Raw genomic sequence first — 115,300 nt, 5'->3', positions numbered from 1 at the left:
CGGAGGTGCAGGGCCCGCCCGTGCCCGCGCACGAGCCGGGCGAAGCTCCCGGCCCGCACACGGGCACGGCAGAGTCTGTGGCTGCGCATCCACAGACTCCAGGGGCACCGCCGCCGCGCAAAGCGGCGGTGCATGGGCAGCCGGCGGCTGGCGCACAGCGCCGCCGGCGCCTGGACGCAGCGGCGGCACGGCTGGAAGCCGCCGCTGCGCTGGTAGAGCCGTACCCCGCCATGGGGTCGGCGGTACGTGATTTGCGTGCACGCGCGGCTTCGCTTGCGGGCGGCACGTTTACGCTGGCGCTGTTCGGAGCGTTCAGCGCCGGCAAGTCCTCCTTCGCCAATGCGTTGCTGGGCGAAGCCGTATTACCGGTCTCGCCGCATCCAACGACAGCGGCAATTAACCGGATCATGGCTCCGTCCGGTGGCGCGGAGCATGGAACAGCCCGGGTCCGGATGAAGACCCCGGACGCCTTCCAGGAAGATCTCGCGTATTCCTTCCGTTTGCTCGGACTGGGCGAGCCTGGGGCAGACTGGCAAAAACGGGTCAAAGCCCTTTCACCACAGGATGTGCATCCGGCGGGGCGCCCGCATTACAGCTTTTTGCAGGCAGCCGCAGCAGGGTGGGAGGATACTGCAGATCAACTCGGCCAGGATGTGCTGGTAGATCTGAACGGATATCGAAACTTTGTTGCCAATGAGAGGAAGTCTTGCTTTGTAGACAGTATTGACCTGTACTACAGTTGCGATGTAACAGAACAAGGCATTGTACTTGTAGATACACCGGGGGCTGACTCCGTGAATGCCCGTCATACGGGCGTGACATTCAATTATATGAAGAATGCGGATGCACTCATTTTCGTAACGTACTACAACCATGCCTTCTCTCAGGGAGACCGCCAGTTCCTGAATCAATTGGGGCGAGTGAAAGACAGCTCGGCAATGGATCAGATGTTCTTTGTAGTTAATGCGAGTGATTTGTCTTCCTCTGAAGAGGAGTTGGAGCAGGTACTTGACCATGTGAGCACACAACTGCGTAGTAACGGCATTCGGGCGCCACGTCTCTTTCCGGTATCCAGCATGCTGGCGATGGAAGGCAAGACGGCCAACGATGCGACATTACTGGAGCAATCCGGCTTTATTCAGTTCGAGGAAGAATTTAACCGGTTTGCAGGAAGAGAGCTTGCGGATCTTGCGGTCGGTGGGGCTTCTGAAGAGATCGCACGGGTGATCAAACGTCTGAAGACACGTGCCGAGGATGCAGCTCAGGGGGAAGAGGTTCTACAGCGACGTCGTGATGAACTGGGCTCAATCCAGGAACAGTCGCTTCAGAGGGTACACTTGCTCGCGGAACGGTCCATGAAGGCGGAATTGGCTCAGGAAACGGCTGAACTGCTCTTCCATGTGCGGCAGCGCCTGGGCTATCGTTTTGGCCTGTTCATGGCAGAGGCATTCCATCCGTCAGTTCTTCGAGAGGATCGCGGGAATCTAAAAGCAGCCTTCGCTGCCTGCGGACGCGAACTGCTGCGCATGATTGCGATCGAACTGGAACAGGAACTGCTTGCGACCACGCTTAGACTCGAACAGGCTGGTCAGACTTGGCTGCACAAGCAAGTGAACGAATGCATAGATGATTTGAAACAATTATCCGGAGGAATGGATCTGTCTTTGCCTCTGAACGAACGCTGGAGCACACCTGTGCTGGAAGAGGTCCGTTTGGAAGAACCTTCGGGTTGGAAAGCGTATCTGAGTTATTTCCGTAATCCGAAACAGTTCTTTGAAGGGGAGGGACGCCAGCGGCTGCAAGAGGCACTTGATCCTGTTATTAAACAGATGGTGATCGATGTTCTGCCTGCTGCAGAGAATAAGCTGGTTCAATTCTATGACACCCAGCTTGAGCATTCTTTGCAGCATCAATCCCGTCAATTGGAAGAGAGACTTGAGGAAGCCGTAGGTGCCCTTCATGAGACACTGACCAGTGGAATTCCTGCCGGAGAATGGGAGAGCCTGTCTATACAACTGGGGCAGATTGAACGTGAATAAAAGGGAGTCAGATCCATGTCTGTATGGAAACGGTTGTAAAACAAAATGAGTTATACAGCGATATTTTGAAATGTTGTCGCTGTACCAAAAAAGGCCCCTGTCTCTAAAGGCATACAGGGAGCCTTTTTTGGTACGAACAACCTGAAAGGAAGAGAATATTCAAACATTTGATTGATAGGAGGGTATCTACCTCCCTTAATGACGCATTAAGGTGAAAGTAGCCTGAATATGGTCGCTTATTCGCTTTGCCGCGAATGGGGGACGGTGATAAACTTCATAAATGTTCATACTGTTTTTGAACGACATAAGAGGAGGAGAGACATGGATGTTCTCAGGCAATTGCAGATCTTTTTCTGGGAGAAGCGCACGTATTTATTTTTATCGATCTTATGCCTCGCCATAGCGACCGCGCTTGGTCTGGTGTATCCGAACCTGCTAAGGATACTGATTGATGACGTCATCACTCCGCGTAATTTTGAAGACGTTCCCAAACTTGCTTTAACGGTATTAGGTGTCGTTATTTTGAAAGCGGGAATGCAATTTTTACACGGTCTTTTTGGAGGTCGTCTCGGGAATTTCCTGGCGTACCGACTTCGTAACGCGTGTTACGAAAAGCTTCAATTTTTATCCTTCCGGTATTATGATACGGCCAAAACGGGAGACTTGATGTCCCGCCTCACGGGAGATCTCGAAGCGATCCGGAACTTTATCGGATTTGGCTTCGCTCAAATTCTCAACATGGTTCTGATGGTCGTATTCGGCGCAATCATGATGATGACGATGAGTTGGAAGCTTACCTTGCTAACGCTCATATGTATTCCTCTGCTTGCCTTCGTTGCGCTGAGATTCGAATCCCGAATTCACCCTGCGTTCCAAGAAATGCGGCTGGCACTCAGTTCACTGACGACAGCGGTACAGGAGAATATTACAGGTGTGCGTACTGTAAAGTCATTTGCACGTGAGCCTCACGAAGTGGAGAAGTTTTCCGTCCGCAACGAGCGTTACAAAACGAACCAGATTCATGCAGCAACATTATGGAGTCAATATTTTCCAATCATGGAGATTCTTGCTTCTGTCAGCGTAGTTCTTCTGCTCCTCATTGGTGGGAACATGGTTATTCAGAAAACGTTAACACTCGGTGAACTCGTTGCCTTTTTCAGTTTGATCTGGTACATAATCGGTCCAATGTGGAACCTTGGTTTCCACATCAACAACTATACGCAATCCAAAGCATCGGGTGAACGGGTGTTGGAACTGTTGAATACGCCGGTAGATGTACAAGAGACAGAAGATCCAGTCATTGTGGAGGCTGATCAAGTCAATGGGCATGTAACCTTTGAATCCGTTACCTTTGCTTACGGCAATAAAATGCCGGCAGTAACCGATATTAACTTTGATGCGCCACCAGGCTCGGTCATCGGCTTCCTCGGAGGAACAGGCTCGGGTAAATCAACTATTATTCAACTCCTGATGCGTGCATACAACGTGAACTCGGGCACGATCAAGCTGGACGGCAAAAATATTAAGGACATTGGAATTCGAAGCCTGCGGAGTCAGATTGCTTCTGTGTTCCAGGAAACGTTCCTGTTCTCTTCCAGCATTCGCAACAACATTTCTTACGGTCTCAAAAATGTATCCATGGACGAAATTATCCGTGCTGCTAAACTGGCCAAAGCCCATGAGTTTATCATGGAATTCCCTGAAGGATACGATACGGTTGTAGGGGAGCGTGGAATGGGCTTGTCGGGAGGACAGAAACAGCGGATTGCTATTGCAAGGGCATTGCTCAAGAATCCGAAAATCCTCGTTCTGGACGATGCAACCAGTGCAGTCGACATGGAGACCGAGCATGAGATTCAATCCGGATTCCAGGAAGTCATGCGTGGAAGAACGACGTTTATCATTGCGCATCGGATCTCTTCCCTGCGTCACGCAGATGAGATTCTGGTACTGGATGAAGGACGGGTCGTTCAACGTGGCACACACAAACGTCTCATTGAAGAGCCGGGACCTTACCGGGACGTCTATGAGATTCAATACGCAGATTATATTGCCCGCGGTAAGCGGGAGGCTGGGGAGCAGGTGAATTCATGAGTGCCGAAACGGTAGCCGATAGGCGTGAGGTCCAAGAGACCTCTGACAAGAAAATGAATGAACGTTTTGTATATCAGGACGACGAAATAATTGAAAAACCGTTTAACTGGCGTGAGTTCGGACGTTTGTTCTCGTACATGAAACCTTATGCAAGACAACTCTTGCCACTTATTATTCTAATGATGATATTGGGTACCATTACGAAATTATCCGTTCCATTTTTGATCAGTTTGGCGATAGACAGAGCAATTGCACCTGCAACGGGGCTGCCAAGCTTGACGATGCTCTATATTATTGCTGGTTCAGTGCTCGTATTATACCTGATCCAGTGGGCAGCCAATACGTACCGAATCAAATTTACGAACATTATCGGACAACGGGTCATTTATGATCTTCGTTCAGATTTGTTCAAACATATCCAGAAGCTGTCCTTTAACTTCTTTGACAAAAGACCTGCGGGTTCGGTGCTGGTGCGTGTCACCAATGATATCAACTCCCTGCAGGATCTGTTCACCAACGGTGCGGTCAACGTCATGATTGACTGTGTGCAGCTGCTGGGGATTATCGTCATTTTGCTGCTGATCAACTGGAAACTGGGTCTGGCGGTCATCATTACCGTTCCGCTCATGTTTATCATTTCGACCAAACTGCGTGTGCTGATCCGCCGTGCCTGGCAGGATGTGCGTATGAAGAACTCACGCATTAATTCCCACTTGAATGAATCCATTCAGGGGATTCGTGTGACTCAGGCCTATACGCAGGAAAAAGAAAACATGAAGTATTTTGATAACATGAATCTGTCGAGCAAAAAATCATGGGATAGAGCATCGGCCATGAACCAGGGCTTTGGTCCTCTGATTGAAATTACAGGCGGCTTCGGAACGTTAATCCTGTTCTGGTTTGGTGCTTATCTGATTCAAGAGGGGCAGCTGACGATCGGATTGCTCGTAGCTTTTGCCAACTATGTCGGCAACTTCTGGGACCCGATTAACCGTCTGGGACAGATGTACAATCAGTTGCTCGTTGCCATGGCTTCCTCCGAACGGATCTTCGAATTTATGGATGAGGAGCCGAGTATTGCAGATAAACCTGGAGCCAAACCGCTTGCTTCTATTAAAGGGGATATTGTATTCGACAATGTCGTGTTTGAATATGAGAAGGGCAGACAGGCGCTGAAGGGAATCAGTTTCGCTGCAGGTGCCGGACAATCGATTGCACTTGTAGGTCATACGGGTTCCGGTAAAAGTACCATTATCAATCTCATCAGCCGATTCTATGACATCTCTGGCGGACGTCTTACCATTGATGGTCAGGATGTAAGGGATGTAACGGTTGAAAGTCTGCGCAGTCAGATCAGTATTGTGTTGCAGGATACGTTTATCTTCTCTGGCACCATTCGCGATAATATTCGTTTTGGACGGCTGGATGCAACCAATGAAGATGTGGAAGAAGCTGCGAAGGCTGTTAATGCCCATGAATTTATTATGAAGCTGCCGGCTGGATACGATACGGAAGTCGAAGAGCGGGGGAATGTATTATCTATGGGACAACGGCAATTGTTATCCTTTGCCCGTGCCTTGCTGGCTAACCCTCGAATCTTGATTTTGGATGAAGCGACTGCCAGTATCGATACCGAGACGGAGCTCAAAATCCAGGAGGCTTTGAAGGTGCTGCTGAAAGGAAGAACTTCCTTTATGGTAGCCCACCGTCTGTCCACGATTCGAAATGCGGATAACATTATCGTGCTGGATCATGGTGAAATCAAGGAAGAAGGAAACCATGAGCAACTTATCCAGAAACAAGGAGTTTATAATGGATTAATAGAAGCTCAATACAGATTTTTGTAAAATTTGATCGAAAAAACACAAAAAATCTTGTAAAATTCACAAGAAAAATAGGGAGCACTCTTGCATTCTTTAACCAAAACCCCGAAAATAGAGAGATAGATATAGAAGATTTCTCTTTGGGAGGATTGGAAAGAACATGTGGGGTGCTCCATTTTCGGCTCAAGCCAAAAAAATGCTGCTACTGGGCAGCGGAGAATTGGGAAAAGAGGTCGTTATTGAGGCCCAACGACTGGGAGTAGAGACGATCGCTGTTGATCGTTACGAAAACGCACCTGCCATGCAGGTTGCACATCGGTCTTACTGCATCGACATGTTAAATGCCGAAGCTCTGAAACAATTGATCCGAAAGGAACAACCTCATTACATCGTACCTGAGATTGAAGCCATCGCAACAGAAGCTTTACTCGAGCTTGAGGAAGAAGGATTTTGTGTCGTTCCTACGGCCCGTGCTGCCCGTTTAACGATGGATCGCGAAGGCATCCGCCGTCTGGCAGCCGAACAATTGAACCTTCCGACAGCGGCCTATCTTTTTGCGGACAACCTGGAACAACTTCAGGAAGCTGTTCGTGAATTGGGTACACCATGCGTCATCAAACCACTAATGAGTTCTTCCGGTAAAGGGCAGAGTGTATGCCGCACATCGGATGACGTAGAGGAATGCTGGAACATTGCTCTTTCGGGAGCACGCGGCAAATCCGTACGTGTCATTGTGGAAAGCTTTGTGAAGTTTGACAGCGAAATTACGCTGCTCACTGTTAGATCTGTCTCAGGGACTGTATTTTGTCCTCCGATCGGTCACATTCAGAAAGATGGGGATTATGTCGAATCGTGGCAGCCTCATGCGATGACACCGGAGCAATGGGAGCAAGCTTGTCATATTGCCAAGTCTGTTACGGATGAACTCGGTGGTTATGGACTGTTTGGGGTTGAATTATTCCTGACATCAGATGGAGTCGTGTTCAGCGAGGTATCGCCTCGTCCGCATGATACAGGCATGGTTACTATGGTAACGCAAGATAGTTCCGAGTTTGCGCTGCATGTGCGTGCAATTCTTGGTTTTCCGGTCACAGGTGTACATTTACTGACACCGGGAGCTTCAGCAACGCTGAAGGCTAATGATGAAACATCTGACTTTACTGTAGGCGGGATTGAAGAAGCACTGGCGCTTCCTCGTACTCAGGTTCGTGTATTTGGCAAACCTGAGACCAAAGTGGGACGCCGAATGGCCGTAGCATTAAGTGCCGGCCAAGATGTGGAAGAAGCTCGTAAAACAGCGGTACAAGCCGCTAATATGCTGAAAGTGGAGGTAAATCATGTCCAATAATGTTGAGGCCCCTGTACTGATGATCCGAGAGTGTGAGCTGCGAGATGCTGAAGCGGTAACGGGACTGATGCGAGAGGTCAGCTATCCCACAACAGCCAATGTCATGAAAGAGCGCATTGAATGTTTGGAAAGCAATCCAAACGCGTGCATGCTTGTTGCCGAAGTGGATGAACAAATTATTGGCGTGATTGGCTTGCAATGTGTGCAAAGTCATGCCTATCCGGAACCTGCCGCCCAAATTACGTCTTTGATTGTAGGGCAGGAATATCGTGGGGGCGGAATTGGCCGTCGTCTGATGGCTCGTGCCGAGGATTGGGGCAGACAGCAAGGTGGGAAACAATTGTTTGTCACTGGAGCGAACCGTGAAGTGACTTCAACAACCTATTCTTTCTACGAGCATATTGGTTTCCAGAAGAGAGGCTATCGTTTCAGTAAAGTCCTTCTATAGAAAAAGAGTTTTATTTTATCCCGATCTTCACGTTTTTGGTGTGGTGAATGATAAATTGTAGTGAATGATAAATAGAAGATAAGTGGCATTCGGCGAGCTTTTTTTGTCCGGATGCCATTTTTTTATGCCGCATTTTAAGACTCAGGGTTGGAATTTTTGCTGATGTGCCAGCGTTTTAAGAGCAGATTGCAGAATATGGCGCAATGAACTTTAAACCGTCCACCCTCACTTGAAACAGATTGCAGAAATGACAAAAAAGTTACTTTTCCATAATTTATGGGTTCACAATCTACTTATGAATTGATATACTCCAAGAGTATTAATTACAAAGTTGTCATAACTAATTCCTAAGGAGATGAATGAATTTGAAGAAGAAATGGATGAAAACCGTCGTAACCAGCAGTCTGACAGCCGTACTTGCCGTAGGGGTTATGCTCCCTGCTTCCGCTTCTGCTGCAGATGCATCATATAAAACTACTACTAAAACGACAACGTATAAAATTACGAGTGCGGAAAGCTTAAAAGCGTACATTGAACAATGGCTCAAAGATAATGGTTACACTGTATCCAATGGCGAAGGGCAAACAACAGTAGAGAAGCCTGCAACACAGCCTGATCAAACAACTAAACCTGCTCAACCGACAACACCTGCCAAACCGGTAACGCCAGCAAAACCAACGCAAGAAGAGAAACCGGCAACTACACCAGCCAAAGATCCTTCAAATAGTGGGACTGGTACTGGGACAACTACAGGTAATACAGGCAACAGTGGCAGTGAGAGCACAAAATCGGATTTTGCAGCTCAGGTCGTAAAACTTGTGAACGCTGAACGTTCCAAAGCAGGCTTAAGCGCATTGGCTTCCGATGCTCTTTTGGACAAAGTGGCTTTAGCCAAAGCTAAAGATATGAGCAACAACAATTATTTTGATCACCAATCACCGACCTATGGTTCTCCGTTTGACATGATGAAACAATTCGGAGTAACGTACAGCTATGCTGGTGAGAATATTGCAAAAGGGCAAAAAACACCTCAAGAGGTTGTAACAGCCTGGATGAATAGTGAAGGTCACCGTGCGAATATCCTGAGCAAAAACTTTACGAAAATCGGTGTTGGATACTATAACGGATATTGGGCTCAAGAATTTACCGGCAACTAATGAATTATATTGAAGAATAATCTGCTTTAATTCAAAAAGGTTATGTCACCGCAGCTTGAAGCTGTGCGTGACATAGCTTTTTTTTGTAAAAGCTTATTTGATAACGAAATCTGCTTATATATCGGCAAAATTTGCAAATTAGCGACAGAACATTTATGTTATTTAGAAAACGCGTCATCTTAATGTAAAATCATAATCAATTTTAAGTACCCGGCCAGGTGTACATGAGCGGAGATGTGATGAATGAAAAAAAGAAATCTTGATTCGGCGCCATGGATCTGGAGAACAATCAGTACAGTGTCCATACTGACTACATTGCTGCTGTTATTCGGATTTGGCTACGCCATAAAAGATGTCATTTTTCCTAAGGGAGATGCGCAGTTAGGTACAGGACAGCAGACGACAACTCCTGCCAAGGAAAGCGGGGAATCAACGCCTGCGGTGAATGACGGTAAAATTCGAATGGCTGTGATCGGTGATTCGCTGGCACGAGGTACGGGGGATGATGAGGGGCTTGGTTTTGTAAGAAGGGCAGGAAATTTGCTCAAGGATCAGGGATACGATGTACAGGTGTTGAACAATTTGGGTGTGAACGGTTTGAGAACAGACGCATTGTTGAACAAGCTGGATGAACAGGGCGTACGTTATGTCTTACAACAATCCAACTTTATTCTGTTGTCGATTGGAGCCAATGATCTATTCCAGGGAGGACAAGTTCTACAGGGAGAAGACGTGCCAACGGCAGAAACACTTGTAGCCGCATTACCGGAGACGTCAAAGCGTTTGCAGGAGATTCTGAAGAAAGTGAAAGAAATTAACCCTGATGCACAGATTGCCTACATAGGGCTATACAATCCGTTTAGTGATGTGAAAGAACTCAAAGAGCCGGGAAATGCAGTTGTAGCTGCATGGAACGATGCTGCAATGCAGGTTCTGAACAATGAGGACAAGATGACACTCGTACCTACATTTGATCTGTTTGAAAATCATCTGGGACAGTATCTGTCATCAGATCATTTTCATCCCAATGGAGAAGGCTACGAGCAAATTGCGGTTCGGATTGCACAGGAATATCAGGCAGAGACTCCAGCAGAAGGGAGCGGAAAATAAATGGCACAAGAACAGGCTGATCCCGTATTGTCCGTGCAGCATCTGAAGAAAAAAATTGGACGCAAGTGGATCATTAAGGATGTTACGTTTGACGTTAAACCAGGCGAAATTTTCGGTTTTCTGGGTCCCAATGGGGCCGGGAAAACAACAACCATTCGAATGTTAGTCGATCTGATTAAACCAACGGAAGGCAAAATTCAAGTCTGTGGTTATGATGTCAATCGTGATCCTGAACGAGCCTTGAAATACGTCGGTTCCATTGTTGAAAACCCGGAAGTGTATACCTATTTGACTGGATGGGAGAATCTTGAGCATTTTGCCCGTATGCAGCCCGGGGTGGATAATGACCGTATTCAGGAAGTAGTGGATATTGTACGCCTCGATCAGCGGATTCATGATAAAGTAAGGACCTACTCTCTGGGGATGCGTCAACGGCTTGGCATTGCACAGGCATTGCTTGGGCGCCCGCGGCTGCTGATTCTGGATGAACCGACGAACGGACTTGATCCGAAAGGAATTAAGGAACTTCGTATCTTTATCAAACAGCTTGCAAGTGAAGGCATGGCTGTATTCGTCAGCAGTCATTTGCTCAGCGAAATTCAGCTTCTCTGTGACAGAGTGGCGATTATTAGTGCAGGGCGGGTACTCACGGTTGGTGGCGTTAATGAACTGATTGAAGATCACTCCAAATTGGCAATATGGCATGTTACTCCGTTGGAGGCAGGCAAAAAAATGCTGCTGGAGTCAGGCATTTCGCTGGTGGATCGTCCTGCAGACGTCATGGATGATACCATTGTTGCAGGACTTGGTTCGAACGCTGTCGTTGCGGAAATGCATGAGGATCGAATTCCGGCCTTGGTACAGCAGATGGTACAAGCCGGAATTCAGGTTGAAGGCGTACAGCGGATTCAGCCAACATTGGAACAGCTATTCTTAAAAATGACAGAAGGTGAATCCATTGAGTAACATCATGCCGCTGATCCGAAACGAAACGATCAAGATGGTGAAGAAAAAACGTCTTTATATTATTTTTATCGTTCTCGCGGTGTTGGTCCCGATGTTTACGTATGCCCAGATGAAATCTGCGGAAAATAATCGTGACAAGTTTGGCGGCGACTGGCGGCTTGAGCTGCAGCAGGCCATTACGGATAATCAGAACTCGCTTGGAAGTGACCGGGTACCTGAAGAATACAAAAAGTACAGGACGGTGTACATCCAGCAAATGCAATACTATCTGGAGAATGACATCAATCCGAAGGAGCCTGGTGGGGTAACGTTTACACGGGAATTCATGAATAATGCTGTCGGACTGTTTATCCCGCTGCTCATAATGGCGATTGCTTCGGATCTGGTATCCGGTGAGCGAACCACAGGTACAATCAAAATGCTTCTGACCCGTCCGGTCAAACGTTGGAAAGTGTTGCTGAGCAAACTCATAACGCTGATCATGTTCGTGTCGATTATTGTGGTGTCGGCATATATTATCTGTTATGTCATCTCGGGAGCAGTGTTCGGATACAAAGGCTTCGGCATGCCGATCTTTACAGGATTCAAGGTTGTGGGTACAGATGTCGATATGTCAGCAGTCCATGCTGTGGACCAGTGGCTATATATGATGATGCAGGCTGGGCTGATCTGGTTCGTCAGTATAATTGTGGCGATGCTTGCCTTCATGGTCTCTGTATTAGTGCGAAGTACAGCTGCAAGTATTGTCATTATGATGGCAGCACTCATCGCAGGAACGATTCTCACCAGTATGGCCGCTTCCTGGCAGTCAGCCAAATATTTGTTCATGGTTAACCTCGAACTTCCGAATTATTTGTCGGGCGGTTTGCCACCAATTGAAGGGATGAATTTGGGTTTTTCCCTTATTGTGCTTAGTGTTTGGGGCATTGCTTCACTCTTTGTGTCATTCATTGTCTTTACGAAACGGGATATCTTGAATTAAAATGGACAAGGATAAGAAAACATCTGTTTGCATTTTAGGCATTTTTTTAGTTGCAAGTTAAGAAGGGGGAGCATGAATGGTCGAGCAAATCGATATGTCGGCAGGTTCGACAGGCGGAGGACAAGGGTCTTCAGGCTACGACGCGGACGACATTCAAGTACTTGAAGGACTGGTAGCGGTACGGAAACGGCCGGGGATGTACATCGGCAGCACCAGTGCTTCGGGTCTACATCATTTGGTATGGGAAATCGTGGACAACGCTGTCGACGAACATCTCGCCAAATTCTGCTCCAAAATCGATATCACGCTGCATAAGGACGGTTCTATTACGGTTCAGGATAACGGAAGGGGAATTCCGACAGGTATACATAAAACAGGGATTCCTACTCCCCAGGTCGTGTTTACGATTTTGCACGCAGGCGGAAAGTTCGGTGGATCAGGATACAAAAAATCAGGCGGTTTGCACGGTGTAGGTGCGTCAGTTACGAACGCATTATCCGAATGGCTTGAAGTCGAGATTTTCCGTGATGGCAAGATTCATCGTCAACGATTCGAGTATTGGCAGGACAAAAAAGGCGTTGAGCATGTCGGAGAACCGGTGTCTGGTCTCGAAGTATTGGGCAATACCAATCGGACGGGAACCAAAGTTACGTTTAAACCGGATATTCGGGTGTTTCAGAACGGCATTCAATTGAATTATGATACACTGGCAGAACGTCTTCAGGAGATTGCTTTTCTGAATTCAGGTCTGAGAATTGTACTCAAGGACGAACGTTCAGGCAATCAGGATGAGTACATGTACGAAGGCGGAGCAAGCCAGTTTGTTGCTTTTCTTAACGAAAATAAAGATGTGCTGCATGATGTCATTCACTTCTATGCGGAGAAGGATGACATTGAGGTCGAAGTGGCGATCCAGTATAACGCGGGTTATACGGAAACGCTGGCGTCATTCGTGAACTCGATTCCCACCAGGGGCGGCGGTACACATGAGACCGGATTCAGAGCAGCTTATACACGTGTGATGAATGACTACGCACGGCGTACCAGCATGATTAAGGAAAAAGATAAAAACCTCGAAGGTAATGATTTGCGTGAAGGCATGATGGCGGTCATTAGTGTCAAAATGTCGGAGGTTGAATTCGTAGGACAAACGAAGGATCAACTCGGTAGCGCTTCCGCGCGAAGTGCAGTGGATTCTGTCGTGTCTGAAAATATCCAGCGGTTTTTGGAAGAAAATCCGCAGGTTGCGCAAACGTTAATTCGCAAAGCAGTTCAGGCCTCCAGAGCCAGAGAAGCTGCACGAAAAGCCCGGGATGAGATGCGAACCGGCAAAAAACGCAGCGAAAGCTCCAACCTGAACGGTAAACTGACTCCGGCACAATCCAAGGATTTTACCCGGAATGAACTGTTTATCGTCGAAGGGGATTCCGCAGGTGGTTCAGCGAAACAAGGACGTGACTCCAAGATTCAGGCGATACTCCCGCTTAAGGGTAAACCGCTCAATCCGGAAAAAGCGAAATTGGCCGATATCCTTAAAAATGAAGAATACCGTGCTATTACATCAGCGATCGGTGCCGGTATTGGAACGGAATTCGCAGTTGAAGACAGCAATTATTCCAAAATCATAATTATGACGGATGCCGACACGGATGGCGCACATATTCAGGTACTGTTGCTGACTTTCTTCTATCGTTATATGAAACCGCTAATTGATGCAGGGAAAATATATATCGCTCAGCCGCCACTGTACAAGCTGACACGCAAATCCGGCAAAATGGCCAGTGTGCGTTACGCCTGGACCGATGAAGAGCTGGCGAATTACATGAAAGAATTCGGAAACAATGTGGAGCTTCAACGTTACAAAGGACTTGGTGAGATGAACCCGGATCAACTGTGGGAGACTACGATGAACCCGGAAACACGTGCATTGCTCAAGGTAGAAATTGTCGATGCAGCCAAAGCAGAACGTCGTGTATCTACACTCATGGGTGATAAGGTTGATCCACGCAAACGCTGGATTGTAGAGAACGTCGACTTTACAGAGTACGAAGAATAGAAGGTGCTTGGAATGAGTCTATCAGAACAATTTATGCCGGCCTTTCTCGAAGAGGTCGTGGGTGACCGTTTCGGTCGCTACTCCAAATACATTATTCAGGACCGGGCCATTCCCGATGTACGGGATGGATTAAAGCCGGTGCAGCGGCGTATTCTTTACGCTATGTATGATTCAGGTAATACACCGGAGAAACCATATCGGAAATCCGCAAAAACGGTTGGGGATGTTATGGGTAACTACCATCCTCACGGGGATTCCTCCATCTATGATGGTATGGTGCGGATGGCACAGCCGTGGAAAATGGGGCATATGCTCGTAGACGGTCATGGAAACTGGGGGTCACAGGATGATGACCCGGCAGCGGCCATGCGATATACGGAGGCCCGTTTGTCGCCCATCGCGATGGAAATGCTTCGCGATATCGAGAAACGGACTGTTCTGTTTAAGGATAATTTTGATAATACGGCCAAAGAACCGGTGGTATTACCATCACGTTATCCGAACCTGCTGGTCAATGGTGTAAGTGGGATATCGTCTGGTTTTGCAACGGAGATCCCTCCACATAATTTACGTGAAACTATTGATGCTTGTATTGCTGTGATGGAGAAGCCATCGATTGAACTGGACGAGATCATGATGTTCATGAAAGGCCCGGATTTTCCGACTGGCGGATTAATCATGGGCGGCGATGGAATTCTGGATGCTTATCGCACAGGTAAAGGACGGATCTATCTCCGCTCCAAAACCGATATCGAGAATATGCGTGGCGGCAAACAGCAAATCGTGATTACCGAGATTCCTTATCAGGTCGTAAAATCCCGTCTGGTTACAGCGATGGAAAACATCCGACTGGAGAAAAAGGTTGAAGGGATTGCCGAAGTGCGGGATGAGAGTGGGCGTGAAGGCCTGCGAATCGTAGTTGAGCTGAAAAAAGAAGCAGATGCACAAGGTATTTTGGCTTATTTGCTGAAGAAAACCGATCTTCAAGTCACTTACAACTTCAACATGGTTGCGATTGTGAATAAAGCGCCTCAGCAATTGGGGCTGAAATCCATTCTCGAGGCTTATATTGCTCACCAGCGTGAAGTAGTGACGTTCCGTACCCGCTTTGAGCTGGAGAAGGCGGAAGACCGTGCACATGTGCTGGAAGGTCTGGTAAAAGCTCTTAACATCCTCGACGAGGTCATTGCGGCTATCAAAGCCTCGAAGAACCGTCAGGATGCTCAAAATAACCTGATGTGGATGTTTGGTTTCTCGGAACGACAGGCGGACTCCATTCTGACTTTGCAATTATACCGATTGACCAATCTCGAGATAACTTCTCTGGAAAAGGAACTCGGCGAACTGATGAAAAAGATCGCGCAGTTACGCTCCATTCTGGATAGTGACCGCAAGCTGATCGGAGTCATCCGCAAAGAGCTGATGGAGATTCGTGAGAAGTACGGAATTGACCGTCGCTCATCCATTCAGGGCGAAGTGGAAGAACTCAAGGTTAATCTGGAAGTGCTGGTGAACGCGGAAGATGTATTTGTCACATTGTCCAAAGAAGGATACATCAAGCGTACAGGCATGCAGTCATTCACACGATCCGGCGGGGAGCGTAACGCAAGTGGTGTGAAAGAAGGCGATTATATCGCCCAGGTCCTTGAAGTCAACACCCTTGAGAATCTGCTGGTATTTACGAAGAAAGGTCAGTATTTCCTGTTACCTGTGCATCAGGTGCCGGAATTCAAATGGAAAGATCCGGGGACGGCGATCGTCAACGTCATTCCTCTGGCGAAGGATGATCGGATCTCAAGTGTGCTTGCTGTTAAATCCTTCGAAGAACCGGATCACAGTCTAGTCTTTGTCACTCGCAAAGGACAGGTGAAGCGTACCGAGCTGAAGGATTACGTCACCAAGCGTTCCGGTGCTGTGGCCGCATGCAAAGTCGGCAAGGATGATGAGGTACTATCCGTTCATCTAAGCACAGGTGGCAAGGACATCATGCTGATCACCAAAGAAGCCATGGCCATCCGTTTCCGTGAGGATGAAGTGAATCCGATGGGGCGTGTGTCTGGGGGCGTACGTGGTATTCAGTTAAAAGAAACGGATGAAATCGTATCTGTTCTGTGGGTGGAAGGCGATGAAGGCGAGGTTGCTATACTGTCTGACTTGGGTTACGGCAAACGCTCATTGCTGCTGGATTATGCTCTGCAAAGCCGTGGCGGCAAGGGACTGGCAACCTTTGAGTTCAAGGAAGGCAAACGGGTGAAACCGAACGGTAGCCGAATTGCCGGAGCGTTCTATTGCAGGGAACAACGGAATGTAACGGTGATGACCAAGGAAGGTCAATCTCATCACATTTCTTCGGAATCTGTACCTATTACTGAACGGAAGCATATCGGTAAATTGCTTGTACATGTGGACAAACAGGATGAAATTGTGGAGCTTATCCTGGATCTCGCAGAGAATCAGGCAGCTTCTTCCTCCTAATAAGGATTCAAATAAGACTCTTTGCAGAGCAGGGAAACCTGTCATGCGAAGAGTCTTATTTTGTTGTTCGGACGCGGATTAAAAGAGGACCTCCATGCGAAGTTTAACAACCTTCGTCGATTACGGTCGATCGCTGGGAAATTGAAAAAAGGCAGCAGGAATGCGGCTTTGAAGGGCGAAAACTTAAGCAGGTGAAGTGATAACCGGTTGCAGAGAGGAGCGATGCAAGATGTATAATTCCGATTTTGCCAAGTGCTGGTCGAGGCTGACCAAGGACTACAAGCTGCATATGGATCATGAGCTGGCACCGTCTTTAACAGAGGCGCAGCTGGCCGTACTGGAGGTTCTTGAGGATCACGAGAAGATGAAACCATCCGATCTCATTCCTTTTCTGGCTACAACACCCGCAGCAGTAACAATGTTGTTGGATCGTATGGAGAAAAACGGTCTGATTCGCAGGGAACGCGATAATCAGGATCGAAGAATCGTATGGGTATCCCTATCCGATAAAGGACGCATGGAGACCGAACGGGGGATCACGATCCGTAATGAATTTATGAATTCGGTTCTCAGCAATATTTCAATGCATAACCAGCAATTGCTGGTTTATCTATTAGGCAAAATGACAACACCAAAAACAAAAGAGCATGCCTTGTCCACATCATAATGACGATGGACCAATAATAGTAACCATGGAACTCTTGCTGAAAATGCAGGAGCGCTATGGTTATTTTTTATTGATGTGTACATTAAGAGTTTTGCCTACTTTGAATGACTAAGAATAATTTATAGAATTTTATATGTAAAGAGTTGACTATGTATATATTTTTGTTATAATAAGTAATTGTTCCCCTGATATTTCGTGTACGAAATATTATATTCCATAAGTAAAAAGGGTGAATTAATGTCTGACACATACGAAGTATTCTACATTATTAATTCGTTTCGGCAGGTCAATCAAATGCTCTTCCGGGCATTCTGGAATGAAAACAAGGAAATCGAGCTCACTTCGATTCAATTTATGGTGTTATCCATATTGAAGGAGCGTCCTTCAATCGGTATCAATGAAGTGGCTGATCTCTGTCATATGGGCAGCAGCTCCATGAGCGCTGTGGTGGAACGTCTGGTTAAGGGTGAGTACATAGTTCGAACACGTTCGGACTCGGACCGCCGATCCGTAAAGCTACAGATTACGGACAAAGGGGAGCAGGCTCAGCAGGAAACACACCGTTTGTGGATGGAGCGAGTGTCACCCATTCTGGATATCCCGAAGGAAGACCTTGAGCACCTGCTAAGAATTCATAATCAAATGATTGAAAAGTTAGAAGGAAGAGAGATGAACAACCAATGAGTACTACTGCAGCAGCAGCGTCATCCTCCGCGATGGACAACATTAAGAAAGGCCCGATTGTGGCCGCATTGTTAATCGGTGCATTCGTCGCCTTCCTGAATCAAACGTTGATGAACGTAGCTCTTCCTAAGATCATGGAAGACCTCGGCATTGGAGCGAACAAAGCCCAATGGCTGACAACAGGCTATATGCTCGTCAATGGTGTGTTGATTCCGGTTACGGCGTATCTGATCGCCAAATTCTCGACACGTCAAATTTTTATTACAGCCATGACGCTATTTACATTAGGAACCTTGGTCTGTGGTTTAAGTCCGACCTTTGGTATCCTGATGGTAGGTCGTGTTATTCAAGCGGCGGGTGCAGGTATCCTGATGCCTCTAATGACCGTTGTATTCTTGACGATCTTCCCAATTGAGAAGCGTGGTCAGGCCATGGGTACGATGGGGATCGCGATGATTCTGGCTCCAGCCATTGGACCGACACTGTCAGGTTATGTGGTTGAGCATTATTCTTGGAGACTGTTGTTCTATATCATTTTGCCATTCTCCATCATTGCGACGGGTATCGGTATTGCTTTTGTCAAAAACGTAACACGTCAATCTAAACCTAAACTGGATTATCCAGGCGTTATCCTTTCTACACTCGGTTTTGGTAGCTTATTGTACGGCTTCAGTGATGCGGGTACAGACGGATGGGGCAGTGCCATCGTTATTGCTTGTCTGATTGTCGGGGCTGTATCTCTGATCCTGTTCGTTATTAGACAGATGACGACCGATCATCCGCTTTTGGAGTTCCGTATTTTCAAATACAACATGTACACATTAACAACGATCATTAATATGCTCGTAACGATGGCGATGTTTGCAGGTATGATTCTGCTTCCGATTTTCCTGCAAAATATTCGTGGATTCTCACCGATTGAATCTGGTTTACTGATGATGCCGGGCGCGATCCTGATGGGGATTATGTCTCCAATCACAGGCCGCATCTTCGATAAAGTCGGAGCACGGTGGTTGTCCGTTGCCGGTCTTGCGATTACGGCCATCACCACTTGGGGACTTAGCCGTTTGTCGATCGATACAACGTATGGTTACATGATGTTTATCTACACAGCTCGTATGTTTGGTATGTCGATGTTGATGATGCCAATTCAAACGGCGGGCCTGAATCAGCTGCCGCAGCGCCTGAACGCGCATGGTACAGCGATGTCCAACACACTGCGTACAGTTGCGGGTGCCATTGGTACAGCAATTCTCGTTACAATTATGAGCAGCAAGCTGAAATCTCATCTGGCAGATACTCTGGCTACAGGCCAAATTGCTGCAGATGATAAGGCTGCAATGCTGCGTGCTACCGCAGATGCAACAATTTACGGCGTAAACTATGCGTTTGTCGTAGCGACTGCGATGACTGTCGTTGCTCTGCTGCTGGCGTTCTTTATCCGTAAAACCAAACCGGCTACTGAACCAGTTACAACGGAGCAGCAAAAAGTGAATGCTACAGCTTAAATCTACTTAGATGACTGTTATTATTCATTCCATAAAGGCTTTATATAACCAAAAGAGAGTTCAGGCAGATCGTACTGCCTGAACTCTCTTTTGGTTATGCCTTGTTTTGATTTTATTTTTCATCAGTCGATGGATCAAGCAGGAAGGCAGGACCAGGATCATGCCCGAAGAGTCTGAGATCGATGCTCCCATCCATCTGAAATTCAACACCCTCACTAACGAGCTCCGTCTCCTGCATCAGCCTCGAATGCTCGTCTGGAATGGAGATAAGACCTTTGGCGTTGACGACGCGGTGCCAGGGAAGACGCTCTTTCCGGCTCATGGAGTGCAGAATGCGTACAACCTGTCTGGCAGCTCTTGGACTGCCTGCATGAGCGGCAATCTGCCCATAGGTCATGACTTTTCCCTCAGGAATTGCTGCAATGATGGCAACGACCTGTTTCGTAAACGGTGTCATTATAATGGGTCTTCCTTTCCATTTGAGTAAAAAACCGTGTCACTCAGATACGGAATCTGGATGACACGGTTTACGGTTAGAAGTTGACCTGATCCTGTGGACGATTATTATTAATTTAATAATTAATGTCCCGCTTTAAATGCTTTATCGTACACAGCAGCCGGCCACTCTGCCCATGGGAATTCACGGGGAGGCAGGGACTGTAGGACAATTTCTTCCTTCGTTACAGGGTGAGGAAAAGCTGCAATGGCAGACCAGAGAGCGATTTGTTGTCCGAGCTTATTCACACTTGCACCGTACTTCTGATCTCCGAATAGCGGGCAGCCGATTTCTTTCATTTGAACCCGAATCTGATGGGATCTACCAGTGTGCAGTTCGATATGAACCAGACTATAACGATCGGTTTCGCCAATGACCCGGTAATCCAAAACGGCATCTTTACCGCCGGCTGTACCCTGAGGTACAACGGTGACGGTATTCGTACGCGCATCTTTTAGCAGCGTGTGTTTTAACGTCCCTTGCTGTGCAGGCAGCTTGCCATGTACAACAGCCGCATATATTTTACGGAAATGGCGTCCGCGAACCGTCTCGGATAATCTTGAAGCTGCCTTCGATGTTTTGGCAAAAATCATCGCACCACCAACGGGGCGGTCAAGACGATGCACCAATCCGAGATAAACGTTGCCAGGTTTGTTATACCGTTCTTTCAAATCCTGTTTCAGCAGTGTAAGCAAATCCGGATCACCTGATGCATCTTCCTGTGTAGGTACATTGACCGGCTTCGTAATGCCTAACAGGTGATTGTCCTCAAACAGAATCGGAATATCACCGGTTCCTTGCAAATGTTCGGACATGATCAGGACTCCCAGCGGCCCAAGATGCCACAAGGCAGATCCAGACCACTACGGGTAATTGGAAGACCAATCTCGCCTGCGGTAATTTGACCGCCGTACTGGGCAGACATCGTCATTGTCAGCATGTTGCGCAGAACGGTGGAGGAGATACCGGTTGTATAGGAGTTGACCAGCATGAATAATGGGTTATCCGACAAAATTTCCATACACGATTTCAGGAAAGGGTAGAGGTTTTCTTCCAGCTTCCAAGTTTCCCCGTTAGGGCCTCGGCCATAGGAAGGCGGGTCCATAATAATCGCGTCGTACCGATTGCCACGGCGTTGTTCGCGCTGCACGAATTTGAATACATCATCTGTGATGAAACGAACAGGGCGATCTGCAAGTCCGGATAATTGAACATTTTCTTTCGCCCACTGCACCATGCCTTTGGCTGCATCTACGTGTACTACTGAAGCTCCAGCATAAGCAGCTGCAACTGTAGCACCGCCTGTATATGCAAACAGGTTGAGTACAGAGATGGGACGGCCTGCTCCGGCGATTTTATCCATCATCCAGCTCCAGTTGGCCGCTTGCTCAGGGAATAGACCGGTATGTTTGAAGCTGGTTGGTTTAATATGAAATTTCAGGTTCTCGTATCCGATGGTCCAGCGTTCCGGGATCGGTTTTTTCATATCCCAGCTGCCGCCTCCTGAAGAACTGCGGTGATAATGGCCGTGCACCTGGCGCCATTCATTGGTTTCTTTTTCAAGGGGCCAAATGATCTGTGGATCAGGTCTGCGCAAAATCACATCACCCCAACGCTCCAGCTTTTCGCCGCCTCCTGTATCGATTACTTCATAGTCCTTCCAGTTCTTTGCTACGTACATAAGTATTTATCCATCCTTCAAAAGTCATTTGGATACTATTGTACAACAAAAAAGGGCCTGTACGCCAGTTACGGTGGGCGGAAACCCATTGTGGAAAGATGATCACCTCATGCTGCACTTTCATAACTGGAATATAATAAATCTGTTCATAAAATGATTTTTTATAATAGTTGATCAAAAACGCTTGGCCTAACGAAGTCAAAGTGCTTTTCATGGTGTTGAATAGGGTTCATCACCATATACTGAAATGGAACGCGAGTGAAAATTTAATTTGACAATGATAATCATTATCACTTATGATTTTGATACATTCAAATCAGGGACAGTATGACATGATCAATAAAAAGTGAGGGAAAAATAGATGGCTAAATTGTTAGTGGCTTATGCAAGTATGACTGGAAATACGGAAGAGATTGCGGAACTGATTGCAGAAGGAATTAAACAAGGTGGGCATGAAGTGGATCTCAAGTCCGTCACGGATTGCAATGCATCTGATGTGCTTGATTATGATGGGTTTCTCATTGGGGTATACACGTGGGGAGACGGTGAACTGCCGGATGAATTCCTCGATTTTTACGAAGAGCTGGATGAGCTTGATCTGAGTGGCAAACGAGCTGCGGTGTTCGGAAGTGGAGATACTTCTTATGAGCAGTACTGCGGTGCCGTTGATCTCGCGGCTGCGAAGCTGGTGGAACGTGGGGCGGAGGTATCTCCAGAGATGCTGAAGATTGAATACAGTCCGATGGAGCAGGAGAAGGATACGTGCCGTGATTTCGGTAAACGGTTCGCTGCTGCCGGATTACAGGTGTCCTAATAACTCATGTTAAGACATAATGTTCAGGCAGCTTTGCAGCCGGGAATGTCAGACACCCCGGTACGGCTGCTCGAAGATTACAGATTGGAAGAGATGCTGCGCAGCCCGCATCGGTTCATCCGCCCGGAACCGGAGGCTGAGCAGCGCTCTCCGCTGCAATGGAGACACCGTGTACAATATGCAGTCAGCCATGCAGTCAATGCTTTTTACAGTTTGGACCCGGAAGTGCGCAAAGAGGTGCCTGTACAGTATTTGCTCGAAAAGTGGTGGCCCAGAAAGGCAACCGGTTTCGAATCGGTACTTCATTATTGGGATGTAAAAAACAAAATTACGGATGAATTATCCCTCGCCATTGCCATGAACGATGATCTGAAGCATCCAACCATGTTGTTTGAACAATGGCGAACAGAGCTTCCTTCCTTGTCGATGCATCTGTCTATGATCTTTCAGGCAGCTTGGCAGCCAGAGGGCTGGGATTCACTGCTCATTCAAAAATATATGGTTGTCCATGATTCAAACGTCGTTGAGGCATTCCAGCACATGGTGAGCGCATTCTGTTGGGAAGCCTTTGGTAAGCTGCCAGGCATGATCGAAATCTATTGTTTACTCGAAGGCCGCAAGATTCGATACATCCCTGGACGTCAATCGCTTGTCCGTTCGATGGATTATATTCGATTGATTCGGGATAGCATTCCGAGCGCAGAGAAGTTGGAATCTGACCAATTTACGGTTCGGGACAAAGTCAGAGTGCATGAAGAGGTCGATCGTTGGAGAAGTGAGACTGAACCGAAAAAAAACTGGTTGATGTGAAGAAAGACAAGGATGTTGTGATATATGGTGCAGTTCAAGGGAGGGATAAGCCATGTCTACCGGTTTGAGACAAGATGCAGCAAGCGGCAAGAAACGTACAGGAACTTGTGAATTCAGCCCGTTGCCCGTGCCACAGTCGGTTATAAGACAGTTGCTGGATGAAGCAGATCCATCTTTATATGTGATGAGTTCAGAGCCTTGGCGGTTTATGTTGTTCGCCAGTGAAGGACGTCAACTGTATCTGGAGGCGGTCAGACAGAGTTATCCACCACATTTGGCAGATCGTTACGGGGACTGGGCTACATATCAATATACCGAAGCTATCCCGGCACATCTGGTTGTCGTCGCCCCTTCAAGTGCGAGGGAGGACCATTTAATGCCTGCAAAAGCCTGGAGCAAACGTTTTTGCATCCTGGCAGCGGAGCAAGGCTTGAATGCTGTCTGGAAGATCAATGACTATCAACAGCATCCCGTGTTTATGAATTTGATGGGTTTAACGAGTGAGGAAAAGGTATTGGGAGTATTCCACATCGGTTACGGAGACCAGTCTGCACTTCGGGATACGGATGCAGGCAGACCAGCCTCTGAACTGATGACGGTCTACGACCATCTGGTTTGAATGAGGGAATCCTCCCTCATTCTTATTTGCCGGTCTTGGAAATAAAATTACGAACGAGCTGACGATACGATTGATCTGCAGAGTATGCTGAATAAATCCGGTTCGACACGGTGATCGTGTTGCCAAAAAAGAATCGTTCGAACTGGGTCTGTCTGCCTCCAAATGATCCTGCTCCAAGCTCCCAGATCAGGCGGAACAATGCGGTGCGTTCCTGGGATACCATGTCGGTTCCTCTTAGGTAGATATCCAGCTGCGGCGCGATATCAGAGCGGAATTCTTCTTCCTGAGGCACCATAATTACGCCGCTGGAACCTAAGAGCTGCAGGATTTCAATCATCTCGGGATACAGCTTGGGGAACAAAAGGTTTGCTGCCATTAATGGTTTGGGGGCAGGTACAATAAATCCCCGTCCATCTGTTATAGCACCGGCTTCTGCTGCCAGAGCCAGTGCTTTTAACGTTTCAAGGCCGGCGAGTACTCTGGCTGTTTTCTCTATCACATGAGTTTCGGCTGCTTGGTCAAGCGTATCCACGAGTAACTGAATGGTACCCAGAACAAATTCCGTTTTGGCAATATATCGGCATATGACCTGATGTCCCGCGTGAATGTGAAAATTGCTACCGCTAAAAAGCCGACCGGAAACTTCTTCATTACCAGCGAAAAATATTCGCTCATGAGGAACTAGCACATGATCAAAAATGACGATGTTGTCCATCTCTTCATATCTGGAGCTGAGTGGATAGTTGAAATTGGATTCGGCTGCGTAGGTATCCCGACAGATGAGACTGATGCCGGGCAGGTCATTCGGTACAGCAAAGGCAAATGAAAACGGATTTTCATCGTCGAACGGTGCTGGTGAAGGGGAAGGATACACCAGTATTTCGTCTGACGTGGCGGCCTGAGTCGCCATCATGAATGCACCATTGATGATCAGACCTTCTTCAGTGCGATCCACCACTTTTGCAGCAATGGAATCTTCGGTCGCATCCAACTGTCCTGAAATTTTACTGGCATGAGGCTGAATGAAAGCATGGGAGAGGGTAATGTCATTATCCCGGCAGTAGGCATAGTAGTTTTTCAAATTTTCGGCGTATTGTGGTGATACTTCTTCAAGAATAGCTGCTCCGGTATAAAAGGCCATGATCGCTGTGTTCATATAGTCGGGTGATCGTCCCAGAAACCCATGATGTGTTCCTGACCAGATGCTCATTGCTTCTCGACGTCTGCGCAGATCATCCACGCTGGTTGGTGGCAAAAAGGATATGCCTACGGGTTTTCCATCAGCTGGGGACGCATAAGTCATCGTGTCGATAAAATTGGGATCGGACTGAAGATCATACAGTTTGGCTTGTGTATCCATCAAACCTGCAAACGCAAAATGTTCAGAACGTTTTCCGGTAACAAGCTCCCCTTTGTACCAGCAGGGAACAGTCTGGGCATCGATACGTTCAATATACTGTTTGCCACTTTTTACGGGCATCGTTACTCACCTCTATGATCTATTCGTTCATGGGCAGTTTGACTGCTCTCGTAGTGTACGTTAATAGTCAGTCCAATGTGCATGAAGAGAGGGGAGTTCAGATTTTGCAGAAAAGAGCTTGATAATAATTATCATTCTTGTTACAATAGCAAAAGAAAAAGGAACCGCGAAGGCTCCTTTAACTTGTACAATATGAATTTCTTCTTATTTTACTTCAAATGTTTTGCAATCCGTTTCAGCGGATTTACTTACTTTTTTGGAACTGTGACTCACGATGTAGATTGAAGAAGCATTGCATTTGTTTTCTTGAGCCCAGTGACGACAGGAATTAACCTCACATAATACGTCTTTTGCCATGATTGTTAACCTCAATTCGATTGGATTACATTCGTTGGTATAAAGAACATCCGGAAATGACAAGTTGCCGCTTGTAAATCTGGAAAAATTTTGTGCTCTCTCACGTAAATGGAGGGCTTTTTTGCGTTATACACAACGATGCATATTTAGAATAGCAAATTTTTCTGCTGTAAGCAACAAATTGGACGACCTTGCCAAAACAATGATGGACGAGCCATGATAACTTTGCAAATAGGCTGTCATATGTTATGATTTAATAGTAAAAATTACGATTAAAATAAGTGTTAAAATATGTTTTAAGTATGATGAGAATGAATTGATGGGGTTTAATTTGGGATGACTCCCTGAAACATAGAAGAAGGAGAACGATCAACGATGAGCAAAACGAACCATATAAACCGGATTCCACGTGCAAAGGGCATCGATATGGCCGCTTTTTATTCACCGAAAGAGTGCGGACGAAAGGCAAAGCATATTGTATTCTCCGCAGATAATGAACGAGTGGTTGAAGAGTTTATTACCATTCTCGGTATGAAAGAGCAGTTTGCAGAGCACGATGTACCAATGCCGAACAAAATGGTAATGTTTGGTCCTCCGGGTACAGGCAAAACATTAACTGCCTTCCATCTTGCACACCGACTTCAGCTTCCGCTGGTTCTTGTAAGGCTCGATGCTATTATTCACAGCCATCTTGGGGAAACGGGAAGCAATGTTCGTAAATTGTTTGAATATGCACGGGTTAACCCCTGTGTGCTGTTCCTTGATGAATTTGATGCCGTTGGGCGTACACGTGAAAGCAATGATGAGGTTAAAGAGATGGCTCGTGTTGTTAATACACTGCTGCAATGCCTGGACGAATTCGAAGGAGAAAGTATTCTTGTTGCCGCGACCAACCTGGAGACACAGCTAGATCAGGCGATTTGGCGGCGATTTGATACCAAAATGACCTACGGGATGCCGGATGAGTCGAGCCGTAGATTATATATCAGCAAGCTGATGGGGCAGTTTGAACAGGAGAGCCGAATGGAAGATTACACATGTGAACGCCTCACAGGATGCAGTTATGCGGATGTAGAGCAGATTGTCTTAAAAGCAAAACGGAAAGCGATTATTGCGAGTAGTCCGTTGCATGAGCAACTCATTGATGACGCATATGCAGAATATATGCCGCGTGTACTGACCACATAGTATGCTTATATGAATATCAGTTACTGTCATCACATATCGAATAGCCCGGTTCCCATGAAGGAATGCCGGGCTATTTGATATTTCAGCGTGTTACAATAACTATCTGCCTTTGGTTCTTTGGCATCTGAAGAAAGCTCGCTTATGACATGTGTATCGTGGTGCTACGCATTTGCCGCTGCGCGGTAAAGTGGTTCTATCTCTGGTTTTTCCGGACCCGACCAACGTGGCACGGCTAAGGTGAACAGACTGCCCTCGGGACTGCTGGAAATCAGGGTTAAATCCCCTCCTTGGGCTCGAGCAAGCAGGCGGCTATAGGTCAGTCCCAAACCTAGCCCGCGGGTACGGCGTTTTTTAATCTCGCCACGATAGAAACGTTCGAAGATCTTGGGTTGATCTTCTTTGGAGATACCCGTACCGTTATCCTGTACATCAACAAACAGCTTGTCCGCCTCCGCACGCAAACGGATATGAAAGACGGCAGCTTGGTCGGAAGCTGCGGCTTGGAGCCCGTTATTGAGCAGGTTGACCATGATCTGCTGAATCCGAAGTGCATCACCGATGGTATAAAGCGTACCCGGAGGTATATGCAATTCGATCTCGGGAGACTTGTCCTCATAAGCGATTTTCCACTGATAGACAATCTCACCCACCAGCAAATTAAGATCTATACGTTCCCGGCGAACAGCAACACTTCCTGCGCTCATCGCATTATAATCAAGCAGGTCAGCGACCATGCGTTCCATCCGTTCGGATTCTTTGAGTGCAATGTCCAGAAATTCCTTTGCTTCTTCGGGACTGACGATATCATCCCGAACAGCCATTACAAGTCCTTTAATGGAAGTTACCGGTGTCTTCAATTCATGGGTTACCCCAGCAAGCGACAGGGCGCGCCATTCCTCCAACTGCTGCAAACGAATGGACATTTCGCGAAAGGATTCAACGAGTTCATTCATCTCCCGTTCCCGTGTGTTCAGATCCAAATTGACTTCATAATTACCGTTTCGGATCTGCTCTGCGGCATGAGCGACTTGGCGAATAGGCCTGGAGAGCTTGCGGGACAGGAGGTAGATCGTAAACCAACCACACAGGATTAATGCAACGAACAGGATGCACACCACCAGCATCGTTTCCGGATTGTATGCAATGGACTTTTTGGATTGCATGACCCACACTTTACCGAGCGTTTGATCGTCATGCGTTACGTTAACCGTCACCCCGGCAAATTTTTTGTTTCGGGGTTCACCCATATCGTCTGACAATCGGTTATACACATCCTGCTGCGTCATTTTCGGTTTGGAATAAATTAATTGGTTATTATTGTCCAGCACCATAATACAAAAGTAATTGTCCGTATTGAAAAGTTTGGTACGCTTGTCCACCAGCCTGTCGAGATCCGGAGGGACATGAATTTTATTCTCGGCTCCAGCTACCTTCTCGGCGATTTCCAGTCCCAGCAGTTGGGCCGTTTTGAGACCTTTCTCAATGGAGGTCGTTCGGATCCAGTAGAGTGCCCCTACAACAATAATGGTGAAACCGATGCATAGGATTAAAAAATATCGAAGCGTCCAGTAGGACAGAATGGATGTTTTACGTTTTGGCGTATTTCCTTTTAGTTGGCGATCCAAAATTGATACCCCATTCCCCGTAAAGTCCGAATTTCTCCTGTTTCCGGCAACCAGTGGGATAGTGCCTGACGCAGCCGTTTGATCGACAGGTCCACAGCCCGGTCACTTCCGTCATAGTCCATGCCCCAGACCTGCTCAATGAGATGATCCCGTGTAAATGTACGGTTAGGATATTCTGACAGGAACAGGAGCAGGGACAAATCTCGTGGTGTCAGGGCAACCTCTGCTCCGTTCAAAAGTACCTGTTTGGCAGCCAGATCAATAACCAGATTGCCAAAATAACGTTTGCCTTCACCACCAGCTGTCCAGTGTGGATTGCGGCGAAGTACAGCATTGACGCGGGCTACGACCTCCTCAGGCACAAAGGGTTTGCTCATATAATCGTCAGCACCGGCATTCAGACCGTTCAGACGGTCCTGAATATCATCCAGTGCGGTTAGCATGATGACGGGACAAGCACTTTTTTCACGAATCATTCGCAGCAGATCCCAACCGTCCATTCCAGGCAGCATCACATCCAGCAAGACCAGGGAAGGAACATCCGAATCAAATAGAGTTAGAGCAGTGGGCCCATCCGCTGCATGGCGAACGTCGAATCCCGCTTTTCGAAGATAGGCAGCCAGCACTCGGGCGATCGCCTGCTCGTCTTCGACGATGAGTATGGATTTCAAGAAGGTGTCTCCTTTCACTTCAGAAGCTTGTGTACTGATTTTACATGAGCGGAAGCACAATGCCAATGAGGCAATTATTTTCAGAAAAAATGCGTTGTACGTCATTTCTTGACGTCATCCTGACACATTGGGCTGTTAAGATGCTGATACATAACCAACTTATACAGTTACCCATTGGAGGAGAATAGAGATGAACAAAAAGACAAAAACATGGATGATCTCAGGTGCGGCAGCAATCGTCATTCTTGGGGGCGGAGGTTATTATTTCGCAAACAGTTACCTGGGCAACAACGTCGAGATTGAGCAGGTGCTTCCTGCCAGCACCGCCGCGTCCACAACGGAAGCAGGATCGGACAGTGGCACAAGCGTATCCAGCAAAACAGCCGCAGCAGAGCAATTGAATGGAGACTGGAGCATCAGCGAAGGTTCGAAAGTATATTTCTCCGTAACGACATCCCGGGAGACGGTTAATTTTGCGGACGAGCAGGTCAGCGGTAACCTAACCCTTAATGTAGACGATGCATCCCAGATGAAAGCGGATGGACAGATTGAGATGAGTGCCATTGATTCAGGTAATAGCCAGCGGGATGCACATGTGAAAGAAGCTGATTTCTTCGATGTTTCCACCTATCCACAAGCTACATTTACCGCTACCTCATTTGAAGGTGTGCCAACGGAATGGCCGGCAGGCCAGACAGTGGATTTTAAGATGAACGGAACCCTTATGGTAAAAGGGATTGAGAAAGGGGCTACATTTGACGTAAAAGCCGCTTATGAAAATGACCAGGTACTGTTGTCCGCCACAACAATGGTTACCTTTGAAGATTTTGGTATGGAAAATCCACATTCGGTAGTTCTTTCTACTGAAAATGACATTCAGGTACAACTGGAACTGAAGCTCAGCAAATAAGCATTTGAACATATAAGACTCGAATCTGTTCCAATCCGCCGGTGTGGTGGAGGGGACAGATTTTTTATGTTAAGAATGGGAATCGATCCGCGTTGAGCAAGGAATTACCAATCAATCTGTTAAAATAACTGCTGTTTCCTTGGGATAATACCGTGTCCTCGTTTATTGTAAAGCGCTTACAATGATAATGATTTACAACATTCATTGTTTAACTTGAACCAAACACGATAAGGGGGAGATTAAGCATGCATAAAAGATACATAAGCGGCTGTCTCGTATTACTGATGTTGTTCTGTGATCTGGGTCTGATGGCTCGACCAGCGGCAGCAGCGAAGGTAAACGTTGCACTGGGCAAGACGGTAACAGTCCGCTCGGAGGATCTGCAGTGGGGGGGCAATAAAGAGAACGCAGTGGATGGCAAAGACAATACGAAATGGAGTGCGGACAGTCCTACATCAGTGGATCAACCGCACTGGATGATGGTCGATTTGGGAGCTTCATACCATCTTTCCGGCGCGGAAATAACGTGGAAGGATGCAAATGAGGTGGTGAAGTTTTTGGTTGAAGTTTCGGAGGATGGAAATACCTGGACTTCAGTAGCGGATCAAACGACTAACGAAACGCCCCAGAGTGTAGCCAATCTGGATTTTCAGGCAGACGCAGTTCGGTACGTAAAGGTCACGATTCCTTATTATGCGGGTACTGACTGGTGGCCTGGCATTTCCGAGCTGCAAATCTGGGGCGAGAAAGAGGTACGTGACCCGGCAGATATCAAAAGTTACGATGCAGTCAACGTATCTACCGTAACTCGGAGCGCGCCTGTTTTGCCTACTGAAGTCACGGCACATTACCAGAACGGTAAATCGGGCCTTGTCCCTGTCAAATGGGAGGTAATTGACCCATCACAGTATGCTTCGGCAGTTAACTTCACTGTAACAGGAGCCGTCTACGGAGCATCGGTTCAACCGGTAGCTACCGTTACGGTGGAAGGATATCGCAGTGATTTTGTCAGAGGGGTGGATATTTCCACGTTAACCGCCATTGAGGATAATGGAGGCTACTATCTGGATAGTAATGGGGCAGAACGCGATCTGCTTGATATTCTCAAAGACCGTGGCGTGAACTATGTGCGGCTTCGTCTGTGGAATGATCCACAGAAATCAAATGGATACAACGACAAGGACGATGTGATTCGTCTGGCTCAGCGGGTAAAAGAGAAAGGCATGAAGATCCTGCTGGATTTCCATTATTCCGATGAGTGGGCACATCCCGGTCAACAGCTTCGTCCCAAGGCCTGGGAAAACCTCTCGTTCGAAGAATTGAAGACGGCGGTGTATGAATACACGCGGGAAGTGGTAGGTGAAATGAAGGATGCGGGAGCCATGCCCGACATGGTACAGATTGGTAATGAAATCAACAGCGGTGTGTTAAACGGATTGAATAGTAAAGTCAATTTTGATGAAAACGTGGCATTGCTTCAGAGTGGTGTTAATGGCGTGCGCGATGTCCCTGGAGGAAATCAGGTTCAAATTATGATCCATCTGGCTGAAGGGGGCAAAGCCGATACATTTGACTGGTATTTCGGCGAATTGGAGGATAAGGGACTGCAGTACGATATTATCGGTCTTTCCTATTATCCCTTCTGGCACGGAACATTCGCAGATGTGCGCAAAACGATGAATGAGGTATCCGCGAAATATGGAAAAGAAGTCATTATTGCTGAGACGTCATATCCATTCTCGTATAAAAACGGGGACGCGCACGGCAATATTATTGGCAACCCGGAAACGCTGAATGTGGGAGGTGCTACCTTCCCGGCAACCGTACAGGGACAATATGATGCGATTGCAGGCATCATGGACATGATTTCTCAAGTTCCGAATCAGAAGGGAGCGGGTTTCTTCTATTGGGAGCCTGCATGGATTGCGGCCGATGTAGGCTGGATCGCTTCCGAGGGAGACGCATGGGAGAATCACGCCATGTTCGATTATGACGAATACCCGGCGAATGGCGGTTACTCGTATGAAGGGCGTGCTCTGCCATCGCTGGATGTGTACAAACGTGGACTCGACATTCTGCCCGCAGATCGGAAAGAGCTGTCGGCAGCCATTACACGTGCACAGTCACTTGAATCCAGCGATTTCACACCTGAAAGCTGGCCCGCATTAGCTCCTGCCATTGCAGCAGCAGAGAATGTTTACAAGCTGGCTTATACATCAGGTGGTGTGACACAACAGGATACGGATGCTGCGGCGACCAATCTTCATACGGTTATGCAGCAGCTCGACGTTATACCTGCGAACCGGAACGCTCTTGAGGCGATCATTGGAGAAGCCAAAACATACAAGGAAACAGACTGGTCTGCTGCAACATGGGCTGTATTGACCAAGGCTCTTGCTCGGGCAGAACAGGTGATGGCAGATCCAAGATCAACCCAGACCGAGGTGAATACATCAGCAAAACAAGTGGAAGCAGCAATCCAGGGTTTATCCGATGTGGACAAAACCGAGTTGACACAATTCATTGGTGAAACACAACAACTGACCGAATCGTCCTATACACAGCGAAGCTGGGCAAACCTGAAAGCAGCATTGCTATCGGCAATCAAGGTGAGAGACAAGCAGGATGCCAATCAGACCGAGGTGCAAGAGGCTTTGGCTACGCTTCAAAAAGCAAATAACAACCTTATTTTACTGGAAGCATTAACAACAGGCAAAACAGCTACTGCATCAAGTAGTGCAGGTACAGGTGGTGGAGAAGACAACTCGCCTGGGGGTGCAATCGACAGCAATCCGAATACTTCATGGGGAACGGATCAAAGTGTAGGAAGTTGGTGGCAAGTGGATCTTGGAGCGACAGCCGTGATCCGCAAGCTGGAAATGTCCATGTGGAGCGGGGGAATTAAATACAAGATCGAAGTATCCAACGATAATGAGAACTTTGTCAAAGTCGTAGATACAACAAGTGATGTGGTTGTATCCACCAATCCAAGACATATTCTGCCTGCAGGCACGGAGGCGCGTTATATTCGTCTTACTATAACAGCAGGTTCTGAGTGGGTAGGCTTTATGGATTTTGAAGCGTACGGGGTGTTCCCGGCGGACAAATCTGCCCTGGAGACAACAGTGAATTCCGCTGCGAAGCTGCGTCAAAGTGAATATACAGCTGCAAGCTGGAATGTGTTTGCACAGGCATTGTCGTTGGCCCGCTTGCTCATTAATGATGCAGAAGCCAGTGCACAGGAAATTAGTGGCGCGGATACCGCATTGAAAGAAGCAGTTAGCCAGCTTGTACGGCAAGAGTCGACCCCGGGTCAGCCGTCACAGCCCGGTCAACCTGCGCAGCCTTCCACGCCTGGATCATCGCAGAATCAGAATCCTGGCAATTCTTCTGTAACGCCATCTGTTGAAACGGGCAATCCAGGAGAAAGTGGTTCCATTACTTTCAAAGGTACAAGTACGGGATCGGGCACATATGTGATCCAACCTGATATGAAACAGTTGTCTCAATTGATTCAAGGAATGGCAGCAGGGAGCAAAAAGCTAACGTTGATTGCAGATGTTCCCAAGGATTCCAAAGCTGTAACCTTCCAGCTAAATGCCAACCTACTTCAAGAATGGGCACGTATTGAGGCATTACAGTCGCTGGAGCTGACGATGAAACAGACTTCTGTTCGCATCCCACTAAGTTCACTGAAGGATATCCGTAGCGAAGATGTGGCTACAATGGATGTCATTCTGGCAGAAGAATCCACCGCTAATCTGTCTGAAGCACAGAAGAACGCCATCGGTAACCGCAGCGTGATCCGTGTGGATCTGCTGATGAACGGACAGTCGTTGCAGTGGACAGATCGAGCCATTGAAATGGCGATGTCGAATGTGCACTATTCAAATGCAGAAGACGTTGTGCTGGTTATCCAATCCCTTTTGCCAAATGGTGAAATGAAACCAGTAACTTTTACCCAATATGATGAAACGACCAACAGTCTGGCTTTTAAGCCGCTTCAATCAGGCCGTTTTGTGATTACTGAAGTACAGGTGCCTTTAAATGATCTGCAATCTTACTCCTGGGCCATAAAAGAGGTACAGAATCTGTATGGTAAAGGAATCATTTCAGGCATGACAGATACCAAATTCAGTCCGCAAGCAGAACTGACACGAGCACAATTTTTGCAAATGATTATTAAGGGCATTGGAGAATCACGCTTGCCGGATACATCCACTTCATCTCCAATGGATGTGAAGAGTAATCAGTGGTATTCGGATTCCGTACGCCTTGGTCTGGAGATGGGAATTGTACAAGGCAGAGCGGACGGATCATTTGGAGCGAATGAACGTATTTCGCGTGAGGACATGGCAGTGATGTTAAGCCGTGCTATACAGGTGATGAAGCAGGACGCCAGTGCAGTCGTTGATTCGTCGTCCAGAAGTGCAGGATTTCATGACGACGCAGCTATCGCTGCATATGCAAAACAAGCTGTTGCAGCGATGCAGGAGCAAGGCGTGCTTAAAGGAATGGCAGATGGTACATTTGCGCCTAAACAGCATGCAAACCGTGCACAGGGTGCAGTCGCTGTAGCCAGAATGATGGAGCAGATCTATTCACTTTAAGTGTGCACATGATATAGGGATCGGGTCTTTCTGGCTCGGTCTCTATGTTTATGTATACCACATTAAAATGGTAGACAGTTCTTAGCCTATTCTGCTATGATTCAAATGATAATGATTACCATTATCATAATAAGCGTTGAATTATAGGAGGCCGTCATGTTTATTTTTAAATCCAAATCGATTCTGTCCATTTGCACGTTATTCATTGTATTTACGCTTGTTCTTGCGGGCTGCGGAAATACCGGTACAACCAGTAATGAAACGGGGAGCGAATCAGGGCAGACGACTGAGAACCAGGAATCCGCTGGAGCCGATACAGCTCAGAACGAATCAACGGAAAGTGAAACACGTGATTATGAGACGGATAAAGGGACGGTTACCATTCCTGCACATCCGAAGCGCATCGTGACCGACTACTACGGAGGCGAAATTCTGTCTGTAGGCGGTAACCTGATTGGTGTGGAGCCAAGTGCCTTTGATAATCCGTTCATTAAGGACAAGCTCAAAGACACCACAGATGTGGGTTATCCGGTGAACGTGGAAAAGACGCTGGAATTACAGCCTGACTTGATCGTCGTGATGTACGATGATAACTACGAGGAACTGTCCAAAATTGCACCAACCGTGCATATCCCTTACGGCACAGCAACAGATATCTACAAAACAGTCGAGCTGTTTGGTGATCTGATTGGTCAACCGGAGCAGGCGGAGGCGTTTATTGCCGATTATGAGAAAAAGGCGGCAGATGGACGCGAGAAGCTCAAAGGCATTGTGGACGAAAATACAACCGTTGGGTTATACGAGTTGACGGACAAAGGGGATCTATGGATCTTTGGCGACAACGCAGGCCGGGGTGGACAAGTTGTATATAATGCATTGAAACTGAAAATGCCGAGCAAGGTGAGCAAAGACAATCAGACCGTGCAGCTTTCGCTGGAAGTTCTGCCCGAATACGCTACCGATTACATGTTCATGACAGTGTATGATCCTGAGAAAAAAGGTGATGCGCTGAAGGAATTCAAACAGTCCAAAGTATGGAACGGTCTGGATGCCGTGAAGAATCACCGATTCTTCGAGAATGATTTTGACACATTTTATCGATATGATCCGATCGCCATTACAGCCCAGATTGATTTGTTTGTTGATCTGATCACGAAGAGCGCTGAACAAAATAAATAAATAAGTAAGTAAGTAAGTAAGTAAGTAAGTAAGTAACAAGTTGCTTAGTTGCTTACTTCAAATGTTAAGCTAATCACTTATCCCATTATGAGTTGTCATTACTGATTATAATTAGAGAAAATCGACCTGCCTTAAGGCTTCTGCCGGGGGAGGTCTTTTTTTGATGTCAAAAGCTAAAAAAGTTATTAATGTCATATTGACAATATCGCGCCTGTTTGTTATCATTTCGATAATATCATAATGACAATATTAAGAAATGGGGAATGAACGATGTTTGGATTCCGATTTGTGAAGTTTCAACCCAGTGAATATGTAATGAAAGTGAAAAATGGTCAGGTGCAGCGTCAAGGTGTGGGTTTGTCCTTTTACTACTATGAGCCGACAACGTCGGTTGTAGTGTTGCCTGTATCTTCTGTGGATGTACCCTTTATGTTCGAAGAGATTACGGCGGATTATCAGACGGTTACGGTTCAGGGTCAACTGAGCTATCGGATTGTTGATTACATGAAAATCACCCAAAGCTTGAACTACACGTATAATTTGCGCAAGAACAGGTATATCTCCGACGATCCTGGCAAGTTGGATCAACGTGTGATTACGACCGCCAAGGTGCTGACCAAAAAACATCTGGAGCAAATGCCTCTGAAGGAAGCCATTCAATCGAGTGAACGACTGGCCAGCAGCATGAAACGGGAAGTGGTACAGAGTGAGGAACTGGAGAAATTGGGCGTAGAGCTGATGAGTCTGTCCATTCTCGCCATTTTGCCTAATAAAGAGACCATGCGTGCACTGGAAGCACAAGCACGGGAAGAGATTTTGCGTCAGGCCGACGAAGCATTGTATGTACGTCGCAATGCATCCATTGAACAGGAGCGTAAAGTGAAGGAAAACGAACTGAACACGGAAATTGCCGTTGAGACGAAGAAACAGCAGATTCGTGAAACGCAATTGCATGCCGAACGTTCGGTGAAACAGAAACAAAATGAGATGGAGCAGGAACAGCTGCAATTTAATACGGCGATGGAGGAACGGAAGCAGCAGCTCATTGAATTGACGATCGCCAATCAGAATGCCGAAGCGGATGCCAAAGCCTATGAAATTGCTGCCGTGATGAATTCGTTACAGCATGTGGAACCTAGCGTGTTACAGGCGATGGCCAACATGGGTATGAACTCGGATAAACTGATTGCTCTTGCATTCCAGGAGCTGGCTGAGAATGCCGGGAAAATTGGACAGCTTAACATCTCGCCGGATCTGCTGCAAGGATTGATGAATCCACCGACAAGAGAGCAGGGAGGTCGGGCACGATGAGACTTGGGAAGGCAAGCCAGACTGTAGCTGCACACACTGCGGGAAGTGAACCCATGACTGAATACAAGCTGATTCTGGTCAAACGCAGAACAAGGTTGGAAGAATTAGTGGTTCGTTATAATACGGTTCAACAAGCCCAGTTCTATATTGAACGTCTGGGGGCGGACTTCAGTGATTACCTGGAGGAAGATAGACGTTATCATCATTCCGTGCATCAGGCCCAGCAGCAGCTCAGCCAACTGGGTCGGGTTCAGACCATTGATCGGGAACATGTGCCCAACTTTATTTTTGGAGCACAGGACATTGTGGTCGTCGTCGGACAGGACGGTCTGGTTGCCAATACGCTCAAGTATGTGACCGAGCAGCCGCTTATTGGTGTAAATCCTGATCCAATGCGTTGGGATGGGGTATTGCTGCCATTTACGGTGGAGGATCTGAGCTCCATTATTCCCGATGTTATTCGTAAACGTCGCTCTCTGAAAGAGGTGACTCTGTCCAAAGTGGAGTTGAATGATGGGCAGTATCTGTATGGTGTCAACGATCTGTTCATTGGCCGAAAGACGCATGTATCTGCTCGTTATGAAGTTCGTATCGGTTCATCGGTAGAACAACAATCCTCCAGCGGGGTGATTGTATCTACCGGAATGGGATCGACGGGCTGGTTCAAAAGTGTACTCGCAGGTGCTGCCGGGGTCGTGGGCTCGGAAGCGTGGCAGCACATCCAATCGGATGAAGCTTTCACCACCGATAGAGACAGCAGCAGCTTTCATCCAGGCTCCAGACCTAAAGAAAAAGATTATTCAGAAGAACGTAGCCCTGGGACCGCACCTGCACAGGGAAGCATGAGCGGCTTGAATCACTTCGGTTGGGATGCGCCTTATCTGTATTTTACAGTACGTGAGCCCTTCCCCAGCCGGACGACTGCGGCCAATCTGGTGTTTGGACAGATTCATCCGAAACAGCCTTTGCACATGGTTTCCCAGATGCCAGAGGATGGAGTTATTTTTAGTGACGGGGTAGAACAGGACTTTCTCGAATTTAATTCCGGGGTGGAAGCCACCATTGGTTTGGCAGAGAAGCGTGGACGGCTGGTCGTCTGACCTTTATTTCCAAACCGTTTCCGACTAGAATGGTAATCTAGATGTAGAAGATATGTCAGGGAACGGAAAGAGGATTGACGATGCAATCGATATTGTTGGTTGAAGATGATGCGAAGCTCGCAGGATTGTTGGCGGCATATTTGATCCGGAATGGTTTTCAAGTGCAGATCGTAACTGATTTCCGTCATGTACTGGATGAATTTGTACAGATCGGTCCGGATTTGGTGTTAATGGATGTAAATCTGCCTCAGTTTGACGGATATTACTGGTGCAGACAGATCCGCTCGCATTCCATATGTCCCATTCTATTTATTTCGGCTCGTGATAGTGGCATGGATCAGGTTATGGCGCTGGAGCATGGGGCGGATGATTATATTACTAAACCTTTTCAATATGAAGTAGTTCTTGCTAAAGTTCGTAGTCACCTGCGTAGAGCGTACGGGATGTATGCAGCTGTACAACCAGAGATGAAAGTGAAAAACGGCCCTATGATACTGTACCCCGAAAGATATGTGTTGGAGTACGGGGGGCGTTCCATGGAGCTGACACAGAAGGAATCCGTGTTGGTCGAAGCACTGATGGCCAAAGCAGGGCGGGTAGTTAGCCGGGAACGTTTGCTCGAACTGATGTGGGAAGATCAGCATTTTATTGATGATAATACGTTGAATGTGTACATTACACGTGTTCGCCGCAAGCTGAAGGATCTCGGGGCTGAAGAGATTCTGGAAACGGTTCGCGGAGCGGGTTATCGGTTGCTTGATCTGGGGTCAGCTTCCCAGGGGGATCGACAATGAAACTGTTCTTAAGGGATCAGCTGCCCCTCATCGGATTTTATTTGCTGCAATTGCTGCTGGTCCCATGTGTATATTGGCTCTCCGGTGAAGAGCGGCCCATGAGGATTGTTCTTTATGGCATATTGCTCAGTACAGTGGTATTAATCGTATATCTGACCGTACGTTATTTCCAGCTTCACCCATATTATCGTGTGCTCCAGTATCCACAACGGCTGGTACAGGAGCCTCTCCAATCGCTTGGAAGCGCTCCTGTGGCAGAAGCATTACAGGAATTGATGCATGAACTGGAGCGTAACCGTCAGAATGAAATCGGTCAATTGCGCATTCACAATGAGCAGCAGGTTGTGTTCATGAACCGTTGGGTCCATCAAATGAAGACCCCATTATCGATCATTCAGTTGACCCTGGAAGATGTGGAGGATACAACTGCTGGCAGCATTCAGGATGAACTGGATAAAATGCGCAAAGGGTTGGAAATGGTACTTCATTCTTCACGCCTGGAACAGTTCGAGGGGGATTTCCGTGTGGAGCTTCTGTCTCTACCGGAGGTGGTTCGAAGCAGCATCGCTGAGAATCGTCGTCTGTTTATTCGCAGGGGAATTACGCCGGATTTCCGAATGGACGACGACCTTCAAATCTATAGTGACTCCAAATGGTTGCGGTTCATGTTTACCCAGATTTTGACCAATGCTGTCAACTATTCAGCCAGCAAAGCGGGTAAAAAAGTCATAATTACCGCCTATATGAAGGAAGAGCGAATCGTATTGGATATTCAGGATCAGGGGATCGGCATCTCAGCTGAAGATATTCATCGCGTGTTCAATCCTTACTTCACTGGAGAACGGGGGAGACAGTATCACGAATCTACGGGTATGGGACTGTATCTGGTCCGTGAGATCAGTTCACGTCTAGGTAATCAGATTGAATTGTTCTCCAAACCGGATGAAGGAACATTGGTCAGATTCAGCTGGATGAATCGGAAATAGTGGCGCTTTGCCCATGGGCGAGGTGCTTTTTTTATGGATATAGGATTTCTTCATAGAAGGGGAACATAACCTTAAACGCTGTGTAAGGAAAGTTTAAGGTAAATCGATAGCAGGGTTGTGGGAGGTCGTTTAGGATAAGGATATGAAAAACACAGATCGTTCAGTTGGAGGGGAAACACCTATGGAAATGTTGCAAGTTTCAGCACTTAACAAAGTGTATCAGGGCAAAGTGCAGACTCAAGCCCTTAGTGATATTCATCTGACCATCAAGCAGGGTGAATTTGTAGGAATTATGGGACCATCAGGCAGTGGGAAAACGACTTTGCTCAATATGGTTTCGACCATTGATGAGCCAAGCTCAGGCAAGGTGCTAATTAATGGCATGAATCCGTTTGATATGAAAAAGAGAGAACTCGCCATGTTCCGACGTCGGGAACTCGGGTTTGTATTTCAGGATTTCAATCTGCTCGATACCTTGACCGTTGCTGAAAATATAGTATTGCCATTAACGCTGGACAAGGTCAAGCTGAAGGAGATGGAGAGCAGACTCCATCGGATTACGGCTCAGCTTGGAATCGATCACATTCTGGATAAACGCGTCTATGAAATCTCGGGTGGACAACGGCAGCGTACAGCCATTGCCAGAGCCATGATTAATATGCCATCGATTGTACTTGCCGATGAACCGACAGGTGCGCTGGACTCCACGGCATCCCAAGCTGTAATGGAATCGCTGGACCAGATCAATCAAGAAGAGAAAACAACCATAATGCTGGTCACACATGATCCGCTTGCCGCAAGTTATTGCCATCGGATTGTATTTATCAAGGATGGCAAGCTCGCTGCCGAAGTGCATCGCGGAGATAACCGTCAGACGTTCTTCCAACGAATTATTGATACATTATCGTTCTGGGGAGGGAATTCGCATGAGCTTTCCTCAGTTCGCCTTTAACAACATTCGTCGGAACGGGCGAGCATACATCGCCTTTTTTCTAAGCAGTGTATTCATGGTCATGATCTTCTTCGCATATGCCATGTTCATCTATCATCCGTATGTTGAGAAATTACCGATTGGCAAAACCACGGCAGCGGGAATGCAGGTCGCTTCGGTCATCGTCTATGTGTTCGCGATCTTCTTCGTTATGTATTCCATTAGTGCATTTCTGAAATCACGGAATAAGGAATTCGGTATACTGACCATTTTGGGCGCGGAGCCGGGACAGATTCGAAGACTGGTCATTTTGGAGAATATGTTTATCGGATTTCTATCCATTATAGCCGGGATCGGAGGGGGCATGTTATTGTCCAAGCTGTTTCTGATGTTAACCACCCGATTTATCGGTATGGATGATTTGCCTTTTTATTTTCCTGTAAAAGCGATGTTGATAACGGTAATTGCCTTTTTATTATTGTTCTTTTGCATTTCACTGTTCACACTGTTCTTTATCGGGAATAAGCGGGCGCTTGAGCTGTTAACCGGAACGAGCAAGCCCAAAAAAGAACCCAAAGCTTCTTGGGTGTTCTCTATTCTTGGGCTGGCTTTCCTGGTTACGGGATTCATTGCTCTATACAGCAGTTTGTCGAGTAAAAGCATTCTGATCGCTGCTGTGACAGGCATTGCGGGAACATATTTCTTCTACTCGCAGCTCTCTGTGCTCACCATACGGCTGTTGAAGCGTAATCGGAAACGGGTATGGCATGGGACACGCTTGCTGTGGATTTCGGAGATGAGTTACAAAATAAAAGATAATGCACGTATGCTGTTTATGGTAACGGTGGTCATTGCGATTGCTTCCATGAGTGCAGTTGTCATTTTGTCGCTGGATCAGCAGAATCGACAAGTATTTAGAGACAATCATTTTCCAATTCGTTATAACGTGTACAGCGCATCGGAAGAGCCGAACATGGCTCCTGTCAACGAGGTACTTGATGCTGCCGGTCTTCCATACCAGGATGTTTATCTGGAATACTTTTGGACAAGTGCGGATGGAAATGGAATCAGTGTGATGTCTTTGAGTGATTTCAACCAGTTCAACGCAATCCAGAACAAACCGACTTATACTCTTGCACCCCATACCGGCATATTCATCGATTCCCGTAATATGGAGAAGCCTCGTCAACAGGAACGGTTCCATGCCTATGCCAAGGGCGATCAGTTAACGCTGGATACGTACTCAGAGCCTGCTAAGATCGATATTAGGTACACTGAAGTTGAACCGGAATTCAACGGACTTTTATATGCATCAGCCCTAGTTATTGTAAATGATGAAGAGTTTAATGCTCTTGCCGGACAAATGGACAAAGATGCAATTTCCGGTAAATACCTTTATCATATCCCTTCTTGGGGGGAAACCGTGCCCGATCGGCAATCATCTGAAGCAATGGTAAGCGATCGGCTGGAGGGCATGGATGAGATCATTAGAAATAGCTCTAATAATAAAGACTTTTCCGGCTTTTTCACGACGCGATATGCTGACTTTGAAGAATTCAGACAGACGACGGCGCTCTTTACCTTTCTGGGCATTTTCATCGGATTGATCTTCTCGATCTCCTCAGCCAGCTTTCTGTATTTCAGACTGCATACGGATCTTGAAGCAGATGGGAAAATGGTGCATTCTCTCTCGAAAATGGGTCTTAGCTTTCAAGAGATGAAACGATCATCGACGATCCAGATTGCGATTCTCTTTTTCTTCCCGATTCTGATCTCGATCATCGAAACCCTTGTTGTGGTTAAACCGTTCTTGAAGGAATTCGGTATCACGGAATATACGGTGCCTGTGTTAACCGTGTTTGGTGCGTTTCTGCTCGCGCAGACCTTCTATTTCTTCGTTATTCGTTCAAGATATATTTCTTCACTACGTAAAATGATGGTTTAGTGTTAGCGTTTTTTTATTGTTTTTCATTACACCGGTGATGTCCCTGTTTTTGTTCTGTATGCTCCGGTTAATGGAGTGATAGATCATATATGAACATGAGAGGGGTCATCCCGGATGTGGACTGCATTCATGTGGGGCGGCATCTCCGCCTCGGCTGTTGTTATTGGAGCACTTGCTGCGCTTTTTCTAAAAATTCCCAAACGAGTGATAGGCTGGATCATGGCTTTTGGTACAGGCACCCTGATTGGTGCGGCCGCATTTGAACTGATTGGAGACGCTCTGAATGATGGGGGGATTGTGCCGACAGCGATTGGATTTACTTCAGGGGCCGTCGTGTACACCGTGTTCGATTTGCTCATTTCCAGTAAAGGGGGAGCCGGTCGCAAGCGTTCGGCAAGCCCCGGGAAGGGAGATTCCAACCAGAGTGGACTTGGCATTTTTGCAGGGACGGTCATGGATGCCATTCCCGAATCGATTATGCTTGGAGCCAGTTTGCTCGCCGGAAATGGTGTTAGTGTGGTGCTGGTTGTATCTATTTTTGTCAGTAATATTCCTGAGGGTCTGTCCAGTACGGTTGGACTGCAACGCAATAAATACTCCCGCTCCAGGATTATTCTCTTGTGGTTAGGCGTACTGATCATCTCTGCACTCGCAGCCTTGGGAGGGTATCTGTTTCTGGAGCAGCTGCCTGATGAGATGGCCGCGGCTATCGGGGCATTTGCCGGAGGAGGCATCATTGCGATGATTTGCTCCACAATGATGCCTGAAGCGTTCGAAGAAGGAGGACCCGTCGTAGGTTTTATTGCTTCAATGGGACTGCTTGTATCCCTTTTGCTTGACATTTGATCGCGTGGGTTGGAATAGTGAATAGGAGTGCCTTCCGGATGAGGATCTGGAGTAAGGTGCTCCTTTTTACGTTGCATTTCCTTGTGCTAAGCACTGGAGTTACATATAATTTTAGGTAGAACAACTGGGAAATGTTGAGTGGTTGCTTTCAGCGATGGCCAGCATACAGGGGAAAGGCAGGGATTAAAATGAAACGTTTCGAAGATGAAGGGGCTTATAAATACAGCTTCTACGCTGTTCTTCGCCAAATATACCTTAGAAGACTGCTTCCCATACCATCCCTGCGTATATCAAGAACGCCAAGAACAGAGAGCTGGTTGTCCGCACGTTGACCAAACTTCAGCACACGACAGGATGAACCGGTAGAACAGGGGTCGCTAAGGAGGATGATCATGAAATTTCGTATAAAGGTTACTATATTTGCAGTAATTATAGGCACGTTACTCATTCCGGCTTATTTCATTTTACAGACGTATGGTGTGTTTCAAAAAGAGAAGGTACTCTCTGACTATGCTCTCGCTGTCGATGTGAATGGGAAATCCTATGAAGCCTGGCCGCTCATCAACAGTTACGCTGCCATGGATAAGGAGGAAGACAACAGGCAGTTATATTATCGTGTAGATATGAATCATATCCAATACCTTTTTCACATCGCTTATCAGGAGTTTGATATTAAACCCAGTGAAGACAATCCCTATCTGGCTGGGACGATCCGCTATCAATCCACGGAAAACGAATATGTAAAAACCGAGAAGCAATATACCAATGCCAAAGATTATACAACGGTGTTGAATTTTTATAATCAGGACAAAGAGGTGATTTATACGTATCCAAATACCGGAAAAGGGGATGGACAGCTGGTACAATCGATTATTCATCAGGGAATGAGTCGTTCCAGCAATGGGGGCAGTGAAGCTGCTCGTGATCCGTATATCAACGTTACGGCTTTGTTCCATGATAAGTTAGACATGGATGTGAAGCTGGATGTGGATGAAGAACATAAAGTCGTAACCATTCGAATGAATAAAGCGGGGGCGAGATGATGAATTTGTTAGGTGTACATAAAGGACCTACATATTTGGAAGGGTTGGTTCGGGGAATACCGGATGTTCAGACGCATGAAGTGGAATGGAAAGGCAAGTTGCAAACACGGGATGGACATGACAAGTTCCATATTTTTTATTATGGTGACTTAACCGAAGATGATCTGATAACCTGGCAGGATTCGACACCACTCATTGTATATGCGGAGCACACCGTAACAGGAGAACGCTACTTACTTATCGATTCAGCCAAACACGGTTATGATGCGATGTTGTGTGAGACATATCCGGAGGAAGACCTTAATAACAGGCCGCTACGCCCCTATTTGGACGTCGAAGGAGAAGATATTTTTGAAGTACAGCTCACGGCCTTTTATAACGTGCCGTGGGATGAGGAGTTCGGGGAAGATGTGGACGAAGACGGAACCTACGAATTGATTACGGGAGAGAGTATGGATTTTGAGCAGGTGAAACGTGATGGTTATGATGCATTTGCCATTAGCATTATAAACCGCAAGGGTGTAGTGACCGAAATTGTACAGGAAGAACTGGCTTAACCTGATTGAATTGCTGATCAATTGAATGAACTGTCGAGAATTGAATGAAACAATCGTTGGGAGATGTCGTGAATGTATATAGTATCTCATGCGTTAAAGCCCGTACCCGCTAAGGAACTGGATCATTTTGAAGAGCAGCATTCCATCGCGTTACCTGTGTCTTATCGCCAATGGCTGGAACAATACGGGGAAGGGACATACACAGGCTGGATGAATGTGCAGCGGCCGGATCAGGAGGTACTAAAACCTTTTGCTGAATATGATTTTTGGATGCACACGGAGGATACGCCAGTTACACAGGAGCAGCTTAAGGAGTGTATCAGTATCGGCAGTTCGGTGGATGGTGATTTCCTGGCGATTCATCCAGATGTGAAGGGACTGCTATGGCTCCCGCGTCATGATGAGTCTATAATCTTGTGGACGTGCTCAGAAGCTGACTTTGGAGAGACCCTGGACCGGATCTATTGCCGATATTACCATCAGGATAAACCGCTGGCCCCAGCGTATTTTGAACCCTGGAATGAGCTGCGAAACCATACGTTCTACCACTTGGTTAAAGTCGAGCGCGAAGACTCCATGAAAGAACTGGCTGAGTTGTGTAAGAGCAAATTCAAGTGGGATGCAGTGCTGGAAAATGAGTACACATGTAAGCTTTTTATGGTCTCTATGGGTGGGTATTTACGCTTTAATTATGCGAATGGCAGGGAAATTGCGTTTTTCTATGAAGAGATGCACGGGACGGACGGTGCAAAGGATCACGATCTGGATCAATTTTTGCTGGCACATCACTGTACAGTCGTCAATAGAGGTGGAGTGGAGGAATAAATATTGAGTTGGTTGAAAGAAGACATTGCAGAAACGTGGCGGAGTGAAGGCAAACGATACGCAAAGGATGTTAATGCATTTGTGCGCAGAGGCATGGCAGGAGAGCAAGTGGACGAATCGGAGCTGGAGGCGGATGCGCGAGTTCTGATTAGCACTGAAGTGTGGAATATGGTGAAGCAGGCCAATCTTCAAGGAGATTTGGAACGGCTTCGGCTTGAACTGCCTGCTGCAACGTGGCCATTGAACGAAAATTTTCAATCTTTCATGCAGGCCGTGAGGGTGGTAGGATATCTGAACGCGGAAACGATTGTATTCACAATTGGCACCTTCACGGAGAATGGCAGTGTATATACCGCTGATCAGCATGGTTGTTTGCCTTTCTCTCAGTATACCTTCGCAGGTTGTTCACCGGACAGTGCAGACTATGCGTTGGCCGGATCGGAAGATATTCGTATCATCAGACAGCCTGATCGCCATCTGGTAGGACAAGAGATTGCGGTATATCGCTGGGAAGATATCCAATCCAGTATTCAGCAGGCATTGCCGCGCATCGAATCCCTTGCTGACTGTGAACATCCAGAGCGCACACTTGAAGGACTCATTCCATTTAATGATGGGAAATCCGTTCTTATCTTCTCCACTTATGGAATCTATCTGCTAGATCAAGGCCAGCTATCCCTGCTGCACCCGGATCTTGCAGAGATTGAAGAATACGAGTTGGAAGATACCCAGATTGATATGGGGCATGCAGCGGTCTCACGCGACGGTCGCTGGATTGCCTACGGCAGCCAGGTGAGTAATCATATGATTCTGGATCGTGAACAGAATAAGACGTATTCCCTTTATCCCGAATCCAGTTATCCTCATCATGCGGTGTTCACCACCGATAGCTTGAAGGTATGGTTTAATGCATGTCACTTTTATAACGGGGCTACAATACAAGTTCAGTTGGAAACGATTGATGGCAATGAGAGTAAGGAAGACTGGCCTGTAATGGACGAGAATGCCCGTGTTTACGCTGCTGTGGCCATTGATGCAGGCATGATGCTTGGGGATGCATACGGATATTTATATTGTGTGAATAGTGACGGGCAGGAAGTGTGGAGACATTTTGTAGGCAGCACCATCTATTCCTTGGCGAGCTCTCCTGACCAGTCCAAGCTTGCAGTGGGTACGTTCGGGGGCATGCTGCATTTCCTTGACCTGCACTCCCAAGAAATGGACGAATATGGGATCGGTACAGGAACTATCCGTGAGCTTGAACGTTATGTGTTGTGGCGCGGAGAAGAACCTGTACGCTGGTAAACCCCGCAATAACTTGATCTTAGATGAATGGGAGGGATGCTTCATAACACCTGAGGCTAATGCAAAATGGAATGAAATGTTGAATGCGCTGAATGAGCTCCTGAATGAAAAGATCCAGGATGACGAAATTCGGCAGTTATACGAGGAATACCAGCATCGGGCGGGTGCTTCTGAACAGAGTCTAACCGCATTGGAAACGGAATATGGCGTCCGACTGCCGGAGGATTTCCGCGCCTTCTATCAGCGTAAGGACGGGAGTGGTTATGCATTTCATATTTTGTATCCGGGTGATGCGGAGGCAGAGGAGTGTAATCCGTTTTATCTGATGTCATTGAAGGAGATTCGGGAAACCAAACAATACTTCTGTGAAGTGGATGAGAAGTTGGACGAGTACTATTCCCCAGATGAGATCAGCAAACTGGACCCGGAGATTAAGCCCTACTTATTCCATAAAGAGTGGATTCCGTTTGCAACGATGGCGGGAGGCTCCCTTTATTTGATGCTTGATTTTGATCCAACAGAGAAAGGAACCTACGGGCAAGTCATTATGTATGTGCATGATCCGGACTTTGTTTATTATGTGTCTGAGACGTTTACAGACTTGCTGGAAGTGTCCAACCGTAATCTGAAGATCATGGATGAAATTGAGTATTGATGAAGGGGGGGAGGGGTTAAGCCTTCATCATGCGTGGGTTAAAAAGTTGAACAAGGAAAGGAGCTGCTGGTTGCAGCTCCTTTCCTGCAATTTTTAGCATTAAAAAATACGATGGCCGTGGAAACCTCCGCCAGGTCCACCTGGTCCACCAGGACCCCCGGGTCCTCCACCATGTGGACCGCCCGGATAGCCTCCTCCAGGGAATGGGCCGTGAGGACCGCCAGGGTAACCGCCATGCCATCCTGGGCCTCCGATGGGAAAGGGCAGCGGAAACGGAACGATGGGTGCATAGGGGTATGGATAAGGATATGGATAAGGATATGGATAAGGGTAGGGATAGGGTGGCGGTGGATAATAAGGGTAAGGATAACCCGCAGTTGGCGGGATAGGTACTGAACCAGGTCCGTAAGCCATGATGCATGCCTCCAGTGTTTAATTGATGATATCAGCCTATGCTGCGATGTAATGGAGTGACACAGAGGAATTAATAGAACGTGGTACGGGTGAAGGAGCACTAGGCACAAATGGGCTCACGCATAGAAGCCCAGAGCATAAGCTGGCGTATAGGTTATCACCTAAACCGAGAGCGAAGGGCAGGCGTTTTATTTTGGCAACCTCCTATATGGACTACACCTTACCTACCACCCAATTTACATTTGATGTGAACCAGAAACTTTTATTCAAAAAAGACGGAAATAACTATATTAACTTTCTCTCCATTCATCAATTAAACACTTTGGGTAACGTATCCTTGTTGGATATTTTTCTTAGCACCGGTAATGTGGTTGAACCCCATATTCATCAAAATGCATCCGAGCTGGTGTATTGCATCAGTGGTTCAGCTGTCGTTTCTCTCATCAATCCATTTACCAATGAGTTGTTAAACTTAACGATTACCCCAGGCCAAGTAGCAAATGTTCCGCAAGGCTGGTGGCACTATGAAATTGCAACGGTAGATCAGACGCATCTGCTGGCGATTTTTGATGCCCCTGTTCCTGAAGCCATTTTTGGTTCGGACATTTTGCGTCTTACACCTGCAAGCGTCCTGGCCCATACGTACTGTCTCGATGAAAACAAGGTGAAGGATACGCTTGCTCCCATTCAAAAAACAGTAATCATTGGGCCGCCTGTTGACTGTGCAACTCAAGTATCGCCGGCCACAAACAACATGCCACATCCGAATAGTCAGCCTAACGAACTGCCTTATGTGAATCGCCTTCCGTATTGGGGAACATGGGTAGATCCCCGTATTATTCACGAACCAGGCTGTCCGTATTATACAGAACCTCCTATGAATACGAATAATCAAGGGTAAGTGACAGATATAAGCATTTTATAAGTAAGGTCAATCCCAGTACATCTTCACGAACGAAAGTGTAGCAATTAGACAAAAAAGATGCGTTTGCATGAACGCATCTTTTTTGTCTGTTTGTGTTCAATTTATGAAGTGTAGTTTCTTCCCAAGCCCAGCTCAGTCAATAACTGACGATATGCAATCGAGGTACGGTCTGCGGGAATATGTGCTTCTGCATGCAAATCCAGCGGCAAATCCTCCGGTTTCTGTGATTCCACCATTTCACGGTCCTCCTCGAATACCTGCAAGTTAAACTTGATCGTATCTTCAATTGGAGCATCCTTGTCAAAGTTACGCGTAATCGGACAGAACAACCGTGTAAAGCGTGCAGAAATTGGTGAGGCGCAGTTCAGAATGTTCAGTTTGTCGTTATCCGGGAAGTGAACCGTAAGGGAGGCGGCGAATGGCGGAAATACGCGGAATTCACGCAGCCATTGAAAACCTTCGGGGGCTACATTATCCTGACCTTTACCATAATTGCTGACAGAACTCCAGTATTCGGCAAGCAGCTGATTGCCTTCACGTTTTACTTTGTATTGGGGCACTTCGGTGTTGTTCCGATCGCCAAACGTCTCTGTATGCACGTAGGCAAAATGGGATACATCCAGAAATCCCTCCATCTGACGTCCTGCCGAACCTGCGATATCAAAGTTCGGAGGCAGAATGTTGACATAATCCGGATCATCCCATCCTGGGAATGAAGGAATTTGCTCATCGTTTCCGGCGAGTGAAGTCCAGATCAGGCCATAACGTTCGACCGCAGGATAGACGATAAGTTTCAGTTTGGGAGAAATTTTGGAGCTGGGGTGTGCAGGCACGGCGGTGCATTTACCTTCACAGTTATAACGGAAACCATGATAGGGACAGACGATTTCCCCATTTTCTACCCAGCCCTTACTGAGCGGAGCACCACGGTGAAAACAAAGATCCTTGGCAACTACAACGTTGTTGTTGCTTCGATACAGAACCAATCTGACATCAAGCAATTGAGCGGCGAGTGGTTTATCTATCACTTCGTTTGCTTGAGCAATCGGATACCAATATTGAGATAAGACATGCCAGTCTTCAGCGGAGAACGTGCAGCCGCGGGGCAGTTCGGAAGTAAGTTGGGGATTGGAATTGGAAGTTATCATGGAAGTCACTCCTTGCTGGGATAATGAATCGTTCGTTATTCATGTCAGGAAAGTTTACTTTATAGTCGTATGTTACTACTCTTTTGTTTGGAGTATCAATATGTGTAATCGTTTTTTGTTTAAAATGACAAACAATACAGCGGACACCTAACATAAATACGGAATTATCTGATTATACATAACGTTTTGCGTAAACTATATCCATGTTGGGCAAGCTTCATTGAGTTTACTCATCTTACATAGTTGAGCATTATGCTGTTCTCAAATATCCTGAAAATTTTTTATAGAAAATGTCACAGATATGAGTCTTGATTTGTCTTAAGGTTGTAGACCAAAATACGGAGGCGAATGAGATGAATTTAAGAGTGAATTATAGAGTGGTTAATTCGGGTGCTTTCAAAGCAATGATGGCACTGGAGCAGCATGTTTCGGGTCAGTTTGAAGATAATAAAGTGTTATATGAGCTGTTGAAAATCCGTGTGTCGCAAATCAATGGCTGTGCGTTTTGTCTCGATATGCATGCCAAAGATCTGATGAAGCTGGGAGATTATGCCGATCACATTTTGCTGCTAAGCGTGTGGCGCGAGGTACCTTTGTTTACGGAAAAAGAACGTGTTATGCTGGAGCTGGCTGAAGCCGTAACGCTTGTTTCGGAACAAGGCGTACCACTTGAATTGTTTGAAAAAGTGAAGGAACATTTCAGTGATGCTGAACTGGTGGATCTGATCATGGCGATCAACACCATTAATAGCTGGAACCGGATCGCAATTACAACAGGGATGTATCCTGGTTGCTTTAATTAAGTAAAGTTACGACCATCTGCCAGAGGAGGCCATTCTCATGAAATTGGATTCCCTCATCAATGAGCCAGAAGTGTCTTCTCTGGAAGTTGGTGAATTGTATATTCGTTATAAAGCCTACGCCTTTTCCATTGCTTACCGCATGCTCGGTAGTGTGGTGGAGGCTGAAGATATGGTGCAGGACTGCTTTGCAGAGCTTCAGAGCAAGTCTCTTGATAATATCCGTAATCCCAAGTCCTATATTGCTAAACTAGTCGTAAACCGAAGTCTGAATCTGCTGAACTCTGCCCGCAATCAAAGGGAAAGTTATGTTGGAGAATGGCTTCCTGAGCCGATGAGTGACAGTGGAATAGGGAACATTCCGGAAGAAACCATGCAGCAGAAAGAGATGATTTCCTATGCTTATCTGGTTATGCTGGAGCAGCTTTCTCCGATAGAGCGTGCTGTTTTTGTACTTCGTGAGGCGTTCCAGTATGAGTATGCGGAAATAGCAGATTGGCTTGGAAAATCGGAAAGCAATTGCCGTCAAATTTTTAGCCGGGCCAGACGTAAGCTTCCCGATCATCTTCCCCCGCTGGAACATCGTTCTGCTGATTATGCTGCCAAAGAAAAACTTCTCTCCCGTTTCACAACGGCTTTTCTGAGTTATGATGTCAACGCCATGCTGGAGCTGCTGGCCGAGCAGCCTGTATTTACGGCAGATGGCGGTGGACGTGTGCATACGGTCATGAGAACGATGAAAGTTCGTAAAGGTGTACTCGCCTTGTTGACCTCTCGCCGGGTGTTTACCCGATTGCGAGAACGAGATTGGGTGCCCACATTTATCAATGGAGAACCTCACCTTGCATTACTGGATAACGGTCAGTTGTCCGAAGTTCTGTGTCTCAAGCTGGACTCTCTAGGAGAGCGGATTGAGGGATTCTATCTCGTTGTGAATCCGGACAAACTAACATCGGTATCGACATAATACATTCTTGGAATGGAACAAGAAGCGCGGAATGCATGCTAAAGCGGCACATCCTTTAGAGAGGAGTGCTGCTTTTTTCACTTCTGGATCGAAGCCGTAGCAGCACAAAGAACAGCATCTTACAACCTTGGAGGTTGAAGATGTTGTTCTTTGTTATTCGAGCTTATTTTAAATTAATGAAGAGGTGGCATGTTGTTATTTGGCATTTGAGGTGCACCGTTTGCCGGGACATATGCTTGAAGCATCTGTGTGGTATCATTTGCATTCAGTTGAGGCACTTGATAATAAGCATGTTGATTTTGATACATGAAAATTTCGTAAGCCATCTCGATAAATTGTTGTACCTGCGAAGCGATAACTCGGCGTACGGTCCCATTCGAAATTTCAGGAGCAGACATGGCCAGCAGAGAGGCATGTGACTTGATCAATCCCAGCATATGACCACTGATGCCTGCATCTTTGACGTCGGCGAGTGATTGATTCGGCTTTTTCGGTGCAGATGGCTTGAGGCCATATACGGGCGGAACGATGTTTGGAATCATGTAGGTTGCCGTCTCCTCATGCGGTTTCTGTCCAGTTGAGAAACATTCTGCCGTCAGATTGTACTGGGACAGCATGAAATTGTACTGACGATCAAGAAGTTGAAGCAGTTCAGTGTCCTGTACAAACGTTCTGAAAATCATGTATTGATCCAGCACGTTGATGGCCCCTGACAGAATTTCGTGCATATCGAACATTTCATGTCCGCCATGGTTCATTTGAGGTGTGAAGCCTGGATTTGCGTTGTTTGCAGGTTGCATTCGGTTTGAAGGCTGCATTGAATTTGAATTCATGGTAAATTTGATTCTCCTTTGGGAAGTGGTATGATCCTAGTATGGTCTTCAACAGTAAATTTATGTAATGTGTTTTGGTTTTAAGCAAAAATAGAGACAGGTACGGTGGTGGTTGGATGGAAACGGACTGGAATGTTCCAAAAGCGTTATTCGTTAAGCATTATGGGAGCGCTGTACAGATGCATCGGGGTGGTGTTTATGCACAATATAAACAATGGGATGTGCCTCAAGAGCTGGAGCAGACATGGATGGAAGAAAGAATAGGTCAGTTAACCTCTGCATTATCTATTATGAACTGGGACGCGGTTGATGAGCTTACGTCGATTGCCAAATATCATGCTAATCCGCTGATCATCGCTGCAATCACAGCATTTGCTTCAAGACAACTGACGAGTGCAGACAGTATGGTTCGTCTGGTGTATGCGGAACGTTTGATTGAGTTAATCAAGCGATATGAATCGATTATTCCGGTGGATGAGCTGCGTGAAGCCTATCATTTGACGATGAACTTGTTGGAGGATGTAGTAACCAAACCGTTGGTGCTTGATCCAGGACATGAACTACAGCAATATGGTTTAAAGGATAAGCGTGGGTTGAATTTGCGTGTGGAAAAGAACAGGGAAGAGATTATCCGATATTTTCGGAACTGAATGTATTTCATTGAATCAAGTGAGGTAAATATTATTGAGAAAACTGAATTATATCAAAATATTGATTTTCCTTAGTATGGTCACGGTGGTGACCCTCGGTTTGTATTATGCAGCTGCGGATTGGTTGGATCAGCGCTATTTTCGCTTCCTGATCTGGAACCTGTTTTTGGGCTGGATTCCTTTTGTATTCTCCTATGTGGCCTATGGCTTCAGCCATGCCAAATGGAAAGGGGCGTCATGGCTTGCCGTAGCAAGCGGTCTGCTCTGGCTATTGTTCTTCCCGAACTCATCCTACATTGTAACGGATCTCGTTCACCTGACGGCACGCAGTTCCCGTTATTATGGCGGAGGGGATGGATTGGACTACAAGTACTGGTATGACTTAATCGTGGTCTTGATGTTCGTCTGGACGGGCTTGTTGCTCGGATTCCTGTCGATGTATCAGCTTCAGGAAGTGATTCATCACAAAATGGGACGATGGGTTTCGTGGATTTTTGTGCTGGTAGGGTGTGCTCTGGGTAGTTATGGTGTCCTGCTGGGACGTGTGTATCGACTGAACAGCTGGGATGCGTTAACCAATCGTGAAACGCTGGTCGAAATTATGCATGAGAGTGTAAGTCGGCCGTCACTCGCTTTCTGTATGTTCTTTGGCACGTTTATTCTAACGATCTATGCAACGCTATATTATCTAATCAATACGAAATCTCCACATGCAAGGAAGACGGAGGTTGGAAGTTCAGAGGCGGATCTGAAAGGCTTGCGATAAACAATAACCCTCAACTCATCGGGAAAACTCCCTAACGGTTGGGGGTTATTTATGCCCATTAAGCGAAAATGAAGAATGTTACAGGCATTCTAACAGTTCAGGAGCAATTCTTTTGGGGAACACATCCAGTGGGGGTTTTTCCTTCTTTCGTTTGTCATTGGTGAGCACTGCAACGAGTTCCAGAGCCGGGACGATATATACAAATTGACCTCCAAATCCACGGGCGTAGTAATAGTGGAGTATGGAAGTGGGTTTTTCCCTAATCCCAGCCTCAGCTTCAGAAGTTTCGCGGGTATAGGCATCCACCCACCAATGCCAAGCATAGCTGCCATGATTGGGTGGGGTAACCGTAATGGCTGGCTTTGTAGAGCGGCTAACAAGATCGTTCGATATCAGCGACTGGTCGTTCCACACGCCTTGCTGCAAAAACAGCTGACCGAATTTTAACAAATCCCTCGGCAGCATCTTTAATCCGAACCCACCAGTATGTACACCCTGTGGGTCACTTTCCCATTCATACTCTTGAATCCCCAACGGGCCAAATAGATAACGTTCCGCGAACTCGGCTACGGACATCCCTGTACTTTGCATGAGGATGGCAGACAAGATCTGTGAAACCCCGGAATTGTATTCCATATATGTACCTGGCACATGACTTAAGCTTTGCTCCAAAGCAAAATTCACCCAGTGATCCGTACGCGTCATGCGCGGAAATGAATTCTGTCCACCAAACTCGTCCCAGTTGAACCCAGCTGTCATGGTTAATAACTGCTCTAACGTAATTTCCGGTTTACGTGGGTCAGGATCTGACCCCAGCTGTGGGAAAAAGGTGGAGATTGGAGTAGACGCTTCGGGCAGCCAGCCGTGATCCATCGCAATACAAATGAGCGCGGACAGCACACTTTTAGTACAGGAATTCACTTTGGCAATATGAGTTGCTGCTTCTTGATTACGGTAGTGCTCGTATATGATTTCGCCACGTACGCTAACAAGACAACTGCGCAGATCCAGCGGCGGGATGGTTTGCTGTAACATGGATGGTATGGATGAAGGGTTCATAGTGTCCTTTCTTAATTGGGACATATCCCATAAATTGAGTGTCGTTAGAAAAAGGTTTGAGCCATTATTTTATCACACGATTTAATAAGTTCTCAATTTATAACCTCAGACTCCGGCATTAGTTAAAACTGGACCACAGACTGATTCAGATGTTCATGTTTATTGATACACTCGGTGCAGCATATAAATGGGGGTATTTTACAGCAAAAAGGGATGTTAACTTTGGTACAGAAGGTTCGGCATACCGATAAAAGAAATTACATATAGTGTCCTGATTAATCCAAAGTAGTGTTCCATGCAAAGGAGCTAATGGTTGTTCATGCTATTACGTATGTTAAGAAATGAGCTTATGAGGAAAAAAGGAATCAACATTGCTTTATTTGTTTTTATTTTGCTGGCAGCTTTGCTTATGTCTTCAGGTACACGCATGATTATGGAGCTAACAAGTTCAATCCACTATTTATTTACGAAATCCGAGACCCCTCATGTTGTGCAGATGCACGCGGGTGAACTGGATGAAACGAAGGTGAATAAGTGGGCACAGGCCAATGAAATGGTAGAGAAACACCAGATTGTAGAAATGATTAACATAGACGGTTCTCATTTATTTTTTGGAGCGGAAGCCGAGAAAAACAGCATTATGGATATTGATTTTGTCGTACAAAATCAGAATTTTGATTTTCTGCTGAATTTGGATAATGAGATTGTGCAGGTGAATGATGGAGAAATTGCGGTTCCTGTTTATTACTTGCAGCAGAAGAAGCTGAAGATTGGTGACAGCATTAACATCAAAGACAATTCTTTCATCAGAACCTACAAGATCGTGGATTTTGTACGTGATGCTCAAATGAATCCATCCATTATTCACTCCAAACGTTTTGTCATCAGTCAGGGTGAATTTCAGTCCTTAAAACAAAATACGGGCGAGACGGAGTATCTGATTGAATTCCTACTTAAAGATCCTCAGATGATCAGTGACTTTACTCAAGCCTATCAAAATACGAATTTGCCGAATGCAGGTCCTGTGGTTAACTATAGTCTGTTCCAATTGTTGAATGCGTTAACCGACGGGGTTGTGGCAGCTGTAGTCATACTTGTCAGTTTAATTTTAATAGTGATCGCTGTACTATGTATCCGTTTCACCATGCTCGCCACCATTGAAGAGGATTACCGAGAGATTAGCATCATGAAAGCTATTGGCATATCCGAGCGTGATATTAAGAAACTCTATTTGAGCAAATATGTTGTTATGGCAGGTTTGGGCTCTATTACAGGCTATTTTACCTCTCTATTGGTGAACCGTTTGCTGATGTCCAATATGATGCTGTACATAGGAACAGCCCCCAAAACATGGTTGCACTACGTCATCACATTATTTGCAGCCGTCATCATTTTCGCCATCGTTGTATTTTTCTGCAACCGTGTGCTTCGACGTTTTAATCATATTTCAGCTGTTGAGGCATTGCGTTCGGGCAGTCTCGGCGAAACCAGAATAAGTCCAAACAGGCTCAGCCTATCCAAAAATCGATGGTTATCGGTTCCGGTTTTCCTGGGTATAAAAGACATCATTCAGCGGTTGAACATGTTCCGTTTGCTATTGTTTGTTTTTATTATAAGTTCATTTATTATGATCGTACCTGTTAATTTCCTCAATACGTTACAAGCCCCAAGCTTCATCTCATACATGGGTGTTGGTCAAAGCGATATACGTATTGATCTGAGGCACTCCGAAGATATCGAACAGCGTTACTCCGAATTAATTGATTATATTCAAAAGGATACAAACGTACTTAAATACTCAGCATTTGTCACAAGCCAATTTAAAGTGTTGAACAGTGAAGGTGGCTATGATCATTTAAGCGTGGAGACTGGAGATTTCAATGTGTTTCCTTTATCTTACGTGAAGGGTGGGGCCCCAAAAAATGAAAATGAAATTGCCTTGTCTGATGCGAACAGTAATGAAATGAAAAAGAAGACGGGAGATACCTTAATACTGTTAGTAAATGGAAAGAAAAAAACAATGACTGTCAGTGGTGTATATCAGGATGTGACCAATGGCGGAAAAACTGCAAAAGCACGCTTACCTTATAACCAAGATCGTGTACTCTGGTATGTCTTGAGTCTGGATTTGAAAGATGATGGAAGTAAAATTTCGGATAAAATTGCGGAGTATGCACAGACATTTGCACCGGCAAAGGTGACAGATTTACAAGGCTATTTATATCAAACGCTTGGAGGGACGATTCATCAGCTGAAGCTGGTTACGGTGTTGGCGCTAGTTGTAGCATTATTGGTCACGATCCTGATTACATCGTTATTCCTGAAGATGCTTGTTGCAAAGGATAACGGTGATATTGCGATATTAAAAAGTTTGGGATTTTCAATTTCCTCAATCCAATTCAAATATGTAACGATGTCCCTTATTGTTTTGGGTGTTGGGGCTCTTATAGGAACTGTACTATCGAATACGGCAGGTCAATTAATGATTAGTGTAATAATGGCTTATTTTGGAGCATCCCATATTGTGTTTGTCATTGATCCGCTGAAGTCATATGTACTTTGTCCGCTGCTGCTGGCAGCTACGATTATCTGTACAGCTATAATCAGTATTCAATCCATTAAAGAATCCAGCATTTCCAAAATGATTGCCGAATAGGGAGGGTGACCTTGACTACGATATTGGAAGCCAAAAACGTGAATAAATCGTACAGTACTGGTGAGTGTGAGAAGCATCCTATTTTGAAAGATATTACTTTTCAATTGAAGAAGGGCGAATTTGTTTCCATTATGGGTCCGTCGGGCTCGGGAAAATCAACTTTGCTTTACAACGTCAGCTGCATGGATCAGATTAGCAGCGGGAGTGTTTATTTTGCTGGCAAAGAGATTTCTGCTTTTTCAGAGAAAGAATTGGCGCAACTTCGCTTGAACAAGATGGGATTTATATTTCAGAACATGCATCTGTTAAAAAGCCTGAATCTGCTCGACAACATCATTCTGTCTGCCTATCTGGCGAAAAAAAGCAGCAGGGATTCCATTCATACACGAGCTCTCAATCTGATGAAAAAAATGGGCATCGAGGAACTCGCCAACCACAATATCACTCAGGCATCGGGCGGACAATTGCAACGAATTGGTATATGCAGGGCGCTGATCAATCAGCCGGATATTTTGTTTGGAGACGAACCCACGGGGGCATTGAATTCACGTTCAACCAACGAAATCATGGATATTCTTGGAGACATTAATGCTTCTGGAACAACCCTATTGATCGTCACCCATGATGTTAAGGTTGCAGCACGATCTGAACGGGTTTTATTCATGATAGACGGCAAACTGGTGGCAGATCGTAACCTTGGCAAGTATAACAAGCAGCATGATCTTAAAACGAGAGAGAATATGTTAGGCAAATGGCTTACGGATCAAGGGTTCTAACACGGTTAATTGGAGAGGGGTTATCCAATGAAACAGATGGGACACAGGTCATTTGGTACATTTTTGATAGTATGGTTCGGGCAGCTCATATCTACAATGGGTATCGGAATGACGGCATTCTCCCTTGGTGTGTATGCATTTGAGAAAACCCATACGGCGACAGCTGTGGCGCTGATTACCCTGTTTGCCTTTCTGCCTAATATCTTGTTGCGTCCTATAGGTGGAGTCCTTGCAGATCGTTTTGACCGGCGCACGATGATGGTCTTAGGTGATCTTGGTTCTGCGTCTGGTTTAGTTTTTATCTTGACCATGATCCTGACGGGGAAGATTGAACTGTGGCATCTCTATGCTGGTGTTGCTTTTAGTTCCGTGTTCTCGGCCGTTCAAAGTCCAGCCTACAAGGCTTCAGCCACCGATTTGCTCGATAAAGATCAATATTCAAAGGGCAGCGGCCTGGTGCAGCTTGCAGAATCATCCAAGTTTCTATTTTCGCCCATTATAGCCGGCATTCTGCTCAGTATAACAACGATTGAAGTCATTCTGGTCATTAATATGTTGACGTATCTGGTTGCGATCCTGGCAGTGCTTGTTATACGGAAAAGTCTTAAAGCGGAGCGAACCGATGATGAGAGGAAACCTTGGCTGACTGAGCTTCACGAAGGCTGGATTGAAGTCACGACGAATAAAGGCGTGCTTCTGCTTGTTATCATTATTTCGATTATCACGTTCTATCTGGGATTCCTAGAAACGCTCATAGGTCCTATGATCCTATCCTTCTCTGAATCAAGAACGCTTGGAACATTTCAATCGGTGAGCGCAATTGGCATGTTGATCAGCAGTCTGTGCATTGGCATGTTCACCCTAAGTAAAAAATATTCAAAAATACTTGTTTGGGGTCTGATCATGTCCGGATTGTCCTTCTCCCTTTTGGGATTTACAACAAATATATATTTCATTATCCTTGCAGGCTTCCTGTTTCTGTCCTCCCTGCCCTTTGTCAATATGAGTGCAGATGTATTGGTGCGTAATAACATATCCAACGAGAAGCAAGGCAGGGTGTGGGGCATCATCGGCATTTTATCGCAATTGGGCTTTATCGTTTCCTACAGTATCGCAGGATTTTTGGCAGACTATGTCTTTAACCCATTGTTGGATGAAGGTGGAGCGCTGGCCTTGACCGTAGGATCATTCATCGGCGTTGGTCCGGGAAGGGGCATTGGGTTCTTGTTTATCATTGCAGGCGTGTTTGTTGTCGTTATTGCAGCCATCACTTCCCAACTTAAATCCATTAAGGGGTTGGAGAAGGGCATTGATATTGTGCCACAGACCCAACAGGATTAGCGAATAAATGAGTGAATTGAATTGATGGAGTTTAAAAAGTAGATGATAGCCCCGGAACTTTATGTTTCGGGGGTGGTTTGAGCTTTAGGACAAGAACCTGATTTTGGTAGAGGCTTTGTACAAATGAAAAGGTTAGCAGGTATACTATGAATAATGAGCATTACAGGACGTATAGTCGTGTAGATATTTAACCGGAGGGAGGTTACACCTTCGTTCAAAATCGGAAATCAAGGAACGTTTGAAACGTTGCCTGATCAAGCCATGGCGATTTATAAGGGAGACGTTACTGGTGTAGAAGAATTCATTAAACAGGGTATGGAGCTTACATTCAAGAAAAGGATGGGGAACGAGCATACACGATTGCCATCAGTCAGAAAAATGAAGAAATGGCAGAGTATTTGAAAGCCCATGAGCCCCAAGACTTTCACAATCTGGGCAATAAATTACATGCCTTGAAACCTTACAAGCTGCCTAATGAATTAATCCGTTTTCTAACGGAAGGTCTGCGCAGAATCGACTTGCCGGGCAATCCGTGCGGCGTGGGATACATCGAATTCTTCCATCTGATCGATACGGTGGAAATGAAGCTGGGCAGACAGAAACTGCTGCGCATATCCTCTGACGTGGATCAATACTCCCATATCCTGATCGTCTGGAATCCAAGCAAAAAAATGATTGACTACGTAGACATTGAACATCAGGAGCATGGAACGATCTCCACGTTCGAAGCGTTCATGGGCGATCCCGCATCATATATGGAAAATCTCCTAAATTAACTGGAGGGCCTCCGCCATCACAAGAACCTCTTGTATATTGTCGATATACAGGAGGTTCTTTAATGTCTCTACCATTCATGTATAGGAAAAATATCTCATGAAATATGAACTATACTAGTGCGAAAGGAGGTTATAAATGGTAAAATAGCAATGCCCAAACATGAAAAACATTTTTGTTGAAAGATTAGCAGGTAAGTAAGCTATGAAATGATTTAATTTTAGATTGTTAGCAAGCGATTGTTATACGATTTTACAATGAAATTATAGTATTCTACTACTGGAGTGAGGAAGAGAAATGGCCATTATTGACGTAATCAAGTATGACGGTTCACCTGATGTATTTGCTTGGAAGCACCCTGAGAGTGAATTGGGAACATGGACCCAGTTGATCGTGAATCAATCCCAACAGGCGATCCTCTTTAAGGATGGAAGGGCGCTTGATATGTTTGGGCCAGGAAGACATACGCTAAGTACGGCGAATATCCCGATCTTAAACCGCCTCGTTAACCTTCCGTTCGGAGGTAAATCACCTTTTGCAGCAGAAGTGTGGTACGTCAATCAAGTAAGCGCATTAGATGTGAAATGGGGAACAGCAAATCCAATTCAGATACAGGACCCAAAATATAATATTATCGTTCCAGTGAGAGCATTTGGGCAGATGGGTATAAAAATAGCGGACTCTCGCAAATTTCTTATCAAACTAGTGGGAACGCTGCCTGAATTTAACCAGGTTAATATGGTCAATTATTTTCGTGGGCTAATTATTATGAACATTAACTCCATGCTGTCCTCCTATCTAATACATAGAAAAGTAAGTGTACTGGAAATCAATGCTTATATCGCCGAAATTTCACGGCATTTTGCTGATACGATCACATCTGCTTTTGAAGAGTTTGGTATTGAGTTAGTCAACCTGTATATCCATAATGTCAATCTGCCTGAAGAGGACCCTTCGGTCATTCGATTGAGAGAAGCGTTGGCACGCAAGGCCGAAATGGATATTATCGGGTACACTTATCAACAGGAGCGTTCATTCGATACGCTTGAAGGTGCAGCCAAAAATGAAGGAAGCATGCAATCGGATATTATGGGTGCTGGGCTTGGAATGGGGATGGGGGTTGGACTGGGAGGATCGTTCAGCAGCGAGATGTCCCAGATGTCCAAAGTGATGGCTACTACGGAAACGCCTGCTATACGTATATGCAAGCATTGCAGTCATCCGAACCAGGAGCATAGTTCGTTTTGCAGCAAATGTGGCAATTCACTTGCCGAAAAATCAGCAACCACCGGTTGTAACAACTGTGGACATGCCTTGCAGAAAGGGACCAAATTTTGTCCCAATTGTGGTGACAAATATCATGCATGCCCATCCTGTGGGGCGGATAATGCGGAGAATGCTTTGGCTTGTATTCAGTGTCACGAACCGATGCCTAGCCCATGCCCCAAGTGCAATCATATGAATTCGGGTCAAACTAAATTTTGCGGCAATTGCGGCTCCAGTCTGTCCTTGAAATGCAGCCAATGTCAACATGAAGTGAAGCCCGGTCAGAAGTTCTGTCTGGATTGCGGAAACAATCTGCAAGATGGAGGGCAGGCATAGGATGGTTAAACGGAGCAATCTTCTCATTTTAAATGTTATTTATCTGATTTGTATGCTGTTATCCTCAGTCGTTTCTTTTACGGTCTTTAGTCATGCCATTGTAACGTTTTCTTTCTGGATGAATCTTGTGGCTTCTTATGTCGCGATTACGGCGATTTGGATTTATGTAAGGCATGTCATGCTACATATGGATCGCTTTAAACGATTTGTCCCTGGTTACACAGCTATAGGTATCGTGTTGGTGATTTATCTGATTTGTGTGATGATCTACTCCCTGTTCACAGGATCAGCAGTTCATGGTCTCCGCTGGTTCGTTTTGTTACACACGGTAACCCTAGCGCTGGCAGTAATTCTATGTGGAATTATATTGATCTATATCCGGAGTGCAAGTCATCATCAAGCAGATGAACAAATGAAAACGGCTAACTTGAGATCCATCGAAAATGCTTTGCAACAGTTGCTCCATACGATGGAGGATCATTCCATCCTGACTATGGAGGAGGACAGAAAGGCGGTTCAATCATTAGTTGAACTGGTAAAGTATAGCGACCCAATCACTCCTGTTTCACTTGAGTACAGTGACCTTCAGATACTAAACGATATTGAATTGTTGAACGGTGAAATTGCTACACAGTATGCGGCAGAAGGATTGGTAAATAGTGAACGTCTCACTTCGCAACTGTCCAGGTTAAAGTCCCGTTTGAAAGAGCGGAATCAACAGATCATGACAAGCAAATCATAAATTCATAGGAGGAAAAGCTGTGAAGAGATTTTTTGGAATTATATTCATTATACTTTCATCTCTGACAATCTTGTTATCTTTAATAATAATTCCCCAGGGAACCGATATGGCTATTATCAGTACGATTATTCTTTTTATACCTGGAGTAATCGTACTTGTTACAGGAATTAAAATGTGTAGACGACCTAAATTCCATCCCAAGGCTGATCATTATCAATATCATTACGACAGTGACAAGGAGTATGATGAAGAAGGGTATTATGAGGATGAATACCACGATCATGAATACGAGCAACCGCAAGAACCTGTATCTGTGAATTGTTCCGGGTGTGGAGCCAAGGTAAAGGTATATCCGAATTTGTCTGCGGACTGTGAGTATTGTGGAACAACGATGAGACTCTCCTAGCCTTACATAATAGACACCATGACTAATTTTGCTGATACGAGTTGTAACATCAGTTTTGCTCTATTTGTTATTTGGGGGAATGAAGATGAGAGCGTTTTTTGGACTCTTTTTTATGTTCTTTTCAATTGCTATGCCGATCAGACTTCTTATGGAAGAGAATCTCATCGAAAGATTGGATATGGTCGTTGATGTTGTCCGGGATGTGGGGCCAAGACGAAGGTATATCGGAAGCTATATACGGATTGTGAGTATTGTGGAACAACTGTTGAAGCATCGTAAAATGATTCAGAATGGATACGAAAAATATAAAAGTCTGATTCCTACATGGAGTCAGTCTTTTTCTTTTAGCCCGTTTTGCGGATAAAAGTAAGAGAAAAAATCTCTTGTCTCATTCACCCTGAATCTAAAAATCTCTCGGACGTTCAAACACCTCCCCCAGCTCCTTGCGATTAACCTTTATAGCAGTTGTCTGGTCCATTCCTGGTTGTGATTCCAGTTGATCCAACAATCCAACAAGGGCGTTATAAATTTCTTCACGTTCGATTGTTTCAATAAAGTTAGCTTTGGCGTCCAACTGATTAAACGTCTCCGGTGTACTTCTCTACTAATGACATCAGTTGTTTCTATATAACGCCCGAATCGCTCATATTTTGACTTAATCTTCGAATTTTATTGAGGTGTTGTTTGTAAGTTTGAGCTGCTTTTTTACTTTCCATCCTCATATGCGTCAATACGAAGGCCAGAATACAGGTTTCCTGTGAAATTCAGATTTTTCATCTTGGTATTCAAATTGAGAAGTTCCAATTCGCTGACATCGATGACGAGTTTGGTCAAATGACTCTTACTGAGGTCCAGCGACTTTTAACCGTGGTTCGTGATATGGAGTTCATTGATAATCGGCTCCTAGGAATGGTATCAGTGATTCCGAATATCCGTCTATTTGAATATCTGTCAAACACGGCAGTTTGGCTAGTTCTGTCACATCTTCTTCAGACTGTGGCCTGAAATTGTTGATTTCCTGTCCAGTCCAATTGCAGGATTGCGGCAAGCTGGCGTGGCCCCTTACTCCCGGTTTCTTTCAGGCCAGTTACCTGGCAGGCGGCATATTGTTGTAAATTTTCGATGTATACACAGTAAATGTCTCCGATCGTTGGGACCATGATGTGCTCCTTTCGTTCTGCATGAATCAATGCTAAGCTTCTTGTGAACTAGGGATTTTGCAAAAATGATAATAAAAGAATGATATCAAAGGCGTCTAATCACATCCATTTTGGATAGAGCCGTAATTGAATCCATAGAAATCTAAATATCTAAGGGAGGTTATTTATGATTACAGGTATTAGCCGAAGTAAAACACTGGGTGAATTTTTGAAATCTCGGAGGAGCCGGATTCAGCCAGATCAAGCTGGAATCAGCGGATCGTATGGACAGCGCAGAACGCCGGGATTAAGACGTGAAGAAGTTGCTGTACTAGCAGGTGTCAGTGCAACTTACTACACTTGGCTTGAGCAGGGGAGAGAGGTTAACGCGTCTCGCGAGGTGATGGAAAGTATTGCGCGTGCGCTCCAGTTAAGCGAGGAAGAGAAGGACCACCTATTTCGTTTATGGGACCCCAATGCAGAGCGTGAATTTCCTGCCTCCTATTCACATCTCGAAGAGGGATGGCAGAGCATCATTAGTCAACTTGCATACCCTTCTTTTATTACGAATGAAAGGTCTGAAGTACTTGCATGGAATGAGGCAGCGAATGAAAAACTGTTCGCCTTTTCCTCGATGAACGTGAACGACCGTGTCATGATGCGAATGTTATTTCTGGATGCAACGCTTCGAGAACGTATGCATAATTGGGATGAATTTGCACGGCATTCGGTAGCGGTGTTTCGTACGTATTATGACAAGTATCCGGGTGAACCTGAGTTTTCCAAAATAGTTCAACAGTTGAACGAGGACAGCACGGATTTTCATAGCATTTGGAGCCTGCACCAAATAAAACAGAAAAAAGTCAACCGAATCTATCTCGAAACTACGGATCGGGCGGATGGCATTGCCTATGCCTATGATATCTTTTCCATGAGCAATCTGAATGAACAGTCAGGTATTCATTGTTGTGTGTACATACCCGTTGTGGAGTGACAGTAACGATCAGGGTGGTAATTCTAGTACTAGCATAAACAGACTGTGGTTGGGCCTCCGTTCTTGAAATAGAATGAGTACAAGTTCAATATCTTTCTATTTAATAACGAAAAGAGGGAACGGCATGATTAAGACAAGAACGTTGGGAAGCGATCATTTGCAAGTATCCGGGCTTGGGCTGGGTGTAATGATGATGCCAGACAACCAAGATTCGGTGCATACAATTCATGGTGCGTTGGATGCAGGCATAACGATGTTCGATACAGCCGATTTGTACGGTGAATATGAAAAGCAGCAGTTTGGAGGTAACGAGAAATTGCTTGGGCGTGCGCTTAAAGGGCGAAGAGCCGATGCTATTGTAGCGACCAAGTTTGGTATAACACATACCCAGGGTCCCAAGGGAGATCCGGCGTATATTAAAAAATCAGTGGATGCCAGTCTGTACAACCTGGGTATGGATTATATCGATCTCTATTATCAGCATCGTCCTGATCCCAATACTCCAATTGAGGAAACGGTGGGAACACTTGCCGATCTGGTTCAACAGGGGAAGATCAGATATATAGGTCTGTCTGAGGCGCCTGCAGAGACGATTCGTCGTGCGAATGCCGTTCATCCAATCACAGCGCTCCAAACGGAGTATTCATTGTGGAGTCGTGAGCTCGAAGATGAGATTTTGCCACTGCTCAGCGAGTTGAACATTGGGCTTGTCCCTTACAGTCCGTTAGGGCGTGGCTTCCTGACAGGCCAGATCCAAACGATAGACGACCTGCCGGAGGACGATTATCGTCGTCATTATCCACGTTTCCAGGGTGAGAATTTCCAGAAAAATCTGGAGGTCGTGCGCCTGATCCAGGAGCTGGCTTTGCAAAAAGGGTGCACTGCCTCTCAACTTGCACTCGCCTGGTTACTTGAAAAAGGAGAACATATCGTTCCGATTCCTGGTACTCGTAGTTTGGAGAGAGTTCACGAGAATCTTGGTGCTTTGCAGGTTTCTCTCACCATTGATGAATTGGCAGAGATTGAACGGATATCTCCGAAAGGATTTGCCGCCGGAGGAAGATACCCGGGAATTGCTTAAGATATAGCAAACTATAGATTAAGCACTTAACGCCCCAGACCTGTTTTCAACAGGAAAAGGGCGTTTTTGTGTTTTACTTGAGAGTGAATGTTCTTCACTTGAACCTGATCGACAGATGAAGCTACACATTCGGATAAAAATTGAAATACAATCGTGTCCACGGTATTATCTCCGCGTATTAACGCATACAGTACAACAATGAGATGTGCGCCTATAAGGAGGAAACAGCGGTATGATTAATCCGATTCTGCAATCCCCGAATGTTCAACTGGCAGCCGATTCGACAACGGTTTTAAATTATCAGCGTGACTCGCGTAATTATATTACCCAGTTGTTTGGGGAGCAGTTGCCTACGATCAAAAATGGATTTTTCAACGTACACATGAGTAAAGGTATCATCGTTCAGCCACACTGGCATACCAATGTGACAGAGATGGTCGTTCTGATCAACGGTGAAGTTACAACCTCTGTCTACGATCCCTTCAAGCGGGAGCGGATAAGTTATCACTTGAAGCCTGGTCAAGTTTCGATATTCCCACAAGGGTGGTTTCACTGGTTTGTGGCGGAGACCGACGATGTGCATCTGTTGACGATTTTTGATCAACCTACACCGGACATTGTGCTTGGGGCTGATTTTCTGGCTGCAACACCGCCTGAAGTTGCACATCGTGCATACTGCATTGATGAGGAGGCGTATGCCAAGGCAGTGGCTTCCATCAAGAATGACGCTATTTTGGGTCCGCCAATAGGATGCGTGGATTCTGTTTCCGATCAGGCGATCAAAGCTTCCAAATCATCCAAGAACTCAAAGGGATAACGATATAATTCCTTCTCCAATGAACGCATTCAGGCCCACGACCAGGAAATTCGGTTGTGGGCTTACGTTTTGTTCCAAATTAACACGGTCAGAATTCTCTGTTAATATAAGGATAACATTCGTTTGTCACAGTAGTGAGAGCAATAATAGGACAAGCATAATTCATAAATTGATCATACACTAATAAAGTGGAGGAACCCATCTATGACCATGACTGAGCATATAATACTAGAAACCGCAATGAGTTATGCCCCTGTATTAATGTTTGATCGAAATGAGCCTTTTTATCCGGATTTTGTAGGTGTTTCAATACTGGAACGCTCTGGCCCTTCCCCATCCTTTAGCCGGGAAATTCATTTCCCAGCCGATGCCGTCCGATATGTGATTGAATTTGCGATCTGGTGGGATTACGAAATTGGGCATTTGTACGAAATGGAGCATGTGTGGATCTATGTGGGCCATGACGGCGAAGTTGTGGACTGTGAAACCAGCTTTCATGGCAGAGTGCTCAGGGGATTGCTGAAGGATCGGGTTAATGTGGTTGGACGCCATGTGTGTCTTTACTCGCAGCCAGGCAAACACGCGTTTTCACCGCTGCCTGTGGTATTTGAACTGTTACCGGATCTGTACAGCGCAGCCGGGGCTAATGCTGGATGTGACGGCCTGCTAGTCAACGAGATGTTCAAAGGTTATTTTGAAACAAATGAAGAGATCAATGCCAGAGTGCAGGCATTCCTGCAGACGAAGGCGTTTGTACCTGCTATGGAGTTTGAGGAATATGTGCTTGACCCCTATGTGTTTATGACCTGGGACCAACTGTTTGCTTTGATTCCTGGAAGAATTGAGGAAAGACTAAGAGAACTCGAAGTATGACATTGAATCCGTTATTGATGTGAATGAAGAGGTGGAGTTATCAATAAATAATTTGATTTTCTTTATGATAATTTCTCGTTCGTCATTTTACATATGTATATAATAAAAAGTGCTTCATCATCCGTATGGGTGATGAGGCACTTTTTGTTGACCCGAGAGTCTAATCGCATTTAAAAATGAGATCCATAAATCGGTTCGCTGCCAGGGAAATCGGCATATTCCGCTTTGTCATGATGCCTACATGGGATGGAGGCAGGGGAACATCCAGCTGAATTTCGAAGAGAGAGCCTTCCTCCAGCTCTTTGGAAATAAACTCACGGGTTACATACGATATGCCCAATCCTCGACGTGCAAATTCAATTAACAAATCCACACTGCCGACTTCAATCTCGGGTTTGAGTGTATAGCCATAGCTGTTGAACAATTCCGTTATCGCCATCCGCACCCGGCTGTTCCGGGAGAAGAGAATCAATTGATGCTCCAGCAGCATCTCCAGTGTCATGACTTTATCCTTCAGCTGAGCATAACGTTCACCCGCAACGAAGCAGTCCTTGAGCTGAATACTTTCCCGAACTTCCAGTTGCGGATCAACGATGGGCATTCGAACAACACCTAGATCAATTTTTCCTTCTTTCAGAAACGTGATGACTTCCGGCGTTGTTCCATGACTCAGATGCAGCTTGATGTTAGGATATAGGACATGAAATTCTTCCAGATATGCCAGCATGTAATGCTTAAACAAGGAATCACTTCCGCCAATCCTCAGTTCTCCGTTGTCTAAACTCTTCAGGGCGGCCATTTTCTCCTCCGCCAGCGAGATCAGAATCTGGGATTGTTCGATATAGGAATACAGACTGACACCTTCCTGTGTCAGTGCAACTCCCTTGGAATTCCGGTAAAACAACGTGAGGCCAAAGCTTTCCTCCAGCTGTTTGATAGCATGGCTAACGCTTGGTTGAGTGATATATAGCGCTTTGGCAGCTTGAGTCAAACTTCCTGTTTTGGCAGCCCAGTAAAATACCTTATATAATTCATAATTTGTTGTCATAGATATGGTCTATAGCTCCTGTGAAATATATTAATTACTTGTATGGCTATGAAACGTATTATAGTGTAACTACAGCAAAGATACCAGAGTTACTTGGAAGGAGAACAGTGAGATGGAACCAACGACCATTATTTTATTTGGTGCGACTGGCGATTTAGCCAAAAGAAAAATATATCCTGCCTTATATAATTTATACATTGAGCAGAAACTCCCTGAATCCTTCTCGCTGATTGGCTTGGGACGCAGAGAGTGGTCTGATGAATTCTTTCAGGCACAAGTGGAAAAATCATTGAATGAATTTTCCAGACGCCCGGCCGATCCTAAAGTTGTGAAGTCATTCGTGCAGGCTTTCCGCTATAGTGTATTGAATATAAGCCATAAGGAAGATTATATAGAGCTGTTAGATTTGGTTAAACAGAGAGAGGCTGAACTTGGCATTCCGTCCAATCGTTTATTTTATCTTTCGGTTGGTCCAGAATTCTTTGAACCGATTGCAGCGAACATTCAGGAAAGTGGACTTGGATCTACAGCGGGCTGGAAACGTCTTGTGATCGAGAAGCCGTTTGGTCATGATCTGCAATCGGCTCGTGATCTGAATCGCAAATTAAGCGAGGCGTTTACCGAAGAAGAAATTTATCGAATTGACCATTATTTGGGCAAACCGATGGTACAGCGTCTTGAAACCCTGCATCAAAGCAATCCGATCATGAAGGCACTGTGGAACAACCGTTACATCTCCAATGTGCAAATCACCGCTAACGAGACTGTTGGTGTGGAAGAACGGGCATCCTATTATGACCATGTAGGCGCCGTGCGGGATATGTTCCAGAATCATATGCTGCAATTGCTCATGATGATGGCGATCCAGCTTCCATATAACAGCACCACGGAAAAAGTCGGTTTGAAGAAAAAGCACATCATGGAATCGATACAGCCTTTGCAAAAGCAAACTGTGGGTGCAAGTGTTATTCGCGGACAGTATGCTGAAGGAAACATTCAAGGCAAATCCGTTAGCGCATATGCAGCTGAACCAGGTGTTGCCGAGAATACGATGAATGATACTTTTATTGCTGCGAAATTGCAGATTGATGACTTCTTCTGGCGCGGAGTACCTTTCTATATCCGTACAGGCAAACGAATGAAGGAGAAATCAACTCGTATCGTCATTGAATTCAAGGAACCATCCGGACAGGCCAACGTGGTTAACGGCTCCAAACCGAACCTGCTTGTGATTGAGATGAGCCCTGACCAGAGCATGACACTGCAGCTGAATGCGAGCGACCCGCAAAACAAAGGAGAGTTCAAGCCGGTTCATATCGATCTGTCACCAGATCGTGAGGATCTGGCCGAAGCTTATGAGAACTTGATTCATGATGCATTGCATGGAGATCCAACGTTCTTTGCCCACTGGGATGAAGTAGAACTGTCCTGGGCATGGGTGCAACCTATCTTGGATGCATTCCAGGAGAATTTGCTCCCACTTCATTTGTACCCGGCAGGAAGCTATGGACCGGTAGAGTCGGATGCAATGCTGGCTGCCGAAGGGCACCACTGGTGGTTTGATCAACCTGCCGATCAGCAGGCCGAAGATGCAACTGAAATTCCTATGGCTGTTAATGCAAACCTGTAACATCAAAAAAACAAACATATCCCTTGGAGGTAATTGAATATGAAATTTTTCATCGATACAGCAAACTTGGTAGACATCAAAAAAGCGTATAAAATCGGCGTACTGTCCGGTGTAACAACAAATCCGTCATTGGTAGCCAAAGAAGGCGTGAAATTTGAAGACCGCATTGAAGAAATTTTGCGTGAGGTACCTGAAGTTGAATCCGTATCTGCGGAAGTAACACCAGATGCGATTACAGCCGAAGAGATGATTGCTCAAGCTGACGAACTGATCAAAATCAATAACAACGACAAAAACATCACAATCAAGCTGCCAATGACACTTGCAGGACTGGAAGCTTGCCGTTACCTGACCAAAAAAGGTGTGAAAACAAACGTAACGTTGATCTTTACGGTGAACCAAGCGCTGCTTGCTGCTCGTGCCGGTGCAACATATGTATCCCCGTTCCTGGGACGTCTCGACGACATCTCCGAAGATGGCGTGCAATTGGTTGCCAAAGTTGCTGAGCTGTTCCGTACACATAACCTGGATGCACAGATTATTGCGGCTTCTGTAAGACATCCGGACCACGTTACACGTGTAGCAATGGCTGGAGCACATATTGCTACTGTGCCATTCTCCGTCATTGAACAAATTTCCAAACACCCGCTGACAGATCAAGGTATGGATAAGTTTGCAGCTGACTGGAAAAAAACGGTTCAGTAATAAAGGATTGCTGATCTCGAATTTTAACCTACTATATATAAAGAGTATTGGGAGGACATAATGAGTAAACAACAGATCGGTGTCATCGGACTTGCAGTAATGGGTAAGAACCTTGCCCTCAATATTGAAAGCAAAGGATTCTCGGTAGCGGTTTTTAACCGTTCCCCTGAGAAAACGAACGATCTCTTAAAAGAAGCTGAGGGCAAAAACCTGACAGGTGCGTTCACCATTGAAGAGTTCGTAGCTTCTCTGGAATCCCCACGCAAAATCTTGATTATGGTTCAAGCGGGTAAAGCAACGGACGCTACGATTGAACAACTGCTGCCACACTTGGACGAGGGAGACATCATCATTGATGGAGGGAACGCATACTTCCCTGACACCCAACGTCGCAGCAAAGATCTGGAAGCCAAAGGTTTCCGCTTCATCGGTGCGGGTGTATCCGGTGGGGAAGAAGGCGCATTGAAAGGCCCAGCAATCATGCCGGGCGGACAACAGAGTGCATATGAGCTTGTTGAACCAATCCTGACAGCCATTTCGGCTAAAGTGGGCGACGATGCTTGCAGCACATATATCGGACCAGATGGTGCTGGACACTATGTTAAAATGGTGCACAACGGTATTGAATACGGGGATATGCAGTTGATCGGTGAAGCGTATCACTTGCTCAAAGACGTGCTGAATGTTTCTGTTGAAGAACTGCACGAGATCTTCTCCGAATGGAATCAGGGTGAGCTGGACAGCTACCTGATCGAAATCACGGCAGACATCTTCTCCAAATACGATCCGGAAACCGGCAAACCAATGGTTGATGTCATTCTGGATGCAGCCGGACAAAAAGGAACAGGAAAATGGACTAGCCAAAGCGCGCTGGATCTGGGCGTACCTTTGTCCATGATTACAGAATCCGTATTCTCCCGCTTCCTGTCTGCGATGAAAGACGAGCGTGTGGCAGCAAGCAAAATCCTGAACGGACCTGCGGTTGAAGCATTCTCCGGTGACAAAAAAGCATTCATTGAGAATGTGCGCAAAGCGCTGTTTGCAAGTAAAATCGTATCCTACGCGCAAGGCTTTGCCCAAATGCGCGCAGCTTCGGACGAGTACGGCTGGGATCTGAAATACGGCAACATCGCGATGATCTTCCGTGGTGGCTGCATCATCCGTTCGCAGTTCCTGCAAAATATCAAGGAAGCATACGACAAAGACGCAGAACTGAAAAATCTGCTTCTGGACCCATACTTCCAAAACATCGTTGAATCCTACCAAGGCGCATGGCGTGAAGTTGTGGCTGCTGCGGTAACTCAAGGAATTCCGGTTCCTGGATTCTCCAGCGCGTTGTCCTACTATGACAGCTACCGTACAGAGCGTTTGCCTGCGAACCTGTTGCAAGCACAACGTGACTACTTCGGGGCTCACACCTTCAAACGTGTGGACAAAGAAGGTTCATTCCACTTCCAGTGGATGGATACCAACGAATAATTCGTAATAAATGAACAGCCGACCCTGTGTCCGTTCATGAGTTCAACTCATGTTTGGATACAGAGTCGGCTTTTTTGTGCTGCATGTGATTAATGTATTCCTATAATGTCCGTTTATGAATGCTTGGAATTTAAGTATCACCAAATTGTAATAAAATGTACGTATCTATGATTCGAAACAGATGTTTTGACCCCCTTAACTACGTTATACTTGTTCAAACGGATAGGAAGCTTTCTAACTGAATTCAGCAATCAACTTATTGACGTGGAGGTTAACCGGGGCATGTTTGTACTTGCAGGCATATTGTTTTTGATTGTATATGGTTTATTAGTGTTTTACATAGGGCGGAGCGGCTGGAGCTGGATGAAGCCTGTCGTCTCAGCGAGATTCCGTTGGTTTTACATCGTTGCGCTTGTATTCTTTGCAGTATCCTTCATACTGGCACGGTTGTTTGGAAGTTTCTCCTTCCTGAGCATAATCGGCTCATACTGGCTGGCTATCTTCTCGTTGCTGTTAATGATCTTGCCGGTTGTTCATTTGACGTTATGGATTCTTAGACTGACAAGAATTCCAAGACATCATGCCCACAAATGGGCGGGTGTGGTTACACTTGTATTGTTGCTGTCTACACTGGGTTACGGTATCTATAACGCCTATAGTCCAGTTGTCAGGCAATATAATATTCAGATTGATAAAAAAGTGGAAGGTGTCGACGGCCTCAACATAGTCATGGCTGCAGATATGCACTTCGGACTGCTGTCCGGTCCTGCACACGCCAAACGTATGGTGGAGGAAATTAACGCACTGAAGCCAGATCTAGTGCTATATCCTGGTGATATTATCGATGACAACTTGGATATGTATCTCAAGAGTGGGATCGCGGATATTATCAGCGGCATTCAGGCCCCTTACGGAGTATATGCCTCACTGGGCAATCACGATAAATTCAATGGTCCGATCGAGGATTTAATTGCCGCACTGGAGAAGAGTAATATGCAGGTCCTGTATGATGACAAGATTACCCTGGACGATAAGATAACTCTGATTGGGCGTAAAGACCGGACCGAGAAGGACCGGGCAGAAGTGGCAGCGTTGATGCAGGATACCGACTTGAGCAAGCCTGTGCTCATGATGGATCACCAGCCTTATGATTTGGATATTGCGGAGCAGAACCATGTAGATTTGGTTGTGTCCGGTCATACCCATCGAGGTCAGATCGCACCCGCTCAGTTTATTACTAAGGCCATCTACGAGAATGATTGGGGTTATCTGCAAAAAGGGTCAATGCACTCTATCGTGACCTCTGGATTTGGCTTCTGGGGACCTCCGATTCGCACGAGCAGTCGATCCGAGATTGTACAGATTAATGTAACGTTTCAACAATGATGGAAGGCCCTCTGTGAAAAAAGGGCTGCCTTATAAGTACGTCATTGCGTAGATTAATGATACCGACTCCGCATATGATGACAAGATTAAACAGACTGTCATCATAAAGCGGAGTATTTCTTATGCAAATTTAGATGGGTAATGATTAATTAGTAAAATAAAACGGCTCGATCTCCCGGAAATCGGAGTTCAAGCCGCCTGTTTTTTATATGTAAGTTAGTTTCTTTCCCCTTTTGAAGGAATGGCTTCAAATGAATAAAATGCACCTTTTTTATTGATTTTACCGATAATCGTTATGGATCCTTTTTTCGTGAAGGTGTATTCGTTTTCTTGGATACGAACGGAATAACCTTTTAGCTCAATACCAAATATAGATCTGACTGTAGGTGTAGAGATGGCTAATGCTTTGCTTTTGCTCAGCTTAGGCTTGGCAAAAGACTTTTTGAAATCAGTATCATTTTTCCAGTTAATACCTAGTTCGTTGGTGACTTTCCATACCTTTCCGGTCTTGCTGCCGATATGCACGTAATTTAGATTGTCGTCATCCCGATACTGCCATAACATATCTTTTCCTTCTACGGTAAATAAGGTGTAATCAAAAGCTTTTACTGAGGGGATTCCAAGTTTTTTGAGTGAATTTCGTGCTATGTTTGTCATCCAGGCATAGACATCATCGATTTTATATTGCAGGATTGCCGACATTTGATTACCTTTGTCCACATCGATGTAAAGTTGTTGACTTGGTCCAAAAATGACCCAGTAGTTTTGGAGTAAATGTCCATGTTCCTGATCATTGGCTTTGAAACGCCAGAAAGAACCTTTAATGAAGATATCTTCATCTTCAAATGTTTTTAAGAAGGCATCGAGCTTCAGGCGCAGCGCATTATCCATTACTTTATTCAGATCAGCGGTATCATACGTGAGAAGGGTGGACAAGACACGATTCGTATCAGGATCGTATCTTTGTGTGAAATCGGCGAACCCAGTTCCATCTATAGTTCCGTTAATGATCCACGGATCAAATGATGTGTCTATTGTGGTGAATTGAATGTTCTGTTTCCCCACGAGTTTAACTAGTTCATCACTCAAAAGTTTTTGCGTTTTCCGATCCAGGCGCTCAGCAGACTCCTGATTCTCTATCAACGAGAGGTCATTGGATTTTGCGGTCAAGGTGAGCGGCGCAGATAACAATAGTGACATGGCGGCAATGACTACGGTCATTGAAATGACTTTTTTCAAAATGAATCCTCCTGTTTAGTTTAGGTCATATTATTAAATATCAATGGTTACATATTCATTTAATGTAACATAAAAGTAAAATGTTACATAACCATATAAACTCAAACATCGCCCGGCAACCTCAAAACCGGGGGATGTATTGCAAGCTAAGTTTGATAACCAGCTGAATTTACTGCATACCGACGTACAGGTGCGAGGCAGTTATCCAACCTTTATGGCTGGGTTATACCAACTGGGGTGCGATTGATATCATTAGTACGTCCACTTCGGAAATTTCCAAGCGTTATGGTGTGATCTACGTCGATCAGGATGACAATGGAAAGGGCACGTTGAGCTTTGGTTGGTATCAGAACGTCATTGCTACGAATGGCGAAGAATTGGGTTGATTTCGGGGGCAGTCCTTGCGCCGCAGTTATTGCAGCGCAGGGGCCGCTTTTTATTTTGAGCTCAAAAAGGATAGCGCTGTTACATCTGGGATGATATACTGTGATCCTATTGGAGGGGATATTGATGAAGAAACCTATTATTGCTGTAGATATGGATGATACCATATGCCATCTGGTCAAGCGAGCCATATACCACAATAACATCAACTTTCCAACTCATCCGCTGCGATACGAGGATATGGTGCACTGGGATACATCCCATATTCGCCATCCGGAATGTACACATGATGTATTTTACGGTCGGCCAGGACTGTTTGAGGAACTGGAGATTTATGACGAGTATGTGGTGGAAGAGGTGGAAAAGCTCCATCTAGCCTATGATCTGCTTATCCTGACGGCGGCTGAGCCCAAGACGGTTGTTGAGAAGTGGAATTGGCTCCAGAAGCATATGCCATACATATCTCCAGAACAGTTTATAACCTGTAAACGGAAGAACCTGATTAACTTCGATCTGTTAATTGATGATGGAGCACATAACCTGATACCGGCGCTGAATGATGGTAAGAAAGTCATTTGCATCCCTCATCCATGGAATGTAAACGAGCGGGAGCAACATCAGTTTCCGTTAATGACCTCCTGGAAAGGTGCAAAGGCATATGTAGATCGTCTGCTTGAAACAGAACATGAAGAGAGCAAGCGTGAGTCGGTAAAGAGATGAACCCAGGGAAAGGAGCAGAAGGCAGGAACACTTAATTCGATGGTTTAGCTCTGAAGTTCCTGCGATAGCCCTGCGGGGTTTCTCCCGTAATGCGTTTGAAGACGGCGTAAAATGAATCTACATCCCTGTAGCCTACAAGTTCAGCAATTAAACTGACTTTATGTTGTGAATTCTTCAGCAATTCACAGCTTTTTTGTATGCGCAAATGTTGCAGATAAGCTCCAAACGTCCGCCCGGTGTGGGTCACGAACATACGTCCAATATGTCTTTGACTCCAACCAGAGATATTCACGAGTTCGCTTAGACGGATTCGTTCGTTAACATGTTGGTCCAGGTAATGAAGGATGTGTTCCATATCAGTTGTATTTTCCTTCTCATTGCAGGTGATTTGATGAATGTGTCTGTAGGTCGTTACGACGAGTTGACTAACGAGCGTATATAGGATCGTGGATGAGCCGATTCCCGGAACGGCAGATTCACGGTACAGCTTTACCATTAATTCTTCCATCCGTTGGCTGTAATCAGTGATAGATACATAAGGAACCCGATTCTTTTCCAGATCTGTCAGATGGTTTCGAATCTCCGCCTCCTGAATAATGATGGACAGGGTGTGGATCAGTTCAGAATTGAACAGACAGTTATAGATAATGAGTGGATGCTCTGATACATTCGCTGTAGCCGGACGGAATACATGAGGAACGCCAACCGGAATGACAAACAGCATACCTTTGTGTACTGGAATAATATCTTCATCGATGTGATGAAAGCCCTTTCCTTCTGCCACATAACTGTATTCAACGAATTCATGTGCGTGAAAGGGAACCACAAAATCCTCGGAACACCGGTTCACGAACAGCTTCAGATTATTCTGGAAAAAGGATTCGCTCTTGAACAGCTGGACGGTAGAATTCATAAGATAGCCTCCTCCGTTGAGAATGACCAGATAACCGGGTTAAACAGTCCTCTTCGCCAGGTATTTCCGAACACAGAATCGATATAATTATATCGTAACCTTGAATTGGAAACCACGATGGAAAGGGATGTTTCTCTGATGTTGATTGTAAATCATCTGCGTTGTGAGTATAAAATAAATCCGATTGGACTAGATATCACGTCTCCGAGGATAAGCTGGCATTTGCAATCCGATCGCAGAAATTGTGTACAGTCAGCTTATCAAATTCAGTTGTCACGAACAGAAGATTTGGACCAGATTGAATGGGATTCCGGCAAAATGAGCTCTGACCAGTCCATTCATGTTGAACTGGAGCATTGGGTACCCGAAGCACGAACCCGCTACTATTATCGCATTCGTGCCTGGGATCATGCAGGAGATGAATCAAACTGGTCGGAGACAGCGTATTTCGAGACGGGATTCATGGGTAGTAAAGATGCCTGGCAGGCGGATTGGATTACAGTAGATCCATCCTCTCAGCAGGATGAGTCTTGCCCTCGACTGCGTACCTTGTTTGAACTAAAAAAACCTGTTGCAGCGGCAAGAATATATGTGACTGCACTTGGATTGTACGAACTTCATCTGAATAATCAGAGAGTGGGCGAAGCATACTTCACCCCGGGCTGGACCAGTTATGGGAAGCGGTTGCAATATCAGGTCTATGATGTAACGGATCAGCTTCAGAATGGACAGAACCTACTCGGTGCTTATCTGGGTGATGGTTGGTATAAAGGACATTTGGGATGGGATAAGAGGCAGAAGATCTACGGAGCATACCATGCTTTACTGCTGGAACTTCATGTTCATTATGGGGATGGTTCGGAGAAACGCATTGTATCGGATCAACACTGGGAGAGCACGTCTAGTGCCATCCGCATGTCGGATATCTATATGGGTGAAACGTACGATGCTCGCCTGGAGTCCGAGTGGACAGATTCATCCTCAACGACATGGTCACCCGTACGTGTGCTGGATTATACGAAAGAGATCATCGTTGCTCAGGAGAATGTGGCGGTAACGCAAGTACAGGAGTTGAAGCCGATCGCTTTGCTGACAACGCCTCAAGGAGAGCGTGTGCTGGACATGGGACAGAACATGGTCGGCTGGATGAGATTCAGCATTCAGGGTGAGTCGGGTCATACGGTTGAATTACGACATGCCGAGATTTTGGATCATGCAGGTAATTTCTATACAGAAAATCTCCGTAGTGCCACTCAGTGCATCCGCTATACGCTAAAAGGCAACGGTGTGGAGACGTATGAGCCGCATTTTACGTTTCAGGGATTCCGCTATGTGAAGCTCATCGGGTTCCCGGATCACGTTAACCTGGAGGATTTCACTGGAGTTGTGCTGCATTCCACTATGGAGCGTACAGGTCACTTCAAAAGCTCCAGTCCTTTGGTGAATCAGCTTCATCACAATATATTGTGGGGGCAAAAAGGAAACTTTCTCGACGTACCGACAGATTGTCCGCAGCGTGATGAGCGGCTGGGCTGGACGGGAGACGCACAGATGTTTATACGAACCTCTTCATACCTGATGAACACAGCGCCTTTTTTTACCAAATGGCTCAGGGATGTGCAGGCAGATCAGGGAGAAGATGGAGGTATTCCCTTCTTTGTTCCAGATCTGAGGAGTCCGACGTCTGAGGGATGGGGAGACACCAATCATTCTTCTGCCGCCTGGGGAGATGCTGCTGTCATTTGTCCATGGACGATTTACGAGATGTATGGGGATGTCAGGCTGTTGGCTGAGCAATATGACAGCATGAAACGCTGGATTAATTACATTCATGCTCAAGGGGAGAATCCTTACTTGTGGAATACAGGTTTCCACTTTGGCGATTGGCTCGGGCTGGATTCCAAACCGGACAGCTATATCGGGGCCACAGACAAGGATTTCATAGCGACAGCATTTTATGCCTACTCTGTTTCTCTTACACGGAAAGCAGCCGAGGTGTTGGAGAAGAAGGAAGATGCAGTGTATTATGATAATCTTCATGACAACATTGTTACTGCATTTCAGGATGAATTCGTGACACCTGCGGGCAAACTTGCCGTCCCCACACAGACAGCGCATGTACTTGCTTTGCATTTTGACCTATTGGATGCTACAGCTCGGAAACGTACTATTGATCAATTGGGGAAACTGGTTGCGGACGCAGGGAACCATCTGACCACCGGTTTTGTGGGAACACCTTATCTGAATCCGGTACTGAGTGATACGGGACATCATGATCTGGCCTATACGCTACTCTTTCAGGAGGATTATCCATCTTGGTTATACCAAGTGACACAAGGTGCGACTACAGTGTGGGAGCATTGGGACGGAATCCGGGAGGACGGAAGTCTGTGGAGTGCTGATATGAACTCATTCAACCATTATGCATATGGCGCCATAGGGGAGTGGTTATATCGTTATGTTGCGGGGATTAATACGGATGAACATCAGCCTGGATTCCGGATTGTGCACATCAAGCCCAAACCGGGAGCTGGACTGGAGTGGGTGGAAGCAAGTTTCGAGACGATGTACGGTTGTGTGACATCAAACTGGTATCGTCGTGAACATAACGAGATGGAAGTTCTTGTGACGATTCCTGCCAATACAACGGGTACAATCCTTCTTCCTGGAGCAGATGTACAGACCGTTCGGGAGAACGGGAAAGCTTTGGACCAAGTAGCGGGTATTCATGATTTTCAAGCGCAGGGAACCGATGTACGAATTGCGCTGGGATCAGGAAGCTATCAATTCACTTACAAGATGCTTGGAGCGGATCAGGAAGTCTATGCACAACAGACGGAATCAGTATAACGGGTATGATTAGAGGAATCCGCCAACAGGATCGTGAACTAATATAATAGCGAAAGCTGGACCCGAGTAGAGGATCTGCATACGCAGGTTCTCTTTTTATACTTGGTTAAAGATACTGTTCTTCAGATCGATAAGAGGATCATAAGTTATTAATGCAATGAAGGGAGATGAATCAATTTGACGAGTGGAAAAATACTGGGCATTGCATACAATGTCATTCCTGTGACAAATGTAGAGCAGTCAGCAGCATGGTTTGTAAACCATTTTGGATTCAATATCAGGCAGCCTAGAGAAGGCTATATTAGCCTATTTAGAGACAATAGACCGATTCTCGATTTGATTGAAAGTGATCATGATTCCAGAGCCGTATTTCAAGTGAGGCAGAAAAAGAGATGGGTAATCACTTTTTTTACTGACGATATCATCAAACTCCATACTGAGCTCACTGCTGGTCATGTCCGTGTTGGCAAAGTTAGTGATGAGGGCGTATACGGGAAGTTTTTTACTTTCGAGGATTTGGACGGTAATCTGTTCGACGTCTGGGAGCATCATGACTGTGAATTAGTATATTAGGTTGAAATAGCTGGGCAATCAATATGAGTGAGGAGGACGTGCGTAAAATGAGCAAAGAAAAAGTTAGACTAATCAAACCTTCAGCAGAATATAAAGAAACGTATATGGCATTTTATGAAGACTGGGTTGCAAGCGGAGAATCGATGGTACCGTGGGTTATTTCGAAAGAACCCTACCCTTTTGAAGGGATGTTAGCTTTTTTGGAACGTAATGAACAAGGCATTGATATACCGGAAAGCTGGGTTAGGGACAGTACATATTGGCTCGTGACGGAAAGTGATCGAGTGGTTGGAGCCGTGAATATACGACATGAGCTGAATGAGAAGCTGTTTCATAGCGGAGGACATATTGGTTATGGGATTCGTCCAGGCGAGCGGCAAAATGGATACGGTGCCGAAATCCTCAAGCTTTCCTTGGAAATCACGAAAGATCTCGGGATCACGAAAGTGCTGGTTGTATGTGACGCGCACAATGAGGCATCCAGAAGAGTTATTCTTCGTAACGGAGGGATTCAGGATCAAGACTATGTTGAGCCTGATGGGAATATCGTAGAGCGGTTCTGGATAGGCGATGTCGAATAATGTTGAGAATTGTTGTAATTTAACGAAAATAATATGGATTATGATTGTAATACCCACGTCTGCTGATTTAAAATAAAGAGTAGAATCTGGATTGCGGCCGGAAACTATCATTCTATCAGGCATAAGTGAGGTTTTATTATGAATTATCCGGTTAATCGGCCCCGGCGTATTGAGTATCTGGATCTCTATCGTGCTTTTGCAATCATGGCTGTGGTTGCTATTCATGCGACTTCAACGGCAGTTGCCCATTATCCCAAGCACACGCTGGATCATGACTTTTATTATTTTTGGAACAGCTTTCTGCAATTCGCCGTACCTGCATTTCTGTTCCTCTCCTCGCTGGTGTTGTTCTACAATTACAGCTCCAAGATGAAGGAAAAGGGCTGGATGCCCACTTTTTATAAAAAGCGATTATTTTATGTTTTTGTGCCTTATCTGGCTTGGTCACTCATTTATTTTATCGTCAAGCAGTGGCTAGCAAACAAAGAGCCTTTGGCACATGTGAAGCAGTTCTCGGAGCAATTGTTAACCGGCACTGCACACACGCATCTATATTTTTTTCTAATTATTTTGCAATTTTATGTGGTATTTCCACTGCTTCTTTCGTTTACACGTTATCGTTTATTTAATCAATATTTACCGTTGTTCTTTATTGCGGCACAGGCAGTTTTTTACGCCCTGCATCTGCAGTTTCATTTCTCAAGGATGGGGAGTTTGCTGCCAAGTTACCTGATTGTTATTGGATTCGGTGCCTGGATTGGGTTGAACTTCGATGCAGCAATGAAGAAACTGTTCTCCTACCGTTATGTGTTGATCGCTGCATTGTTGAGCGGAGGGGCCGTCTTTATTTATGGCAATACTTATGTAAAAACGACTTTCGCCGCATCTCCGGCACTAACCTATACGCTGCTATTTCTTTTCCGTAATCTGTTTACTCTTTCGGCCTGCTTGCTCTTGTTGATGACATGTGAACGAATGGGCGCTTGGAAACAGAGCGGATGTAATCGGGCAACTCGCATTCTTAATTCATTGGGCACGGTGGCGTTTGGTGTATTCTTAATACACCCATTAGTACTGTTGTTCTGGAGAAGAGAACTCACCGTGGAGCTCGCTCCACATTTTAGCCTTGGCATTATGCTGTCTTATGTTGTAGCAATACTGCTCTCATGGATTATTGCCATGGGACTCCGACGTATGAAGTGGGGATGGGTTCTGATTGGACGTTAACGTTGGACTGAACATGAATGTGTGAATAAAAAGTGTAACCGAAAAAGAGATTTCAAGCCCTGAACTTTCAGTGGATGGCTTGAAATCTCTTTTTTATTTGTCCACGAGGCGTTATTATGGATTAATGTCCATAAAATTCAAGTAATGGAATACATGTAACTGAAGTCAGGAGTGGTGGAATGAAGTTTATCATTATTTTTGGTCCACAGGCTGTAGGGAAAATGACGGTTGGCCAGGAATTGGAGAAGATCACTAATCTGAAATTGTTTCACAATCATATGACGATTGAACTGGTGTCGCCCTATTTCAGTTATGGTACGCCTCAAGGAAAGAGGCTTGTTAACCTGTTCCGTCAGGAGATTTTTGAAGAAGTGGCGAAGAGCGAGCTGCCCGGTTTGGTTTTTACATTTGTGTGGGCTTTCGATATGAAAGAGGATTGGGAGTACATTCGAAAAATCAGTGCGTTGTTCGAGTCCGGAGGTGCTGAGGTATGCTATGTTGAACTGGAAGCTGATTCGACGGAACGTCTGGTTCGTAATAAAAGCTCACATCGGCTGCTGCACAAAGCAACGAAGCGGAATGTCGAATGGTCTGAGCAGGATCTGATTTCGAGCATGGAGAAATATCGATTGAATTCAGAGCCTGGAGAAATTACGCACGAGCATTATATTCGAATCAATAACACGGATAAGAGTGCGACAGAGGTTGCTCAACTCATCCAAGAACGATTCAATCTGTAATTGAAAGAGGAGGCGAAAAAGCATGTACATTATTTTGGCTTTAGTAGTAGGAGTTGTTCTCTGTCTTCTGTTCCCATATGGTACGATTCTGGCAGGTGCTATTATATTTGCACTTGTTGCAGACAATTATCGTCAGACCATGAGTATGCGCGAGGATATTCGATCCATCAAGCATCATCTGGGACTGATGAACAAGGGTGAAGCGGAAGAATACAAGATAGATGAACAGTTGACTAATGTCGAACACTTGGATTCGGATCAGTTGAAAGTAATCAATCGCAGGATTGAAGCAGAGTTGAAGAAGGAAAGCCGCAATAATAAATCATGATGAAACGATTACACGAAAAGAAGGGACACGAATGACTATTCATATAGATAATACTGAAGAATACGATAACCCTGCGTTATACGATCAGGAGAATAATGCATACCTTGAAGATGTGAAATTCCTTTCCAAATGGGCTGCAAATACGGAGGGCGTGATTATTGAAATCACATGTGGTACACCGCTCACTGAAGAATGTTATGAAATGATATATGTCTGCCAAAAAAGTGAGCAAAGCGTGACGAAATAAAAATAATTAATTTTTTGTATGAAATTTTTCATTATTCAGACACATGAAGCACTCTAAAATAAAGGGCTTTTTTTGTATATTTTTGATTTGAATTCAACTTGATTTTAAGAAGCATATAAATAAAAAAAAGGTAAATAAGTGCAAGCGTTTTTTGTCTGAAATGAAGCGGAATTATTTATGAACGTCTCTATCAATTTTGGCTTATATGCACAAAGTCAAATGCACAAAGTCAAGGGCCAGTAAAAAGGTGTCTAATACAGACAGGTATTGAAATTAAGGATTTGGCGTTCCGGGTGTCAAGTATAATTCTCTGGATAAGGCGTCATGCTAAGGGAGTGGTTTTGATGGGAAGGCAGGAAAATACAGCTTGATTATACGCAAACAGAAAAAAATACAAAGCAGCTGAACAGATTCATTTAGACGTTCAACATGTGGTTTGTTAGCGATAAAGCATCATCGATTTTTTTGTTGCACATTGTAGAAAAATGTAATACCATGAACGCACATTAGTTAATATTGAAGTGAAAAGGCAAGGCCAGTGACCTCGTGGAAGGTACGGTTTGCCTTTTTCTGTATATTGGAGTGGATAAAGTGAAGATCGAGAAGGTGTTAAACAATAATGCTGTAGTGGCGATTAAAGACGAACGTGAGGTTATTGTCATTGGCCGGGGCATTGCTTTTCAGAAGCGAGCTGGCGATGATGTGTCCGAGCAGCATATTGATAAGATATTTACTTTACAGAATGAAGATATCCAGGAAAATTTCAAGGCATTAATCGCGAGCATACCACTGGAATACATGAAAGTGTCTGAGGAAATTATAGCCTATGCCAAGCTGAAGTTGGGGAAAAAGCTCAACGAGAGCATCTACCTGCATCTGACGGATCATATTCATTTTGCCATTGAACGTTATCGTAACCATCTGCCCATCCGTAATGGATTGCTCTGGGAAACCAAGCAGCTTTACAAGGATGAATATGAGGTAGGAATGGAAGCGCTGAATATGATTTGTGATCAGTTTGGTGTGCTTTTACCGGAAGATGAGGCGGGTTTCATGGCACTTCATTTTGTAAATGCGGCACTAAACGAAGAGATGCCTAACATCCGAAGCATGTCTCAAGTGATGCAGGAGATTTTGACGATTATTAAATATCATTTCAAAATGGACTTTGACGAGAACTCACTGAATTATTATCGATTTGTGACCCATCTGAAGTTTTTCGCCCAACGGCTGGTGAAAGGCAAGCATTACAAGAGCAACAACGACGATGAGTTATTTGAGATGATTCAGAAGAAGTATCCTGAAGCGCACAAGTGCTCGGAGAAAATTCGGAAATTCATTGAAAATAACTACACGTATCAACTGACTAACGAAGAAATGATGTACTTAACCATTCATATCGAACGTGTGGTGCACGCCACATCAGAGTAACGATATTACAAAATAAAGATTCTTAAAAAAACGCTTGCAAAAGTTCAGCGGTTATTATATTATGAATTCATAAAGTAAGCGCATACATCAATCGGATTGTAACTGTTCAATCAGGCAATTCCGATACTTCCGACCACTCTGGGTCCGTAAAGATGGGTTGCAACTTACTTTAAGATGAAGTTGTTAGTGTAACAACTGAATATCGCTGTGTACAGCCTTACAGGGTTGCAACCGTTAAGGGCAAAACCTGAATTGCTGAATAACATGACTTATTTCCGACTTATCGGGAACGTTATGTATGTTCAGTAGTTCAGGTTTTCTTTGTTTCACAAGCATCGGGAGTCTACTTAGAGAGGGAGAATTACTATGAACTACGATCAACTGGCCAAAGACATCTTGTCTGGTGTAGGTGGAGCCAAAAACGTAAACAGTGTATTCCATTGCGTAACCAGATTGCGTTTCAAACTCAAAGATGAAAGCGTTGCTAAAACGGAGGAACTTAATAATCTGCCAGGTGTTATTACCGTCATGCAGAGTGGTGGACAGTATCAGGTCGTTATCGGCAATGAAGTGCCGGATGTATATAAAGCAGTTGTTAAGGCAGGTAATCTGCCTGCTGAAGGACAGGTTGCAGAGGAACAGGAAGATTCGGGTAACAAGGGGAGTTTGTTCAGTCGTTTTATCGACATGATCTCTGGTGTATTCACACCTCTGCTCGGACTACTCGCTGCGACAGGGATGATCAAAGGCTTTACAGCGATGTTTATATCCTTTGGATGGATAACGAATACATCAGGAACGTACCATCTGTTGAATGCAACGGGTGACTGTCTGTTCTACTTCTTCCCGGTATTCCTTGGTTATACTGCGATTAAGAAATTTGGCGGATCACCGTTCCTGGGTATGGCGATCGGAGCTACGCTGGTTTATCCAACGCTATCCGGGTTATCTACGGGAGATCCACTGTACACCCTGTTCGCAGGTACATTGTTTGAATCACCCATTCACATTACGTTCTTGGGCATTCCTGTTATCCTGATGAACTATTCTTCATCGGTTATTCCGATTATTATCGCTACATTCTTTGCTGTAAAAATAGAGAGATTCTTCAAAAACGTCATTCCTAAAGTGGTTAGTACGTTCCTAGTTCCATTCTTTACATTACTTGTTATTGTTCCAGCAACATTCCTTGTAATTGGTCCAATCTCTACTTGGGCAGGTCAATTGATCGGTGCAGGAGCAACGGGCATCTATGAATTAAGCCCGCTCGTTACAGGTTTGGTCATCGGTGGTTTGTGGCAAGTGTTTGTACTGTTCGGTCTTCACTGGGGATTGGTTCCAGTTATGCTTCTGAACCTGAGCACGTCTGGATCCGATCCGGTGGTAGCGATGTCGTTTGCCGCTTCCTTTGCTCAAATTGGTGCAGTATTGGCTGTCATGTTAAAAACGAAAAATGCCAAATTGAAATCGTTAAGTATTCCAGCCTTTATTTCAGGTATTTTCGGAGTCACCGAGCCAGCTATTTACGGCGTGACGCTTCCGCTGAAAAAACCGTTTATCATGAGCTGTATTGCAGGTGGTATCGGTGGAGCCATCTTAGGGTTCTTTGGGTCTAAAATGTACATGTTTGGTGGACTTGGCGTATTCGGATATCCGACCTTTATCAACTCGGCCACTGGTGTTGATTCCGGATTCTACATGGCACTTGTGGCAACAGCGGTTGCGTTCATACTTGGTTTTGTTCTTACCTACGTCGTTGGATTCAAGGACAAAGTAGAAGCAGCGCCAGTATCCACTCCCGCACCAGTACTTGATCCAAACCCGAACAACAGATATGAAATTTTCAGCCCAATGGCTGGTGAAGTGGTTGAACTGAAAGAAATCAACGACGTTACATTTGCTGGCGAACATATGGGTAAAGGTATCGCCATCCGTCCAACCAGTGGCAGAGTGGTATCCCCGATTAATGGGGTTGTGCAAACCGTGTATCGTACGAAACATGCCATTGGGTTGGTCACGGATGATGGTGTTGAGATGCTGATTCATATCGGACAGGATACGGTACAACTGAAAGGCCAACATTTCAATGCTCACGTGAAAGACGGCGACCGTGTAAATGTAGGCGATCTGATTATGGAATTCGATCTGCAAGCCATCAAGGATGCCGGATATGAGACGGTTACACCCATTATTATTACGAATACGTCGAATTATCTGGATGTCGTGGGAACCAAAGATGCCGTTGTGAATGAGAAAGACAAATTGCTTACGGTGCTTAGTTAATTGAATGTTTTCAATACGAATAGGAGGAACAGCCGATGTTTGAAAAATTAACAGCCTTCCCGGAGAATTTTCTCTGGGGAGGAGCAACGGCAGCGAATCAGCTTGAGGGAGCCTATCTTGAAGGAGGTAAAGGGTTAACTACGGTTGACCTGATTCCAACAGGTGCCAATCGATTCCCTATTGCGATGGGAAAGCTAGATTCTTATGACCCGAAAGCGGGGGAGTTCTACCCTTCCCATGAAGCAATTGATTTTTACCATCGGTATAAAGAAGACATTGCTTTATTCGCGGAAATGGGATTCAAGTGTTTCAGAATGTCGATTGCCTGGGCACGGATATTCCCAAATGGTGATGATGTTGAGCCGAATGAGGCAGGATTGCAATTTTACGATGACGTCTTCGAAGAATTATTAAAATATAATATTGAACCTGTGGTCACTATCTGTCATTTTGATGTTCCCGTGCATCTGGTCGAGACTTACGGCGGTTGGAAAAACCGCAAGATGATTGGATTTTTCGAGACTTATGCAAAGACGCTGTTCAATCGTTACAAAGACAAAGTGAAGTATTGGATGACGTTTAATGAGATCAACATGCTGCTGCATCTACCATATATCGGTGCGGGTATTGTTCTTCAGGAAGGCGAGAATAAAGACCAGGTTCTCTATCAGGCAGCCCATCATGAACTGGTGGCAAGTGCGCTTGTCGTTAAGGCTTGTCATGAAATCATCCCCGGTGCTCAGATCGGTTGTATGCTTGCTGCTGGGATGGTCTACCCTTACACATCCAATCCGGATGACGTATGGAAAGCGATGGAGCAGGATCGGGAATCCTTCTTCTTCATCGATGTTCAGTCCAAGGGAGCTTATCCAGGTTATACCAAGCGTTTCTTCAGAGAACATGAGATCCTGATTGATATGCTGCCAGAAGATGAACATATTCTCTTGCAAAATACGGTCGACTACATTGGTTTCAGTTATTATGCCAGTCGCTGTACAAGCGCGGATCCAGAGATTTTAAAGGATTCGACGGAAGGCAATGTATTTGGCTCGGTGAAGAACCCTTATCTTCAAGCATCGGAGTGGGGATGGACGATTGATCCCAAAGGACTTCGTATTACATGTAACCAGCTGTATGACCGCTACGGTAAACCGTTGTTTATTGTGGAAAACGGACTTGGTGCTACGGATGTATTGCTGGACAATGACACCGTTGAAGATGACTACCGCATTGATTATCTGAATCGTCATTTTGCCGAGATGGCTGAGGCCATTCAGGATGGAGTTGAGCTTCTGGGCTACACCAGTTGGGGACCCATTGATCTGGTCAGCGCAGGTACTGGGGAGATGAAGAAACGGTACGGCTACATTTATGTAGACCGAAACAATGATGGAACGGGCACACTTCGCAGAGTGAAAAAGAAAAGTTTCCATTGGTACAAAGAGGTTATCGCCAATAATGGGGCGCAATATTTTTAACTCTAGGTGTAATCCTTTCGAATATACAAAGAGCAGTCTCGTTCAAACGGGATTGCTCTTTGCTTATGATGGATGAATTTGACTCATAATTCGTTTCATATCTATAATGAAGAGATCAAGAGAATCTTGTCACTTAAGAAGGGAGGAGCATCCAATCATGAAGAAAAAATCACTTGCGTTTATATCTCCGGGATATGGATACTCCACTGCTGTCTTTTTCTAGAATCTATTCCAAGGGAGAAGTGTGCCCAAATTAGGAAGAATACTAGGGGATATCGCAGAAAAATCTTAAGAATGACGAGGTAATCGACATGAAAACCGATAAAATTACTAGAAAAAATCCAGCTAATATGCCAGCTCCTGTAGGACAGTACACGCATATTACAAGAATTCCGAGGAATGCAGAGTTGTTCGTGACGTCGGGTCAAATTGGAGCAGATCGTTGGGGACACATTCCTGGCAGTTTGAATGAGCAAGTCACGAATACATTCAATAATATTAAAACAGTACTCGAATCTGGGCATTTAGATGCTGAACATATTATCAAAGTTAACGTATGGGCGACGGAGAAAATCGAGTGGGATTTCTTATACGCTGAGTGGGGACAATTATTCAGTCATGATTATCCTGCGATGACAATTGGATATATTACGGAGTTAGGTTTACCCGAAATTAAAATTGAAATCGAAATTTGGGCAGCAAAAGTGTAGAACCAAATAAACTTATTTAAACCATGGAGCTTCGATAGAAGCCCCATGGTTTTTTTGATTTTTTTATTCGTGAGAAATGGAAGTGGGGATGATCCATGCCATTACGAGTGATTTGTAATTGTGTTATGGGACTTGCAGACTTTGATAGGCATTCAGTCGCCCATACGTCCAGTAGATCCCGGAGCCTGATACAGGGTCCGAAGCGAAGCATAATGCATCCCGAATCTGAGCATTCGTTTTGCCCTGTGCAGCCAGCAGAGCCGCTACTCCCGCTACATGGGGAGCAGCCATGGACGTTCCACTAAGATAAGCATAAGAGCCACCCAGATATGTGGACAAGATGGTATCCCCTGGCGCAGCCATATCTACCCAGGATCCATAATTGGAGAAATTGGATTTGAGGTCGGAAGGATTGGTTGAAGCTACTGCAATGACGTTGGGATAAGACGCGGGCACAATCGGATACGAAGTATTATCATTACCTGCTGCTGCGATGATGACAGCGCCACGATCCCATGCATACTGCACGGCAGCCTGTAGAAAGGCTTCTCCCGTAGGCCCGCCAAGACTCAGGTTAACGACTTGAATACCATTGTTGGCCGCGTAAACAAGTCCGTTTCCGACGTTGCCCGTTGTACCTTGTCCATTGTTATCCAGTACACGCAGCGGAACAATGGAAGCAAGCGGTGCAGCACCTGCAATGCCCACTCCGTTGTTGGTAATGGAAGCGGCGATTCCGGCAACATGTGTGCCGTGCCCGTTACCATCTTCGGGGATATTGTCGTAATCAACGTAATCATAACCAGGCAGGATCTTGCCAGCGAGCTCGGGGTGATTCAGTTGTACGCCTGTATCAATGATCGCGATTTTGACCGAACGGTTACTCTGGGAAATATCCCAGGCAGCGGGAGCATTGATTTTTTGCAGGTTATATTGGTATGGGAAAAAGGGGTCATTTGGCGTAAACGATGACTGAAGATAATAGTTGGGTTCAGCGTGCTCAATAAGCTTATGATTCTTGTAATGCTTTAATATACGGTGCATTTTCTTTCTTGATTCGACGCGATACCAGCCCAGATCTTCATACGTTTCGGCTACGCTGCATTTTGCTTTTTTATGCAGCGTGTGCATCTCGTCGGCTGTCGTACCTTCCTTGAACTTAATTAACAACTGCTTTGGCGCATGGGGATGAAACTTCTTGGCTGCACGTTTATCTTCCGCATAGCGATAGACGAACCCCAACGCCAGCAGGACTGCAGCAGAGATCCCTAGCGATAACCACATATGTTCTTCCCCCTCGAATTTGATTGATGACACGCCTTATAGTATGCGGACCCTATCAGATCGCGCGGGCTTTCTTCTATTTTGGTTAGTAGCTTAGATAGATTGATAGGGAAGGCTAAATTCGGTAAGATGAGAAGCAGAGGGGGAACCTGCGTCTAAATGGGTTCGTAGATGGAGTTGTCATCAGACTCGAATATAATGAATAAGGAATGTGGTTTTTTGGCACAGTTTCAGATAAAACCGAGAGTGATCGCTATTCAGGAGCACCTGATGAATGATGCAATTGATTTTGCCATGCGTGTACGCAGAGAAGTGTTTCCAATGATAGATCATGAGAGAATACCTACTGACTTGGAGCAATTCAGAGAACATTATCTGGATTCAGCCGATGCGATCTTTCTTGTTGCCGTCATGGAAGACAATCGGATTGTGGGTTCCATTGGTATTCTGCCGTATGATGGGCGCATCGAAGCATTGTCTGGAAGATATCCGGAGCAGTCTGCAGCCGAAATTGTGAAATGTTATGTGGATTCAAAATATCGCAGATATGGCATCGGTTCACTTCTCGTGAGAGAACTGGAGAAGGTGGTGGCAGAACTGCACTATACAACGTTGTATTTACATACGCATCGCTTCTTGCCTGGGGCCGTCGGTTTCTGGAAACGTCAAGGGTATACGGTTATTGCTGAGCAGGACGATGACTGGCAAACCGTACACATGGAAAAGTCAGTAGGCCAGTTATAAAGATTTTCTTTCAACTAATGGATTTTAAATGGTTTGATATAACATAGACAAGCTACATGATGGGGGCAAACGCAGATGAGCACAACGAATCGAAAGATTGTTTTTATAGATATTGATGGCACACTGGTAGATGATGACGGCAACATTCCGGTGTCTGCACAACAGGCGTGCAAACAGGCACGTGAGAATGGACATCTGCTCTATTTATGTACAGGACGATCAAAGGCGGAAATCTATGATTCTATTTGGGACGTAGGGTTTGACGGTCTGATCGGTGCCGGTGGAGGATATGTTGAGTTCGGTCAGGATGTGTTATATCACAAAAGGGTAACAGCTGAAGACGTTCGGCATATGGTCGATTTCTTCAATGAACATCAGATCGACTTCTACCTGGAATCCAATTCGGCCTTGTACGCCAGCGCCAATCTTCAATCTCATCTGGAACGTCGCATCTATGGTGATGTGCATAATGATCCCCATGCCAGAGCGAAAAAAGAACAAAAACCCCATCCGTTTATTGCCGGTTTGACTTATGGCGAAGGGGATTTATACAAGGATGACGTAAACAAGGTTTGTTTTCTGGAAAGCTCTACGATTCCATTCGACCGGATCAAGCAGGAATTCGAAGGCAAATTCGAAGTCATTCAGTGCACCGTGCCCATCTTCGGTGAAGGCAGTGGTGAACTGATGATCCCGGGCATCCATAAAGCCATTGCTATTGCGGATTTGTTGGAGCATCTGGGTATGTCCCGTAAAGATACCCTCGCCATCGGGGATGGCATGAATGATGCTGAGATGCTGGAGTTTTGCAACGTAGGGATAGCGATGGGAAATGCCAAGCCAGGTCTCAAAGCCATTGCAGATGATATAACCGGAACAATTGAAGAAGATGGTTTGTACTACAGTTTTGTGAAGTATGGATTGATTGGGTCCTAATCAGTCTCAAACGAGTGGAAGAGGTGAAAACAAATGTCGGAAGGAATAAAAGTTGAGCTGGAAATAAGTGCATTCGGGCAGGAAACCGTTCCATCGTACGACGATTCGTTTCGTAAGCATGAGATCGCAAGAACTCGTATTTTACCTAGAGAAACAACATTGGCACAGCTTGAAGAAATGGTAAAGGAAATGATGGCGGAGATTAAAGAGGACTTCCAGCAACCGGAACAGTTATTAGCCAAAGTGACCCTGAGAGCCAAGGAAACAGATGGGGATTTGAAATATTTGGGTTAAGGTGTTTGTTTATATAGTTTTAAACCTCGGACAAAACCCAGTAAATAAAACAACCAAAGGTACCAATGCAAAGTCCGGCAATGACAGTAAAAAGCATAACAAATTTTTTCCCGTTCATAAAAAAACCTCCTCAAATAGTGTATTGTAACATACAAATATTTCATATTGTTTGTTTTTAGGAAAATGGTTGAGCATTAGAAGATAAAGGAGTGAATTACATAATTCCTCCCATCTAACCGATATAAATTAAGTATGTCTATTTACTAGAAAACGAGAGGAGTACAGAATATGGATATTGCAGCATTATCAATGGCCATGAGTCAGGTCTCAGTGGCGCAGTCGGCGAGTTTGCAAGTTATGTCCATGTCGAAAGACATGGCAGAGCAGCAAGGTCAGCAACTAACAGAAATGTTAAAGTCGGTTCCGGCTCCTCATCCCAATCTGGGTGGCAGTCTGGATATTTCGGTTTAAAATGATCACCTGAGTAACCGTTCTTCGTTAAACTTGCAGCAAGCAAAGCCCAAACAGCTCCAATTCAATGAATTGAAGCCGTTTGGGTTATTTAGTTTGTCTCAGTTCTTCGTCAAAATTGGTGATCTGCCTTCAAACGGCAGCGTATCCTTAAGGGTCCATAACTCATCATAACTGGAGATCTGAAGATCGGCTTTGGACAAGTCCTGATTGCCTGATCCCGGATTGTGATATCCGATACAGTGCATGCCTGCACTTTTGGCAGCCTGGACGCCATTGCGCGAGTCCTCGATCACAAGACAGTTCGATGGGGATACCCCGATCATTTCAGCTGTGGTCAGAAAAATATCCGGTGCTGGCTTTCCGTGAGCGACTTCTTCACCTGTCATTCGTACCTCAAAGTATTTTCCAAGTCCGGTCTTGTCCATGATTAGATCAATCAGTGCACGTGGAGATGAAGAAGCAACGGCTATCGGAATGTGCTGCTCATGCAGCCAGCTTAACCAGCGTTCCACGAAAGGCATGGCCGTCAGCTTCGGATGGGCCAGCATCGTCTGCATCACATTATGTTGATGGTAGGCGAGGGCTTCTTCTACGGTAGCCGTCAACTGGTGCTTGTCCAATACTTGCCGCCACATTGATTCCAGTGTAACTCCAACATAGGTGTGATGTTCTGCCTCTGTCATCATTGCGCCAAAATGGGCAAAGGAGTTGCGCTCAATCTCGAAATAAATCGGTTCGCTGTCAATCAGTACGCCATCCATGTCAAAAATGACCGCTTGAATGATGCCATCATTCGCCTCTCCCAATCCGCCAAACTCCTTATTTGCTACCATGTTGTATTCCTCCTCCAGGATTCTAAGCAATTATCTCTAATTTATCTCAATCATGGCGAACATTCCACATTAGTAACTGGAATCGCTCGACTGCAGCACCACTTTGATGGCATGGGAAGAGGCTTGAAGTGTGCGTCCCTGAATATCGCAGCCGAGTGTGCGGAACGCCTCTTCGTAATCCTCCAACGGGAAGGAATGGGTGATGATTTTTTTCGCCGGAATGATCTGCTGCTCAATCATGTAATGTGCTGTTGCGAATGTGCCCAGGGAGTCGATGGAGCCAATGATTTTCAGGCTGCGGTCTACAACTTCCTTGGGATTGAAGGATGTGTTCCCATCTCTCAGACCGACCAGCATGAGATAACCGCCGCTGGCGAGCTGCGAAAGCACCTGTGTGCCTACGACGCCTGTCGTATCCACAATCATATCAACCTGATTGGTTGTGGGTGCCAGCGATTCTATCGCATTTTCAAAGGATGAATGAACCTCCCAGCGTTCCGGTGCAATCGACCCTGCAATAGCCAGGCGTTCTTCGGAGATGTCGACGAGACAGCCTGTTACGCCTTTGGAAGCGAGAGCGTAGCTGTATAGAATGCCAATCGGGCCCGCACCGAGAATAATTGTTCTGAAATTCGGCAGCAGATGAATCTGATTAATGCCCGTAAGCATGCAGCTCAGCGGTTCAGTCAGGGTCGCTTCCTCATAGCTCACATGGTCCTTCAATTTGTACAAAAAGCGATCCTCAGTTACATAATAGTCCGTAAATGTACCGTCAGCACTCACACCTGTCTCCGTAACCGACTTATGTGTGCAATGGTTTTGTCTGCCTGTTCTGCACATGTCACATTGTCCGCAATAATAGGTAGGGTCAATGACAACCCGGTCGCCCGGCTGCAGTGTCGTTACAGCAGAGCCCACGGCAATGACTTCCCCGGCAGACTCATGACCAAGAATGACGGAAGGAACCGCATGATATTTACCGCTGACAATACCGAGGTCGGTACCGCATACTCCAGTCGCCCGAATTCGAACCAACACCTGATTGTCTCTTGTGATTTCAGGAACAGGCCGCTCCTCAAGCGCTACATCCCATGCCGATTTGTATACCAATGCTAACATGTTAAAACCTCCTTATAATAATATGAATTACGTACTAATTAACGCTGGCAAGCACCGAGTCCAGTCGCTCTACAATTTCAACCAATTCGTCTTCGGTTGTGGTAAGTGATGGTCTGACCTTAACGACGTTTCCGAAGCCGTAACGTGATCCTCTTAAAATCAGGCGTTCATCCGTGAAGGCACGGTCGATAATGGCGTTGGTTTTATCCGTATCCGGTTCGTTATTGTCACCGACCATTTCCAGGCCCCACATCAGTCCGACCCCGCGAGCTTCACCAATGCTTGGGTACTTCATCGCCAAATCCTGCAGCAATCCGCCCAAAATTTCACCTTTGCGTTTTACGTCATCCAGAAATCCGGGTTCGGATACAACCTCCAGGGTAGACTTGGCAGCGGTAACGGAGATCAGATTGCTTCCTGAGGTGAAGGAATGTTCATGCTTCTCCAGCACATTCAATCGGGACTGCATCAATACCGCAGCAACAGGTACACCGATTCCGCCAAGACCTTTGGCGAGGGTAATCATATCCGGCTGAATATCGAACAGTTCACTGGCGAACATGTACCCGGTACGTCCGATCCCGGTCTGCACTTCGTCGGCAATAAGAATGATGTTGTACTCATCGCACAGTTTACGCAGGCGTTTGAAGTATCCCGCAGGAGGGATAATATTGCCGCCATTGCCGAGGATCGGTTCAATGATCATGCAGGCGACTGAGCCGGAGCTCGCATATTCTATGGCATCGGAGATAGCTTCAACACATTGATATCCGCAGTCTCCGCTTGAAGATTTGAATGGGCAGCGATAGCAGTATGGTGCAGGTACATGAACAGAGTTGGGAACAGCCGAATTTGGAAACCGTTTCCGCCGGAAGGCATTTCCCGAAATCCCGGTTGCAAATTGGGTCTGCCCGTGATGGGACAGATACAGGCTGATAATGTCTGTGGATTGCGTGTATTTTTGTGCAATTTTGGTGGCACATTCATTGGCTGTTGAGCCCGTAATATCCCGCATCCATCCGGCATTAATGTCGTTTGGAGCATATTCAATCAGATGATCGAGCACTTCATCCACATACGGTTCTGTGAAGGAGGAAGACATATGCGTCAGATTGCCGACTTGTTCCTGAATTTTGCTCACGACATGCGGGTGATTGTAGCCCAGTGAAAGATTGAATGTACCGGATACACCATCCAGATACTCAACGCCTGCATCGTCAATCAACTTAATCCCTTGTCCGGTTCTGAAACGGTTTTTGGTTAAAGTTTGCATACGATTCCCTCCATAAAATGTAATGTTCTAGCCTGACGAAGATCAAAAATCCCGGATTACGCAGGCATCACCCCTCTCAAGAAGCAGCGTTTAGATCTCTTTGCTTGGATGTGCGAGAGTCCCACTTACGGTGCTATTCCTGACGTTCCAGAGCTGAGAGAGAATGAGGGTGAAGAGCAGTATCAGACAAAATCCGGCTAGGATCCAAATTGTATTCACTACAGGCCATGCGCTCATGCTCCAACCCGTTACATACTGCAAGATGGCACCACCAATACCGCCCGATGCAATCAGGATGCTGGTTGTTCTCTCGGTCATGCCGGGAATTAAAAGGTTGGCATAGACCAGTGCGATGCAGAAGAGCCCTGACATGAATAATCCAGTTCCGAAGATCAGTAAGTACGTTGCCCATTGCCCTGTCACGAACACCATGGCGACTGCGAACAGAAGTGTACCCACCGTACTCCAGATCAGGAAAGGCATATAGTTAACGGCTTCTGAAATTTTTCCAGAGAAAAGACGGCCGATTATCATCGCAATCCATAGAATGGACACACTCAATGAAGCGACAGACTCCTGCAGCTGCAATCGTTCCACAAGGATAGAAGGCAGGAAGTTCATCAGCCCTAGCTCCAGCCCCATATAGATGAAGAAAAAGATAACGAATATCGTTAGCAATCCCAGATGTTTTCTGGAATACCTGGCTCTGCCTGCAGCATGTGAAGCTGTATTTTCACCGGCTTGTTTCAGATAAGAAGCGGCTGAGGTGGGCATGGTCACCCATAATAGCATGAGAATAAGGGATAACGCGGAAACGGTATAAAACGTGAGATGCCACAGGTCCAGCCAAATGTATAAGGCGGCAACTGCTGGAATGAGGAGTGCGCCCAGAGCAAAAAACACATCAAGCTTGGACATTGCGACTGCTTTTTGATTTTCAGTAAATTCTATCGTGAATGCACCAACGGAGGGTTCAATGATGCCTGAGCCAAAGCCAACGAGAATGGTGAGAAGAAGAACCACGCTCCAGGATGGTAAAAATCCGAGAACAGCATAAGCCGCCACAATACAGATCAGTGCAATGGTCAGCATGGATTTTCGACCGATGCGGGCAGTCATGGAAGGAGCGACGAGCACCCCGACAAGAAAACCGAGGAATTGCAAAAATAACAAAAATCCGCCATCACTGTAACCACGCTCATAATGTGTCAATAAAACGGGTAGAAGTGCACCGAGCACAACGCTGGTTATACCGATTAACAGATAGAAACCGCAGCTTAAAGCGAAAATTCTTCTCATGAGTTGTCCTCCTAAGATGGATATAAATTTTATATTTTGTAATAAATGTTTCTTTGATATATAACTTATACCATAATTATGCAATTGTACATGCTTTTTATTGTAAAATAATGTTAAACTTTGACGAATGTATGATCTTACTCACACAATGTTCACCCTAAAACGATTTCGTGTCGAATGGGGTGAAGGAGAACAAATGATGTATTCCATAATATTTGCATTGGAGTACAAAGTTTACTGGAGGAAAGTCTTCCTGAGCATGGGTTCCAACCGAAAAGACGGAGAGTGATAGAAGTGAGAAGTGAGAAAGAACGTAGTCGCTGGGCTGATTTGTGATCTCTGGAGTCGATATATTTCAAAATTCAATTTGCATTTCCGATGACTTTCGTATAACAATTCATTGCTTCGTTTCAATATAAGTGAGATGATGTGGGATGAAAATCAGTACAAGGTACTGACCTATTGTACGAAGTAAATTACATGAGGATATGAACTCGCTAATGAAACGGCGGTAATATTACAGATGAGAAGTGGTGAAACATGCGCATTAACAAATACATAAGTGAAACGGGATACTGTTCCCGCCGGGAAACTAACCGATTAATTGCAGCCGGGCGTATTACGATCAATGGCGAAGTATGCGAAAAAGGAGCGGATGTTGAGTCAGAGGATATCGTGCTCATTGATGGCAAGGAAATTCCTCATGACGATAGTGAGCCTGTTTACCTAGCGCTTAATAAACCGATGGGTATTGTCTGCACAGCAGCGAAACAGGTGGAGGGAAACATCATTGAGTATGTGAATTATCCATCGCGCATTTTTGCCATCGGCAGACTGGACAAAGCGTCAGAGGGTTTGATTTTGCTTACGAACGACGGAGATATTGTGAACAAGATGATGCGTTCAGAGCATAACCACGAGAAGGAATATGTGGTGACCGTAGACAAACCCGTGACAGAACAATTCGTTCGGGCGATGTCGCAAGGAGTAGAGATTCTGGATGTGGTGACAAAGCCGTGTGAGGTGTACAAGCAGAGCGAGAACGTATTTCGTATCATATTGACTCAGGGGCTTAATTTGCAAATCCGCAGAATGTGCAAAGCCCTGGGTTACAGAGTACTCAAGCTGGAGCGCATCCGCATTATGAATGTTACACTGGATGGAATGGAACGTGGACAATGGAGACATCTGGAGGAGCAGGAATTGGAACACCTTTTGTCCATGTTGGACTAAGAATTGAATTCAAATCATGTCCCTGGCACAATGAAGAGAGGCACTAATCCATCGTGGATTCAATGCCTCTTTTTGTTGAAAAGTTCAATGGGCTAGTCTAACAGGTTAAGGTGTTTTTTGCTTCGTACTTTCTTCTCTGAAACAAACGATCCGAGTAACGTTAGCAACGTTCCAAGCAGTGTTATCCAGGTAATTCGCTCGTGCAGAATCAGAGCGGAAGCAATCACGGTAATGACAGGTACCAAATAAATGTAGACACTTGTTTTGACGGCTCCCAGCAGATTCACTGCCCGGTTCCAGGTTACAAAACATAAGGCCGAAGCACCCAGCCCGAGAAAAAGAAGGTTTGAGAGGTTGGCTATGTTCGCGAAGCGTCCGAGATCGAAGTGAAATTCAAATAGGAACAAGGCTGGCAGCATGAATAATAGTCCATAAAAGAATACTTTGCGTGTAGCACCGATGGTGTGATACGGAAGTTTACCAATTTTTCGCATGAGTACAGAGTATATCGCCCATACAGCAGGTGCCACGAAAGCGAGCAGGTCTCCCAGCGGATTCAGTTGCAGAATGACACTGCCGTTGAGTCCAATCAGGATGATGCCGGTCAAGGCAATGCCGAAGCCCACAATAAACCGCCTGTGCATTCTCTCTCCATCCAGGAAGAAATGTGCAAGGACCGCAGTGAAGAAAGGGGCAATGGAGACAATAATGCCTACATTGGAAGCAAGTGTGTACACCAGTGCAATATTTTCAATGAGAAAATATAACGTGACCCCGCATAATCCAGCCCCGATAAACAGCCCTTCTTCTCTGAAAGACGTCATTCGCATTGAACGCGGATAGATCAGGAGCAGTACCATATAGCCAATCAGGAAACGAAAAAACAGAATTTCAACAGGCGTAAAGTCAATCAGCAGAACCTTGGTGGAGATGAACGTTGTTCCCCAGATCAGGATTGTAAGCAAGGCCAGCAGATGTCCGGTGGAGATTTTGTTCGGATCTGTCATGACATCTCATTGGCGGAGCGTTTTGATTCCACATCATGGTTGAAAATGCGTCTGTATTGCTTGGGTGTCAAGCCGATCAGCTTTTTGAAAAAATTCGTAAAATGACTCTGATCGCTAAATCCTGTTTGCGCTGCGACCTCAATCGGGAGCTGTCCTTGTTCCAGTAACCGTTTGGCCTGATTTATGCGAATCGTTTCCAGGTAGCGGTAGGGAGATATTCCTTTTTGGCGAGTGAATAAACGCAACAGATGGTATTTGCTTAATCCTGTTAACTCCACCAATTGGATCAACGTAATACTCTCCATGTAATGAGACTCTATGTACTCGCATATGCGTCTGATCTCGATGGTGACGTCCTGGGCGGAAACGGGTGGTTCAGCATCCGCATACTCTCTTAGCAGCTGTTCCAGCAGAAAGAGTAATAACTCTTCTTTGTAGAAGTCGGATTGCTCTTCCAAAATCATCTGATGAAGCTCATGTAAGGAAGCAACATGTTCACTCTGGTAGAGGACAGGGGAAGTAAATCGGGGCAAGTAATCTTGTCCGGTAATTTCCTGTACATATTGGCGCATGATTTCAGGCTGAATGTTGATGCAGCGATAATCCAGGGTTCTGCCGTCCACCTGTTCGCAGGCATGGGGATCATGCGGATTAAAAATAATCATGTCTCCTGTGTTCAGGAGATATTCTTCGTTATTACATACGAGATGTCGTTTACCTTGCTCAATAAAACCAATGACGTAATAGTCATGAAAGTGATTGGGGAATTTCTGCATAATGCCTTCAAATTGATAGGCTTCAAGCTGCAGATCGGGATCAAACACAACGGTTCGCACTTCGCGAGTCACCTGCTGCACCTTCCTTCTGGTAAGTTAATGCCATTATAATATGAAAAGAAGGAACTTTCTTGGATGATATTGCTCTCTCCGTCATAGGTGGAAACGCATATAACACCAACGTACCCGCTGCCTTCAAGGCATTGGGGCACATTGGTTTCAATGAAGCCCGACCAACAAGCTCTTAATGCAATGTGGCAAGCGCTTCTGGTGTAAAAGCTTATTTGGCAACTATGCTAAGCTGGTCCATCTATGGGGTGACGTATCGCTGGAATTTGGAAGAAAGACAGCAATCCCCGGCTGAGTTGGCTGATCAGGTAGTTCCTTTTCTGTTGAACGGGGCCGGAATACTGAATAAATAACGCCATAGAAAAAGAGCAGATGATCTGCTCTTTTTTTGTTATCTATAAGAAAATTCTACAGGATTGCATTATTTATATAGTTTAAGCGGCAAATGATTTAAGGATTGTCCGACGGCAGCTGGAACAAGGTTGTCCTCCAGAATAAATCCCTCCACGTTCTCAATGCGTGAGAAGGTCTGAATGAAGGTAGAGAGTGCGATTTTGGCCTCTAACCGGGCAAGTGGTGCGCCAAGACAGAAGTGTGTGCCATACCCAAAAGAAATCTGTTTGTTATTGTTGGAACGATGAATATTGAATGTGAATGGATCTTCAAATACGCGTTCATCCACATTGGCTGCACTCATCCATGCAACAATGGCATCTCCTTTTTTGAGATCAATCCCCAGCAGGTTGTTGTCTTTTTTGACCATACGATCCATCTTGCTGATGTTGAAACGGTATCTTAGCATCTCTTCCACCGCGTTCGGAATCAGCTCGGGATTTTTTCTTAACTCAGCATAGACTCCTGGTTGGTCATACAACATGGCATAGAACGAATTGGCGAGCAGGATACTCGTCGTTTCCACACCAGCACCCAATATAAACATCGTTGTCCGTACGATCTCTTCATCTGAAAAGTGGTCGCCATCTACCTCTGCCCGGATGAGATCAGATATGATATCTTCTCCCGGATTTAATCTTTTGGCGACAACGACAGGATACAGGTATTTGAAATATTCTTCTCCGGCCGTTTTTTTCATTTCGTTAATTTCAGCAAAGGTGGCATGGGTGGAGGGCAGAAAGAGCTGGTTAACCCATTCCTTGAACAAATGATGATCCTTCGAGGGAACGCCCAGCAGATCTGACATGATCATGACGGGGAATACGCTCGTATATGCCTCGACGATATCCACGACAGGTTGATCAGCAAACTTGGCTACCAGTTGTTCGGCAAGTGCCTGAATCCGTGGTTCCCACAACCGCAAGCTTCTTGGCGTAAATGCGTTGGCAAGTAATGATCTCCGTTTACGATGTTCCGGTGGGTCCACATTATGAATATCCAATCGATCCGGGATATGATGTTCCCCTTCGTTGTTGTTATCATCCTCGCTGATATACCCTACATTAACAATGGTTCTTTGGCGTTCACTGGAGAAATGCTCATGGTCATTAAGGACCGTTTTCACAAGATCATACCCAAATACATGCCATGAATCGGACGCTTCATTATAAACGACAGGGTCTTGCTTCAGCATGTGGCGATACCAATGGTGAGGACTGAATTCGTCTTCCTTGGACTCAAAGTCGGTCATTTCGGATAAAGAAATAATCGGGTTGCTCATTCCTTACGCCTCCTTGGTTCGAAGATTGGGTGAATCTGATCATGAGGTCCTGCTTGATCGGATAGCAGATAGGGAGCGGGCCATGATATCTATCTTCTTTAAACTATCCTTGTTGACAAATATAACAAACCAGAATACTTTAATTCAAGTATAATAAATAGAAATTTGATTGATGAATCGAATCCAACAACCGTTACAAGCATGATGAAAACGGTCTCCACAGAAATCACAGCCGGACTTCAAGCGCAAGTTCAATCCCAGAGCTTCGAGGGTGTGCTAAACAGTATGCAGGTTCCTGCGGATCAATCCAAACAGATTGTGGAAGCCGCGATGGGGAAAGTTTCCTCCAATCTGGTTATGACCAATCCGCAACCAGCAGGAATGCAAAATCAAATGGCCCCGATGTTTATCACCATGGCACTCTATGTAGGAGCGATGATCTATTCCATGCAAAGTGTGGGCGGATTAAGATCATTGCAACAACAGATGGGAAAATGGAAGGCTTTTTTCTCCCTTCGTCTGGTTAATCTGCTCATCTCACTGATCGCTCCACTGATTGCCATAGGCATATATTTTATGGTTCAAGGGTATGGGATGGAGACATTTATGAAACTATGGTTACTACACAGCGTTTAGCTGTTCGTTTGCATTGAATTTACAAGTATCTTTATCATGCTGCTGGGTCAGGGAGGCATGCTGATTAACTTGCCGATTCTGCTCAGTCAGACGATTGCTAATGGCACAACCATGCCTCCCGAGATGATGCCAGGATATTTCAAATTCATGAGCCATATCACACCGATGTTCTATTCGACTCATCTGGACTACAATATACTCTTTGGTGGGGGGAAAACCTCGGATTACGGAATGGGTTTGGCGTTGGTTGGTCTTGCAGCATTGGCAATCAACATCGTAATTCATCAGTTCAAAAGTGCCCGCCAAACCGATGCTGTGAAGGAGACTGTACAACAGTCTGTTATGGTTTAAAATAGAGAGAGAGGGCCGGTTCGTTGTGCTTCACTGTACTCGCCCTCTGGATTAGCAGAAATGGGGGCAGTCACATGTCGATTCAAATTTTTATACTTGGAACGTTAAGCGAGGAACAGTGCCATCCCTATGATATTAAGAAGAGAATTCTTAAACATCTGGATCAAACCGATGCCAAAGTAACGGAAGGCACGATTTATTATAATTTTGAAGTATTGCTGAAGAAGGGCCTGATCGAGAAAATCGAAATTATACAAACCGATAATCGACCAGATAAAACAACTTATGGTATTACTGAAAAAGGACGAGATGCCTTGCAAGAGAGGATCTATGCGGCTTTTCAAAAATTCACGAACGTGCAATCCCTCTATGCAGCGCTGGTCAATCTGGATAAGGTGGACTTACACAAGATTGCATATCTGATTGAGGATATTCTTCGTAAACTTGAAAAAAGAATTGCTTATATTGAACGTGATAGACCAGAGATTGAAGAGTTCGAGGTGGATTTGAAAGAAACATTGTCATTAATGAAAGATCATGCCTACCACTCCATTCAGAAGGATATCACCTGGCTGCAGAAGCTGCTGCATCATGTTCAGAGCAGAGCTTTGAAGAAATAGGCAAAACACTTAAGAAATGTAGACAGGAGGAATGAAGAAATGTTCGAACATTTGGTTGTATTTAAATTCAACGATAAAATTACACCTGAGAAGCAGCAAGAATTGGTGAATCAATTATTGTCCCTGAGGGAAGAGATTCCGGGAATCACAGCATTGACTGCGGGAATTAACGTGACTGAGGAGACCGATAATATTCAAGGTTATACACTTGGACTAAGAGTTACTTTTACAGATCAGGAAGCTTTGCGTTCCTACGGTCCCCATCCTGCCCATCAGGCATTCGTAGCTTCGCTCGAAGGTTGGGTGGAAAATGTGATCGTAGTCGACTACCCGATCTAAAAGTTGGTTTCTGGGTGCCGAAAGCCGGAGACATAAATAGCGTCACAATCGAAGTCGCCAATAGGCGACTTTTATTATTTTGAGTAAGGTCCAAATGGTGGTCCAGATGCTGACACAAATCCATTTGGATATGCAATATTTCTATGATTTCTGGGCTGTAATGACGTTATTACGATTCAATCTTCCCATGAAAAAATGAAGGATGGCTCCACCGAAACATACAGTCAATACGGTTCCGATCCCAATGGGCCCTTGAAACAAAAAGGCGAGAATCAAAAAAACAATATAGATCAACGTTCTGGAGTACATCACACTTTTTTTCGTTAAGAGCTGAATGATGACCATTAGATGATCGACGGGTATACGAGCAAAGCGAGCACGTAGATACATAGCTGTACCCCATCCGGAAACAAGCATGCCGACAATAAAATAAATGAAGTTGACAAAGTGTCCTACCTGAAGCCAGTGTCCAATAACCCAGAGCCAGGTATCGATACACAAACCTGTTGCAAAAGCAGTAAGCAATCCCTTGAATTCAGGTTTCTGTCTAATGAGGACAGCATTGAGAAAAATCATGATCAGGGCAAGCAAAATCTCCCAACTTCCTACAGTAAGCCCCACATGCACGGATAACCCCACCAACAAGGCATCAAAAGGAGAGACGCCAAGCCCGGCTGTTATGGTTAATGAGATGCCCAGGGATAGAAGGATAATTCCGGTCCAAAAGTCAACAATTCTAGGTGATCTATGTATAATGCGATTCATGCCAGAGCGTTACATCCTTTCCAATAAGCACTTTTCTATATAATAAATCAGTTTTTATATGTTGTAAATGCAACATTTTACACCTCTTTAGGACAAAGGTTTACTGATGAATATCAGATAAGTTGATCTCACTACCTAAACATTGATAAGAGAGATGGTGTTGACATGGAACCAGTTACATGAAATACAATGATGTTGTAGTAGATCGGCTCCCTGGGATTGACAAAGCGTGCCTCTCACTACATTATTTTATAGACACTTTATAAATAAACATTATAAAGTATATATATATTCTTCTTACTTCTGAACTTATTTGAGAGGGCGGTATGGGGTGGAATAAATGACACTACATTCTGGCAGCCACTAATTGGAGGAACTATTTATGATTAAACTTGTTGTTACTGATTTAGACGGTACTTTTCTCAACAACCGGGGTTTGTTCGATACCAAGCTTTTTACTGATGTGCATGAACAAATGCAGAAGAAAGGAATTATTTTTGCTGCATGTACGGGAAAACAATGTGAGCGTGTGGAGAAATTGTTCGGGGAGCACGGAAAGGGAATCTGGATTCTTGGAGACAGTGCTGCCCGAATCAAGAAGGACGGAAAGGTTGTGAAGGAATTCAGCATCGAGCGGGATATCGCTCTGAGCGCTATAGAAGAGATTCAGCGGTTCGCTGATAACATGACCATAATTGTATGCGCGAGCAATGCTGCATATGTGCATTCTTCCATCCCTGAAGACATGTACAACGTTATTAAAGGCTCCTATGAACATGTCATTAAAATCGGTTCCTTCTCAGAAATCGATAGCCCGCTCATTAAAATTACGGTGTATGATCCTGAAGAGAGGAGTAGTGCACTGAGAAAGCATGTTGAATTAACGCTGGATGGACAAATCTACATCGTGGATTCAGAAGCGAGATGGCTTGATATTACGGAACTGCACACACATAAAGGCGAGACGGTAAAAAAACTGCAAGAAATGTTGGGCGTAACAGCCGAAGAAACAATGTCATTTGGGGATGGAGAGAATGATGTGGAACTGATGGCCATTGCTAAATATAGCTTTGCGGTTAGTAATGCCTGTGAAAATACTAAAAAAGCGGCAAGTTTCATTACCAAATCTAATCAAGAGAATGGAGTTCTTATTACGATTCAAAAAATGATGGACCTGTTCTAGATTTATGCAGTTACGAAATAATATTTATATGATCGGAATCATACTGAATGTCAAAAAAGGATAACAGGAGCTGAAAATATGACTGAAGAAGAACGCATATTGAAGGGGATTTTATTTAGTCCGAGTGATTCAGAATTGAAAGCGCTGAAACGGCGTTCGCATAAACTAAGCAATCAATATAGCCGTACATTTGAGGATCAGGTCGAGGAACGAGAATTGTTATTGAAGGAGCTGCTTGGTCGAAAAGGACAGGGCTGCTTCATGCAAGGACCGATTTTCTTTCATTATGGAGTGCATACCGAAATCGGTGATTATTTCTTTGGCAACTACAATCTCACCGTTCAGGATGATGCGAAAGTCACCATTGGTAATCATACGAGTTTTGGGCCCAATGTGACCATTGTTACGCCAATTCATCCCTTCATCGCTTCGGAGCGCCGGCAGATGTTGGATCAACACGGTACACCCAAATCTCTTTGTTACGCCAAGCCTGTCACTATTGGAAACGATGTATGGTTATCTGCTAACGTAACTGTATGCGGTGGGGTAACAATTGGAGACGGATGCGTAATTGGGGCAGGCAGCGTCGTGACGCAGGATATCCCGGAGAACTCTTTTGCGGCAGGTGTACCGTGCAGAGTCATTCGTAAAATCACTGAATCAGACAGTATGCGATACAAACCGGAAATATTAGCGGATTGTCGTGTGATAGAATAAATGTTTTGAGGTAGGAATGTTGGCCCCTGTCATGGAGCGAACCATTTCTGCCTCTTTTTAATCCTGCTGGAACACTGTGTCACCCTTTACGTGTAATTTAACATGACATGAAATGAGCGTGAGCTACTTTCACTTTGTATAACATGCCCAAAAACATCGATTCTCTTTATATCCTCCAACAATCTTATGTTATGAATCATGGAACTTCCCCCAATTGTTTATATAATGTGAATCAACATAACATGATTTGCAGCGGTAACTGGATTCTAAATTACAGGGGGCAGGTTGGGATGAGAGAAACCAAGAGAATGAGGATTTTTTCACTGGGAATTCAGCACGTATTGGCGATGTATGCCGGGGCCATTTTGGTTCCGCTGCTTGTGGGAAGGGCGCTAAATCTGACTGCTGAACAGCTCGCGTATCTGGTATCCATTGACTTGTTAACCTGTGGGGTTGCAACCTGGCTTCAGGCACGCAAAGGAAAGTATCTGGGGATTGGATTGCCGGCGGTTTTGGGAAGCTCATTTGTTGCCGTGACACCCATGATTGCGATTGGCTCACAATACGGGATACCTGCCATTTACGGTTCCATTATCGCAGCAGGGATATTCATCGTCATATGTGCTGTCTTCTTCAGTAAAATCGTCAAACTGTTTCCTCCTGTCGTAATCGGCACGGTGGTAACCATTATCGGTCTGGCGCTGATTCCGACGGGTATCAAGAACATGGCGGGCGGAGCAAACAGCGAGAATTTCGGAAGTCTGGATAACTTGGCGCTTTCATTCGGTGTGTTACTTTTTATTCTCATACTAAATCTCTATGCTCGCGGTTTTGCTAGATCCCTCGCAGTTCTCCTCGGCATTATTGTGGGTACCCTTGTTGCTGCTCTCATGGGGAAAGTCAATTTCGCTTCCGTGCAGGGAGCCTCCTGGTTTCACTTGCCGCAGCCGTTTTATTTTGGATGGCCTACCTTCGAACTGGGCCCTATTATTACAATGATTATCGTAGGTACGGTTGTTATTATTGAGTCGACAGGTGTATTTATGGCTCTAAGCAAAATCTGTGATCAACCGATTAACGAAAAGGATCTGGCACGAGGGTATCGTGCGGAAGGGTTGGCGTTTGTCCTTGGCGGTATTTTCAATGCCTTTCCGTATAACACATTTGCCCAGAATGTCGGTTTGGTTCAGCTCTCCAAGGTGAAAACGACCAATGTGGTTGTTGCGGCCGGAGGCATCCTGATATTTCTCGGGCTCATCCCCAAAGTTGCGGCATTTGCAACGATTATCCCCAGCGCGGTGCTTGGAGGGGCAACGGTGGTTCTGTTCGGCATGGTGGTCTCATCCGGGATTAAAATGCTGCAACATGTGGATTTCAGCAAGCAATCCAATCTGTTGATCGTTGCTTGTTCGGTTTCCCTTGGTCTTGGTGTAACAGCTGTACCTGATCTATTTGCCCAGCTGCCTCAAAGTATTCGCATTATTGTCGGTGATGGCATTATTACAGGTAGTCTGTGCGCTATCCTGCTCAATGTTTTCTTTAACCTCGGATTTAAAAAGGAGAGTCTGCCGGTACAGCCCGTTCAGGCCCAAGAAGCACATACTTAATTTAGTTTTATTTACAGGCTTGTGACTCACAAGAATGGACCCAAGGCGGTTTCAACTGCGGTGGAATGACGGATTCTGACTCATTCACCAAAGAAACCTCTTGGGTTTTTAGTATGATTGGGATTGGGAAACAATATTGGGTGGGGCTATTCAACAGTCATCGTAAAAATCACGAAAGTTACTGTTAGGATGAATGCAAAAGGGATATAAATATGCTAAAGTTTCATCATGAACATGTTACATGTTCTTTCTGTTGAATTTCCATGCGACTACATAAATGAGCATTGGTTCACAAGGCTAAAATAAAACCAGGGATGTACCCTAGTTACAGAAAAGGAGTTGTGATCACCATGCAACAAGAAACACAGAAAAAAGGATGGCATTTTGACAATAGTTATGCGCATTTGCCACAGGTTTTTTTTACAAAGCAGGGAGCGGTACCTGTTCAATCACCAAAGATGATCATCTTCAATACATCACTTGCTACCAGCTTGGGATTAAATGCTGAGGCTCTCAATAGTGCTGAAGGAGCGGAGGTCTTCGCAGGTAACCTGATTCCGGAAGGAGCCGAGCCTCTGGCTCAGGCATATGCGGGTCACCAGTTTGGCAATTTTAACATGCTTGGTGATGGACGGGCTTTGCTGCTGGGAGAACAGCTTACGCCGCAAGGCGAGCGAGTGGATATCCAGCTCAAAGGTTCGGGAAGAACCCCTTACTCTCGCGGAGGTGATGGACGTGCTGCCGTTGGGCCAATGCTGCGGGAGTATATTATTAGTGAAGCGATGCATGCACTGGGCATTCCAACCACGCGAAGTTTGGCAGTCGTTTCGACTGGAGAAAACATTATACGTGAAACAGAACGACCTGGTGCAATCCTGACGAGAGTGGCTTCAAGCCATTTGCGTGTAGCAACCTTCCAATACGCTGCCAGATGGGGATCAATCGATGATCTCAAAGCTTTGGCTGACTACACACTGCAACAGCATTTTTCGGATATCGCCGAAGCCGACAATCGTTACCTCCTGCTGCTTCAGGAAGAGATTAAGCGACAGGCATCACTTATTGCCAAGTGGCAACATGTTGGTTTTATTCATGGTGTAATGAATACGGATAACATGGCGATTAGTGGTGAAACAATCGATTATGGTCCTTGTGCTTTTATGGATGCTTATAATCCAGCGACGGTATTTAGCTCCATTGACACACAAGGCCGGTATGCCTATGGCAATCAACCGTATATTGGTGGCTGGAATCTGGCTCGGTTTGCCGAGACGCTTCTGCCACTGCTGCATGAGGATGAAGAACAGGCCGTTCAAATCGCCCAGGATGCCATTGCACAATTCTCTGAGTTGTATCACCACTACTGGCTTTCGGGCATGCGGAGCAAGTTGGGCTTGTTTAATGAAGAGGCTGAGGATGAAGCGCTAATCAGGGATCTTCTTGAATTGATGGAGAAGCATATTGCCGATTACACGAATACGTTCGTGGCGCTGACCTTTGACACACCGCTCAAGGGCTCACTGTTGTTGGAAACTCCAGAGTTTGAGCAGTGGAATGAGCGGCGTACGGCAAGATTGGGCAGACAGCAGGAAGGAAAAGAAGCATCACAACAATTGATGAGAAACAGCAACCCGGCGGTCATTCCCCGGAATCATCGGGTGGAAGAAGCGTTGGAACAAGCAGAGAATCACGGGGATCTCAGTGTGATGGAGAAGCTTCTTGCAGTGCTTTCAAACCCGTTTGCACACTCTCCTGAACAGGCTGAATACGCAGAATTGCCTGCTCAGTGCAATACCTCCTATCAGACGTTCTGCGGGACCTGATTGGAGAAATGCTGGGAAGAGGCTGCCATTTGGCAGCTTTTTCATTATCATGCCAAGCACAATAGACGTGTGTGACTTTTTTAGGTGGGTGATTTCATGACGGATATACAAAGCAAACCAGAGATTGCAAAAACGTTATTACAGTTGCTTGAGCGGACATCCTTCCACAGGGAACAGTTGGAAAAGTATGTCAATCGATTGTTTGACGCCTTTAAATGGGAAGGCGTTCCATATATTGAGACCGAAAATGATGTGTATGTTGTTCGTATATACGAACGGGGTATTGTCATGCTGGAGAAACGGTTGAACCAGACGGATGAAGTCATCTACTGGCTGCTGGGGGATATCATTTTTACGGCGGCGCATGTAGAATTGCTGGAACAGCATGGTGTGGATAATAAACAGATACACTTGAACTATACGGGCGAAGTGATGCAAGAACTGGAACGAAGTGTTGAGAAGGCTTTCCAACAGATCGGTAATCCATACTTACATTGGCATAAGACGGGTAAACGACAGGAGCTGGAGAGGCTGAAACCAGGAGGTGAGCGTCTTTAACAATGGTTTTAGCCATATGAATATGATCACGGGAAGTTGAACATGATGACTTTATAAGTTTGGAGCAAGCACTGATCTGATGTTCTATCTTAAGTTTGCTTACTTGCCCTTGCAATCATATTAACGTTCGGCTATACTGGCTATAAATTGAATACATGAATTACGTTGATAGAGCGCAGTAGCGGCTTTGTCCCTGTTACAGAAAGTCAGGGGTTGATGGAACCTGATACATACAAGGGCTGCGAATTACACTCTGGAGTACTTGGGTAATGCCAAGCGGAATGGCAAACGATATTTTGCCGAAAGCGGTATGGACAGCGTATAAGCTGTTGTCTGTGCAAGTTGGGTGGTACCACGGTTATGATAATCGTCCCTATGTCTATTGAAGACAAGGCGGCGATTTTTTTGTGTCCAAAAAAGCCTCGCCCGGCTTAGCTGCTTGTGAATTAACGTAGATCATGGCCTAATACCAATGCATAGAGAAGGGGTTGTTTGTTTTGAATATTATTGATGAACTGGAATGGCGCGACGCCATTAATCAACAAACGGATGCGGAGGGTCTTCGTGAGCTAACCGAGACGACATCGGTTTCGCTGTACTGTGGGGTTGACCCAACAGGAGACAGTATGCACATTGGACATTTGATTCCGTTCATGATGCTAAAACGTTTCCAACTCGCCGGCCACCGCCCGGTCATTTTGATTGGTGGGGCAACAGGAACTATTGGTGATCCGAGTGGTCGTCAATCGGAACGTTCCCTGCAAACGATGGAAGAGGTACAAGCGAACGTAGACGCACTGACTGCCCAAATGAAAAAGCTCTTCGTAACCGATGGCGACAATCAGGTGCGCATGGTCAACAACTACGACTGGACGCATAAAATCAATGTAATTGAATTTTTACGTGACTACGGTAAAAACTTTAATCTGAACACGATGCTGGCGAAAGATGTCGTTGCGAGCAGACTGGAAGACGGCATTTCGTTTACCGAGTTTTCCTACCAGATTCTCCAATCGCTCGATTACCTGCACCTGTTCCAACATGAGAATGTACAGCTGCAAATCGGCGGTTCCGACCAATGGGGCAATATTACAAGTGGCCTAGACCTCATTCGTAAAAAGGAAGGGTCCGAAGCGAAAGCCTTCGGTCTGACGATTCCGTTGATGCTCAAATCCGATGGAACGAAATTCGGTAAAACCGCAGGTGGAGCCATTTGGCTTGATCCAAACAAAACGACTCCATTCGAATTCTACCAGTTCTGGGCAAATACGGATGATCGTGACGTGATCAAATACCTGAAGTACTTCACGTTCCTGAGCAAAGAAGAAATTGAAGCCTTGGCTGAAAAGGTAGAAACGGAGCCGCATAAGCGTGAAGCACAAAAGGCACTCGCTGAAGAAATGACGAAGTTTGTTCACGGTGACGATATGCTGGAGCAGGCGAAACGCATTACCGCAGCACTGTTCAGTGGAGACATTCGTTCCCTTACAGCAGACGAAATCGAGCAGGGCTTCAAGGAAATGCCGACCTTCGAAACCGATGGAGAAGCGAAAAATATTGTTGACTGGCTCGTGGACCTTGGGCTGGAGCCATCCAAACGTCAGGCGCGTGAGGATGTCACCAAAGGGGCTATCACTATGAATGGTGAGAAAGTTACGGAGCTGGAATTCACGGTCTCTGCGGAGCACGCAATCGGCGGTAAATTCATCATCATCCGCAAAGGCAAGAAAAACTACAGCCTGGTGAAATTGAAGTAGCAAGAGGATTACAGAGTATGATTCGGGGGAAGGTAGAGGCAAAAGTTAAATCTTCTTCCCCAGCAACACAAAAGGACCGTCCCCATTCATGTCAGTGACATGATGGAGACGGTCCTTTATGCATGCCATCCGCAAATGGCTTATTAGTTATTAATTTATTGATTCACAATCGCTGTGATTTCTTCATCCAGATCAAGTCTTACATTCTCACGGTAAGCCCGAATGTCGTATTCACTGTGCAGGTAGCGCAGGATCGCTTCAATCATGTTAGATTCGACCAGATACTGACTGCGGCCTTGAATCCAAACTTCAGCGGAATATCCCGTATCTTCTTCCCAGCTCAGTTCCACATTGACATCGGTCGGGCGTACACCCTTGCGTTCAGCCATGTGAATACAAATCGCGTTTACAATTTCATCCATGCTTAGAACCATAGAGATTAGTACCGTCCGTTTCTGTTGCGGTCATCATCATCACGATCATTTTTGCGGTCATAGCGACCATCGGCTGCTGGTTTACGGCGATTCGTAATGGCTCTGAACAGGGCCATCGCGAGCATCACGATCAGCATAATTGCGGCTACGTTTACGAGCAATCCAAGAATGTTACCCAAAGCTCCCATGCCGCCGAACAATCCGCCGAACATCATACCAGCAAGACCGCCCAGCATCATGCCTTTCATAAATCCACCGCCACCGCCGAAGAATCCGCCACGGTTGGTTGTAGCTGCTCCAGTGCTGGAGTTGTTATTCGTATTTGATTTGCTCACATTACTGTTGGAATCGGACTTCTTAGGTGTGTTAGTAAAGCTTTTTGTTCCCGATTTGAAACCGCCACCACGTCTAGCATCGGCAGAATCCGGATTTGCGACTCCGACTGTTGCGAACAATAATGTAAAGGCCATGAAAACCATCATAAGATGTTTGATTCCGAATTTTTTCTTCATTGTAAAGATCGTAACCCCCCGATTAATTTGTTTGAATCACCCAAAATTGGGCCTTACTCAAGTAATACGGTCAACTTGCAGGAACGTTTCAAAATTTGTTTAATTTTCTGAATGAGTTGGACAAGGATCCTGAATAGCGGCCTGACCATCGAGTAGTTGAGTAACCCAGTTA

111 protein-coding genes, 1 pseudogene and 1 other annotated feature (1 of these 113 running past the window's edge) are annotated in these 115,300 nt (G+C 45.5%); of the genes and pseudogenes, 83 read left to right on the top strand and 29 right to left on the bottom strand.

The window, feature by feature from the left end:
• The 14 genes from QP794_RS29290 to QP794_RS29225 form a co-directional block, all read left to right on the top strand.
• Window positions 1-2,039: dynamin family protein (locus QP794_RS29290; RefSeq protein ID WP_285080213.1), on the top strand; the 2,039-nt coding region annotated here is incomplete at its 5' end.
• 321 nt (window positions 2,040-2,360) lie between these two features.
• On the top strand, window positions 2,361-4,133 hold the full coding sequence (locus QP794_RS29285; protein WP_079349356.1) for an ABC transporter ATP-binding protein: 1,773 nt from the start codon (window positions 2,361-2,363) through the stop codon (window positions 4,131-4,133).
• The gene (locus tag QP794_RS29280; RefSeq protein ID WP_285080212.1) at window positions 4,130-5,980 is read left to right on the top strand and encodes an ABC transporter ATP-binding protein; all 1,851 of its coding nucleotides are present in this window, start codon (window positions 4,130-4,132) and stop codon (window positions 5,978-5,980) included. The genes QP794_RS29285 and QP794_RS29280 overlap by 4 nt, the downstream gene beginning before the upstream one ends.
• Before the next feature lie 136 nt (window positions 5,981-6,116).
• A complete protein-coding gene (gene purT, locus QP794_RS29275) occupies window positions 6,117-7,304 on the top strand; it encodes a formate-dependent phosphoribosylglycinamide formyltransferase (RefSeq protein WP_094937014.1) in 1,188 nt (395 codons plus the stop codon).
• Entirely contained in the window at window positions 7,294-7,752 is a 459-nt protein-coding gene (locus QP794_RS29270) for a GNAT family N-acetyltransferase (RefSeq protein WP_024630579.1), read from the top strand. Before purT ends, QP794_RS29270 begins: the two co-directional genes overlap by 11 nt.
• 365 nt (window positions 7,753-8,117) lie before the next feature.
• Window positions 8,118-8,909 carry a CAP domain-containing protein gene (locus QP794_RS29265; protein ID WP_285080211.1) on the top strand — a complete coding sequence of 264 codons (792 nt, stop codon included), beginning with the start codon at window positions 8,118-8,120 and terminating at the stop codon, window positions 8,907-8,909.
• Window positions 8,910-9,152: 243 nt separating this feature from the next.
• A complete protein-coding gene (locus QP794_RS29260; RefSeq protein ID WP_024630577.1) occupies window positions 9,153-10,019 on the top strand; it encodes a GDSL-type esterase/lipase family protein in 867 nt (288 codons plus the stop codon).
• Entirely contained in the window at window positions 10,020-10,985 is a 966-nt protein-coding gene (locus tag QP794_RS29255; RefSeq protein ID WP_285080210.1) for an ABC transporter ATP-binding protein, read from the top strand.
• On the top strand, window positions 10,978-11,967 hold the full coding sequence (locus tag QP794_RS29250) for an ABC transporter permease (RefSeq protein ID WP_285080209.1): 990 nt from the start codon (window positions 10,978-10,980) through the stop codon (window positions 11,965-11,967). The genes QP794_RS29255 and QP794_RS29250 overlap by 8 nt, the downstream gene beginning before the upstream one ends.
• Window positions 11,968-12,043: 76 nt before the next feature.
• Window positions 12,044-14,023: a DNA topoisomerase IV subunit B gene (gene parE / locus QP794_RS29245; protein ID WP_024630574.1), complete on the top strand. Its 1,980-nt coding sequence runs from the start codon at window positions 12,044-12,046 to the stop codon at window positions 14,021-14,023.
• Between the two features lie 33 nt (window positions 14,024-14,056).
• Window positions 14,057-16,498 carry a DNA gyrase subunit A gene (gene gyrA, locus QP794_RS29240; RefSeq protein WP_483311970.1) on the top strand — a complete coding sequence of 814 codons (2,442 nt, stop codon included), beginning with the start codon at window positions 14,057-14,059 and terminating at the stop codon, window positions 16,496-16,498.
• Window positions 16,499-16,727: 229 nt separating this feature from the next.
• Complete coding sequence (locus QP794_RS29235; RefSeq protein ID WP_024630572.1) at window positions 16,728-17,165, top strand: MarR family winged helix-turn-helix transcriptional regulator; 438 nt, start codon at window positions 16,728-16,730, stop codon at window positions 17,163-17,165.
• 237 nt (window positions 17,166-17,402) lie between these two features.
• Window positions 17,403-17,849 carry a MarR family winged helix-turn-helix transcriptional regulator gene (locus tag QP794_RS29230; RefSeq protein ID WP_024630571.1) on the top strand — a complete coding sequence of 149 codons (447 nt, stop codon included), beginning with the start codon at window positions 17,403-17,405 and terminating at the stop codon, window positions 17,847-17,849.
• Window positions 17,846-19,357, top strand: a complete 1,512-nt coding sequence (locus QP794_RS29225) for a DHA2 family efflux MFS transporter permease subunit (RefSeq protein ID WP_285080207.1) — start codon at window positions 17,846-17,848, stop codon at window positions 19,355-19,357. The genes QP794_RS29230 and QP794_RS29225 overlap by 4 nt, the downstream gene beginning before the upstream one ends.
• 112 nt (window positions 19,358-19,469) lie before the next feature.
• Here QP794_RS29225 and QP794_RS29220 read toward each other — a convergent pair whose 3' ends face one another.
• The 3 genes from QP794_RS29220 to QP794_RS29210 form a co-directional block, all read right to left on the bottom strand.
• On the bottom strand, window positions 19,470-19,814 hold the full coding sequence (locus QP794_RS29220) for an MGMT family protein (RefSeq protein ID WP_079349350.1): 345 nt from the start codon (window positions 19,812-19,814) through the stop codon (window positions 19,470-19,472).
• A 122-nt stretch (window positions 19,815-19,936) separates the two neighbouring features.
• Window positions 19,937-20,668, bottom strand: coding sequence for an RluA family pseudouridine synthase (locus tag QP794_RS29215; RefSeq protein ID WP_285080206.1), 732 nt, complete (start codon window positions 20,666-20,668; stop codon window positions 19,937-19,939).
• Between the two features lie 2 nt (window positions 20,669-20,670).
• The gene (locus QP794_RS29210) at window positions 20,671-21,534 is read right to left on the bottom strand and encodes a class I SAM-dependent methyltransferase (RefSeq protein WP_024630567.1); all 864 of its coding nucleotides are present in this window, start codon (window positions 21,532-21,534) and stop codon (window positions 20,671-20,673) included.
• A gap of 361 nt (window positions 21,535-21,895) precedes the next feature.
• On the opposite strand from QP794_RS29210, the gene QP794_RS29205 reads away from it, so the two are divergent.
• From QP794_RS29205 to QP794_RS29195, 3 genes are read left to right on the top strand one after another with little or no spacing between them, the layout of a single operon-like run.
• Window positions 21,896-22,348, top strand: a complete 453-nt coding sequence (locus QP794_RS29205) for a flavodoxin (RefSeq protein WP_285080205.1) — start codon at window positions 21,896-21,898, stop codon at window positions 22,346-22,348.
• Between the two features lie 6 nt (window positions 22,349-22,354).
• Window positions 22,355-23,158 (top strand): hypothetical protein, encoded by an 804-nt coding sequence (locus tag QP794_RS29200; RefSeq protein ID WP_285080204.1) that lies wholly within the window; start codon window positions 22,355-22,357, stop codon window positions 23,156-23,158.
• A 52-nt stretch (window positions 23,159-23,210) separates the two neighbouring features.
• Window positions 23,211-23,777 carry a nitroreductase family protein gene (locus tag QP794_RS29195; RefSeq protein ID WP_285080203.1) on the top strand — a complete coding sequence of 189 codons (567 nt, stop codon included), beginning with the start codon at window positions 23,211-23,213 and terminating at the stop codon, window positions 23,775-23,777.
• A 22-nt stretch (window positions 23,778-23,799) separates the two neighbouring features.
• On the opposite strand, the gene QP794_RS29190 is transcribed toward QP794_RS29195, so the two are convergent.
• Both QP794_RS29190 and QP794_RS29185 read right to left on the bottom strand, forming a co-directional pair.
• Complete coding sequence (locus tag QP794_RS29190) at window positions 23,800-25,257, bottom strand: 4-hydroxyphenylacetate 3-hydroxylase family protein (protein WP_285080202.1); 1,458 nt, start codon at window positions 25,255-25,257, stop codon at window positions 23,800-23,802.
• Window positions 25,258-25,461: 204 nt separating this feature from the next.
• Entirely contained in the window at window positions 25,462-25,614 is a 153-nt protein-coding gene (locus tag QP794_RS29185; RefSeq protein ID WP_285080201.1) for a DUF1540 domain-containing protein, read from the bottom strand.
• A gap of 375 nt (window positions 25,615-25,989) precedes the next feature.
• Here QP794_RS29185 and QP794_RS29180 point away from each other — a divergent pair, with 375 nt between their 5' ends.
• Window positions 25,990-26,802 carry an AAA family ATPase gene (locus tag QP794_RS29180; RefSeq protein ID WP_079349344.1) on the top strand — a complete coding sequence of 271 codons (813 nt, stop codon included), beginning with the start codon at window positions 25,990-25,992 and terminating at the stop codon, window positions 26,800-26,802.
• A 161-nt stretch (window positions 26,803-26,963) separates the two neighbouring features.
• Here QP794_RS29180 and QP794_RS29175 read toward each other — a convergent pair whose 3' ends face one another.
• Window positions 26,964-28,427 carry a HAMP domain-containing sensor histidine kinase gene (locus QP794_RS29175; protein WP_285080200.1) on the bottom strand — a complete coding sequence of 488 codons (1,464 nt, stop codon included), beginning with the start codon at window positions 28,425-28,427 and terminating at the stop codon, window positions 26,964-26,966.
• Window positions 28,412-29,098, bottom strand: coding sequence for a response regulator transcription factor (locus QP794_RS29170; protein ID WP_024630560.1), 687 nt, complete (start codon window positions 29,096-29,098; stop codon window positions 28,412-28,414). Before QP794_RS29170 ends, QP794_RS29175 begins: the two co-directional genes overlap by 16 nt.
• A 190-nt stretch (window positions 29,099-29,288) precedes the next feature.
• On the opposite strand from QP794_RS29170, the gene QP794_RS29165 reads away from it, so the two are divergent.
• The 15 genes from QP794_RS29165 to QP794_RS29095 all read left to right on the top strand — a co-directional run bounded on the left by QP794_RS29165 (window position 29,289) and on the right by QP794_RS29095 (window position 48,095).
• Window positions 29,289-30,008 (top strand): YceI family protein, encoded by a 720-nt coding sequence (locus tag QP794_RS29165; protein ID WP_285080199.1) that lies wholly within the window; start codon window positions 29,289-29,291, stop codon window positions 30,006-30,008.
• A gap of 245 nt (window positions 30,009-30,253) precedes the next feature.
• Window positions 30,254-34,618, top strand: coding sequence for a glycosyl hydrolase 53 family protein (locus QP794_RS29160; RefSeq protein WP_285080198.1), 4,365 nt, complete (start codon window positions 30,254-30,256; stop codon window positions 34,616-34,618).
• A 162-nt stretch (window positions 34,619-34,780) separates the two neighbouring features.
• Window positions 34,781-35,797 carry an iron-hydroxamate ABC transporter substrate-binding protein gene (locus tag QP794_RS29155; protein WP_483311969.1) on the top strand — a complete coding sequence of 339 codons (1,017 nt, stop codon included), beginning with the start codon at window positions 34,781-34,783 and terminating at the stop codon, window positions 35,795-35,797.
• Between the two features lie 270 nt (window positions 35,798-36,067).
• Window positions 36,068-37,108, top strand: a complete 1,041-nt coding sequence (locus tag QP794_RS29150; RefSeq protein ID WP_094937026.1) for an SPFH domain-containing protein — start codon at window positions 36,068-36,070, stop codon at window positions 37,106-37,108.
• Complete coding sequence (locus QP794_RS29145) at window positions 37,105-38,208, top strand: diacylglycerol kinase catalytic domain-containing protein (RefSeq protein WP_285080196.1); 1,104 nt, start codon at window positions 37,105-37,107, stop codon at window positions 38,206-38,208. Before QP794_RS29150 ends, QP794_RS29145 begins: the two co-directional genes overlap by 4 nt.
• An 80-nt stretch (window positions 38,209-38,288) precedes the next feature.
• Complete coding sequence (locus QP794_RS29140; protein WP_285080195.1) at window positions 38,289-39,002, top strand: response regulator transcription factor; 714 nt, start codon at window positions 38,289-38,291, stop codon at window positions 39,000-39,002.
• A complete protein-coding gene (locus QP794_RS29135; protein ID WP_285080194.1) occupies window positions 38,999-39,988 on the top strand; it encodes a sensor histidine kinase in 990 nt (329 codons plus the stop codon). The genes QP794_RS29140 and QP794_RS29135 overlap by 4 nt, the downstream gene beginning before the upstream one ends.
• Window positions 39,989-40,169: 181 nt before the next feature.
• Window positions 40,170-40,940, top strand: a complete 771-nt coding sequence (locus QP794_RS29130) for an ABC transporter ATP-binding protein (protein WP_285080193.1) — start codon at window positions 40,170-40,172, stop codon at window positions 40,938-40,940.
• Window positions 40,915-42,864 carry an ABC transporter permease gene (locus tag QP794_RS29125; protein ID WP_285080192.1) on the top strand — a complete coding sequence of 650 codons (1,950 nt, stop codon included), beginning with the start codon at window positions 40,915-40,917 and terminating at the stop codon, window positions 42,862-42,864. The genes QP794_RS29130 and QP794_RS29125 overlap by 26 nt, the downstream gene beginning before the upstream one ends.
• A gap of 114 nt (window positions 42,865-42,978) precedes the next feature.
• Entirely contained in the window at window positions 42,979-43,710 is a 732-nt protein-coding gene (locus tag QP794_RS29120) for a ZIP family metal transporter (RefSeq protein WP_285080191.1), read from the top strand.
• 392 nt (window positions 43,711-44,102) lie between these two features.
• Window positions 44,103-44,753 (top strand): hypothetical protein, encoded by a 651-nt coding sequence (locus tag QP794_RS29115; protein ID WP_285080190.1) that lies wholly within the window; start codon window positions 44,103-44,105, stop codon window positions 44,751-44,753.
• Window positions 44,750-45,310 (top strand): hypothetical protein, encoded by a 561-nt coding sequence (locus QP794_RS29110; RefSeq protein ID WP_285080189.1) that lies wholly within the window; start codon window positions 44,750-44,752, stop codon window positions 45,308-45,310. Before QP794_RS29115 ends, QP794_RS29110 begins: the two co-directional genes overlap by 4 nt.
• A 72-nt stretch (window positions 45,311-45,382) precedes the next feature.
• A complete protein-coding gene (locus QP794_RS29105) occupies window positions 45,383-46,135 on the top strand; it encodes an SMI1/KNR4 family protein (RefSeq protein ID WP_285080188.1) in 753 nt (250 codons plus the stop codon).
• Window positions 46,136-46,138: 3 nt separating this feature from the next.
• Complete coding sequence (locus QP794_RS29100; protein WP_285080186.1) at window positions 46,139-47,440, top strand: hypothetical protein; 1,302 nt, start codon at window positions 46,139-46,141, stop codon at window positions 47,438-47,440.
• Complete coding sequence (locus QP794_RS29095; protein ID WP_350338902.1) at window positions 47,388-48,095, top strand: SMI1/KNR4 family protein; 708 nt, start codon at window positions 47,388-47,390, stop codon at window positions 48,093-48,095. Before QP794_RS29100 ends, QP794_RS29095 begins: the two co-directional genes overlap by 53 nt.
• A gap of 99 nt (window positions 48,096-48,194) precedes the next feature.
• On the opposite strand, the gene QP794_RS29090 is transcribed toward QP794_RS29095, so the two are convergent.
• Window positions 48,195-48,509, bottom strand: coding sequence for a hypothetical protein (locus QP794_RS29090; protein WP_285080185.1), 315 nt, complete (start codon window positions 48,507-48,509; stop codon window positions 48,195-48,197).
• A 193-nt stretch (window positions 48,510-48,702) separates the two neighbouring features.
• On the opposite strand from QP794_RS29090, the gene QP794_RS29085 reads away from it, so the two are divergent.
• Window positions 48,703-49,410 carry a cupin domain-containing protein gene (locus tag QP794_RS29085; RefSeq protein ID WP_285080183.1) on the top strand — a complete coding sequence of 236 codons (708 nt, stop codon included), beginning with the start codon at window positions 48,703-48,705 and terminating at the stop codon, window positions 49,408-49,410.
• Window positions 49,411-49,535: 125 nt separating this feature from the next.
• Here the strand turns inward: QP794_RS29085 and QP794_RS29080 are convergent, their stop codons facing one another.
• On the bottom strand, window positions 49,536-50,582 hold the full coding sequence (locus QP794_RS29080) for an aromatic ring-hydroxylating oxygenase subunit alpha (protein ID WP_285080182.1): 1,047 nt from the start codon (window positions 50,580-50,582) through the stop codon (window positions 49,536-49,538).
• Window positions 50,583-50,935: 353 nt separating this feature from the next.
• On the opposite strand from QP794_RS29080, the gene QP794_RS29075 reads away from it, so the two are divergent.
• Entirely contained in the window at window positions 50,936-51,385 is a 450-nt protein-coding gene (locus tag QP794_RS29075) for a carboxymuconolactone decarboxylase family protein (RefSeq protein WP_285080181.1), read from the top strand.
• A gap of 37 nt (window positions 51,386-51,422) precedes the next feature.
• Entirely contained in the window at window positions 51,423-52,349 is a 927-nt protein-coding gene (locus tag QP794_RS29070; RefSeq protein WP_285080180.1) for a sigma-70 family RNA polymerase sigma factor, read from the top strand.
• Window positions 52,350-52,522: 173 nt separating this feature from the next.
• On the opposite strand, the gene QP794_RS29065 is transcribed toward QP794_RS29070, so the two are convergent.
• The gene (locus tag QP794_RS29065) at window positions 52,523-53,167 is read right to left on the bottom strand and encodes a spore coat protein (protein ID WP_483311968.1); all 645 of its coding nucleotides are present in this window, start codon (window positions 53,165-53,167) and stop codon (window positions 52,523-52,525) included.
• A 131-nt stretch (window positions 53,168-53,298) separates the two neighbouring features.
• On the opposite strand from QP794_RS29065, the gene QP794_RS29060 reads away from it, so the two are divergent.
• Window positions 53,299-53,832, top strand: coding sequence for a hypothetical protein (locus QP794_RS29060; RefSeq protein ID WP_285080178.1), 534 nt, complete (start codon window positions 53,299-53,301; stop codon window positions 53,830-53,832).
• Window positions 53,833-53,866: 34 nt separating this feature from the next.
• Window positions 53,867-54,598 (top strand): DUF1361 domain-containing protein, encoded by a 732-nt coding sequence (locus tag QP794_RS29055; RefSeq protein ID WP_285080176.1) that lies wholly within the window; start codon window positions 53,867-53,869, stop codon window positions 54,596-54,598.
• Between the two features lie 78 nt (window positions 54,599-54,676).
• On the opposite strand, the gene QP794_RS29050 is transcribed toward QP794_RS29055, so the two are convergent.
• Window positions 54,677-55,633, bottom strand: coding sequence for a serine hydrolase domain-containing protein (locus QP794_RS29050; protein WP_483311967.1), 957 nt, complete (start codon window positions 55,631-55,633; stop codon window positions 54,677-54,679).
• 373 nt (window positions 55,634-56,006) lie between these two features.
• Between QP794_RS29050 and QP794_RS29045 the strand changes: the two genes are divergently transcribed.
• The 8 genes from QP794_RS29045 (at window position 56,007) to QP794_RS29010 (ending at window position 64,318) form a co-directional block, all read left to right on the top strand.
• Window positions 56,007-58,313 (top strand): ABC transporter permease, encoded by a 2,307-nt coding sequence (locus QP794_RS29045; RefSeq protein WP_285080175.1) that lies wholly within the window; start codon window positions 56,007-56,009, stop codon window positions 58,311-58,313.
• Between the two features lie 11 nt (window positions 58,314-58,324).
• Window positions 58,325-59,089: an ABC transporter ATP-binding protein gene (locus tag QP794_RS29040; protein ID WP_285080174.1), complete on the top strand. Its 765-nt coding sequence runs from the start codon at window positions 58,325-58,327 to the stop codon at window positions 59,087-59,089.
• Window positions 59,090-59,152: 63 nt separating this feature from the next.
• The gene (locus QP794_RS29035; protein ID WP_285080173.1) at window positions 59,153-60,430 is read left to right on the top strand and encodes an MFS transporter; all 1,278 of its coding nucleotides are present in this window, start codon (window positions 59,153-59,155) and stop codon (window positions 60,428-60,430) included.
• Window positions 60,431-60,816: 386 nt separating this feature from the next.
• The gene (locus QP794_RS29030; protein WP_285080172.1) at window positions 60,817-61,206 is read left to right on the top strand and encodes a hypothetical protein; all 390 of its coding nucleotides are present in this window, start codon (window positions 60,817-60,819) and stop codon (window positions 61,204-61,206) included.
• A gap of 295 nt (window positions 61,207-61,501) precedes the next feature.
• The gene (locus tag QP794_RS29025; RefSeq protein WP_285080171.1) at window positions 61,502-62,806 is read left to right on the top strand and encodes an SPFH domain-containing protein; all 1,305 of its coding nucleotides are present in this window, start codon (window positions 61,502-61,504) and stop codon (window positions 62,804-62,806) included.
• Window position 62,807: 1 nt separating this feature from the next.
• On the top strand, window positions 62,808-63,548 hold the full coding sequence (locus QP794_RS29020) for a hypothetical protein (RefSeq protein ID WP_285080170.1): 741 nt from the start codon (window positions 62,808-62,810) through the stop codon (window positions 63,546-63,548).
• A 106-nt stretch (window positions 63,549-63,654) separates the two neighbouring features.
• Entirely contained in the window at window positions 63,655-63,954 is a 300-nt protein-coding gene (locus tag QP794_RS29015) for a hypothetical protein (protein ID WP_285080169.1), read from the top strand.
• Window positions 63,955-64,066: 112 nt separating this feature from the next.
• Window positions 64,067-64,318 (top strand): hypothetical protein, encoded by a 252-nt coding sequence (locus tag QP794_RS29010; RefSeq protein WP_285080168.1) that lies wholly within the window; start codon window positions 64,067-64,069, stop codon window positions 64,316-64,318.
• A gap of 39 nt (window positions 64,319-64,357) precedes the next feature.
• Here the strand turns inward: QP794_RS29010 and QP794_RS29005 are convergent, their stop codons facing one another.
• Window positions 64,358-64,528, bottom strand: a complete 171-nt coding sequence (locus QP794_RS29005) for a hypothetical protein (RefSeq protein WP_285080167.1) — start codon at window positions 64,526-64,528, stop codon at window positions 64,358-64,360.
• Window positions 64,529-64,943: 415 nt separating this feature from the next.
• Window positions 64,944-65,114: a hypothetical protein gene (locus tag QP794_RS29000; protein ID WP_285080166.1), complete on the bottom strand. Its 171-nt coding sequence runs from the start codon at window positions 65,112-65,114 to the stop codon at window positions 64,944-64,946.
• A gap of 166 nt (window positions 65,115-65,280) precedes the next feature.
• Here QP794_RS29000 and QP794_RS28995 point away from each other — a divergent pair, with 166 nt between their 5' ends.
• Window positions 65,281-66,087, top strand: a complete 807-nt coding sequence (locus QP794_RS28995; protein ID WP_285080165.1) for a helix-turn-helix transcriptional regulator — start codon at window positions 65,281-65,283, stop codon at window positions 66,085-66,087.
• 127 nt (window positions 66,088-66,214) lie between these two features.
• Entirely contained in the window at window positions 66,215-67,168 is a 954-nt protein-coding gene (locus QP794_RS28990) for an aldo/keto reductase (RefSeq protein WP_285080218.1), read from the top strand.
• Window positions 67,169-67,194: 26 nt separating this feature from the next.
• Here QP794_RS28990 and QP794_RS28985 read toward each other — a convergent pair whose 3' ends face one another.
• Window positions 67,195-67,329 carry a hypothetical protein gene (locus tag QP794_RS28985; RefSeq protein ID WP_285080164.1) on the bottom strand — a complete coding sequence of 45 codons (135 nt, stop codon included), beginning with the start codon at window positions 67,327-67,329 and terminating at the stop codon, window positions 67,195-67,197.
• Window positions 67,330-67,400: 71 nt separating this feature from the next.
• On the opposite strand from QP794_RS28985, the gene QP794_RS28980 reads away from it, so the two are divergent.
• Both QP794_RS28980 and QP794_RS28975 read left to right on the top strand, forming a co-directional pair.
• Window positions 67,401-67,985, top strand: coding sequence for a cupin domain-containing protein (locus QP794_RS28980; RefSeq protein WP_024630529.1), 585 nt, complete (start codon window positions 67,401-67,403; stop codon window positions 67,983-67,985).
• Window positions 67,986-68,189: 204 nt separating this feature from the next.
• Window positions 68,190-68,858, top strand: coding sequence for a hypothetical protein (locus tag QP794_RS28975; protein WP_285080163.1), 669 nt, complete (start codon window positions 68,190-68,192; stop codon window positions 68,856-68,858).
• 160 nt (window positions 68,859-69,018) lie between these two features.
• Here QP794_RS28975 and QP794_RS28970 read toward each other — a convergent pair whose 3' ends face one another.
• Window positions 69,019-69,906 carry a LysR family transcriptional regulator gene (locus QP794_RS28970; RefSeq protein ID WP_024630527.1) on the bottom strand — a complete coding sequence of 296 codons (888 nt, stop codon included), beginning with the start codon at window positions 69,904-69,906 and terminating at the stop codon, window positions 69,019-69,021.
• A gap of 112 nt (window positions 69,907-70,018) precedes the next feature.
• On the opposite strand from QP794_RS28970, the gene zwf reads away from it, so the two are divergent.
• From zwf to QP794_RS28950, 4 genes are all read left to right on the top strand, one after another.
• Window positions 70,019-71,536 carry a glucose-6-phosphate dehydrogenase gene (gene zwf, locus QP794_RS28965; protein WP_285080162.1) on the top strand — a complete coding sequence of 506 codons (1,518 nt, stop codon included), beginning with the start codon at window positions 70,019-70,021 and terminating at the stop codon, window positions 71,534-71,536.
• A gap of 39 nt (window positions 71,537-71,575) precedes the next feature.
• Window positions 71,576-72,241: a fructose-6-phosphate aldolase gene (gene fsa, locus QP794_RS28960; protein WP_024630525.1), complete on the top strand. Its 666-nt coding sequence runs from the start codon at window positions 71,576-71,578 to the stop codon at window positions 72,239-72,241.
• A 60-nt stretch (window positions 72,242-72,301) separates the two neighbouring features.
• Entirely contained in the window at window positions 72,302-73,720 is a 1,419-nt protein-coding gene (gene gndA / locus QP794_RS28955; RefSeq protein ID WP_285080160.1) for an NADP-dependent phosphogluconate dehydrogenase, read from the top strand.
• Between the two features lie 282 nt (window positions 73,721-74,002).
• A complete protein-coding gene (locus QP794_RS28950; RefSeq protein ID WP_285080217.1) occupies window positions 74,003-75,106 on the top strand; it encodes a metallophosphoesterase in 1,104 nt (367 codons plus the stop codon).
• A gap of 216 nt (window positions 75,107-75,322) precedes the next feature.
• Here QP794_RS28950 and QP794_RS28945 read toward each other — a convergent pair whose 3' ends face one another.
• A complete protein-coding gene (locus QP794_RS28945) occupies window positions 75,323-76,345 on the bottom strand; it encodes a hypothetical protein (protein WP_285080159.1) in 1,023 nt (340 codons plus the stop codon).
• A 218-nt stretch (window positions 76,346-76,563) separates the two neighbouring features.
• On the opposite strand from QP794_RS28945, the pseudogene QP794_RS28940 reads away from it, so the two are divergent.
• Both QP794_RS28940 and QP794_RS28935 read left to right on the top strand, forming a co-directional pair.
• Window positions 76,564-76,731 (top strand): annotated as a pseudogene (locus QP794_RS28940) (family 1 glycosylhydrolase); the annotation flags it as partial.
• Window positions 76,732-76,855: 124 nt separating this feature from the next.
• Window positions 76,856-77,449: a 5' nucleotidase, NT5C type gene (locus QP794_RS28935; protein ID WP_094937296.1), complete on the top strand. Its 594-nt coding sequence runs from the start codon at window positions 76,856-76,858 to the stop codon at window positions 77,447-77,449.
• Window positions 77,450-77,480: 31 nt separating this feature from the next.
• Here the strand turns inward: QP794_RS28935 and QP794_RS28930 are convergent, their stop codons facing one another.
• Complete coding sequence (locus QP794_RS28930; protein ID WP_285080158.1) at window positions 77,481-78,362, bottom strand: helix-turn-helix domain-containing protein; 882 nt, start codon at window positions 78,360-78,362, stop codon at window positions 77,481-77,483.
• A gap of 138 nt (window positions 78,363-78,500) precedes the next feature.
• Here QP794_RS28930 and QP794_RS28925 point away from each other — a divergent pair, with 138 nt between their 5' ends.
• The 11 genes from QP794_RS28925 to QP794_RS28875 all read left to right on the top strand — a co-directional run bounded on the left by QP794_RS28925 (window position 78,501) and on the right by QP794_RS28875 (window position 90,810).
• Window positions 78,501-81,212 (top strand): alpha-L-rhamnosidase, encoded by a 2,712-nt coding sequence (locus QP794_RS28925; RefSeq protein WP_285080156.1) that lies wholly within the window; start codon window positions 78,501-78,503, stop codon window positions 81,210-81,212.
• Window positions 81,213-81,389: 177 nt separating this feature from the next.
• Entirely contained in the window at window positions 81,390-81,785 is a 396-nt protein-coding gene (locus QP794_RS28920) for a VOC family protein (RefSeq protein WP_079349305.1), read from the top strand.
• Window positions 81,786-81,832: 47 nt separating this feature from the next.
• Window positions 81,833-82,366, top strand: coding sequence for a GNAT family N-acetyltransferase (locus QP794_RS28915; protein ID WP_285080155.1), 534 nt, complete (start codon window positions 81,833-81,835; stop codon window positions 82,364-82,366).
• Window positions 82,367-82,504: 138 nt separating this feature from the next.
• A complete protein-coding gene (locus QP794_RS28910; RefSeq protein WP_285080154.1) occupies window positions 82,505-83,593 on the top strand; it encodes an acyltransferase in 1,089 nt (362 codons plus the stop codon).
• Between the two features lie 179 nt (window positions 83,594-83,772).
• Window positions 83,773-84,333: a DEAD/DEAH box helicase family protein gene (locus QP794_RS28905; protein ID WP_285080153.1), complete on the top strand. Its 561-nt coding sequence runs from the start codon at window positions 83,773-83,775 to the stop codon at window positions 84,331-84,333.
• Between the two features lie 22 nt (window positions 84,334-84,355).
• A complete protein-coding gene (locus QP794_RS28900) occupies window positions 84,356-84,661 on the top strand; it encodes a hypothetical protein (protein ID WP_285080152.1) in 306 nt (101 codons plus the stop codon).
• 31 nt (window positions 84,662-84,692) lie between these two features.
• Window positions 84,693-84,908, top strand: coding sequence for a hypothetical protein (locus QP794_RS28895; protein ID WP_285080151.1), 216 nt, complete (start codon window positions 84,693-84,695; stop codon window positions 84,906-84,908).
• A 591-nt stretch (window positions 84,909-85,499) separates the two neighbouring features.
• Window positions 85,500-86,339: a BglG family transcription antiterminator LicT gene (gene licT / locus QP794_RS28890; RefSeq protein WP_285080216.1), complete on the top strand. Its 840-nt coding sequence runs from the start codon at window positions 85,500-85,502 to the stop codon at window positions 86,337-86,339.
• A 366-nt stretch (window positions 86,340-86,705) separates the two neighbouring features.
• On the top strand, window positions 86,706-88,622 hold the full coding sequence (locus QP794_RS28885; protein ID WP_285080149.1) for a beta-glucoside-specific PTS transporter subunit IIABC: 1,917 nt from the start codon (window positions 86,706-86,708) through the stop codon (window positions 88,620-88,622).
• 35 nt (window positions 88,623-88,657) lie between these two features.
• Window positions 88,658-90,100: a 6-phospho-beta-glucosidase gene (locus tag QP794_RS28880; protein WP_285080148.1), complete on the top strand. Its 1,443-nt coding sequence runs from the start codon at window positions 88,658-88,660 to the stop codon at window positions 90,098-90,100.
• A gap of 311 nt (window positions 90,101-90,411) precedes the next feature.
• Window positions 90,412-90,810, top strand: a complete 399-nt coding sequence (locus QP794_RS28875; protein WP_285080147.1) for a RidA family protein — start codon at window positions 90,412-90,414, stop codon at window positions 90,808-90,810.
• Window positions 90,811-90,933: 123 nt separating this feature from the next.
• On the opposite strand, the gene QP794_RS28870 is transcribed toward QP794_RS28875, so the two are convergent.
• Window positions 90,934-92,094, bottom strand: a complete 1,161-nt coding sequence (locus tag QP794_RS28870; protein WP_285080146.1) for a S8 family peptidase — start codon at window positions 92,092-92,094, stop codon at window positions 90,934-90,936.
• Between the two features lie 198 nt (window positions 92,095-92,292).
• On the opposite strand from QP794_RS28870, the gene QP794_RS28865 reads away from it, so the two are divergent.
• From QP794_RS28865 to QP794_RS28850, 4 genes are all read left to right on the top strand, one after another.
• On the top strand, window positions 92,293-92,838 hold the full coding sequence (locus QP794_RS28865) for a GNAT family N-acetyltransferase (protein WP_285080145.1): 546 nt from the start codon (window positions 92,293-92,295) through the stop codon (window positions 92,836-92,838).
• A 75-nt stretch (window positions 92,839-92,913) separates the two neighbouring features.
• The gene (locus QP794_RS28860) at window positions 92,914-93,774 is read left to right on the top strand and encodes a Cof-type HAD-IIB family hydrolase (RefSeq protein WP_285080144.1); all 861 of its coding nucleotides are present in this window, start codon (window positions 92,914-92,916) and stop codon (window positions 93,772-93,774) included.
• Between the two features lie 33 nt (window positions 93,775-93,807).
• The gene (locus QP794_RS28855) at window positions 93,808-94,068 is read left to right on the top strand and encodes a hypothetical protein (RefSeq protein WP_024630506.1); all 261 of its coding nucleotides are present in this window, start codon (window positions 93,808-93,810) and stop codon (window positions 94,066-94,068) included.
• Between the two features lie 288 nt (window positions 94,069-94,356).
• Window positions 94,357-94,539 carry a YjfB family protein gene (locus QP794_RS28850; RefSeq protein ID WP_024630505.1) on the top strand — a complete coding sequence of 61 codons (183 nt, stop codon included), beginning with the start codon at window positions 94,357-94,359 and terminating at the stop codon, window positions 94,537-94,539.
• Window positions 94,540-94,640: 101 nt separating this feature from the next.
• Here QP794_RS28850 and QP794_RS28845 read toward each other — a convergent pair whose 3' ends face one another.
• The 4 genes from QP794_RS28845 to QP794_RS28830 all read right to left on the bottom strand — a co-directional run bounded on the left by QP794_RS28845 (window position 94,641) and on the right by QP794_RS28830 (window position 99,066).
• Entirely contained in the window at window positions 94,641-95,375 is a 735-nt protein-coding gene (locus QP794_RS28845) for an HAD family hydrolase (RefSeq protein WP_285080143.1), read from the bottom strand.
• 69 nt (window positions 95,376-95,444) lie between these two features.
• Window positions 95,445-96,494: a zinc-dependent alcohol dehydrogenase gene (locus tag QP794_RS28840; RefSeq protein ID WP_285080142.1), complete on the bottom strand. Its 1,050-nt coding sequence runs from the start codon at window positions 96,492-96,494 to the stop codon at window positions 95,445-95,447.
• A gap of 34 nt (window positions 96,495-96,528) precedes the next feature.
• On the bottom strand, window positions 96,529-97,767 hold the full coding sequence (locus QP794_RS28835; RefSeq protein ID WP_094937283.1) for an aspartate aminotransferase family protein: 1,239 nt from the start codon (window positions 97,765-97,767) through the stop codon (window positions 96,529-96,531).
• Between the two features lie 90 nt (window positions 97,768-97,857).
• Window positions 97,858-99,066 (bottom strand): MFS transporter, encoded by a 1,209-nt coding sequence (locus tag QP794_RS28830; RefSeq protein ID WP_285080141.1) that lies wholly within the window; start codon window positions 99,064-99,066, stop codon window positions 97,858-97,860.
• A 540-nt stretch (window positions 99,067-99,606) separates the two neighbouring features.
• On the opposite strand from QP794_RS28830, the gene QP794_RS28825 reads away from it, so the two are divergent.
• Window positions 99,607-100,299, top strand: coding sequence for a pseudouridine synthase (locus QP794_RS28825; RefSeq protein WP_285080140.1), 693 nt, complete (start codon window positions 99,607-99,609; stop codon window positions 100,297-100,299).
• A 92-nt stretch (window positions 100,300-100,391) separates the two neighbouring features.
• Here QP794_RS28825 and QP794_RS28820 read toward each other — a convergent pair whose 3' ends face one another.
• Both QP794_RS28820 and QP794_RS28815 read right to left on the bottom strand, forming a co-directional pair.
• Window positions 100,392-101,306, bottom strand: coding sequence for a DMT family transporter (locus QP794_RS28820; RefSeq protein WP_285080139.1), 915 nt, complete (start codon window positions 101,304-101,306; stop codon window positions 100,392-100,394).
• A complete protein-coding gene (locus QP794_RS28815; RefSeq protein ID WP_285080138.1) occupies window positions 101,303-102,154 on the bottom strand; it encodes an AraC family ligand binding domain-containing protein in 852 nt (283 codons plus the stop codon). The genes QP794_RS28820 and QP794_RS28815 overlap by 4 nt, the downstream gene beginning before the upstream one ends.
• Before the next feature lie 182 nt (window positions 102,155-102,336).
• On the opposite strand from QP794_RS28815, the gene QP794_RS28810 reads away from it, so the two are divergent.
• Window positions 102,337-102,504, top strand: a complete 168-nt coding sequence (locus QP794_RS28810; RefSeq protein WP_285080137.1) for a hypothetical protein — start codon at window positions 102,337-102,339, stop codon at window positions 102,502-102,504.
• 68 nt (window positions 102,505-102,572) lie between these two features.
• Here QP794_RS28810 and QP794_RS28805 read toward each other — a convergent pair whose 3' ends face one another.
• A complete protein-coding gene (locus QP794_RS28805; protein WP_285080136.1) occupies window positions 102,573-103,826 on the bottom strand; it encodes a cytochrome P450 in 1,254 nt (417 codons plus the stop codon).
• 201 nt (window positions 103,827-104,027) lie between these two features.
• Between QP794_RS28805 and QP794_RS28800 the strand changes: the two genes are divergently transcribed.
• The 4 genes from QP794_RS28800 (at window position 104,028) to QP794_RS28785 (ending at window position 105,772) form a co-directional block, all read left to right on the top strand.
• Window positions 104,028-104,462 carry a hypothetical protein gene (locus tag QP794_RS28800; RefSeq protein WP_285080135.1) on the top strand — a complete coding sequence of 145 codons (435 nt, stop codon included), beginning with the start codon at window positions 104,028-104,030 and terminating at the stop codon, window positions 104,460-104,462.
• Window positions 104,463-104,498: 36 nt separating this feature from the next.
• Complete coding sequence (locus tag QP794_RS28795; RefSeq protein WP_285080134.1) at window positions 104,499-104,813, top strand: hypothetical protein; 315 nt, start codon at window positions 104,499-104,501, stop codon at window positions 104,811-104,813.
• 74 nt (window positions 104,814-104,887) lie between these two features.
• The gene (locus QP794_RS28790; protein WP_285080133.1) at window positions 104,888-105,433 is read left to right on the top strand and encodes a PadR family transcriptional regulator; all 546 of its coding nucleotides are present in this window, start codon (window positions 104,888-104,890) and stop codon (window positions 105,431-105,433) included.
• A 39-nt stretch (window positions 105,434-105,472) separates the two neighbouring features.
• Entirely contained in the window at window positions 105,473-105,772 is a 300-nt protein-coding gene (locus tag QP794_RS28785) for a Dabb family protein (protein ID WP_285080132.1), read from the top strand.
• Window positions 105,773-105,913: 141 nt separating this feature from the next.
• On the opposite strand, the gene QP794_RS28780 is transcribed toward QP794_RS28785, so the two are convergent.
• On the bottom strand, window positions 105,914-106,537 hold the full coding sequence (locus QP794_RS28780) for a YczE/YyaS/YitT family protein (protein WP_285080131.1): 624 nt from the start codon (window positions 106,535-106,537) through the stop codon (window positions 105,914-105,916).
• Between the two features lie 382 nt (window positions 106,538-106,919).
• Between QP794_RS28780 and QP794_RS28775 the strand changes: the two genes are divergently transcribed.
• The 6 genes from QP794_RS28775 (at window position 106,920) to tyrS (ending at window position 114,182) form a co-directional block, all read left to right on the top strand.
• A complete protein-coding gene (locus QP794_RS28775) occupies window positions 106,920-107,720 on the top strand; it encodes an HAD-IIB family hydrolase (protein ID WP_285080130.1) in 801 nt (266 codons plus the stop codon).
• 78 nt (window positions 107,721-107,798) lie between these two features.
• A complete protein-coding gene (locus QP794_RS28770; protein ID WP_285080129.1) occupies window positions 107,799-108,437 on the top strand; it encodes a sugar O-acetyltransferase in 639 nt (212 codons plus the stop codon).
• 290 nt (window positions 108,438-108,727) lie between these two features.
• Window positions 108,728-110,044: a nucleobase:cation symporter-2 family protein gene (locus QP794_RS28765; RefSeq protein WP_285080128.1), complete on the top strand. Its 1,317-nt coding sequence runs from the start codon at window positions 108,728-108,730 to the stop codon at window positions 110,042-110,044.
• A 350-nt stretch (window positions 110,045-110,394) separates the two neighbouring features.
• Window positions 110,395-111,867 (top strand): protein adenylyltransferase SelO, encoded by a 1,473-nt coding sequence (locus QP794_RS28760; protein ID WP_285080127.1) that lies wholly within the window; start codon window positions 110,395-110,397, stop codon window positions 111,865-111,867.
• A 96-nt stretch (window positions 111,868-111,963) separates the two neighbouring features.
• Window positions 111,964-112,425: an Imm63 family immunity protein gene (locus tag QP794_RS28755; RefSeq protein ID WP_285080126.1), complete on the top strand. Its 462-nt coding sequence runs from the start codon at window positions 111,964-111,966 to the stop codon at window positions 112,423-112,425.
• A gap of 156 nt (window positions 112,426-112,581) precedes the next feature.
• Window positions 112,582-112,803, top strand: a binding site (T-box leader).
• Between the two features lie 119 nt (window positions 112,804-112,922).
• Window positions 112,923-114,182, top strand: coding sequence for a tyrosine--tRNA ligase (tyrS, locus tag QP794_RS28750; RefSeq protein WP_285080125.1), 1,260 nt, complete (start codon window positions 112,923-112,925; stop codon window positions 114,180-114,182).
• Between the two features lie 155 nt (window positions 114,183-114,337).
• Here tyrS and QP794_RS28745 read toward each other — a convergent pair whose 3' ends face one another.
• From QP794_RS28745 to QP794_RS28735, 3 genes are all read right to left on the bottom strand, one after another.
• Complete coding sequence (locus QP794_RS28745) at window positions 114,338-114,616, bottom strand: YxcD family protein (RefSeq protein WP_024630486.1); 279 nt, start codon at window positions 114,614-114,616, stop codon at window positions 114,338-114,340.
• Between the two features lie 5 nt (window positions 114,617-114,621).
• Window positions 114,622-115,128 carry a hypothetical protein gene (locus tag QP794_RS28740; protein ID WP_024630485.1) on the bottom strand — a complete coding sequence of 169 codons (507 nt, stop codon included), beginning with the start codon at window positions 115,126-115,128 and terminating at the stop codon, window positions 114,622-114,624.
• 99 nt (window positions 115,129-115,227) lie between these two features.
• Window positions 115,228-115,300 carry the 3' end of a PadR family transcriptional regulator gene (locus QP794_RS28735; RefSeq protein WP_024630484.1) on the bottom strand. The gene runs 494 nt beyond the window's last position, so the window shows 73 of its 567 coding nt (coding positions 495-567); the start codon falls outside the window, past its right edge; the stop codon is at window positions 115,228-115,230.

It is taken from the genome of Paenibacillus sp. UMB7766-LJ446 (genome assembly GCF_030226665.1).
GTDB lineage: Bacteria > Bacillota > Bacilli > Paenibacillales > Paenibacillaceae > Paenibacillus > Paenibacillus vandeheii.
Note: the sequence above shows the minus strand (reverse complement) of the source record. Positions and strands in the feature narration are given on the sequence as shown.

Coding starts and splice junctions, on each gene's coding strand:
- parE (WP_024630574.1), top strand. CDS start 12,044: ATGGTCGAGCAAATCGATATGTCGGCAGGTTCGACAGGCGGAGGACAA.
- QP794_RS28745 (WP_024630486.1), bottom strand. CDS start 114,616: ATGGTTCTAAGCATGGATGAAATTGTAAACGCGATTTGTATTCACATG.
- gyrA (WP_483311970.1), top strand. CDS start 14,057: ATGCCGGCCTTTCTCGAAGAGGTCGTGGGTGACCGTTTCGGTCGCTAC.
- QP794_RS28900 (WP_285080152.1), top strand. CDS start 84,356: ATGTACATTATTTTGGCTTTAGTAGTAGGAGTTGTTCTCTGTCTTCTG.
- QP794_RS28970 (WP_024630527.1), bottom strand. CDS start 69,906: ATGACAACAAATTATGAATTATATAAGGTATTTTACTGGGCTGCCAAA.
- QP794_RS28765 (WP_285080128.1), top strand. CDS start 108,728: ATGAGAGAAACCAAGAGAATGAGGATTTTTTCACTGGGAATTCAGCAC.
- QP794_RS28980 (WP_024630529.1), top strand. CDS start 67,401: ATGATTAATCCGATTCTGCAATCCCCGAATGTTCAACTGGCAGCCGAT.
- QP794_RS28850 (WP_024630505.1), top strand. CDS start 94,357: ATGGATATTGCAGCATTATCAATGGCCATGAGTCAGGTCTCAGTGGCG.
- QP794_RS28905 (WP_285080153.1), top strand. CDS start 83,773: ATGAAGTTTATCATTATTTTTGGTCCACAGGCTGTAGGGAAAATGACG.
- QP794_RS28800 (WP_285080135.1), top strand. CDS start 104,028: ATGATGAAAACGGTCTCCACAGAAATCACAGCCGGACTTCAAGCGCAA.
- QP794_RS29075 (WP_285080181.1), top strand. CDS start 50,936: ATGAATTTAAGAGTGAATTATAGAGTGGTTAATTCGGGTGCTTTCAAA.
- QP794_RS29225 (WP_285080207.1), top strand. CDS start 17,846: ATGAGTACTACTGCAGCAGCAGCGTCATCCTCCGCGATGGACAACATT.
- QP794_RS28805 (WP_285080136.1), bottom strand. CDS start 103,826: ATGAGCAACCCGATTATTTCTTTATCCGAAATGACCGACTTTGAGTCC.
- QP794_RS29230 (WP_024630571.1), top strand. CDS start 17,403: ATGTCTGACACATACGAAGTATTCTACATTATTAATTCGTTTCGGCAG.
- QP794_RS29080 (WP_285080182.1), bottom strand. CDS start 50,582: ATGATAACTTCCAATTCCAATCCCCAACTTACTTCCGAACTGCCCCGC.
- QP794_RS29160 (WP_285080198.1), top strand. CDS start 30,254: ATGCATAAAAGATACATAAGCGGCTGTCTCGTATTACTGATGTTGTTC.
- QP794_RS28910 (WP_285080154.1), top strand. CDS start 82,505: ATGAATTATCCGGTTAATCGGCCCCGGCGTATTGAGTATCTGGATCTC.
- fsa (WP_024630525.1), top strand. CDS start 71,576: ATGAAATTTTTCATCGATACAGCAAACTTGGTAGACATCAAAAAAGCG.
- QP794_RS29070 (WP_285080180.1), top strand. CDS start 51,423: ATGAAATTGGATTCCCTCATCAATGAGCCAGAAGTGTCTTCTCTGGAA.
- QP794_RS28780 (WP_285080131.1), bottom strand. CDS start 106,537: ATGAATCGCATTATACATAGATCACCTAGAATTGTTGACTTTTGGACC.
- purT (WP_094937014.1), top strand. CDS start 6,117: ATGTGGGGTGCTCCATTTTCGGCTCAAGCCAAAAAAATGCTGCTACTG.
- QP794_RS29285 (WP_079349356.1), top strand. CDS start 2,361: ATGGATGTTCTCAGGCAATTGCAGATCTTTTTCTGGGAGAAGCGCACG.
- QP794_RS29195 (WP_285080203.1), top strand. CDS start 23,211: ATGTCTACCGGTTTGAGACAAGATGCAGCAAGCGGCAAGAAACGTACA.
- QP794_RS29150 (WP_094937026.1), top strand. CDS start 36,068: ATGTTTGGATTCCGATTTGTGAAGTTTCAACCCAGTGAATATGTAATG.
- QP794_RS29000 (WP_285080166.1), bottom strand. CDS start 65,114: ATGGTCCCAACGATCGGAGACATTTACTGTGTATACATCGAAAATTTA.
- QP794_RS28770 (WP_285080129.1), top strand. CDS start 107,799: ATGACTGAAGAAGAACGCATATTGAAGGGGATTTTATTTAGTCCGAGT.
- QP794_RS29145 (WP_285080196.1), top strand. CDS start 37,105: ATGAGACTTGGGAAGGCAAGCCAGACTGTAGCTGCACACACTGCGGGA.
- QP794_RS29255 (WP_285080210.1), top strand. CDS start 10,020: ATGGCACAAGAACAGGCTGATCCCGTATTGTCCGTGCAGCATCTGAAG.
- QP794_RS28875 (WP_285080147.1), top strand. CDS start 90,412: ATGAAAACCGATAAAATTACTAGAAAAAATCCAGCTAATATGCCAGCT.
- QP794_RS29130 (WP_285080193.1), top strand. CDS start 40,170: ATGGAAATGTTGCAAGTTTCAGCACTTAACAAAGTGTATCAGGGCAAA.
- QP794_RS28775 (WP_285080130.1), top strand. CDS start 106,920: ATGATTAAACTTGTTGTTACTGATTTAGACGGTACTTTTCTCAACAAC.
- QP794_RS29065 (WP_483311968.1), bottom strand. CDS start 53,167: ATGCAGCCTTCAAACCGAATGCAACCTGCAAACAACGCAAATCCAGGC.
- QP794_RS29165 (WP_285080199.1), top strand. CDS start 29,289: ATGAACAAAAAGACAAAAACATGGATGATCTCAGGTGCGGCAGCAATC.
- QP794_RS28870 (WP_285080146.1), bottom strand. CDS start 92,094: ATGTGGTTATCGCTAGGGATCTCTGCTGCAGTCCTGCTGGCGTTGGGG.
- QP794_RS29010 (WP_285080168.1), top strand. CDS start 64,067: ATGTTCTTTTCAATTGCTATGCCGATCAGACTTCTTATGGAAGAGAAT.
- QP794_RS28865 (WP_285080145.1), top strand. CDS start 92,293: ATGAATAAGGAATGTGGTTTTTTGGCACAGTTTCAGATAAAACCGAGA.
- QP794_RS28995 (WP_285080165.1), top strand. CDS start 65,281: ATGATTACAGGTATTAGCCGAAGTAAAACACTGGGTGAATTTTTGAAA.
- QP794_RS29020 (WP_285080170.1), top strand. CDS start 62,808: ATGGTTAAACGGAGCAATCTTCTCATTTTAAATGTTATTTATCTGATT.
- QP794_RS28950 (WP_285080217.1), top strand. CDS start 74,003: ATGTTTGTACTTGCAGGCATATTGTTTTTGATTGTATATGGTTTATTA.
- QP794_RS28885 (WP_285080149.1), top strand. CDS start 86,706: ATGAACTACGATCAACTGGCCAAAGACATCTTGTCTGGTGTAGGTGGA.
- QP794_RS29025 (WP_285080171.1), top strand. CDS start 61,502: ATGGCCATTATTGACGTAATCAAGTATGACGGTTCACCTGATGTATTT.
- QP794_RS28930 (WP_285080158.1), bottom strand. CDS start 78,362: ATGAATTCTACCGTCCAGCTGTTCAAGAGCGAATCCTTTTTCCAGAAT.
- QP794_RS28840 (WP_285080142.1), bottom strand. CDS start 96,494: ATGTTAGCATTGGTATACAAATCGGCATGGGATGTAGCGCTTGAGGAG.
- QP794_RS28880 (WP_285080148.1), top strand. CDS start 88,658: ATGTTTGAAAAATTAACAGCCTTCCCGGAGAATTTTCTCTGGGGAGGA.
- QP794_RS29280 (WP_285080212.1), top strand. CDS start 4,130: ATGAGTGCCGAAACGGTAGCCGATAGGCGTGAGGTCCAAGAGACCTCT.
- QP794_RS29110 (WP_285080189.1), top strand. CDS start 44,750: ATGATGAATTTGTTAGGTGTACATAAAGGACCTACATATTTGGAAGGG.
- QP794_RS29030 (WP_285080172.1), top strand. CDS start 60,817: ATGGCAGAGTATTTGAAAGCCCATGAGCCCCAAGACTTTCACAATCTG.
- QP794_RS29185 (WP_285080201.1), bottom strand. CDS start 25,614: ATGGCAAAAGACGTATTATGTGAGGTTAATTCCTGTCGTCACTGGGCT.
- gndA (WP_285080160.1), top strand. CDS start 72,302: ATGAGTAAACAACAGATCGGTGTCATCGGACTTGCAGTAATGGGTAAG.
- QP794_RS28760 (WP_285080127.1), top strand. CDS start 110,395: ATGCAACAAGAAACACAGAAAAAAGGATGGCATTTTGACAATAGTTAT.
- QP794_RS29050 (WP_483311967.1), bottom strand. CDS start 55,633: ATGTTACAGCAAACCATCCCGCCGCTGGATCTGCGCAGTTGTCTTGTT.
- QP794_RS28935 (WP_094937296.1), top strand. CDS start 76,856: ATGAAGAAACCTATTATTGCTGTAGATATGGATGATACCATATGCCAT.
- QP794_RS28755 (WP_285080126.1), top strand. CDS start 111,964: ATGACGGATATACAAAGCAAACCAGAGATTGCAAAAACGTTATTACAG.
- zwf (WP_285080162.1), top strand. CDS start 70,019: ATGGAACCAACGACCATTATTTTATTTGGTGCGACTGGCGATTTAGCC.
- QP794_RS29015 (WP_285080169.1), top strand. CDS start 63,655: ATGGCTATTATCAGTACGATTATTCTTTTTATACCTGGAGTAATCGTA.
- QP794_RS29135 (WP_285080194.1), top strand. CDS start 38,999: ATGAAACTGTTCTTAAGGGATCAGCTGCCCCTCATCGGATTTTATTTG.
- QP794_RS29205 (WP_285080205.1), top strand. CDS start 21,896: ATGGCTAAATTGTTAGTGGCTTATGCAAGTATGACTGGAAATACGGAA.
- QP794_RS28820 (WP_285080139.1), bottom strand. CDS start 101,306: ATGACAGATCCGAACAAAATCTCCACCGGACATCTGCTGGCCTTGCTT.
- QP794_RS28795 (WP_285080134.1), top strand. CDS start 104,499: ATGCTGCTGGGTCAGGGAGGCATGCTGATTAACTTGCCGATTCTGCTC.
- QP794_RS29125 (WP_285080192.1), top strand. CDS start 40,915: ATGAGCTTTCCTCAGTTCGCCTTTAACAACATTCGTCGGAACGGGCGA.
- QP794_RS28845 (WP_285080143.1), bottom strand. CDS start 95,375: ATGGTAGCAAATAAGGAGTTTGGCGGATTGGGAGAGGCGAATGATGGC.
- QP794_RS28830 (WP_285080141.1), bottom strand. CDS start 99,066: ATGAGAAGAATTTTCGCTTTAAGCTGCGGTTTCTATCTGTTAATCGGT.
- QP794_RS29120 (WP_285080191.1), top strand. CDS start 42,979: ATGTGGACTGCATTCATGTGGGGCGGCATCTCCGCCTCGGCTGTTGTT.
- QP794_RS28740 (WP_024630485.1), bottom strand. CDS start 115,128: ATGAAGAAAAAATTCGGAATCAAACATCTTATGATGGTTTTCATGGCC.
- QP794_RS28825 (WP_285080140.1), top strand. CDS start 99,607: ATGCGCATTAACAAATACATAAGTGAAACGGGATACTGTTCCCGCCGG.
- QP794_RS29090 (WP_285080185.1), bottom strand. CDS start 48,509: ATGGCTTACGGACCTGGTTCAGTACCTATCCCGCCAACTGCGGGTTAT.
- QP794_RS29260 (WP_024630577.1), top strand. CDS start 9,153: ATGAAAAAAAGAAATCTTGATTCGGCGCCATGGATCTGGAGAACAATC.
- QP794_RS28975 (WP_285080163.1), top strand. CDS start 68,190: ATGACCATGACTGAGCATATAATACTAGAAACCGCAATGAGTTATGCC.
- QP794_RS29115 (WP_285080190.1), top strand. CDS start 44,103: ATGAAATTTCGTATAAAGGTTACTATATTTGCAGTAATTATAGGCACG.
- QP794_RS29180 (WP_079349344.1), top strand. CDS start 25,990: ATGAGCAAAACGAACCATATAAACCGGATTCCACGTGCAAAGGGCATC.
- QP794_RS29210 (WP_024630567.1), bottom strand. CDS start 21,534: ATGTACGTAGCAAAGAACTGGAAGGACTATGAAGTAATCGATACAGGA.
- QP794_RS29215 (WP_285080206.1), bottom strand. CDS start 20,668: ATGTCCGAACATTTGCAAGGAACCGGTGATATTCCGATTCTGTTTGAG.
- QP794_RS28915 (WP_285080155.1), top strand. CDS start 81,833: ATGAGCAAAGAAAAAGTTAGACTAATCAAACCTTCAGCAGAATATAAA.
- QP794_RS28790 (WP_285080133.1), top strand. CDS start 104,888: ATGTCGATTCAAATTTTTATACTTGGAACGTTAAGCGAGGAACAGTGC.
- QP794_RS28785 (WP_285080132.1), top strand. CDS start 105,473: ATGTTCGAACATTTGGTTGTATTTAAATTCAACGATAAAATTACACCT.
- QP794_RS29060 (WP_285080178.1), top strand. CDS start 53,299: ATGGAAACGGACTGGAATGTTCCAAAAGCGTTATTCGTTAAGCATTAT.
- QP794_RS28855 (WP_024630506.1), top strand. CDS start 93,808: ATGTCGGAAGGAATAAAAGTTGAGCTGGAAATAAGTGCATTCGGGCAG.
- QP794_RS29235 (WP_024630572.1), top strand. CDS start 16,728: ATGTATAATTCCGATTTTGCCAAGTGCTGGTCGAGGCTGACCAAGGAC.
- QP794_RS29220 (WP_079349350.1), bottom strand. CDS start 19,814: ATGACACCGTTTACGAAACAGGTCGTTGCCATCATTGCAGCAATTCCT.
- QP794_RS28835 (WP_094937283.1), bottom strand. CDS start 97,767: ATGCAAACTTTAACCAAAAACCGTTTCAGAACCGGACAAGGGATTAAG.
- QP794_RS28925 (WP_285080156.1), top strand. CDS start 78,501: ATGTTGATTGTAAATCATCTGCGTTGTGAGTATAAAATAAATCCGATT.
- QP794_RS29045 (WP_285080175.1), top strand. CDS start 56,007: ATGAGGAAAAAAGGAATCAACATTGCTTTATTTGTTTTTATTTTGCTG.
- QP794_RS29140 (WP_285080195.1), top strand. CDS start 38,289: ATGCAATCGATATTGTTGGTTGAAGATGATGCGAAGCTCGCAGGATTG.
- QP794_RS28895 (WP_285080151.1), top strand. CDS start 84,693: ATGACTATTCATATAGATAATACTGAAGAATACGATAACCCTGCGTTA.
- QP794_RS28860 (WP_285080144.1), top strand. CDS start 92,914: ATGAGCACAACGAATCGAAAGATTGTTTTTATAGATATTGATGGCACA.
- QP794_RS29190 (WP_285080202.1), bottom strand. CDS start 25,257: ATGCCCGTAAAAAGTGGCAAACAGTATATTGAACGTATCGATGCCCAG.
- QP794_RS29105 (WP_285080188.1), top strand. CDS start 45,383: ATGTATATAGTATCTCATGCGTTAAAGCCCGTACCCGCTAAGGAACTG.
- QP794_RS29200 (WP_285080204.1), top strand. CDS start 22,355: ATGTTAAGACATAATGTTCAGGCAGCTTTGCAGCCGGGAATGTCAGAC.
- QP794_RS29270 (WP_024630579.1), top strand. CDS start 7,294: ATGTCCAATAATGTTGAGGCCCCTGTACTGATGATCCGAGAGTGTGAG.